Annotated in this window: 114 protein-coding genes and 1 tRNA gene (1 of these 115 only partly in view); 47 read left to right on the top strand and 68 right to left on the bottom strand. The window is 67.6% G+C overall.

Annotation, left to right across the window (positions count from 1 at the left end; translation table 11 throughout):
- A protein-coding gene (gene typA / locus S2M10_RS19355; protein WP_168847510.1) for a translational GTPase TypA crosses the window boundary here: on the bottom strand, positions 1 to 1821 show its 5' portion. 21 nt of this gene lie to the left of the window's left edge; only the first 1821 of its 1842 coding nucleotides appear in the window; it begins with the start codon at positions 1819 to 1821; its stop codon lies off the left edge, out of view.
- Between the two features lie 190 nt (positions 1822 to 2011).
- Here typA and S2M10_RS19360 point away from each other — a divergent pair, with 190 nt between their 5' ends.
- Positions 2012 to 3220, top strand: a complete 1209-nt coding sequence (locus tag S2M10_RS19360) for a toxic anion resistance protein (protein ID WP_168847511.1) — start codon at positions 2012 to 2014, stop codon at positions 3218 to 3220.
- A 6-nt stretch (positions 3221 to 3226) separates the two neighbouring features.
- Positions 3227 to 3937 (top strand): hypothetical protein, encoded by a 711-nt coding sequence (locus S2M10_RS19365; RefSeq protein WP_168847512.1) that lies wholly within the window; start codon positions 3227 to 3229, stop codon positions 3935 to 3937.
- Positions 3938 to 3994: 57 nt separating this feature from the next.
- On the opposite strand, the gene S2M10_RS19370 is transcribed toward S2M10_RS19365, so the two are convergent.
- Positions 3995 to 4180 carry a hypothetical protein gene (locus S2M10_RS19370; protein ID WP_168847513.1) on the bottom strand — a complete coding sequence of 62 codons (186 nt, stop codon included), beginning with the start codon at positions 4178 to 4180 and terminating at the stop codon, positions 3995 to 3997.
- Between the two features lie 144 nt (positions 4181 to 4324).
- Here S2M10_RS19370 and S2M10_RS19375 point away from each other — a divergent pair, with 144 nt between their 5' ends.
- The gene (locus S2M10_RS19375; protein ID WP_168847514.1) at positions 4325 to 4696 is read left to right on the top strand and encodes a response regulator; all 372 of its coding nucleotides are present in this window, start codon (positions 4325 to 4327) and stop codon (positions 4694 to 4696) included.
- Positions 4697 to 4935: 239 nt separating this feature from the next.
- On the opposite strand, the gene S2M10_RS19380 is transcribed toward S2M10_RS19375, so the two are convergent.
- The 4 genes from S2M10_RS19380 to S2M10_RS19395 form a co-directional block, all read right to left on the bottom strand.
- Entirely contained in the window at positions 4936 to 5877 is a 942-nt protein-coding gene (locus S2M10_RS19380; protein WP_168847515.1) for a cation diffusion facilitator family transporter, read from the bottom strand.
- A gap of 11 nt (positions 5878 to 5888) precedes the next feature.
- Entirely contained in the window at positions 5889 to 6233 is a 345-nt protein-coding gene (locus tag S2M10_RS19385; protein WP_168847516.1) for a hypothetical protein, read from the bottom strand.
- 136 nt (positions 6234 to 6369) lie between these two features.
- Entirely contained in the window at positions 6370 to 7137 is a 768-nt protein-coding gene (locus S2M10_RS19390; RefSeq protein ID WP_168847517.1) for a Bax inhibitor-1/YccA family protein, read from the bottom strand.
- 224 nt (positions 7138 to 7361) lie between these two features.
- A complete protein-coding gene (locus S2M10_RS19395; RefSeq protein WP_168847518.1) occupies positions 7362 to 7727 on the bottom strand; it encodes a helix-turn-helix domain-containing protein in 366 nt (121 codons plus the stop codon).
- Positions 7728 to 7836: 109 nt separating this feature from the next.
- Here S2M10_RS19395 and S2M10_RS19400 point away from each other — a divergent pair, with 109 nt between their 5' ends.
- Both S2M10_RS19400 and thpR read left to right on the top strand, forming a co-directional pair.
- A complete protein-coding gene (locus S2M10_RS19400; RefSeq protein WP_168847519.1) occupies positions 7837 to 8583 on the top strand; it encodes a glucose 1-dehydrogenase in 747 nt (248 codons plus the stop codon).
- Between the two features lie 111 nt (positions 8584 to 8694).
- Positions 8695 to 9231 (top strand): RNA 2',3'-cyclic phosphodiesterase, encoded by a 537-nt coding sequence (gene thpR, locus S2M10_RS19405; RefSeq protein ID WP_168847520.1) that lies wholly within the window; start codon positions 8695 to 8697, stop codon positions 9229 to 9231.
- On the opposite strand, the gene S2M10_RS23025 is transcribed toward thpR, so the two are convergent.
- Positions 9213 to 9770: a TetR/AcrR family transcriptional regulator gene (locus S2M10_RS23025; protein WP_282098066.1), complete on the bottom strand. Its 558-nt coding sequence runs from the start codon at positions 9768 to 9770 to the stop codon at positions 9213 to 9215. The two genes, thpR and S2M10_RS23025, sit on opposite strands and share 19 nt — an antisense overlap.
- A gap of 56 nt (positions 9771 to 9826) precedes the next feature.
- On the opposite strand from S2M10_RS23025, the gene S2M10_RS19415 reads away from it, so the two are divergent.
- On the top strand, positions 9827 to 10297 hold the full coding sequence (locus tag S2M10_RS19415; RefSeq protein ID WP_168847521.1) for a DUF4188 domain-containing protein: 471 nt from the start codon (positions 9827 to 9829) through the stop codon (positions 10295 to 10297).
- Between the two features lie 15 nt (positions 10298 to 10312).
- Here the strand turns inward: S2M10_RS19415 and S2M10_RS19420 are convergent, their stop codons facing one another.
- The 3 genes from S2M10_RS19420 to S2M10_RS19430 form a co-directional block, all read right to left on the bottom strand.
- Positions 10313 to 11698, bottom strand: coding sequence for a methyl-accepting chemotaxis protein (locus S2M10_RS19420; protein WP_247650921.1), 1386 nt, complete (start codon positions 11696 to 11698; stop codon positions 10313 to 10315).
- A 158-nt stretch (positions 11699 to 11856) separates the two neighbouring features.
- On the bottom strand, positions 11857 to 12972 hold the full coding sequence (locus tag S2M10_RS19425) for a zinc-binding dehydrogenase (protein ID WP_168847522.1): 1116 nt from the start codon (positions 12970 to 12972) through the stop codon (positions 11857 to 11859).
- Between the two features lie 19 nt (positions 12973 to 12991).
- Complete coding sequence (locus S2M10_RS19430) at positions 12992 to 13462, bottom strand: low molecular weight protein-tyrosine-phosphatase (protein ID WP_168847523.1); 471 nt, start codon at positions 13460 to 13462, stop codon at positions 12992 to 12994.
- A gap of 80 nt (positions 13463 to 13542) precedes the next feature.
- Between S2M10_RS19430 and S2M10_RS19435 the strand changes: the two genes are divergently transcribed.
- Positions 13543 to 15111: an MFS transporter gene (locus S2M10_RS19435; protein WP_168847524.1), complete on the top strand. Its 1569-nt coding sequence runs from the start codon at positions 13543 to 13545 to the stop codon at positions 15109 to 15111.
- 1 nt (position 15112) lies between these two features.
- Here the strand turns inward: S2M10_RS19435 and S2M10_RS19440 are convergent, their stop codons facing one another.
- Positions 15113 to 15649, bottom strand: a complete 537-nt coding sequence (locus tag S2M10_RS19440; RefSeq protein ID WP_168847525.1) for a superoxide dismutase family protein — start codon at positions 15647 to 15649, stop codon at positions 15113 to 15115.
- A gap of 238 nt (positions 15650 to 15887) precedes the next feature.
- Between S2M10_RS19440 and S2M10_RS19445 the strand changes: the two genes are divergently transcribed.
- The 4 genes from S2M10_RS19445 (at position 15888) to S2M10_RS19460 (ending at position 18230) form a co-directional block, all read left to right on the top strand.
- Complete coding sequence (locus tag S2M10_RS19445; protein WP_168847526.1) at positions 15888 to 16562, top strand: DUF4893 domain-containing protein; 675 nt, start codon at positions 15888 to 15890, stop codon at positions 16560 to 16562.
- A 188-nt stretch (positions 16563 to 16750) separates the two neighbouring features.
- The gene (locus S2M10_RS19450; RefSeq protein WP_168847527.1) at positions 16751 to 17416 is read left to right on the top strand and encodes an opacity protein; all 666 of its coding nucleotides are present in this window, start codon (positions 16751 to 16753) and stop codon (positions 17414 to 17416) included.
- Positions 17417 to 17517: 101 nt separating this feature from the next.
- Positions 17518 to 17934, top strand: coding sequence for a globin (locus S2M10_RS19455; protein WP_168847528.1), 417 nt, complete (start codon positions 17518 to 17520; stop codon positions 17932 to 17934).
- Between the two features lie 71 nt (positions 17935 to 18005).
- Positions 18006 to 18230, top strand: coding sequence for a hypothetical protein (locus tag S2M10_RS19460; RefSeq protein WP_168847411.1), 225 nt, complete (start codon positions 18006 to 18008; stop codon positions 18228 to 18230).
- A gap of 281 nt (positions 18231 to 18511) precedes the next feature.
- Here S2M10_RS19460 and S2M10_RS19465 read toward each other — a convergent pair whose 3' ends face one another.
- Positions 18512 to 19378, bottom strand: coding sequence for an NmrA family NAD(P)-binding protein (locus S2M10_RS19465; protein WP_168847529.1), 867 nt, complete (start codon positions 19376 to 19378; stop codon positions 18512 to 18514).
- 106 nt (positions 19379 to 19484) lie between these two features.
- On the opposite strand from S2M10_RS19465, the gene S2M10_RS19470 reads away from it, so the two are divergent.
- Positions 19485 to 20372, top strand: coding sequence for a LysR family transcriptional regulator (locus S2M10_RS19470; RefSeq protein ID WP_168847530.1), 888 nt, complete (start codon positions 19485 to 19487; stop codon positions 20370 to 20372).
- 92 nt (positions 20373 to 20464) lie between these two features.
- Entirely contained in the window at positions 20465 to 21079 is a 615-nt protein-coding gene (locus tag S2M10_RS19475) for a helix-hairpin-helix domain-containing protein (protein ID WP_168847531.1), read from the top strand.
- Positions 21080 to 21113: 34 nt separating this feature from the next.
- On the opposite strand, the gene S2M10_RS19480 is transcribed toward S2M10_RS19475, so the two are convergent.
- From S2M10_RS19480 to S2M10_RS19495, 4 genes are read right to left on the bottom strand one after another with little or no spacing between them, the layout of a single operon-like run.
- Positions 21114 to 22430 carry an amidohydrolase gene (locus tag S2M10_RS19480; protein WP_168847532.1) on the bottom strand — a complete coding sequence of 439 codons (1317 nt, stop codon included), beginning with the start codon at positions 22428 to 22430 and terminating at the stop codon, positions 21114 to 21116.
- Between the two features lie 52 nt (positions 22431 to 22482).
- A complete protein-coding gene (locus tag S2M10_RS19485) occupies positions 22483 to 23109 on the bottom strand; it encodes a DUF4893 domain-containing protein (RefSeq protein ID WP_168847533.1) in 627 nt (208 codons plus the stop codon).
- Positions 23106 to 23891, bottom strand: coding sequence for a 3-hydroxybutyrate dehydrogenase (locus tag S2M10_RS19490; RefSeq protein ID WP_168847534.1), 786 nt, complete (start codon positions 23889 to 23891; stop codon positions 23106 to 23108). The genes S2M10_RS19485 and S2M10_RS19490 overlap by 4 nt, the downstream gene beginning before the upstream one ends.
- A 14-nt stretch (positions 23892 to 23905) precedes the next feature.
- A complete protein-coding gene (locus S2M10_RS19495) occupies positions 23906 to 25057 on the bottom strand; it encodes a patatin-like phospholipase family protein (RefSeq protein ID WP_168847535.1) in 1152 nt (383 codons plus the stop codon).
- Positions 25058 to 25191: 134 nt separating this feature from the next.
- Here S2M10_RS19495 and S2M10_RS19500 point away from each other — a divergent pair, with 134 nt between their 5' ends.
- The 3 genes from S2M10_RS19500 to S2M10_RS19510 are packed head-to-tail and all read left to right on the top strand — an operon-like array spanning position 25192 to position 28298.
- Positions 25192 to 26085, top strand: coding sequence for a neutral zinc metallopeptidase (locus S2M10_RS19500; protein ID WP_168847536.1), 894 nt, complete (start codon positions 25192 to 25194; stop codon positions 26083 to 26085).
- A gap of 56 nt (positions 26086 to 26141) precedes the next feature.
- Positions 26142 to 27236, top strand: coding sequence for a YjgN family protein (locus S2M10_RS19505; protein ID WP_168847537.1), 1095 nt, complete (start codon positions 26142 to 26144; stop codon positions 27234 to 27236).
- Positions 27237 to 27248: 12 nt separating this feature from the next.
- Positions 27249 to 28298 carry a M48 family metallopeptidase gene (locus S2M10_RS19510; RefSeq protein ID WP_168847538.1) on the top strand — a complete coding sequence of 350 codons (1050 nt, stop codon included), beginning with the start codon at positions 27249 to 27251 and terminating at the stop codon, positions 28296 to 28298.
- Here S2M10_RS19510 and S2M10_RS23030 read toward each other — a convergent pair.
- A complete protein-coding gene (locus tag S2M10_RS23030) occupies positions 28295 to 28429 on the bottom strand; it encodes a hypothetical protein (protein ID WP_282098067.1) in 135 nt (44 codons plus the stop codon). The genes S2M10_RS19510 and S2M10_RS23030 overlap by 4 nt on opposite strands.
- A 107-nt stretch (positions 28430 to 28536) precedes the next feature.
- Here S2M10_RS23030 and S2M10_RS19515 point away from each other — a divergent pair, with 107 nt between their 5' ends.
- The 6 genes from S2M10_RS19515 to S2M10_RS19540 all read left to right on the top strand — a co-directional run bounded on the left by S2M10_RS19515 (position 28537) and on the right by S2M10_RS19540 (position 32784).
- Positions 28537 to 29268 carry an alpha/beta hydrolase gene (locus tag S2M10_RS19515; RefSeq protein WP_168847539.1) on the top strand — a complete coding sequence of 244 codons (732 nt, stop codon included), beginning with the start codon at positions 28537 to 28539 and terminating at the stop codon, positions 29266 to 29268.
- Positions 29244 to 30074 carry a hypothetical protein gene (locus S2M10_RS19520; RefSeq protein ID WP_168847540.1) on the top strand — a complete coding sequence of 277 codons (831 nt, stop codon included), beginning with the start codon at positions 29244 to 29246 and terminating at the stop codon, positions 30072 to 30074. Before S2M10_RS19515 ends, S2M10_RS19520 begins: the two co-directional genes overlap by 25 nt.
- 63 nt (positions 30075 to 30137) lie before the next feature.
- Positions 30138 to 30572 carry a VOC family protein gene (locus S2M10_RS19525; RefSeq protein WP_168847541.1) on the top strand — a complete coding sequence of 145 codons (435 nt, stop codon included), beginning with the start codon at positions 30138 to 30140 and terminating at the stop codon, positions 30570 to 30572.
- Positions 30572 to 31618, top strand: a complete 1047-nt coding sequence (locus S2M10_RS19530; RefSeq protein ID WP_211091148.1) for a nitronate monooxygenase family protein — start codon at positions 30572 to 30574, stop codon at positions 31616 to 31618. The genes S2M10_RS19525 and S2M10_RS19530 overlap by 1 nt, the downstream gene beginning before the upstream one ends.
- Complete coding sequence (gene gloB, locus S2M10_RS19535; RefSeq protein WP_168847543.1) at positions 31615 to 32349, top strand: hydroxyacylglutathione hydrolase; 735 nt, start codon at positions 31615 to 31617, stop codon at positions 32347 to 32349. Before S2M10_RS19530 ends, gloB begins: the two co-directional genes overlap by 4 nt.
- A 27-nt stretch (positions 32350 to 32376) precedes the next feature.
- Complete coding sequence (locus S2M10_RS19540; protein WP_211091149.1) at positions 32377 to 32784, top strand: DUF6491 family protein; 408 nt, start codon at positions 32377 to 32379, stop codon at positions 32782 to 32784.
- 21 nt (positions 32785 to 32805) lie between these two features.
- Here the strand turns inward: S2M10_RS19540 and S2M10_RS19545 are convergent, their stop codons facing one another.
- From S2M10_RS19545 to S2M10_RS19565, 5 genes are all read right to left on the bottom strand, one after another.
- Positions 32806 to 34923 carry a S9 family peptidase gene (locus tag S2M10_RS19545; protein ID WP_168847544.1) on the bottom strand — a complete coding sequence of 706 codons (2118 nt, stop codon included), beginning with the start codon at positions 34921 to 34923 and terminating at the stop codon, positions 32806 to 32808.
- 218 nt (positions 34924 to 35141) lie between these two features.
- Positions 35142 to 36434, bottom strand: a complete 1293-nt coding sequence (gene hslU / locus S2M10_RS19550) for an ATP-dependent protease ATPase subunit HslU (RefSeq protein WP_168847545.1) — start codon at positions 36432 to 36434, stop codon at positions 35142 to 35144.
- A 134-nt stretch (positions 36435 to 36568) separates the two neighbouring features.
- Complete coding sequence (hslV, locus tag S2M10_RS19555) at positions 36569 to 37132, bottom strand: ATP-dependent protease subunit HslV (RefSeq protein ID WP_168847546.1); 564 nt, start codon at positions 37130 to 37132, stop codon at positions 36569 to 36571.
- Between the two features lie 103 nt (positions 37133 to 37235).
- A tRNA-Pro gene (locus tag S2M10_RS19560) sits at positions 37236 to 37312 on the bottom strand.
- 60 nt (positions 37313 to 37372) lie between these two features.
- Positions 37373 to 38263, bottom strand: a complete 891-nt coding sequence (locus S2M10_RS19565; protein ID WP_168847547.1) for an ROK family protein — start codon at positions 38261 to 38263, stop codon at positions 37373 to 37375.
- Positions 38264 to 38560: 297 nt separating this feature from the next.
- Here S2M10_RS19565 and S2M10_RS19570 point away from each other — a divergent pair, with 297 nt between their 5' ends.
- The 3 genes from S2M10_RS19570 (at position 38561) to S2M10_RS19580 (ending at position 42050) form a co-directional block, all read left to right on the top strand.
- The gene (locus S2M10_RS19570; RefSeq protein WP_168847548.1) at positions 38561 to 40075 is read left to right on the top strand and encodes a PAS domain S-box protein; all 1515 of its coding nucleotides are present in this window, start codon (positions 38561 to 38563) and stop codon (positions 40073 to 40075) included.
- Positions 40072 to 40686, top strand: coding sequence for a response regulator (locus S2M10_RS19575; protein WP_168847549.1), 615 nt, complete (start codon positions 40072 to 40074; stop codon positions 40684 to 40686). Before S2M10_RS19570 ends, S2M10_RS19575 begins: the two co-directional genes overlap by 4 nt.
- A 110-nt stretch (positions 40687 to 40796) precedes the next feature.
- Positions 40797 to 42050, top strand: a complete 1254-nt coding sequence (locus S2M10_RS19580; protein WP_168847550.1) for a nucleoside transporter C-terminal domain-containing protein — start codon at positions 40797 to 40799, stop codon at positions 42048 to 42050.
- A 54-nt stretch (positions 42051 to 42104) separates the two neighbouring features.
- On the opposite strand, the gene S2M10_RS19585 is transcribed toward S2M10_RS19580, so the two are convergent.
- Both S2M10_RS19585 and S2M10_RS23160 read right to left on the bottom strand, forming a co-directional pair.
- Entirely contained in the window at positions 42105 to 42266 is a 162-nt protein-coding gene (locus S2M10_RS19585; RefSeq protein WP_168847551.1) for a hypothetical protein, read from the bottom strand.
- Positions 42267 to 42276: 10 nt separating this feature from the next.
- Positions 42277 to 42918 carry a cupin domain-containing protein gene (locus tag S2M10_RS23160; protein WP_348770640.1) on the bottom strand — a complete coding sequence of 214 codons (642 nt, stop codon included), beginning with the start codon at positions 42916 to 42918 and terminating at the stop codon, positions 42277 to 42279.
- A 45-nt stretch (positions 42919 to 42963) separates the two neighbouring features.
- Here S2M10_RS23160 and tgt point away from each other — a divergent pair, with 45 nt between their 5' ends.
- Positions 42964 to 44094: a tRNA guanosine(34) transglycosylase Tgt gene (tgt, locus tag S2M10_RS19595; protein WP_168847552.1), complete on the top strand. Its 1131-nt coding sequence runs from the start codon at positions 42964 to 42966 to the stop codon at positions 44092 to 44094.
- Positions 44095 to 44703: 609 nt separating this feature from the next.
- The gene (locus S2M10_RS19600) at positions 44704 to 45912 is read left to right on the top strand and encodes a hypothetical protein (RefSeq protein WP_247650922.1); all 1209 of its coding nucleotides are present in this window, start codon (positions 44704 to 44706) and stop codon (positions 45910 to 45912) included.
- Here the strand turns inward: S2M10_RS19600 and S2M10_RS19605 are convergent.
- The 9 genes from S2M10_RS19605 to S2M10_RS19645 form a co-directional block, all read right to left on the bottom strand.
- Positions 45897 to 46268, bottom strand: coding sequence for an MTH938/NDUFAF3 family protein (locus tag S2M10_RS19605; protein WP_168847553.1), 372 nt, complete (start codon positions 46266 to 46268; stop codon positions 45897 to 45899). The genes S2M10_RS19600 and S2M10_RS19605 overlap by 16 nt on opposite strands.
- A gap of 1 nt (position 46269) precedes the next feature.
- A complete protein-coding gene (secF, locus tag S2M10_RS19610; RefSeq protein ID WP_168847554.1) occupies positions 46270 to 47241 on the bottom strand; it encodes a protein translocase subunit SecF in 972 nt (323 codons plus the stop codon).
- Positions 47242 to 47253: 12 nt separating this feature from the next.
- Entirely contained in the window at positions 47254 to 48840 is a 1587-nt protein-coding gene (gene secD, locus S2M10_RS19615; RefSeq protein ID WP_168847555.1) for a protein translocase subunit SecD, read from the bottom strand.
- Positions 48840 to 49178 carry a preprotein translocase subunit YajC gene (gene yajC / locus S2M10_RS19620; RefSeq protein WP_168847556.1) on the bottom strand — a complete coding sequence of 113 codons (339 nt, stop codon included), beginning with the start codon at positions 49176 to 49178 and terminating at the stop codon, positions 48840 to 48842. Before yajC ends, secD begins: the two co-directional genes overlap by 1 nt.
- A 127-nt stretch (positions 49179 to 49305) precedes the next feature.
- Entirely contained in the window at positions 49306 to 50607 is a 1302-nt protein-coding gene (locus S2M10_RS19625; RefSeq protein WP_168847557.1) for a hemolysin family protein, read from the bottom strand.
- A gap of 63 nt (positions 50608 to 50670) precedes the next feature.
- A complete protein-coding gene (locus S2M10_RS19630) occupies positions 50671 to 51186 on the bottom strand; it encodes a hypothetical protein (RefSeq protein ID WP_168847558.1) in 516 nt (171 codons plus the stop codon).
- Positions 51187 to 51251: 65 nt separating this feature from the next.
- Positions 51252 to 51680 (bottom strand): nucleoside deaminase, encoded by a 429-nt coding sequence (locus S2M10_RS19635; protein ID WP_168847559.1) that lies wholly within the window; start codon positions 51678 to 51680, stop codon positions 51252 to 51254.
- A gap of 63 nt (positions 51681 to 51743) precedes the next feature.
- The gene (locus S2M10_RS19640) at positions 51744 to 51929 is read right to left on the bottom strand and encodes a YqaE/Pmp3 family membrane protein (protein ID WP_168847560.1); all 186 of its coding nucleotides are present in this window, start codon (positions 51927 to 51929) and stop codon (positions 51744 to 51746) included.
- Complete coding sequence (locus S2M10_RS19645) at positions 51926 to 52177, bottom strand: hypothetical protein (RefSeq protein WP_168847561.1); 252 nt, start codon at positions 52175 to 52177, stop codon at positions 51926 to 51928. Before S2M10_RS19645 ends, S2M10_RS19640 begins: the two co-directional genes overlap by 4 nt.
- Positions 52178 to 52324: 147 nt before the next feature.
- Here S2M10_RS19645 and rpmB point away from each other — a divergent pair, with 147 nt between their 5' ends.
- Positions 52325 to 52624, top strand: a complete 300-nt coding sequence (gene rpmB / locus S2M10_RS19650; RefSeq protein ID WP_093296900.1) for a 50S ribosomal protein L28 — start codon at positions 52325 to 52327, stop codon at positions 52622 to 52624.
- Positions 52625 to 52692: 68 nt separating this feature from the next.
- Here rpmB and S2M10_RS19655 read toward each other — a convergent pair whose 3' ends face one another.
- From S2M10_RS19655 to S2M10_RS19670, 4 genes are all read right to left on the bottom strand, one after another.
- Positions 52693 to 53688 carry an esterase-like activity of phytase family protein gene (locus S2M10_RS19655; RefSeq protein ID WP_168847562.1) on the bottom strand — a complete coding sequence of 332 codons (996 nt, stop codon included), beginning with the start codon at positions 53686 to 53688 and terminating at the stop codon, positions 52693 to 52695.
- Between the two features lie 196 nt (positions 53689 to 53884).
- On the bottom strand, positions 53885 to 54607 hold the full coding sequence (gene phbB, locus S2M10_RS19660) for an acetoacetyl-CoA reductase (protein ID WP_168847563.1): 723 nt from the start codon (positions 54605 to 54607) through the stop codon (positions 53885 to 53887).
- Positions 54608 to 54641: 34 nt separating this feature from the next.
- Positions 54642 to 55649, bottom strand: a complete 1008-nt coding sequence (gene hemH, locus S2M10_RS19665) for a ferrochelatase (protein WP_168847564.1) — start codon at positions 55647 to 55649, stop codon at positions 54642 to 54644.
- Positions 55646 to 57889 carry a molybdopterin cofactor-binding domain-containing protein gene (locus tag S2M10_RS19670; RefSeq protein ID WP_168847565.1) on the bottom strand — a complete coding sequence of 748 codons (2244 nt, stop codon included), beginning with the start codon at positions 57887 to 57889 and terminating at the stop codon, positions 55646 to 55648. The genes hemH and S2M10_RS19670 overlap by 4 nt, the downstream gene beginning before the upstream one ends.
- Positions 57890 to 58019: 130 nt before the next feature.
- On the opposite strand from S2M10_RS19670, the gene lgt reads away from it, so the two are divergent.
- From lgt to pgeF, 4 genes are read left to right on the top strand one after another with little or no spacing between them, the layout of a single operon-like run.
- Positions 58020 to 58898: a prolipoprotein diacylglyceryl transferase gene (gene lgt, locus S2M10_RS19675; protein ID WP_168847566.1), complete on the top strand. Its 879-nt coding sequence runs from the start codon at positions 58020 to 58022 to the stop codon at positions 58896 to 58898.
- 10 nt (positions 58899 to 58908) lie between these two features.
- The gene (locus S2M10_RS19680; RefSeq protein ID WP_211091150.1) at positions 58909 to 60003 is read left to right on the top strand and encodes an SAM-dependent methyltransferase; all 1095 of its coding nucleotides are present in this window, start codon (positions 58909 to 58911) and stop codon (positions 60001 to 60003) included.
- Complete coding sequence (locus tag S2M10_RS19685; RefSeq protein WP_168847567.1) at positions 60000 to 60503, top strand: GNAT family N-acetyltransferase; 504 nt, start codon at positions 60000 to 60002, stop codon at positions 60501 to 60503. The genes S2M10_RS19680 and S2M10_RS19685 overlap by 4 nt, the downstream gene beginning before the upstream one ends.
- Positions 60500 to 61267: a peptidoglycan editing factor PgeF gene (gene pgeF / locus S2M10_RS19690; RefSeq protein ID WP_168847568.1), complete on the top strand. Its 768-nt coding sequence runs from the start codon at positions 60500 to 60502 to the stop codon at positions 61265 to 61267. The genes S2M10_RS19685 and pgeF overlap by 4 nt, the downstream gene beginning before the upstream one ends.
- Positions 61268 to 61276: 9 nt before the next feature.
- On the opposite strand, the gene S2M10_RS19695 is transcribed toward pgeF, so the two are convergent.
- The 14 genes from S2M10_RS19695 to S2M10_RS19760 form a co-directional block, all read right to left on the bottom strand.
- Positions 61277 to 62188, bottom strand: coding sequence for a hemolysin family protein (locus S2M10_RS19695; RefSeq protein ID WP_168847569.1), 912 nt, complete (start codon positions 62186 to 62188; stop codon positions 61277 to 61279).
- A gap of 8 nt (positions 62189 to 62196) precedes the next feature.
- Positions 62197 to 62706, bottom strand: coding sequence for an rRNA maturation RNase YbeY (gene ybeY, locus S2M10_RS19700; RefSeq protein ID WP_168847570.1), 510 nt, complete (start codon positions 62704 to 62706; stop codon positions 62197 to 62199).
- Positions 62706 to 63101, bottom strand: coding sequence for a type II toxin-antitoxin system VapC family toxin (locus tag S2M10_RS19705; RefSeq protein ID WP_168847571.1), 396 nt, complete (start codon positions 63099 to 63101; stop codon positions 62706 to 62708). Before S2M10_RS19705 ends, ybeY begins: the two co-directional genes overlap by 1 nt.
- Positions 63098 to 63349, bottom strand: a complete 252-nt coding sequence (locus S2M10_RS19710) for a type II toxin-antitoxin system VapB family antitoxin (RefSeq protein WP_168847572.1) — start codon at positions 63347 to 63349, stop codon at positions 63098 to 63100. The genes S2M10_RS19705 and S2M10_RS19710 overlap by 4 nt, the downstream gene beginning before the upstream one ends.
- Positions 63350 to 63400: 51 nt before the next feature.
- A complete protein-coding gene (locus S2M10_RS19715; protein ID WP_168847573.1) occupies positions 63401 to 64405 on the bottom strand; it encodes a PhoH family protein in 1005 nt (334 codons plus the stop codon).
- A gap of 414 nt (positions 64406 to 64819) precedes the next feature.
- Positions 64820 to 66163, bottom strand: a complete 1344-nt coding sequence (locus S2M10_RS19720; protein WP_168847574.1) for an alginate export family protein — start codon at positions 66161 to 66163, stop codon at positions 64820 to 64822.
- A gap of 47 nt (positions 66164 to 66210) precedes the next feature.
- Complete coding sequence (gene miaB, locus S2M10_RS19725) at positions 66211 to 67521, bottom strand: tRNA (N6-isopentenyl adenosine(37)-C2)-methylthiotransferase MiaB (RefSeq protein WP_168847575.1); 1311 nt, start codon at positions 67519 to 67521, stop codon at positions 66211 to 66213.
- Between the two features lie 105 nt (positions 67522 to 67626).
- A complete protein-coding gene (locus S2M10_RS19730; protein ID WP_168847623.1) occupies positions 67627 to 68448 on the bottom strand; it encodes a lysophospholipid acyltransferase family protein in 822 nt (273 codons plus the stop codon).
- 49 nt (positions 68449 to 68497) lie between these two features.
- Complete coding sequence (locus S2M10_RS19735; protein WP_066724328.1) at positions 68498 to 68920, bottom strand: Fur family transcriptional regulator; 423 nt, start codon at positions 68918 to 68920, stop codon at positions 68498 to 68500.
- 150 nt (positions 68921 to 69070) lie between these two features.
- Positions 69071 to 69487 (bottom strand): MucR family transcriptional regulator, encoded by a 417-nt coding sequence (locus S2M10_RS19740; protein ID WP_168847576.1) that lies wholly within the window; start codon positions 69485 to 69487, stop codon positions 69071 to 69073.
- Positions 69488 to 69586: 99 nt separating this feature from the next.
- Positions 69587 to 70072 (bottom strand): GNAT family N-acetyltransferase, encoded by a 486-nt coding sequence (locus S2M10_RS19745; protein ID WP_168847577.1) that lies wholly within the window; start codon positions 70070 to 70072, stop codon positions 69587 to 69589.
- Complete coding sequence (tsaB, locus tag S2M10_RS19750) at positions 70069 to 70710, bottom strand: tRNA (adenosine(37)-N6)-threonylcarbamoyltransferase complex dimerization subunit type 1 TsaB (protein ID WP_168847578.1); 642 nt, start codon at positions 70708 to 70710, stop codon at positions 70069 to 70071. The genes S2M10_RS19745 and tsaB overlap by 4 nt, the downstream gene beginning before the upstream one ends.
- 32 nt (positions 70711 to 70742) lie before the next feature.
- Positions 70743 to 71336 (bottom strand): malonic semialdehyde reductase, encoded by a 594-nt coding sequence (locus S2M10_RS19755; protein WP_168847579.1) that lies wholly within the window; start codon positions 71334 to 71336, stop codon positions 70743 to 70745.
- A gap of 48 nt (positions 71337 to 71384) precedes the next feature.
- Entirely contained in the window at positions 71385 to 71960 is a 576-nt protein-coding gene (locus tag S2M10_RS19760) for a NifU family protein (RefSeq protein ID WP_168847580.1), read from the bottom strand.
- Between the two features lie 233 nt (positions 71961 to 72193).
- On the opposite strand from S2M10_RS19760, the gene lnt reads away from it, so the two are divergent.
- The 7 genes from lnt to S2M10_RS19795 all read left to right on the top strand — a co-directional run bounded on the left by lnt (position 72194) and on the right by S2M10_RS19795 (position 78999).
- The gene (gene lnt / locus S2M10_RS19765; RefSeq protein WP_168847581.1) at positions 72194 to 73753 is read left to right on the top strand and encodes an apolipoprotein N-acyltransferase; all 1560 of its coding nucleotides are present in this window, start codon (positions 72194 to 72196) and stop codon (positions 73751 to 73753) included.
- Between the two features lie 73 nt (positions 73754 to 73826).
- Complete coding sequence (metK, locus tag S2M10_RS19770) at positions 73827 to 75038, top strand: methionine adenosyltransferase (RefSeq protein WP_168847582.1); 1212 nt, start codon at positions 73827 to 73829, stop codon at positions 75036 to 75038.
- Between the two features lie 147 nt (positions 75039 to 75185).
- On the top strand, positions 75186 to 75941 hold the full coding sequence (locus S2M10_RS19775; RefSeq protein ID WP_168847583.1) for an EAL domain-containing protein: 756 nt from the start codon (positions 75186 to 75188) through the stop codon (positions 75939 to 75941).
- 90 nt (positions 75942 to 76031) lie between these two features.
- Positions 76032 to 76793 carry an EAL domain-containing protein gene (locus S2M10_RS19780; RefSeq protein ID WP_168847584.1) on the top strand — a complete coding sequence of 254 codons (762 nt, stop codon included), beginning with the start codon at positions 76032 to 76034 and terminating at the stop codon, positions 76791 to 76793.
- A gap of 154 nt (positions 76794 to 76947) precedes the next feature.
- Positions 76948 to 77688 (top strand): EAL domain-containing protein, encoded by a 741-nt coding sequence (locus S2M10_RS19785; protein ID WP_168847585.1) that lies wholly within the window; start codon positions 76948 to 76950, stop codon positions 77686 to 77688.
- A 50-nt stretch (positions 77689 to 77738) separates the two neighbouring features.
- Positions 77739 to 78419 carry a tRNA (guanine(46)-N(7))-methyltransferase TrmB gene (locus S2M10_RS19790; RefSeq protein WP_168847586.1) on the top strand — a complete coding sequence of 227 codons (681 nt, stop codon included), beginning with the start codon at positions 77739 to 77741 and terminating at the stop codon, positions 78417 to 78419.
- Positions 78406 to 78999, top strand: coding sequence for an NUDIX domain-containing protein (locus S2M10_RS19795; RefSeq protein WP_168847587.1), 594 nt, complete (start codon positions 78406 to 78408; stop codon positions 78997 to 78999). Before S2M10_RS19790 ends, S2M10_RS19795 begins: the two co-directional genes overlap by 14 nt.
- Here the strand turns inward: S2M10_RS19795 and S2M10_RS19800 are convergent.
- Positions 78975 to 80006, bottom strand: a complete 1032-nt coding sequence (locus S2M10_RS19800) for a GNAT family N-acetyltransferase (RefSeq protein WP_348770642.1) — start codon at positions 80004 to 80006, stop codon at positions 78975 to 78977. The two genes, S2M10_RS19795 and S2M10_RS19800, sit on opposite strands and share 25 nt — an antisense overlap.
- 231 nt (positions 80007 to 80237) lie before the next feature.
- Between S2M10_RS19800 and S2M10_RS19805 the strand changes: the two genes are divergently transcribed.
- From S2M10_RS19805 to S2M10_RS19815, 3 genes are all read left to right on the top strand, one after another.
- Positions 80238 to 80693: a DUF2721 domain-containing protein gene (locus S2M10_RS19805; RefSeq protein WP_168847589.1), complete on the top strand. Its 456-nt coding sequence runs from the start codon at positions 80238 to 80240 to the stop codon at positions 80691 to 80693.
- A gap of 63 nt (positions 80694 to 80756) precedes the next feature.
- Positions 80757 to 81242: a 5-(carboxyamino)imidazole ribonucleotide mutase gene (gene purE / locus S2M10_RS19810; protein WP_168847590.1), complete on the top strand. Its 486-nt coding sequence runs from the start codon at positions 80757 to 80759 to the stop codon at positions 81240 to 81242.
- Positions 81239 to 82315, top strand: coding sequence for a 5-(carboxyamino)imidazole ribonucleotide synthase (locus S2M10_RS19815; protein ID WP_168847591.1), 1077 nt, complete (start codon positions 81239 to 81241; stop codon positions 82313 to 82315). The genes purE and S2M10_RS19815 overlap by 4 nt, the downstream gene beginning before the upstream one ends.
- A gap of 27 nt (positions 82316 to 82342) precedes the next feature.
- Here S2M10_RS19815 and S2M10_RS19820 read toward each other — a convergent pair whose 3' ends face one another.
- The 5 genes from S2M10_RS19820 to ubiA all read right to left on the bottom strand — a co-directional run bounded on the left by S2M10_RS19820 (position 82343) and on the right by ubiA (position 88283).
- Positions 82343 to 82663, bottom strand: coding sequence for a hypothetical protein (locus S2M10_RS19820; RefSeq protein ID WP_116469591.1), 321 nt, complete (start codon positions 82661 to 82663; stop codon positions 82343 to 82345).
- Positions 82664 to 82716: 53 nt separating this feature from the next.
- Positions 82717 to 85107 carry a glycosyltransferase gene (locus tag S2M10_RS19825; protein WP_168847592.1) on the bottom strand — a complete coding sequence of 797 codons (2391 nt, stop codon included), beginning with the start codon at positions 85105 to 85107 and terminating at the stop codon, positions 82717 to 82719.
- A gap of 99 nt (positions 85108 to 85206) precedes the next feature.
- Positions 85207 to 85980, bottom strand: a complete 774-nt coding sequence (locus tag S2M10_RS19830; RefSeq protein ID WP_168847593.1) for a 3'(2'),5'-bisphosphate nucleotidase CysQ — start codon at positions 85978 to 85980, stop codon at positions 85207 to 85209.
- Positions 85973 to 87319 (bottom strand): metallopeptidase TldD-related protein, encoded by a 1347-nt coding sequence (locus tag S2M10_RS19835; RefSeq protein WP_168847594.1) that lies wholly within the window; start codon positions 87317 to 87319, stop codon positions 85973 to 85975. Before S2M10_RS19835 ends, S2M10_RS19830 begins: the two co-directional genes overlap by 8 nt.
- A gap of 31 nt (positions 87320 to 87350) precedes the next feature.
- Complete coding sequence (ubiA, locus tag S2M10_RS19840) at positions 87351 to 88283, bottom strand: 4-hydroxybenzoate octaprenyltransferase (RefSeq protein WP_168847595.1); 933 nt, start codon at positions 88281 to 88283, stop codon at positions 87351 to 87353.
- Between the two features lie 114 nt (positions 88284 to 88397).
- Here ubiA and S2M10_RS19845 point away from each other — a divergent pair, with 114 nt between their 5' ends.
- Entirely contained in the window at positions 88398 to 89120 is a 723-nt protein-coding gene (locus tag S2M10_RS19845) for an EF-hand domain-containing protein (protein WP_168847596.1), read from the top strand.
- 34 nt (positions 89121 to 89154) lie between these two features.
- Here the strand turns inward: S2M10_RS19845 and S2M10_RS19850 are convergent, their stop codons facing one another.
- On the bottom strand, positions 89155 to 89721 hold the full coding sequence (locus S2M10_RS19850) for a carboxymuconolactone decarboxylase family protein (RefSeq protein WP_168847597.1): 567 nt from the start codon (positions 89719 to 89721) through the stop codon (positions 89155 to 89157).
- A gap of 198 nt (positions 89722 to 89919) precedes the next feature.
- Between S2M10_RS19850 and S2M10_RS22470 the strand changes: the two genes are divergently transcribed.
- The gene (locus S2M10_RS22470; RefSeq protein ID WP_211091151.1) at positions 89920 to 90231 is read left to right on the top strand and encodes a hypothetical protein; all 312 of its coding nucleotides are present in this window, start codon (positions 89920 to 89922) and stop codon (positions 90229 to 90231) included.
- Between the two features lie 54 nt (positions 90232 to 90285).
- Here the strand turns inward: S2M10_RS22470 and S2M10_RS19855 are convergent, their stop codons facing one another.
- The 7 genes from S2M10_RS19855 to S2M10_RS19885 form a co-directional block, all read right to left on the bottom strand.
- Entirely contained in the window at positions 90286 to 90909 is a 624-nt protein-coding gene (locus S2M10_RS19855) for a MarC family protein (protein WP_168847598.1), read from the bottom strand.
- Positions 90906 to 91781, bottom strand: coding sequence for a bifunctional methylenetetrahydrofolate dehydrogenase/methenyltetrahydrofolate cyclohydrolase FolD (gene folD, locus S2M10_RS19860; protein ID WP_168847599.1), 876 nt, complete (start codon positions 91779 to 91781; stop codon positions 90906 to 90908). Before folD ends, S2M10_RS19855 begins: the two co-directional genes overlap by 4 nt.
- A complete protein-coding gene (locus tag S2M10_RS19865; RefSeq protein ID WP_168847600.1) occupies positions 91771 to 92079 on the bottom strand; it encodes a DUF167 domain-containing protein in 309 nt (102 codons plus the stop codon). Before S2M10_RS19865 ends, folD begins: the two co-directional genes overlap by 11 nt.
- Before the next feature lie 3 nt (positions 92080 to 92082).
- The gene (locus S2M10_RS19870; protein WP_211091171.1) at positions 92083 to 92379 is read right to left on the bottom strand and encodes a YggT family protein; all 297 of its coding nucleotides are present in this window, start codon (positions 92377 to 92379) and stop codon (positions 92083 to 92085) included.
- Positions 92380 to 92454: 75 nt separating this feature from the next.
- Positions 92455 to 93354, bottom strand: coding sequence for an acetylglutamate kinase (gene argB / locus S2M10_RS19875; protein WP_121073451.1), 900 nt, complete (start codon positions 93352 to 93354; stop codon positions 92455 to 92457).
- Between the two features lie 20 nt (positions 93355 to 93374).
- Entirely contained in the window at positions 93375 to 94022 is a 648-nt protein-coding gene (locus S2M10_RS19880) for a queuosine precursor transporter (protein WP_168847601.1), read from the bottom strand.
- Positions 94023 to 94100: 78 nt separating this feature from the next.
- Positions 94101 to 95228 (bottom strand): glycoside hydrolase family 43 protein, encoded by a 1128-nt coding sequence (locus tag S2M10_RS19885; RefSeq protein ID WP_168847602.1) that lies wholly within the window; start codon positions 95226 to 95228, stop codon positions 94101 to 94103.
- A gap of 187 nt (positions 95229 to 95415) precedes the next feature.
- Between S2M10_RS19885 and S2M10_RS19890 the strand changes: the two genes are divergently transcribed.
- From S2M10_RS19890 to S2M10_RS19900, 3 genes are all read left to right on the top strand, one after another.
- Entirely contained in the window at positions 95416 to 98250 is a 2835-nt protein-coding gene (locus tag S2M10_RS19890) for a pitrilysin family protein (RefSeq protein ID WP_168847603.1), read from the top strand.
- Positions 98251 to 98272: 22 nt separating this feature from the next.
- Complete coding sequence (locus S2M10_RS19895) at positions 98273 to 98572, top strand: hypothetical protein (RefSeq protein WP_168847604.1); 300 nt, start codon at positions 98273 to 98275, stop codon at positions 98570 to 98572.
- A 198-nt stretch (positions 98573 to 98770) separates the two neighbouring features.
- Positions 98771 to 100834, top strand: a complete 2064-nt coding sequence (locus S2M10_RS19900) for a S9 family peptidase (RefSeq protein ID WP_168847605.1) — start codon at positions 98771 to 98773, stop codon at positions 100832 to 100834.
- Positions 100835 to 100910: 76 nt separating this feature from the next.
- On the opposite strand, the gene S2M10_RS19905 is transcribed toward S2M10_RS19900, so the two are convergent.
- The 3 genes from S2M10_RS19905 to S2M10_RS19915 all read right to left on the bottom strand — a co-directional run.
- Positions 100911 to 101309 carry a hypothetical protein gene (locus S2M10_RS19905; RefSeq protein ID WP_168847606.1) on the bottom strand — a complete coding sequence of 133 codons (399 nt, stop codon included), beginning with the start codon at positions 101307 to 101309 and terminating at the stop codon, positions 100911 to 100913.
- A complete protein-coding gene (locus tag S2M10_RS19910; RefSeq protein ID WP_168847607.1) occupies positions 101302 to 102426 on the bottom strand; it encodes a hypothetical protein in 1125 nt (374 codons plus the stop codon). Before S2M10_RS19910 ends, S2M10_RS19905 begins: the two co-directional genes overlap by 8 nt.
- Positions 102427 to 102516: 90 nt before the next feature.
- Positions 102517 to 102653: short-chain fatty acyl-CoA regulator family protein (locus S2M10_RS19915; protein WP_168847608.1), on the bottom strand; the 137-nt coding region annotated here is incomplete at its 5' end.

Genomic DNA, 102653 nt, shown 5'->3' on the forward strand with positions numbered 1-102653 from the left:
GCTCTGGCGCTTGCGCTCGTTCGGGTCGAGGAAACGCTTGCGCAGGCGGATGTTCTTCGGGGTCACTTCCACCATCTCGTCGTCGTCGATGTAGGCGATGGCCTGTTCCAGCGTCATCTTCTTCGGCGGGGTCAGGCGGATCGCGTCGTCCTTGCCGCCCGAAGCGCGGAAGTTGGTCAGCTGCTTCGCCTTCATCGGGTTGACCTCGAGGTCTTCCGTCTTGGCGTTCTCGCCGATGATCATGCCTTCATACAGCGCTTCGCCATGGCCGACGAACAGGATGCCGCGCTCTTCGAGCGGACCCAGCGCATAGCCCTGGGCTTCGCCGGCGCCGTTGGAGATCAGCACGCCGTTCTTGCGGCCTTCGATCTTGCCCTTGTACGGCCCGTACTTCTCGAACAGGCGGTTCATGATGCCGGTGCCGCGGGTGTCCGACAGGAACTCGCCGTGATAGCCGATCAGGCCGCGCGACGGTGCCGAGAAGGTGATGCGGGTCTTGCCGCCACCCGACGGACGCATGTCGGTCATCTCGGCCTTGCGCTGGTTCATCTTGTCGACGACCGTGCCCGAGAATTCCTCGTCCACGTCGATCACGACGGTTTCGTACGGCTCTTCACGGCCGTTCTCGCCGTCGCGGAACAGCACGCGCGGACGGCTGATGCCAAGCTCGAAGCCCTCGCGGCGCATCGTCTCGATCAGCACGCCCAGCTGGAGTTCGCCGCGGCCGGCGACTTCGAAGCTGTCCTTCTCGTCGCTTTCGGTGATCTTGATCGCGACGTTCGATTCCGCTTCGCGGAACAGGCGGTCGCGGATCATGCGGCTGGTCACTTTGCTTCCCTCGCGTCCCGCCATCGGCGAGTCGTTGACGGCGAAGCGCATCGACAGCGTCGGCGGATCGATCGGCTGCGCCTGGAGCGGCACGCTGACCGAGGTGTCGGCGATGGTGTTCGACACGGTGGCGACGGCGAGGCCGGCGAGGCTGATGATGTCGCCTGCCTTGGCCTCTTCCACCGGCACGCGCTCGAGCCCGCGGAACGACATGATCTTCGAGGCGCGGCCGGTCTCGATGATGTTGCCGTCGTTATCCAGCGCGTGGATCGGCTGGTTGAGGCGCACCGTGCCGCTCTCGACGCGGCCGGTCAGGATACGGCCGAGGAAGTTGTCACGGTCGAGCAGCGTCACGAGGAACTTGAACTCGGCGTCCGCATCCACCTGGGGCGGCGGGACATGCTCGACGATCTTCTCGAACAGCGGGGTCAGCGTGCCTTCGCGCGCGTCCTGGTCGGTCGAGGCATAGCCGTTGCGGCCCGAGGCGTAGAGCACCGGGAAGTCGAGCTGCTCGTCGGTCGCTTCCAGCGTCACGAACAGGTCGAACACTTCGTCGAGCACTTCCTGCACGCGCGAATCGGCACGGTCGATCTTGTTGACGACCACGATCGGGCGCAGGCCCAGCTTCAGCGCCTTGCCGGTGACGAACTTGGTCTGCGGCATCGCGCCTTCCGAGGAGTCGACCAGCAGGATCACGCCGTCGACCATGCTCAGGATGCGCTCCACCTCGCCGCCGAAGTCGGCGTGGCCGGGCGTGTCGACGATGTTGATGCGGATGCTGTTCTCTTCGCTGCCGTCGGGCGACCAGTCGACCGAGGTCGGCTTGGCGAGAATCGTGATGCCGCGCTCCTTTTCGAGGTCGTTCGAGTCCATCGCACGCTCTTCGACGCGCTGGTTGTCGCGGAAGGTGCCGGACTGGCGGAAGAGCTGGTCGACGAGGGTGGTCTTGCCATGGTCGACGTGTGCGATGATCGCCACGTTACGGAGGTTCATGCGATTTCCTGATTGGCGCGGAAGCGCGCGTACGGGCGGCCCCATAGCCGAATTGGTGCGTCGCGGGAAGGCCCCCCGGTTTCGCGTGCCGATCCCGTTGAAACACAGGGTGCCCTATCTACATGACACACTTGCGGGATACGTGCTTCGCCTGCATGGTTGTCCCCACGGAGTTGGAGAGAGAGCGACGATGGCGACTGTGACGGATACCGCAGAACAGGGTCTGGTGCTGACGCCCCCGGATCCCGTGCCTGTCGTGGCGCCCGAAAAAGCCGCCGGGCTGGTGCCGGTCGAAGACACCAAGAAGTCCGAGCTCGACAAGCGCGTCGACGGCTTCATCGACGATCTGATCGCGCAGGACGTGAACTCGCCCGAATTCGGCAAGCGCGTCGATGCGATCGCGGCGATGGGGCAGAAGGAAATCCGCGACGCCGCCGGCCAGTCCAACCGCTTCCTCGATCGCCCGGTGCGCGCGATGGGCAGCGAGGGCGGCGTCGGCGCCGATCTGCTCGCCCTGCGCAAGACGGTGGAGGATCTCGATCCCTCGCGCAACGGCAAGCTGATCGGCGGCAAGGACGGCTTCCTCTCGAAGATCTTCGGCGGTGGTGGCGGCCTGACCAACTATTTTCGCAAATATCAGTCGTCGCAGAGCCACATCAACGCAGTGCTCAAGAGCCTGGCCAACGGCAAGGACGAGTTGCTGCAGGACAATGCCGCGATCGCCACCGAGCGCGCCAATCTGTGGAACGCGATGGGTCGGCTGGAGCAGATGATCTATCTCTCCAAGGCGATGGACGCAAAGCTCGAGGACAAGGCCAACGAGCTGGATCACACCGATCCCGCCAAGGCCAAGGCGATCCGCGAGACCGCGCTATTCTACGTCCGCCAGCGCACCCAGGACCTGCTCACCCAGATGGCGGTGACGGTGCAGGGCTATCTGGCACTCGATCTGGTCAAGAAGAACAATGTCGAGCTGATCAAGGGCGTCGACCGCGCCTCGACCACCACCGTCTCGGCACTGCGGACCGCGGTGACCGTGGCGCAGGCGCTCAACAACCAGAAGCTGGTGCTCGACCAGATCACCGCGCTCAACACCACCACCGCCAACCTGATCGAATCGACCGGCCAGCTGCTCAAGAGCCAGACCGCCGCGATCCACGAACAGGCGGCGAGCGCCACCATCCCCGTGGAGACGCTGCAGCGCGCCTTCCAGAACATCTACGACACGATGGATGCGATCGACACGTTCAAGCTCAAGGCGCTGGACAGCATGAAGGTGACGGTCAACACGCTGTCGAACGAAGTCGAGAAGTCGAAGGGCTATATCGCCCGCGCCGAGGGTGCCGAGCAGAACCGGCTGGGCGGCCCGGCCGACGGCTTCAAGCTGGAGGCGATGTAAACCGCGATGCCGAGTGACGTGGACCGCCTGCTCGCCCGTGGCGAGGAACTGATCGAGCGCTCGCGCACCCGCACCGAAGGCGCGCTCGCCACGCGTACCCGCAAGCGGCGCGAGGCGGAGATCCTGGCGCGGCTTGGGCGGATCGCGGCGGCGGATGCGGTCATCATCATCGCCGCGATCGTCATCGGCATGTTCGTGCCGCTCGGCATGTTCGGGGCGCTGGCGGTGATGGCACTGCTGATTCTGGCGACCCTGTTCTTCGCATCGCTTCCCGTCACCAGCGCACCGCGCGTCGAGCAGCTGGTCCAGGTGCCGCTCAAGGCCCTTCCAGCCACCACCGAACGCTGGCTGGAGACGCAGCGGCTGGCGCTGCCCGCGCCGGCGCGCACGCTGGTCGATTCGATTGGCGTGAAGCTGGAGACGCTGGCGCCGCAGCTCGCCCGGCTGGACGAAGCATCGCCCGCCGCGAACGAAGTCCGCAAGCTGATCGGCGAGCAGCTGCCCGAGCTGGTCAAGGGCTATGGCCGCGTGCCCGAGCCGCTGCGCACTGTGCCGCGCAACGGCCTGACCCCGGACCAGCAGCTGGCGCAGGGGCTGCAGGTGATCGACGAGGAAATCGCCGAGATGACCGCGCAGCTGGCGCAGGGCGATCTGGACGCGCTAGCGACGCGCGGCAACTTCCTCCAGATCAAGTACAAGGACGACGAACTGGGCTGAGCGACTGCGCCCCCGGCATGCGCTCCCCTCCCGCAAGCGGCAGGGGAACCTGCGCCCCTAAAGCAGCGCGATCAGGTACCGGATCAGATCGGCGATGCCGCTCGCGCTGACCGGCAGCAGCAGCAGGATCAGCGCATAGACGAGGAACATCCGCGTCAGAAATCGCTCGCGCCGGCCCGGTGGCACGGGAACGGGCCGCGGCGGTTCCTGCCGGGGCCAGACGCGATTCTCGTCGAAGAACATCCTGTATAAGGTGCCGCATCCCTCGCGCGCCCGCAACCGTCCCTTGGGCCAGCGGAGCGCCGCATTGGACGGCCAGCCCCCTAGGAACTTTGCGTAGAGACCGCGCGCGCGCGCAATGGCAGGCGGAGGGATCAGGCTCGCCCCATGACCACCGCACCCGCCCCCGAACGCCGCAGCGTGTTGCTCGTCGAAGACGATGACGGCGTGCGCCGGTCCACCCAGTTGCTGCTGCACGGCCAAGGCTATCGGGTGCGCGCGCACAGCGTGGCGGCGGCCTCGCTTGCCGACCCGTCCGCCATGACAGCGGACTATCTGGTCGCCGATTACTGCCTGCCCGACGGCGACGGCATCCAGTTGCTGCGGGCACTCCATGCGCGCGGCTGGACCGGCCGCGCGGTGCTGATGACCGGCTATTCCAGCCCCTCCCTGACCGCCGAGGCGGAGGCCACCGGCTATGCCGTGCTGCTCGAAAAGCCGCTGCGCACCCGCGAACTGCTGGTCGCGCTGGGGAATTGAACCGCCGCAATCCTGCTCTCCGGAGTCAGGTCGATGATGTGTGGCCGCCTCAACGCGTCATCCCCGCGAAGGCGGGGATCCATTGGCGCTGAAGCGGCGGTTCTTTCCCCAAACGTCCTGGCAAATGGACTCCCGCCTTCGCGGGAATGACGACGGTTTTTGAGGTGCCGGGCAGCCCCACATCCTGGCAAGCGCTGAGGCGATCCCACGATCCTCCCCCGCGAGGGGGAGGATTGAGGCTATGCCACCACCTCGGCATGCTCGCGCTTCTCGGGGCGGATGTAGATCGAGCTGAGCTGCGGCAGCGCCGCCTTCAGCCTGGCCTCGATCCGCTCGATCAGCGTCTCCGCCTCGCCCATCGCCAGCCCGTCGTCGAAATCGGCGCTGATCGCCACGAACACCCGGTCGGGCGCCGTGTGGATGGTGCGGACATGATTGACCCCGGTAATGCGCGGCTCGGCCTCGAGCATCGCGCGGACCTGGGCGATCAGGTCCGGATTGGCGCGCTCGCCGATCAGCAGGCCCTTGGCCTCGCGCGCCAGCAGCGTCGCGACCGCGGCGAGGATCACGCCGATCGCGATCGAGGCCGCCCCGTCGATCCGCGGATCACGCCAGGCATGACTGGCCCAGACGCCGATCGCCGCGACGATCAGCCCGGCCAGCGCCGCCGAATCTTCGAACAGCACGATGAAGCCGGCGGGATCCTTCGATTCCCGGATCGCCTTCCACCAGCCGCAATCGCCCTTGTTCGTGCGGAACTCCCGCACCGCGATTACCCAGCTGGCCCCCTCCATCACCGTGGCGACGCCGAGCACGATATAGTTGACCAGCGGATCGCGCAGCGGCTCCGGATCGAGAATGTGGAGCCACCCCTCATAGACCGAAACGCCCGCGCCAAGCCCGAAGATCAGGATCGCGACGACGAAGGCCCAAAAATAGAGCTCTCGGCCATAGCCGAAGGGGTGTTCGGCATCGGGCGGCCGCTTGGCGCGGCGCTGGCCGTAGAGCAGCAGGATCTGATTGAGGCTGTCGACCAGGCTGTGCACGCCCTCGGTGAGCATCGAGGACGAAGCAGTGATCGCCGCCGCGACGAACTTCGCAACGGCGATCCCGATATTCGCGGCGAGCGCCGCATAGAGAACCAGATTGCCGCGCCAGCCCGACGCGGGAGACGCGGCCATCCGCCCTCGCCTCAGTCGAGGCCGAGCTTGTGCAGCGCCTTGTCGATCACGCCCTTGTCTTCCTTACCCTCGGTGCGCTCGGCCTCGGCCTTGGCGTCATAGCCCGAGCTCTCCGGAATCTGGTTGTTATGGATCGGCTGGGTGGATGCGGGCGGGTCCGAGGCGTCCATCGACTCGTCGAGGGCGCGGTCGAGCCGCGCGTCCTTGCTCGCCGGATCGCGGGCGAGCCGCTCCTCGATCGAAAGATCCGTGCCTGCATCGGCGGAATGGGCTGCGCCCTTGCCTTCGTCATCGGCCTGGGGATCCGGGGCGACCGACATCCGGTCCATCGCTGGGTCGAGGGGATTGTTCGTCATGCTGCACTCTCCTGAGCGTTACCCAGAACAAACGGCTTGCCCGTAACCCCGTTCCGCCAGCGAGCAACGTCTTGAAACAAAAGGCCCGGCGGATCGCTCCGCCGGGCCCTTGTCCGTTGCCGAGTTCCGCTTGGGATCAGTCGCGCGAGCTGCCGAACAGCCGCAGCAGGAACAGGAACATGTTGATGAAGTCGAGATAGAGGTTCAGCGCCCCCATGATCGCGACCTTGCCCTGCTCGCGCGTGCCCGCGACGACGCTGTAGATGCTCTTGATCTTCTGCGTGTCATAGGCGGTGAGGCCGGCGAAGATCAGCACGCCGACGACGCTGATCACCAGGCTCATCACGCCCGACTGCAGGAAAATGTTGACGATCGACGCCACCAGCAGACCCACCAGGCCGATGATCAGGAAGGTGCCGAAGCCCGACAGATCCTTCTTGGTGGTGTAGCCATAGAGGCTCAGCGCGCCGAAGCCGGCGGCGGTGCCGAAGAACACCTGCGCGATCGACATGTCGGTATAGGTGGTGAAGATCGTCGAGAGCGACGCGCCCAGCAGGCCGGCATAGGCGAAGAACAGCGCCTTCAGCGTGCCCTCCGACATGCGGCTCTGGCCGAAACTCATCGCGAACACGATCGCCAGCGGCGAAATCATTGCCACCCAGCCGAGCAGCGTCGGCTGCAGCGACAGGCCACGGCTGGTTTCCACCACCTGGAACAGCAGTGCCTGCAGCGAGGCGATCTTGCCGAACGCCAGCGCGACAATGCCGGTCAGCAGCACGCCGGACAGCATGTAGTTGTAGACCGACAGCATGTACGACCGGAGCCCCGCGTCATGCGCCGCGGCGCGTGCACTCGCGGTCGCGAAGGGCGACTCGCTCGTGCGGGGATCGGACCAGTTAGCCATTCGAAAAACTCCTTTGACCGGCGCGATGCCGGATGGCCGGAATATCGGCCTCGCCCCACGCGTTTTCAAGCAAAACCGGGTCCAGCAACGTTTCGAAACACAAGTCGAAAGGACTTGTCGCTGGCTTTCAACCTTCTAGCGCCGCGGCGTACCGGGGCCGGCGCACTAGATGTGCAGCCCGAGCCCCTCGCCCCTGCCCCCGCGCGGACGTCGGCACCGCCGTCTCACCGTGGCTCAGGATCCTTGAAGGCCGGCGCATCGTCGCCGATGCTCGATGCGTAGGCATTGATGATGCCCGACAGCAGGCCGGGGAAGCGCGCTTCGATCTCCGCCCAGCGGGGTTGATTGCGCACTTCCACGCCGTGTCGTTCGCTGCGGATAAGGCCCGCCTCCCGCAGAACCTTGAAATGATTGGACAGGGAGGACTTGGGGATGACTCGGTCCCCGACCACCGACACGGCGGAGCACGCCTTCCCGCACCCCGCGCGCAAGATGTTGGCAAAGATCGCCGCGCGGTTGGGATCCGAAAGCGCGTGCAGGATCGCGTCGGGGCGAATCTCCTCGATGGAGGGATGAATCAGCGGTCTCATGCCAAATTCCATATAGGCGCAGTTGACGGGAAGCGCATTATTTCCAATATTCCGAACTACGGGATAAAGGCGGAGCTTCGATGCCGTCCCATGTCGGAGACTGTTTCAAATGGCAAAACTGAACGAAAAGGTGGCGATCGTCACCGGCGCATCCAAGGGTATCGGCGCGGCCATCGCCAAGGCGTTGGCGCAACAGGGCGCGGCGGTCGTCGTGAACTTCGCGTCGAGCAAGGCGGACGCCGAGGCGGTGGTGCAGGAGATCACGGCAGCCGGCGGTCGCGCAGTAGCTGCGCAGGGCGACGTCTCCAAGGCGGCCGAGGCGCAGGCGCTGGTCGATACCGCGATCCGCGAATTTGGTCGGCTGGACGTGCTCGTCAACAATTCGGGCGTCTACGAATTCGCTTCGATCGAGGCGTTTACCGAGGAGCATTATCGGCGCCAGTTCGACGTCAACGTCCTCGGCGTCCTCCTCGCTAGCCAGGCCGCTTCCCCGCATCTGGGTGAGGGGGCCAGCATCATCAACATCTCGTCGGCGATCACCCATGTGAACACGCCCGGCGCCGCCGCCTATGCGGGGACGAAGGGGGCGGTGAACGCCATTACGGGCGTGCTCGCCAACGAACTTGCGCCGCGCAAGATTCGCGTGAATGCCGTCAGCCCCGGCTATGTCGTGACCGAAGGTACGCACACGGCGGGCATTGTCGGCTCCGACATGGAAGCCGGGATGATCGCGCAGACGCCGCTCGGCCGCGCGGGCACCCCGGGCGACATCGCCGATGTGGTCGCCTTTCTCGCGTCGGACGATGCACGCTGGCTGACGGGCGAGGTAATCACCGCGAGCGGCGGCATCCACTGAGCGTCCCGGCCGGACCGGCGCGTCGCGGATCGCCGCGAGCGCGGGTCCGGCCCCCATCAGCGATCTCGCGCGGGGGTGGACCTTGCCGCCCGCGCGCCTAGGATCGCGGGCATGCATCGTCTGTTCGTCGGTTTCCGCCCGCCTCCCGCCATTCGTGCGCAATTGCTCGCCTTGGCCGGTGGCGTTCCCGGCGCCCGGTGGCAGAGCGACGAACAGCTCCACTGCACGCTGCGCTATATCGGCGAGGTGGAACGGCCGGTGGCGGAAGAGGTGGCGATCGCGCTCGGCAATGTCCGCTTTGCGCCGTTCGAGCTGACCGTCGCCGGTGTGGGCGAGTTCGACTCGCGCGGCCGACCCAATGCGCTATGGGCGGGGCTGCGGCCGCACGAGACGGTGACCCAGCTCCACCAGAAGATCGATCAGGCGCTGGTCCGCCTGGGCCTCGCTCCCGAACGCCGCGCCTATCTGCCGCACGTCACGCTGGCCCGGATGAATGCGGGCGCAGGTTCCAACGATCGCTTTCTGGAGACGCATGCCGGGCTTGCCAGCGCGCCGTTCGTGGTGGACAGCTTCCTGCTCTACGAAAGCCATCTAGGCCGGGACGGCGCGAGCTACGAGGCGATCGGGCGCTATCCCCTGCGGGGCTGATCGCCCGCGATGCCGTCCGCCACCAAAGCCACGGCGGCGCGGACGACCGCTTCCTGCGGCGGTACCTTGCCGTCGAGCGTGAGCGTGGCGAGGCCATGCACCACGCCCCAGGCGGCCAGCGTCGCGGGACCGGGGTCGCCCGCCGCGAGGCTCGCGACCCGCCGCGACAGGATGGCAAACGCCTCGCCATAGTTCTCGGGCGCGACGGCGCAGCCGGGATTGCCGCCGAACATGAGCCGGAACATCGCCGCATTGCTCCGCGCGAACCGAAAATAGGCAAGGCCCTGTTCGACCAGCGCGGCCTTGGGCGGCTCTGCCCGGTCCGCCTCCGCGAGCGCAGCCGCAAGATCGGCGAACCCTGCCTCCGCCACCGCGCCGAGCAGCGCCGCCTTGTCGGGGAAGTGCCGATAGGGCGCCATCGCCGATACGCCGGTGGCTTTCGCAAGCGCACGCAGCGTCACGCCACCCTCCCCTTCCTGGCCCAGCAGGATCACCGCAGCCTCGATCAGTCGCCCACGCAACCCTTCCGCCTGTACCATCTTGTTTACACCGTAAACTTGTCGTAAAGTGTACAGTGTAAACAAGGAGACTCGCCATGCAACCCGCTACACTCCGCGAAACGGTGAATCTTGCAGACTATCCCGAACTGATCGTGGTGATCCTGGGGTTCAAGCTGCGCCGCCTGCGGGCGCTTCCCGCAATGATGCGGATCGGTCGCGGACTGGCTGCCATCCGCAAGGATCCCCCCGACGGGCTGCTGGCGGAAGACGGAATGCTGTTCGGCTGGAACCATGTCGGCTTCCGCCAATATTGGCGCGACCTGCCGAGCCTGGAGGCCTTCACCCGCAGCGCACCGCACAGCCTGTGGTGGCGCGACTTTCTGAAGGATCCGCAGGGCGCCGGCTTCTGGCACGAAGCCTATAGCGCGCGCGGCATCGAGGCGGTGTACGTCAACCTGCCCGGCCAGCGGCTCGGGCTCGGCATGTTCGCGCCGATCGCCCGGCCGGTGGGCACGCTGCTGTCGACCCGGCAGCGCCTCCACGCCCATGCGGGCATGGAGGGCTGAGCCGGGCGGGCGTCGTTAGAACGACGCCCAGTCGCCGTCCGCCATGGCGGGTGCGGGCGCCGCAGCGCGGCTCTGCCCCGCCGGGCGCTTGTTCGCGATCGCCGGACGGCGGAGCGGCAGGTTCATCCGCGCATTGTGGCCGTCACCGACGGTAAACGCCTGGGCAGACCGCTTGAGAGCTTCGACCTCGCCGCTCAGATTGCGTGCGGCGGCCGAGGTTTCCTCCACCATCGCGGCATTCTGCTGCGTCGCCTGATCCATCACCGTGATCGCGGTGCTAATCTCGCCGATCGACGAGGCCTGAGCCTGGTTCGCGGTCGCCATGCTGCCAAGCAGGCCATGCACTTCGCGGACGTCGGTGGCGATCGCGGCGAAGGCATCGTCGACGCGCTGGACCATGCCCACCGCCGCGGTCACGTCCGCCTGGGTGGTGGTCAGCTGGTCGCGGGCACGGCCGGCCTCTTCCTCAGCGCGCATCGCCAGGGCGGAAACGAGATCGGCAACCACCGCGAAGCCGCGCCCCGCCTCCCCGGCGCGGCCCGCCTCCACGGCGGCGTTCATCGCGAGAACGCGTGTCTGGAAGGCGATCTTGTCGAGGCCCTCGATCACGTCGTCGATGCCCTTGGCGCTTTCCGACACCCGGCTCATCGCCGACACCGCCTCATCGGCAACATCGCGGCCGGCCTGGACCGAGGCAATTGCGCCGTCCGCCCGCGCGACCGTCTGGTTGGCGCTGCCGGCGGTGCTGCGCAGCCGCTGGTCCATCTCGCTGATCGAGTGGACGGTTTCCTGCAGGCTGGCCGCCGCGCTTTCGGTGCGGCGCGACAGGTCTTCGGACGCGACCGCGATCTGCGCCGATCCGGGGCTGATCGTCTCCGCCGATAGCGTGACCGAGCGCACCAGTTCGCGCAGTGCGGCCAGCGCTTCGTTGAAATTGCTCTTCAGCACCGCATTGGCACCGGGGAAATCAGCGGTGACGTCGGCGGTCAGGTCGCCCTTGGCGAGCCGTTCAAGCGACTGCCCGAGGACACGCACCACTTCGGCCTGCTGCTCGGCGGCCTCACGCTGCGCGACAGCAGCATCGCGGAACACCAGCATGGCACGCGAGATGCGGCCGACACAATCTTCATACTCGGTATGCGCGATCGGCGCGGCGAGGTTGCCAGCGGCGAGACCCTCCATCCGCACCACCGTCGCGACATAGGGATCGGCGATGATGCGGCTGAACGTGCGGGTCAGCACGAAACCCGCCGCGATCACCACCGCGTTGAGACCCAGCATCACCCAGTGCGGCAGCACCAGGTTGAGTACCGCCAGGATCGTCATGATCCCGATCATCGATCCGAAGGCGACCTTCAGCTTTTCCCGAATGGGAGCCTTTACTTCCAACCAATGCAGCATTTCGTTCCTCACGATCGGGTTCCGGCATCGCCTGCTAACCCGCGTTCAGCCCACCCATTGGCATTGTAGAAAGGGAGTCGTTAAAAAGGTCCGATCTGACACGCACCGGAAATAATTTGTTATGCTGGCGGGTGTTGGATCCAACACCCGCCACCTGCTCAATCGCGCGACGGATCGATCAGGAACTTCTCGCCGGTGGCCTTGCGCTCATACGCCCGCAGCACGTCGGGCTGCAGCGCTTCCGCCAGACCGATCGTGCGCGTGTAGCGGCTGGCGAAGGTGGTGGTGAGTTCCGCCAGGATGCGCTGCCGCATCGCCCCCAGCGTTTCCATGCCGACACGCCGAAGGAACGGCATCAGCAGCCAGCCCGACACGCTCCACTGAAAGCCGAAAGCCAGCCGGTTGAGCGTGGTCGGCGCCACATCCAGCGCGCCGTAGATGTAGAGCTGCTTGAACTGGTCGGATCCATAGCGGCTATATTCGGTCATCTTGCGTACCGCCGCGGCTTCCATCGCCTGCAGAATATCGCTGCCCAGCGCGCCCCCGCCGATCGCATCGAACGCGATGGTCGCACCGGTCTCGGCCACCGCATCGGTCAGCCTCCCGCGGAAATCCTCGTCGCGGCTGTTCACCACATGGGTAGCGCCGATGTCGCGCAGGATCGCCGCCTGTTCCTCGGAGCGCACGATGTTGACCAGCGGCACACCGTCGGCCAGGCAGATCTTCTGCAGCATCTGCCCCAGGTTGGAGGCGGCGGCGGTGTGGACGATCGCGCTGTGCCCATCGCGCCGCATCGTCTCGACGAAGCCGAGCGCGGTCAGCGGATTGACGAAGATCGCCGCACCGTCCGCCGCCGCGGTGCCCTCGGGCAGTTCGACGATGTCACGTGCCTTGAGCAGTCGATAGTCGGCGAACATCGCGCCGCCGATCGCGGAAACGCGCTTGCCCATCAGCCCGGCGGCATCGGCCCCGGCGGCGACCACCGTGCCCGCGCCTTCATTTCCCACCGGCATCGACTGGCCAAGCCGCGCCTTCATGCTGGCGAGCCGGCCCTTCTGCACCTCGAAGATCAACGCATCGCCGTCCTGCTGCAGCGTATCGACCTGCGCGGGGCCGAGCAGCAGCCCGAGATCGCTGGGGTTGATCGGCGCCGCCTCGATGCGGACCAGCACCTCGTCCGCCGCCGGGTCGGCATAGGTTACCTGTTCCAGCGACAGGCGCAGCGTGCCGTCTTCGCTGAGCGTCGAGCGCAGTTCGCGTCCGGTGAATGCCATGAGTCCCTCTCCTTTTGGTTCAACGGGTCTGTACGAGTTCTTCCACCAGCCGGCCGGCCGCAGCGCGCACTTCGTCCCAGGTTCGGTCGAAGCCCTCGGGCCCGCCATAATAGGGATCGTCGACGGCGCGGCCCTCCCAGCCGGGCACCGCATCGAGCAGCAGGCGCAGCCGCGCGTGCCCGCCGGCCGGCGCGATCCGGCGCAGATCGGTCAGGTTCTGCGGATCGAGCGCCAGAATATGGTCAAACCGATCGAAATCCTCGCGCGTCACCTGACGCGCGCGCAGCCCGGTGATGTCGATGCCGTGCCTGGCGGCGACTGCGATCGAGCGGCGATCGGGCGGCTCGCCCGCATGCCAGCCGCCGATCCCGGCCGAGTCGGCTAGCACCGCGACGCCAGCATCCGCAGCCGCCGCGCAGAAGGCCGCCTCGGCCAGCGGCGAGCGACAGATATTTCCCAAGCAGACAAACAGGAATGCCGGGTCGGCCATCGCGAAAATCATCCTTTCGTAAAACGGGTACGCTCTGCTAGCGTCGCGGGCAACGGCACTACAACGCCGAAGGAGAGGATATGGCCAGCATGCCCCCCGCGCCCGATGGGGCGAAGGCAACCCCCTATGCCTGGTATGTGCTGTCGCTGCTGCTGCTCGTCTACATCCTCAACTTCATCGATCGCCAGATCGTCGCCATCCTTGCCGACGACATCAAGCGCGACCTGGGCCTGCGCGATCAGGACATCGGCTTCCTCTACGGCACTGCGTTCGGCGTGTTCTACGCGCTGTTCGGCATTCCGCTGGGCCGGCTTGCGGACAATTGGCACCGGGTGCGACTGATGACCGCGGGGCTCGCGCTCTGGTCCAGCATGACGGCGCTGTCCGGCTTCGCCCGCACCGGGCTGATGCTCGGGCTTGCCCGCATGGGCGTGGGCATCGGCGAGGCGACCGCAGGGCCCGCAGCCTATTCGCTGATCTCGGACTGGTTCCCCAAGCGCTTGCGGGCGACGGCGCTCGCCCTCTACTCCTCCGGAGTCTATCTCGGCGGCGGCCTCTCGCTGTTCATCGGCGCGCTGATCGTGCAGCGCTGGAATCAGGCCTATCCAGGCGGGGGCCCGCTGGGGCTGGTCGGCTGGCAGGCGGCCTTTCTTGCGGTCGGCGCGCCGGGGCTGATCGTCGCCGCCTGGATCGTCACGCTGCGCGAACCGCCACGCGGCCTTTCCGAAGGCATGGCGACCCCCGCGCACCCCGCCCCGTTCCGCGCTTTTTTCGAGGAACTGCTGACCATCATCCCGCCCTTCACGCTGATCGGCGCGGCACGGCAGGGGGCAGCGGGGCTGGCCCGCAATCTCGCGGTGCTCGCGCTGGTCGCGGGGCTGGTCGCATTGCTCGTCGCACTAGGAGAGCCGGCGGCGCAGTGGATCGCGGTCGGGATCGGCGGCTATGCGGTGTTCAGCTGGGCGACCGCGCTCAAGCGGCGCGATCCGCCCACCTATGCGCTGATCGTGGGCACCCCCGCCTTTCTCTGCGTGGTGCTGGCCTATGGCCTCAACACTTTCCTCGCCTATGCGATGGCAGGCTTCGCGCCCAGCTTTATCCGCCGCAGCTTCGACATTCCGCCGGAACAGCTAAGCGCGCTCGGCTTCTGGATCGGCGCGCCGGTCGCGCTGGCGGGGTTCCTCGGCGTGACCATCGCCGGCCGCATCGCCGACGCCCTGCGCGCGCGCAGCCCCGTGGGACGGATTCATATATTGCTGTTCGCCTGTATCGCCCCGATCGCGCCGATGATCCTGCTGTTCACCGCGCGCGACCTGACCTTCGCCTATGTCATGCTGCCGCTGGCGCAGTTCCTGATCTGCGGCGGGCTGGGCGCGGCGGCGGCCACGACGCAGGACCTGGTGCTCCCGCGGATGCGCGGTACCGCAACCGCCGCCTTCTTCATCGGCACCACGCTGATCGGCCTCGCGCTCGGGCCCTATTGCGCAGGGCGCATCGCGACGCTGACCGGCGACCTGGCGACCGGGGTACTGGCACTGCTCGCCAGCGTCCCGATCGCGCTGGGGGCGATCGGTGGCGCCTATCGCCTGCTGCCAGCGGCGGAGGCGAGCAAGCTCGCCCGCGCGCGCGCCGCAGGCGAAGCGATATAGATCAGGCGGTCTGGAACACGCCGCAGGCAATCCGGCCGCCGCTGTTGCCGGCCGGATCGGTCTTGTAATCGTCCTCGCCGGCATGAACGACCAAAGCCGCGCCGTCCTGGTCCATCAGCTGGTCAAAGCTGCCACCGGCAAGCGTGAAACTAATATGACCCTGGCCCTTCTCGTCGACCTTCATGTTCGGCAGGTCGCCGGCATGCGGTCCCATCGGGTTTTCCTTCCCGTGCTTGGTGGCGCCGGGATTCCAGTGGCCGCCGGCACTGGCAAAGTCAGTCGCGGTGCAGGCGCCAATGGTGTGGACATGCACGCCATGGGGTCCCGGCGAGACACCGTTCACGTCGACCAGCACGCGGATCGATCCTTCCACCTGCTCGGCCACCGCGGTGCCGACCACCTTGCCAGTCGCGTCGTGCAGCTCGGCCTGGGCGCGGTAGTGCCCGGCCATATAGCGCTCGTTCTGCGCCCTGGTCACGCACCCGCCCAGCAGCGCGCTGATCACCACTGCGCTCGCGCCGATTCCCCAAGCCTTCATACCCAGTCTCCCGACCATATCCCTGAACCAGCCTAATGAGCCTTGCGGGCTCCGGTTCCAAGAGGTTGATTCGATGGGACGGGCCCACCCGCGGCGATCGCGCGGCGGATCGCATCGGTTCGCCGCATCTCCCGCTACACCCGTCGCAGCCTTCATCTTTCGTTAACCTTGGGTTACGACCTTCGCGGCAGGACCGTCGCGGCAAAGCGCGTCCTGAAGGTTCACAGGGGATATTATCATGCACCGGCTCGCCAGCGCGATGCTCGCCCTGCCCTTGCTCGCGGGCTGCCAGACCGGCGGCACCGGCAAGGTTGCGGACCTGCGCCCCATCGCCGTTGTCGAGATGCCGCCCCCGCCCCCCTTGTGGCGAACGCGAATCGCCGAAGCGGACCTGTTCCGACTGGAGAACCTCCCGAACAGCTGGCGGCAGTTGTACGGAGGCGTGCGCCTGCCGGTCCGCAAGCTTCAGGGTGCGGTGCTCGATCCAGATGCCGGCCAGCCGCATCCGGCGCTGCCGCCGGGCTCCTATCGCTGCCGCACGCTGCACCTGAAGCCGGGCCGGGCCGGCCGCGTCCTCGTACAGCCCAGCCCCTCCGGCTTCTGCTACATCTCGGCAGCGGATGCAGCCGATGACAGCGCCCCGCTGGGCCTCGCCAAGCAGACCGGCACGGACATCGTTGCCGGCTACGTTTTCCCCGACGGCGGCAAGCGCTACGTGTTCCTTGGCGCACGCCAGGCCAGAGCGGGGGCGAACGATATCGGCTATGGCAATCCGGGTGCGCGCGACGTGGTGGGCATGGTCGAGCGGTTCGGCACCTTCCGCTGGCGGCTGGCAGTGCCAGGCGCAGTTCCCGGCAGCGTCGACGTATACGAGTTGACGCCGGTACCCGCGGAGGTCCAGCCCAAGGGCTGAGTACAAAGGTTTGTTCATCGCGGCGACAGAAACCGTTGCCGCAGTGCAACACTCGGCCATGAAAGCCGCGTCGCGATGCAACCATGCCGAATGTTGGGGCATTGTGCGCCCATCTCCGGCCGCCCCGCCTGTTGCAGCGGGCCAGTGCCGGAAGATGTGTGTTTCACCAGCGTAGAGGTTATCCCCCCATGCGTAAGATCATCGCCGTCGCGGCAGCTGCTGCCGCGCTCCCCTTCGCCGTCCCCGCCTTCGCCCAGGACACCACCACCGGTGCCGGCACTATGGAGACGAGCACCGCCGACACCAGCGGCACCATGACCACCACCGCCGCGCAGGACGAAACCCCGCGCGCGCCGGACGGCTCCAAGGCCTTTGGCATCGAGCCGTATGTCGGCGTGCTGGGCGGCTGGGAGCGTTTTGACCGCCAGGAAAATGCCGGCATCCCGATCCAGCCGAACAAGTACCGCCTCGATGGTGCGATGGTGCAGGGCGTGGTCGGCGTGAACGTGCCGCTCGGCCCGGTCTTCGTCGGCGCCGAAGGTAACGTTGCCAAGGGCGTGAGCGGCGATATCGATTGGGAATATGGCGCAGCCGGTCGCTTCGGTCTGCGTGCCGGCGAAAGCGGCCTGATCTACGGCAAGGTCGGCTACCAGTGGGTCAATTTCGACAAGGTCGCCAACGCCAATCGCGACTATCACGCGATGACCTACGGCGTCGGCGTGGAAGTCGGTCCGAAGGACATCGGTCTGGGCGGCATCACCGGCCAGAGCGGCGTGCGCCTGCGCCTTGAGATGAACACGTTCAGCGACGCGAAGAGCTTCCGCCCGATGGCAGGTATCATCGCGCACTTCTAATCGCCCAGTATATGGCGGCGTGCCGCCCTCCCGGCAGCGGGAGGGCGGCATCCGTTGATTCCCTACAATCGACGCGCAACCTTTTCGGCTATGGCGCGGCCATGTCCGAATCCTCCCCGCCCTTTGACCGCGTCGGCGGCGAAGCTTCCGTCCGCGCGATCGTCGACCGCTTCTACGACCTGATTGAGCAGGACCCCGCCTATTCGGCGCTCCATGCAATGCATCAGCCGGATCTGACCGCGCTCCGCCATTCGCTCACCCGCTTCCTCGTCGCCTGGCTCGGCGGCCCGCGCGACTGGTTCGAGGAACGGCCGGGCATGTGCATCATGGGTTTTCATCGCCAGCTGAAGGTCACCACGCAGACCGCCGCGCAATGGGCGCACGCGATGGATCGCGCGATTGCCGCCGATCCGGGCATAGAACCGGAGACTGCCCGCCAGATGAGCGACGCCCTCCACCGCATGTGCCGCGCCATGGCCATGCAGGCGCGCACCGCCGCCGAGGCAACCGCCCCCTGACCCCCGGTTGATCCGCTTCGGAGCAGGTCACCGGCGCATGCCCGGCGAGCTGCGCTACAAGAGCCGCCGTGATGAACGCGCGGATCACCCCCGTCGATACGCCGCTGGAAGTTGCCTGTGAGCATTGCGGCCGCCTGGGGGTGACGCGTGAGGCATGGGCGGAATGGAACGTCGCGGAGCAGGCATGGGTGCTCAGCCATTTGTTCGATTTCGCCTTCTGCCATCACTGCCATCGCCCGACCCGGCCGATCGAGCGGCCGACCGGGAAGGGGACGAAGACGAAGGGAACGGTTTGAAACGGGCGGTGCGGGTTAACCCCCTCTCGTGCCTCCCGCAGCGCGCAAGCGCGGGGGACGGGTCTGTCGGGGGAGCCCGGCAGACCCGCAACTCGTTGGGGGAGAGCCACCGCGTGGCGAAGCGCGGATGGCGGCAAGGGGCGCCCGGGCCGGTGCCGCGCCGCCCGACCTTCGGAACCTGCCGCTCCCGCTTGGTGCGAGCGGTTGCCCGCCGGCAGCGGCCCTGGCGGCCCAGGCCGGATCGGTTACGCGATCCGGCCAGAAGCCGCCCCTTCTTCACCTTACACACCCGCAATGCGCTGCGCCATCTCGCGATAGCCGTGGAGCGGACGGCCGAGCATCGTCGTCAGTTGCTCCCGATCGCCCTGAGCGGGAATCATGCCGTCGCTGACATAGCGCTCCGCCATCAGCCGCATCTCATAGGCGGTCCAGCGCGGCAGGAAGGTCGCCATGTTCGCCTCGAACCCTGCCGGATCATCGCCGCCATAGACGATCGGACGCCCCAGCACGTCCGACCAGATCGCCGCCACGTCCGCGCCGGTCAGCGTGTCGGGGCCGACCAGGTTGATCGTCTCGATCGGCAGCTTGCCCGGCGCGTCGTGGCGGCGGATCAGTTCGAGGGCGGCCACTTCGGCGATGTCGCGCGCATCGACCATTGCGAGGCCCTTGTCGCCGATCGGCATCGGATACACGCCATGGTTGAGGATCACGTCCTGCACCATCGTCTCGTTGTCGATGAAATAGGTCGGCCGCAATATCGTGGCGCCGAAGTCCATCGCCTCCAGCATCCGCTCGGCCCCGCGTTTGACCGCAAAATGGGGCACGTTGACCGCCTGGTCAGCCCCGAACACGGACAGATAGACCACCCGATCCACACCTGCTTCCCGCGCGATGTTGAGGGTGATCAGCGCCTGGGTGAACTCGTCGCCGGTCACCGCATTGAGCAGGAAGAGCGTGCTTACGCCCGAAAAGGCGGCGCGCAGCGCGTCGATATCGAGCAGGTCGCCCTGCGCCACCTGGACGCCGGCCGGAAAATCGGCCTTGGCGGGGTCGCGGGTGAGTACCCGCACATCGGCCTCGCGGCGGACGAGTTGGTCGACGACATGGCGGCCGACGCGGCCGGTGGCTCCGATTACCAGGATAGTCATGGGCTTCGCTCCTTCATTGGGTCTTGCTGACGAGGCGAAGATGCGTGATCCATGATCGCGCAAATAGACGGTCAATCTAGACGCGCCGTCTCATGGATGGAACGATATGGATCTGCTGGCACTTGCCGATTTCACGCTCGTCGCCCGCCATGGCGGGTTCGGCAAAGCGGCGCGCGCCGCGCGCCGTCCCAAAGCAACCCTCTCCCGCCGCGTCGGCGAGCTGGAGGCCGCGCTCGACCTGCGCCTGTTCGAGCGGGGCCGGCGCGACCTCAAGCTCACCGAGGAGGGCCGTGCCCTGTTCGAACGCGCCGGCGCGCTGCTGACCGAGCTGGAGGAGACGGCTTCGGCCATCGCGTCACGCGGCGGCCAGGTGCGGGGGCGGCTGCGGATCAGCGCGCCGCTGCTCTTCTCGCAGACGGCGATGGGCCGGCTGGCAGCCGAGTTCGTACGGCGACATCCCGAGGTGCGGCTGGACGTGACCACGGACGACCGCGCCGTCGACATGATCGAAGAAGGCTATGATCTGGTGATCCGCGTCGATCCCAAGCCGGATGAGGCGCTGGTCGGCCGCCCGTTCCTGCACGACCGCCTCGTCGTGGTAGCGCACCCGGACCTGCCGCGACCGACCGACGCACCGGTGCCGGCCGCGGTGCGCGGTGCCGATGCCGCAAGCAGCTGGCGGCTGGCCGCGCCCGACGGGGCGGTGGAGATGGCGATCGAGCCGGTGCTGCGCCTGTCCTCGCTGGTCATGATCCGCGACGCGGTGCTGGCAGGCGCGGGCGCCGCGCGCCTGCCGCTGTCGCTCGTGTTGCCCAGCATCGCCAGCGGCCGCTTGGTGCGCTGGGGCGACGTGGCGGATTCGGACATCGCGCTATGGGCGCTTTACCCGACCCGGCGGCTGCTCAACGCACGGGTCTCCGCCTTTCTCGGCCATCTGCGGCATGCCTTCCCTCACGCCGCGCCGGAGGAGCTTGCCGCCTATCTCACGATGTGAGGATGCGCTGACGCCGGCGCTCGAGGCTGGACGTCGCCGCGACGCGCGCTAAGGGAAGGGCCGAGGCAACCGAAACCTTTGGAGCGGCGCGCATGAACGAACAGGTTTCCCAGGGATATGGCGCCGTCGCCGCAACCAGCGAGACGGGCTGGCTGACCACCTCCTTCGTCCTTATCGCGCTCGGTGCGGCGCTGGCGATCTTCATCATCGTGTGGGGTGCGCGGCTCGCGCTCCGCCGTCGCCAGGCACGCGCGGAACTCGAGGAACGGGGCGAGCTCGAGATCGCCGATGCGCCCGAGCCGCTGGGTGCGCTGACGCCGCCCAGCGCACCGGAAGCACCGCCGCCGACGCTGGAACCCACGCCGCTCGATGACGAGCCGATCGCCGCCGCCGCGCCGGTAGCGGCGCCCTCGGCCGCGCTCGCCGCCGACACCAATGCCGCGTCCGCAACCGTTCCCGCCACACCCGATGGCGACGACCTCACCCGCCTGAAAGGCATCGGCCCCAAGCTGGCGGTGCGCCTCAACGAACTCGGCATCACCCGCTTTGCCGACCTCGCCGCGCTCGACGAGACGGCCGCCAGGGCGCTCGACGCGCAGCTCGGCAATTTCCAGGGCCGGATGACGCGCGACCGCTGGATCGAGCAGGCGCGCTTCCTCGCCGCCGGCGACAAGGCCGGCTATGAGGCGGTGTTCGGCAAGCTCTGAGTGCATCCCGGCCTTCGCGCCGGGAGCCCGGATTCTATCGTTTCAGAATGTCCAGCGCCGCCGCCGTCATCGCCTCGGTGGCGGTGCCGACCACCGCCTCGGCATCGGGCGCCCATTCGGCGCTATGGAGCGACGGCAGCATTGCCTTGCCACCCTGTGCCGCGTCCCACTTCGCCTTGGGCACGCCGCCGACCCAGAAAATCGTGCTCTGGATGCGCTGGTCGGCCAGCCAGTAGCGACTGAAATCCTCGCCGCCCATCACCGCCTTGGTCTCCACCACCCGGTCCTTGCCGAAGCGCGCGGTGAACAGCCCCTGCAGCCGGCCGGCGAGCGGCTGGGTGTTGAAGGTCGCCGGGGTATATTCGTCCTTCACCGTCACTACCGGCATCCGGTCCTCCGGCACCCCGGCGGCGATCGCTTCGCCGCGCGCGATCCGCGCGATGCCGTCGAGCAGCTGCTTGCGCGATTCCGGCGTGAAGCTGCGCACGGTGAGCAGCATCGTCACGTCGTTGCCGATGATGTTGTGCTTCGATCCGCCATGGATCGCGCCCACGGTCACCACCGCCGGCTGCTGCGGATCCATCTCCCGGCTGACCAGGGTCTGCAGCGTGGTGACGATCCGCGCGGCAAGCACGATCGGATCCTTGGTGGTGTGCGGATAGGCGCCGTGGCCACCCACCCCCTTCACCACGATGTCGACCGAATCGACATTGGCCAGCGCATAGCCGGGCGTGATGCCGATCTGGCCCGCGGGCAGGCTGGCGCTGTCGTGGAAGGCAATGGCGTAGGCCGGTGCGGGAAACCGCGTGAACAGCCCGTCGTCGAGCATGTCCTTGGCGCCGCGACCACGCTCTTCGGCCGGCTGCGCGATCATAACCACGGTGCCCTGCCACTTGTCCTTCATCGCGGCGAGGTTCCGCAGCGTGCCGACCCAGCTCGCCATGTGCGTGTCGTGCCCGCAGGCGTGCATCACGCCGCTTTCGATGCCTTCGTCGGTGGTCGCGCGCACCTTGGAAGCGAACGGCAGGCCGGTATTCTCGACGACCGGCAGCCCGTCCATGTCGGCGCGGATCAGCAGCACCGGCCCCGCGCCGTTGCGCAGCACCGCGACCACGCCGGTGCCGCCCACCTTCTCGGTGACCTCATAGCCCGCCTCGCGCGCCGCGGCGGCAAGCTTCGCTGCGGTTTTCACCTCGTGCAGGCTGAGTTCGGGGTTCGCGTGCAGGTCGCGGTAGAGCGCCATCAGTTGCGGCATCGCCTTGCTCGTGGCGTCGCGCACCGGATCGGCGGCAGCGGCAGCGGCAGGCGTGCCGAGGCTCATCGCCCCGGCCAGCAGGAAAGACGTGAACATCGGGCCCCCTTTGCGATCATGGGCCCGAGTGTCACGCCTGCCCGCCCGCCTGTCAAACCGTCGGCGCGATTTCGATCACGTCCAGCTTCGATTCGAACGAGGGATAGGGCAGCACCAGTCGCCAGCGCTTGTCACCGATCCGCTCGCCATAACCGACCAGGTTCCGCCGATTGTCGAGCCCGTAGCGCAGCGGTGCATTGTCGTCGCCCACCTCCAGCGTGCCGAGGAAGGTTACCCGTGCGGTAACGTCGGGAAAGAAATTGCCCTCGGGTCGCTGCACGCCGCCCTCGATACGGAAATGGCGCACCGGGCCGTCCTCGCCGATTGCGCAGGGCCGCCAATCATAGGTCACGATCGCGCTCACCGCAGTGCCGCCGCCGCCCAGCTTGAAGATGCGGCAGCGATAGGCGCCGGCCGGCGGCATCGCATCGGCCTGCGCGCGATCGGGATCGAACAATGCCGGATCGCCGTCGATCAGCGTCGCATCGGCGGCGCGGGCGAGCGGCAGCGCCTCGCTCCACGCCTTGCGCCAGTTGCGCAGCTTGGTGCGATCCGCGTCCGTGGCGATACGCCGCCAGGCGAGGCTGGTGTCCATCCCCGGGGTGGTCGCCTCGCGATAGACGCTGCACCCCGCCAGCGCGGCGCCGATACCGACGGCAACGACCGATCGCAGCATCATTCGGCGGTCCAGCCGCCGTCGATCGAATAGTTCGATCCGGTGATCTGCGCGGCCTCGTCGCGGCACAGGAACAGCGCCAGCGCCGCCACCTGCTCGGGCTGCACGAATTCCTTGGTCGGCTGCGCGTCGAGCAGCACGTCGTTGATCACCTGCTCGCGGGTCATGTTGCGGGTCTTCATCGTATCGGGGATCTGGTTCTCGACCAGGGGGGTCCAGACATAGCCCGGCGAGATGCAGTTCACGGTGATGCCGTGCGTCGCCACTTCCAGCGCCGCCGTCTTGGTGAGGCCGGCGAGGCCGTGCTTGGCAGTGACATAGGCCGACTTGTTGGGGCTGGCGACCAGGCTGTGCGCGCTGGCGGTGGAGATGATCCGGCCCCAGTTGCGCGCCTTCATGCCGGGGATCACCGCGCGCATCAGGTGGAAGGTCGAGCTGAGGTTGATCGCGATGATCGCGTCCCATTTCTCCAGCGGGAATTCGTCGATCGGCGCGACATGCTGGATGCCGGCATTGGCGATGGCGATGTCGACGGCGCCGAACTCGGCCTCGGCGCGCGCGACCATTGCCGCGATCTGGTCGGGCTTGGTCATGTCGGCGGCATCGTACAGCGCCTTGCCGCCGCTGGTCTCGGCCAGCGCGGCGCGCTCCTTCTCGATCGCCTCGGCATCGCCGAAGCCGTTGATAAGCACGTTCGCGCCCTCGGCTGCCAGCGCCTTGGCGTAAGCAAGGCCGATGCCCGACGTGGACCCGGTGACGATCGCGGACTTGCCCTTGAGGAACATCGGCATACTCCTTGTTAACGCTGGGTGAGATCGAAGGCGGCGGTTTTGCCGTCGAGGATGTTCTGCGCGACGAGGCGCGCGTTCGCCATGGTCTCGGCCACCGCGACACGGCCCGATTCCCAATGCTCGCGCATCGTTCGCGTCGAGAATTCGAAGTCGCGCGATCCGCCCTCCCAAATCTTCGCGCGGTAGATCAGCTGCACGACATTGACCGGATGCTCCGTCACCAGATCGCGCACCGCCTTCACTTCCGGCTCGTCGGCGACATGGGGCGGCAGCTTGTCGAGCAGCGCCTTGACCGTCTCGCGCGCCTTGCGGATGCGCAGTCGCTCGTCGGAAATCGCGCGGGTGCGGCTGGAGAAGCGGATTTCCTTCTCGCGGCCCATCACGTCCATGATCGTGCGCGGCAGCTCGTTCTCGGCGGGGAACAGGTCGACTTGGAAGACGAGCATCTCGGCCTCCTGCCGATCGAGGACATGGGTGAGCGGGGTGTTGGAGACGAGTCCACCGTCCCAATACCAGCAGCCGTCGATCTCGACCGGCGGCAGCCCGGGCGGCAACGCACCAGACGCCATGATGTGCCGCGCGTCGATGCGTTCGTCGCGCGTATCGAAATAGCGGAAGTTGCCGCTGTGCAGATTGACCGCGCCTACGGACAGCCGCACCGGCCCGTCGTTGAGCAGGTCCCAATCGATCAGCCGGTCCAGCGTCTCGCGCAAGGGGCTGGTGTCGTAGAAGCTCAGCGCCTCGGGCGTGCCCGGCACCGCGAAGGCGGGCGGAAGCGGGCGCGGCCGGAAGAAGCCGGGCACGCCACCGAACATCACTGCCCCGGCCGACCATTCATGCGCGATCTCGCGCAGCTGGTCGTTCATCGGAAGCGAAAAGTCCGGCAATGCGGAGGTGACCTGTTCCCAGAAGGCGCGGATCGCATCCAGCCGCTTCTCGGGCGGGTTGCCGGCGAACAATGCGGCGTTGACGGCGCCGATCGAGATGCCGGCGACCCAGTCGATCTCGATCCCGGCGGTGGCGAGTTCCTCGATCACCCCGGCCTGGAAGCTGCCGAGCGCCCCTCCCCCCTGCAGCACCAGAGCGACGGTATCCGGCAGCGGCATGCCGGGTGCGGCATGGCGGCGGCGGTGGGGCGGGCGAGACTCAGCATCGGCCATGCAGGGGATGTGGCCCATCCCATGCTGCAGAGCAATACGACCATGGTGCGCCACGCGACGAAGCTCGCAGCAAGCGCGTGCAACGCACGGCGGCTTGAAGCATTGTGACGGCAAGCAAACAAAGGGGAGGCCCGATGCGGCTCGACGATCTGGATCCTACCGACAATGCCCGCGATCTGGGCTCGGGCGGCGGTGGCGGCGGGTTTCCGCTGCTGGGCCTGCTGCCGCTGTTCCTCGGCCGCGGCATGGGCTGCGGCGGGATCGTGCTGATCGGCATCATCGCGCTGGTGATGTTCGGCCTGGGCGGCGGCGGCGGGATGCTGGGATCGAGCGGCGGCGGCAGTGCCGATCGCTCGCCGACCGCGGGCCAGTCGGGCCAGCAGGTCTGCCGCGTCAACGCACTTCGACTCGAAGCGTGCCGGGTGATGCGCAGCACCGATCTGACCTGGGCGAAGATCTTCCAGGAGATGGGCCGGAGCGATTACAAGCCGGCGACGATCAACTTCTTCTCCGGCGGCGCGCGCACCGGCTGCGGCGCCGCGAGTTCGGCGGTCGGTCCCTTCTACTGCCCGAGCGACAACGGCGTGTATATCGACACGACCTTCTTCGACGAGTTGCAGAACCGCTTCGGCGCCAAGGGCGATTTCGCACGCGATTATGTTATCGCGCACGAGATGGGCCACCATATCCAGGATCTGCTCGGCACTTCGTCCGAAGTGTCCCGGGCGCAGTCGCAGGCGAGCAAGACGGAGGGCAACCGCCTCTCGGTGCAGCTGGAGCTGCAGGCGGACTGCTATGCCGGCGTCTGGGCAGCGCGCAACCGCGATCGGCTGGAGCCAGGCGATGTCGAGGAAGGCATGACGGCTGCAAACGCGATCGGCGACGACACGCTGCAGAAGGAAGCCCAGGGCACGGTGGTCCCGGACAGCTTCACCCACGGCACCTCGGCGCAGCGGATGGCCTGGCTGAAGCGCGGGCTGGAGACGGGCGACCCGCGCCAGTGCGACACCTTCAGCGCCACGCAATGATGCTTACTTGACGTCAACCCTTGGCCGCTATTGGATGGCAGCCAAGGGGGACCATCATGACGGAACAGCACGAGCGCGGTGCGTTCGAATTCACCGGCTCGTGGCGCGAGTATGCGCCGATCGCCTTCACCAACCTGCTGCTGACGATCGTCACGCTGGGAGTCTACACCTTCTGGGCTCGGACGCGGACGCGGCAATATCTGTGGAGCCGCACGCGCTTCATCGACGATCGGCTCGAATGGACCGGCACCGGGCTGGAACTGATGCTCGGGTATCTGGTGGTGACGGTGCTCTTGTTCGTGCCCGTCGCGGCCGTGAACCTGCTGATCGGGGCGCTGGTCACGCGGGGGAACTCAACCGCCGCCGGCATGGCCGGCCTGTTGTTCCTGCTGCTCTACCTGCTCTTCTTCGTGCTTGGCGGTATCGCGATGTTCCGCGCGCTGCGCTATCGGCTCAGCCGCACCTATTGGCACGGCATCCGCGGCGGCAGCGACGTGCAGGGTTTTCGCTACGGGATATCCTATCTCTGGCGGATGATGCTGGGCAGCGCGATGTTCGGCCTGCTGGTCCCCTGGGCGCTGGTCAGCCTTTGGAACGAGCGCTGGAACGCGATGAGCTTCGGCCCCTACCCGTTCCGATCCGGCGCCAATTCCGACGGGCTGATGCGCCGCTATCTGCTATTCTATCTGTTGCCGGTCGCGCTGGGTATCGGCGCCGTCCTGCTCGTGGTGCTCAGCCTGCTGCTTGGAGTGAGCCTGCCGGCGACGCCCGGCCCCGTTTCGCCGGGGCCGATGATCATCGGCTTCGTGCTATTCTACCTGCTGTTCCTGGTGCTGTTCGGGCTTGTCAGCCTCTCCTTCTACGCCGCCTATTTCCGCCAGTGCATCGGCGCGCTGACGCTCGGTCACCTGGAGTTCGCGTTCACCGCGCGCACCGCGGACTGGCTGAAGCTGATGCTCGGCACGCTGTTGCTGGTGGTGTGCACGCTGGGCATCGGCGCCGTCTTCATCAGCTATCGCAACTGGGCCTTCTTTGTGCGTCACCTGCGCGCCTATGGCAGCTTGGATCTCGACCAGTTCACCCAATCGACCACGCGCGCGCCCGGGCAGGGCGAGGGGCTGTTCGACAGCCTGGATATGGGCGCGTTCTAAGGAGTACCGACGGTGGAAACCCGGGTCTGGCATTATGACGGCCAAAGCGGCGAACGGCGCATGCCCGCGATCGCGCCCAGCGCGGACGAACGGCATTTCACGCTGGCGGGCGACGGGGCCGATCCCGGGCCCTATGCCTTTGCCGATCTGCAGCCGCACGGCACCTCCCATCACGAACGCGCCTTCGGGCTGAAAGGGCGGCCGGGCTGGCGGATCACCTTCCTCGAATTCCCGCCGTCCGAGATCGCCGTGCATCTCCCCAAGCCGGCACGGTATGGGAAGTGGATCGATCGCTTCGGGCTTTGGCGCTCGGCGGGCGTCCTGGCGATGCTGGCGGTGCTGGTCGTAGGCCTCACGCTCAAGCTGCCGCCCCTGCTCGCGCGGCTGATCCCGGCCTCCGTGGAACAACGCATGGGCCGGCTCCTCGTCGGCAACCTCGGCAGCTACGCCTGTTCGACCCCGGCGGGGGACGCGGCACTGAAGGCGCTCGGCGCGCGGCTGCGCCAGGACAGCGACGTGACCATCCGCGTCGTCCACGCCCCCATGGTCAACGCCGTCGCCTTTCCCGGCGGTCAGGTGGTGCTGTTCGACGGGCTAATTCAGCATGCGTCATCGCCGGACGAGGTCGCCGGGGTGCTCGGCCATGAACTCGGCCATGTTGCGCACCGCGACGGCATGGAGTCGCTGATCCGCCAATATGGGCTGAGCCTGCTCCTCGGCGGTTTCGACAGCAACATCAGCGACTATGGCAACGCGCTGCTGAATGCGCGCTATTCGCGCAAGGCCGAAGCCGGGGCCGATGGCTATGCGATCGGCCGCCTGCAGGCCGCCAATATCTCGCCGCTGCCCACCGCCGCACTGTTCGCCCGTCTGGCGAAGCAGGACGAGCAGCCCGGCAATGCGGGCCTGCTGCTCAGCTATCTGTCCTCGCACCCGCTATCGGCATCGCGCGAGCAGGTGTTCCGGAAAAGCGCGCGCGCCGGCGCGGTATATCGCCCTGCGCTCGATGCGGCGCAGTGGCAGGCGCTCCGCACGATGTGCGGCAATTCGCCCCGGCCTTAGGCCAGCAGATCGATCAGCTTGCCGGCGAGGACCGACAGGCCGGATACCGCGATCGCGGCACCGAAGACCAGCTGCGTGCCTGGGACGAACCGGCGAACCGGAAGGGCGATGGCTTTCTCTACGCTACGCATGCTGCCTATGTGCTCCTTCGCGTCGGCGATGTCCCATGATCAATCCCGATGGCGGTGATCGGTTCCATCGCTGGCCGCACGCGAGACGAACGGCTACACCCCCATTCATGACCCGCACGCCCCTCGCCCACCGCCACAGCCCCGGCACCTCCCCCACCATCGTCTTCCTGCCCGGATACCGATCGGACATGCAGGGATCCAAGGTGCTGGCACTGGAGGCCTGGGCGCAGGCACGCGGCCAGGGTTTCCTGCGCTTCGACTATGCGGGCTGCGGCGAAAGCCCCGGCGCCTTCGAGGACCAGACGCTGGCAAGCTGGCGCGACGACGCGCTGCAGATGATCGACACCCTTGTCGAAGGCCCGGTGGTGCTGGTCGGCTCGTCAATGGGCGGATGGCTGATGCTGCTGGTTGCCGCCTCGCGGCCGGAGCGTGTCGTCGGCATGGTCGGTATCGCCGCCGCCCCCGATTTCACCCGCTGGGGCTTCACCGACGAAGAGAAGAAGCGTCTGCGGGCCGACGGCCGGCTCGAGCAGCCGAGCGACTATGGCCCCGAACCCATGGTCACCACCCTGCCCTTCTGGATCTCCGGCGAAGAAAATCTGGTGCTGGAAGGGCCGATCGATTTCACCGGCCCGGTGCATCTGCTCCAGGGCCAGCAGGATGCGGAAGTGCCTTGGGAGCTGGCGCTTCGCCTCGCCGGCGCGCTCCGTTCAGAGAAGGTCCAGACATGGATCGTCAAGGACGGAAATCATCGCCTGTCGCGCGACGGCGATATCCGCCTGCTGTTCCGCGCCATCGAGGACGTACTGATCGAATGCTCTTCCCCCTCCTCCTGCTGATCGCCCCGCAGCAGACGACTGCGATCCCGCCCAAGGCCGGCCCGGTGCTGCGCGACGCCGAGCGCGCCCGCGCCGCTGCGGCCAGGGCGGCCGCGCCTGCCCCGGCGGGCGAGCCGCCGCGTTTCACCAAATGCATGGATCTCGCCACCGGCGATCCCGCCGCCGCGATCGACGATGCGGTGAAATGGACGGCGGACAAGGGCGGCATGTTCGCGCGCCAGTGCCTCGCGGTCGCCTATGCCAACCAGGCGCGCTGGGAGTCCGCCGCCACCGCCTTCGAGGAAGCAGCGGGCGAGGCGGAAACCGCCAAGGACGGCAAGCGGGCCGCCACCTACTGGACCCAGGCGGGCAACGCCTGGCTCGCGGCCAACAAACCGCCCAGGGCGCGCGCCGCGATCAACGCCGCGCTCGCCTCCGGCACGCTCCAGGGCCTCGCGCTGGGCGAAGCCTATCTCGATCGCGCCCGCGCCGCCGTCGCCTCGGGCGAGAATGCGGGTGCCCGCGCGGACATCGACGTGGCGATCGCCAAGGCCGGCGACGATCCGCTCGCCTGGCTGCTCTCCGCCACGCTCGCTCGCCGGATGAACGACCTGCCCCGCGCGCAGAAGGACATCGCCGAGGCGGTAAAGCGCGCCGGCGACGATGCCGCCGTCCAGCTGGAAGCCGGCAACGTCGCGGCGGCCAGCGGCGACGAGGCGGCGGCCAAGGCGGCCTGGAACAAGGTGCTCGCCGCCGCACCGGGCAGCCCGCAGGCCGGCGCCGCCCGCGCCGCACTTGCCCAGTTCGACGCGGCAACTGCCAAGTAGCGGGTGGAAGGCGCGCGCGCGCGCGCCTATCTGGCAGGCGAGATCCATCCAGGGAGTGCCCCCGTGAAGTTCCTCCACACCATGATCCGCGTCACCGATCCCGATGCGACGATCGCCTTTTTCGATCTGCTCGGCCTGCAGGAGACGCACCGCATCACCAGCGAGAAGGGCCGCTTCACGCTGATCTATCTGGCGGCGGCCGCGGATATCGATCCCGCGACCGGCCGCGGCACCGCCGAGGTGGAACTGACCCATAATTGGGATCCGGAATCCTACACCGGCGGCCGCAACTTCGGCCATCTCGCCTTCCGCGTCGATGACATCTACGAGACCTGCCAGCGGCTGCAGGATGCCGGCGTGACGATTAACCGCCCGCCGCGCGACGGTCACATGGCCTTCGTCCGCACGCCCGATAATATCTCGATCGAGCTGCTGCAGGACGGCCATCTGCCGCCGCAGGAGCCCTGGGCATCGATGTCGAACACCGGCGAATGGTGATGGCGGCGCCCCGGTTCCTCGCGGAGCTCGGGGCGTCCACCCCGATCGTCCAGGCGCCGATGGCGGGCGCGGGCGGGGTGGAACTGGCGATCGCGGCAATCCGCGGCGGCGCGGTCGGGTCTCTGCCCTGCGCGATGCTCGCCCCGGCGGCGATCGTCGAGCAGGCAGCGGCGGTGCGCGCGGGTGCTGCCGGGCCGCTGAACCTCAACTTCTTCTGCCATGCCTTGCCCGCCGAACCCGACGAGTCGGCCTGGCGCGCACTGCTCGCCCCCTATTATGCTGCCGAGGATGTCGCGCCCGGACCGCCCCCGCCGCTGCGCCGGCCGTTCGACGCGGATGCCTGCGCGGCAGTCGAGCAGGTCCGCCCGGCGATGGTCAGCTTCCATTTCGGCCTGCCGGACCCTGCCCTGCTCGCCCGCGTTCGCGCGACCGGCGCGCGCATCCTCGGCAACGCCACCACGCCGGAAGAACTGCACTGGCTGGCGGCACAGGGCGTGGACGCGGCGATCGTGCAGGGTGGCGAAGCGGGCGGCCATGCCGGCTGGTTCCTCGGCGATGCGCACCGGCCGGTGTCGCTTGCCGACCTGCTCGCCACGCCGGTCGGTCCGCCCCTGATCGCTGCCGGCGGGATCGTCGATGCGGGGGACATCGTCGCGGCGCTTCGGCTGGGGGCGGCCGCCGTGCAGATCGGCACTGCCTATCTCGCCACGCCGGAGAGCGCGATCGCCGCGCCGTATCGCGCCCTGCTCGGGACCCCAGCCTCTGCGGATGCCGCCTTCACCACGCTGTTCTCCGGCCGCGCCGCACGCGGGATCGTCAACCGGCTGATGCGCGATCTCGGCGCCACGCGGCCGGAAGTGCCGCCCTTCCCCTACGCCTCGGCCGCGCTCGCGCCGCTGCGCGCCCATGCCGAAGCGCAGGGACGCACCGATTACTCGCCGCTCTGGGCCGGGTCGGGCGCACCCCGCGTTCGCGCGGAGGCCGCCGAGACGCTGACCCGCCGCCTCGCCACCGAACTCGCCGCCCTGCTCCAGGAGCCGATATGACCGACCTCGCCGTTCTCCACATTCCCGCGCTCAGCGACAATTACATCTGGCTGGTTCACGATCCCGCCTCCGCCGAGACGATCGTGGTCGATCCCGCTCAGGCCGATCCCGTGCTGGCGGTGCTGGCCGAACGCGGCTGGACGCTGACCGCCATCTGGAACACCCACTGGCACCCCGATCACACCGGCGGCAACGCGGCGCTCAAGGCGGCAACCGGCTGCACCGTGATCGCGCCGGCGGCCGAAGCGGCGAAGATCCCCACCGCAGATCGTCTGGTCGGCGAAGGCGACATGGTCGCCATCGGCGCGCACCGGGCGGCCGTGCTGGAGGTGCCGGCACATACGGCAGGGCACATCGCCTATCATTTCGCCGGGGACGCACTGGTGTTCGTCGGCGACACGCTGTTCGCGATGGGCTGCGGGCGGCTGTTCGAGGGCACGGCCGAACAGATGTTCGCCAACATGCAGCGGCTCGCCGCGCTGCCGGACGAGACGCAGGTCTATTGCGCGCACGAATATACCCTCTCCAACGCCCGCTATGCGCGGGTCGCCGAGCCGGACAATGCCGCGGTCGTCGCCCGCCTGGCCGAGGTGGAGCAGCGACGCACCGCGGGCGAGGCCACCGTGCCCACAACCATCGCCGAGGAGCGAGCGACGAATCCCTTCCTCCGCGCCGCCGATGCGCGCATGCTCGCCGAACGGCGCGCGGCCAAGGATAGTTTTGTCGCCTGAGTCGTAGGAATAGCGAGGAGAGAGAGGATGCGTTTCGCCATCATCACCGCCGCTGCGCTGGCGCTCGCCGGATGCGCGCAGAATGCCGAATATCAGGCCCAGCGCGACGCCCAGGCGCGGCGCGAACTGGCCGACGCTTTGGGCGACCGGATGCCGGGCAAGCCGCAGGATTGCATCAATCCCGGCATGCTCGACGGGCCGCAGATCATCGACACGCGCACGCTGATCTACCGGCAGGGCGGGCGGATCTATCGCAACGATCTCGCCGCCGCCTGCCCGTCGCTGGCGCCGCTGACCACGGTGATCGTCGAGATGCGCGGGGGCCAGCTCTGCCGCAACGACCAGTTCCGCGTGCTGACCCCGGGGACGACCATCCCCAGCGCATATTGCCGGATGGGCAAGTTCACGCCCTACACCCGGCCGAAGGGCGGCTGACCGGCAGCCGCCCCGAACGCCTTATCGTACCTTCAGCTGGTCGAGCGCGAACGCCAGATACTCTGCATTCTGGTGGTAGCGTTCGAACCGGCCGGACTTGCCGCCATGCCCGGCTTCCATGTTGACGCGGAACACCAGCGGATTGCGATCGGTCTTGGTCGCGCGCAGCCTGGCCACCCATTTTGTCGGCTCGTAATATTGCACCTGGCTGTCCCACAGCCCGGTGCCGACAAACATCGCCGGATAGGCCTGCGCGGCGACGTTGTCGTAGGGCGAGTAGCTCAGCATATAGTCGTAATAGCGCTGTTCGGCGGGGTTGCCCCATTCGTCGAACTCGCCGGTGGTCAGCGGGATCGAGCTGTCGAGCATCGTCGTCACGACGTCGACGAAGGGCACCTGCGCCACGATCACGCGATACTCCTGGGGCGCCATGTTGGCGATCGCCCCCATCAGCAGCCCTCCGGCGCTGCCGCCTTCCGCCGCCACGCGGCCCTTTGCGGCATAGCCCTGGTCGACCAGGAAGCGCGTCACATCGATGAAATCGGTGAAGCTGTTCTTCTTGTGGAAGATCTTGCCGTCGTCATACCATTTGCGGCCCATCTCCTGCCCGCCGCGGATATGCGCGATGGCATAGACCATGCCGCGGTCGAGCAGGCTCGGCAGCGTCGGCCGGAAGCCGGGATCGGTGGAATAGCCGTAGCTGCCATAGGCATATTGGTAGAGCGCGGCCGTGCCGTTCTTCTGGAAGCCCTTGGCATAGACCAGGCTCACCGGCACCCTGGTGCCGTCGCGCGCGGTCGCCCAGACGCGCTCGGTGACGTATTTCGAGGCGTCATAGCCTGGTACCGGCTGCACCTTCAGCACGGTGCGCTTGCCGGTCGCGGCATCGACCTCATAGGTCGTGGTCGGCGTGACCAGCGAGCCATAGGTGTAGCGCAGCACCGGGCTGGCCGGATCCTCGTTGGTGCCGAGGTCCATGACATAGGCGGGCTCGTCCGCCCCGACGAAGCTGCTCTTGCCGGCGGGGGTCAGCATGCGCAGCCGCTTGTTGCCGCCCGAACGCTCCTCGATCGCCAGAAAGCGGTCGAAGGGCTGGAAATTCTCGATGAACACGCTGTCGCTGGTCGGCACCAGATCGGTCCAGGCCGCGCGCCCCGCCGCAGCCCTGGCGTCTGCCACCGTCATGATACGGTAGTTGGGCGCCTGGAAATTGGTGCGGATGATCCAGCGCCCGCCTAGGTGATCGGCATTGTACAGGAAGTCGCGCGCGCGCGGTGCGACCGGCTTGAAATCGACCGGGTTGGCGGCGGGAGCGCAGCGCTGCTCGTCGCTCACCGTCGAATGGAGGTTGATGCAGATATAGCGCTCGTCGGTGGTAGCGCCGATGCTCATGTAGAAGGTGTCGTCCTTCTCGGTATAGACGAGGCGGTCGGCGGAGGCGGGCGTGCCCAGCACATGCGCCTTCACCCGCGTGCCGAGCAGCGTGACCGGATCCTTCTCGACATAAAGGATCGTCTTGCCGTCGGCGGACCAGACCAGGCCGGGCTCGATGTTCGACACCGTGTCGGCGAGCAGCGCGCCGGTGGCGATGTCCTTCACCTTCAGCACATATTGCCGGCGGCCGACAACATCCTCGGCCCAGGCGATGCGGGCATTGTCCGGGCTCACCCGCCAGTTGCCGATCTGGAAGAAGCCCTTGCCCTTCGCCATCGCGGGCTGGTCGAACAGGATTTGCTCGGGCGCGGTCATGCTGCCCTTGCGGCGCGCGACCACGGCATAGTCCGCGCCGGCGTCGAAGCGGGTATAATAGAAATAGCCGTGCTTGGCGTAGGGAACGCTGGCGTCGTCCTGTTTGATGTGGCCGACGATCTCCTTGTACAGCGTGTCCGCCATCGGCTTGGTCGGCGCCAGCACCGCATCGGCATAGGCATTCTCGGCGGCGAGATAGGCGAGCATCTCGGGGTTCTTCCGCGTGTCGTCGCGGAGCCAGTAATAGGGATCCACGCGCGTCGCGCCGAACGGGGCCTTCACCGTGTAGGGCTTCTTCGCGGCGACCGGCGGGGTGGGCGCGGCGGTCTGGGCCAATAGCGGCGCGGCGGCGGCACCGGCCAGTAGCGCGGCGAGAACGAGCTTCTTCATGCAATCCCCCGGATCGAGTCGATGCGGGGAACGTGCCAGATCGTATGGGTAGATGCTACTCAAGCCCCTCCCCTTCAGGCGCATCAGGTGAACAGCGCGGGGCGCTGTTCACCTGATGCGGGGTTGGGGTGGGGGAGTGTCTCACCGAGACCAACCCGCGTTCTGGAATCCCTCCACCCCAACCCCTCCTCCCAGGAGGGGGGCTTAGTATTTACCCGTCACAGCACATACCGGCTCAGATCCGTGTTCCGCGCCACGCTGGCCAGCTGCTTGTCGACATAGGCCGCGTCGATCACCACGGCGCTGCCCGAGCGGTCCTCGGCCTCGAAGCTGACTTCCTCGAGCAGCTTCTCCATCACCGTCTGCAGCCTGCGGGCGCCGATATTCTCCACCTCGGCATTCACCTCGGCGGCAATCTTGGCCACCGCGCGGATGCCGTCCTCGGTGAAGTCGATCGACACGCCTTCGGTGCCGAGCAAAGCGGCGTACTGCCGCACCAGGCTCGCCTTGGTGTCGGAGAGGATCGCGACGAAATCCTCCTCGGTCAGCGCCTTGAGCTCCACCCGGATCGGCAGGCGCCCCTGCAGCTCGGGCAGCAGGTCGCTGGGCTTCGCTACATGGAACGCGCCCGAGGCGATGAACAGGATATGGTCCGTCTTCATCGGGCCATATTTGGTCGCGACCGTGGTGCCCTCGATCAGCGGCAGCAGGTCGCGCTGCACGCCCTCGCGGCTCACCGATCCGCCGCGCACGTCGGACACCGCGATCTTGTCGATCTCGTCGAGGAAGACGATGCCGTTCGCTTCCGCATCGGCAAGGGCCACCCGGCTCACCTCGTCCTGGTCGAGCCGCTTGTCGGCCTCTTCCTCGACGAGCTTCTCCCAGGCGGAACGCACGTTCAGCTTGCGGCGCTTGAGCGGCGTGCCGGTCAGGCCCTTCATCATCTCGGACAGGTTGATCATCTGCGGCGCGCCGCCGGGGATGTCGAACGGCATCTGCGGCGCCTGCTCGACCTCGATCTCGATCTCGGTGGTGTCGAGCAGGCCCTCGTTGAAGCGCTGCTTGAACGCCTCGCGCGTCGCGGTGCTCGAATCCTTGCCGGTCAGCGCGTCGAGCAGCCGGCCCATCGCGGCTTCCTCGGCCTTGTCCTTCACCGCCGAGCGGCGGCGCTCCTTCTCCAGGCGGATCGCTTCCTCGACGAGGTCGCGGGCGATCTGCTCGACGTCGCGGCCGACATAGCCGACCTCGGTGAACTTGGTCGCTTCCACCTTCACGAACGGCGCATCGGCCAGCTTGGCGAGGCGGCGGCTGATCTCGGTCTTGCCGCAGCCGGTGGGCCCGATCATCAGGATATTCTTCGGCGTCACCTCGTCGCGGAGATCCGCCGAGAGCTGCTGCCGGCGCCAGCGGTTGCGCAGTGCCACGGCGACCGCCTTCTTGGCGTCCTTCTGGCCGATGATATGCGCATCGAGCGCGGCGACGATCGTCTTGGGGGTGAGGTTCTGGTTCATGGGTCTCTCGAATTCTGAAAGCCCCTCCCCTTCAGGGGAGGGGTTGGGGTGGGGCAGAGTCTCACCAAGACCAACTTCTGGTCTGGAATCCCTCCACCCCCAAACCCCTCCCAGGAGGAGGGGCTTAAGGAAGGTCACGCCGCGTCCAGCGTCTCCACGGTCAGCCGGTCGTTGGTGTACACGCACAGCTCGCCGGCGATCGCCATCGCCTTGCGCGCGACCACCTCGGCATCGGGCTCGTACTCGATCAGCGCGCGCGCTGCGGACAGGGCGAAGTTGCCGCCCGACCCGATCGACGCGACGATGCCATGTTCGTGCGCCTCGGGCTCCAGCACATCGCCATTGCCGGTGATCACCAGCGTCACGTCCTTGTCGGCGACGAGCAGCATCGCTTCCAGGTTGCGGAGATATTTGTCCGTCCGCCAGTCCTTGGCGAGCTCCACCGCAGCACGCAGCAGCTGGCCGTGGTGGCGCTCCAGCTTGGCCTCCAGCCGCTCGAAGAGGGTGAAGGCATCGGCGGTTGCGCCGGCAAAGCCCGCGATCACCTTGCCGTCGCCCAGGGGGCGCACTTTCCGCGCATTCGGCTTCATCACGGTATTGCCGGCCGAAACCTGGCCGTCGCCCGCGATCACCACTTTTCCGGATTTGCGCACGGAGAGGATCGTCGTGCCGTGCCACGCGGTGTTCTTGTCGTTCATGGACGCGCATATGGGTGGCAGGTGCGGGCGTGCAAAGGGGGCGTTCCCCTAAGGCCGCGTCCGCGCAACGATCCGACGATTTTCAGGATTCTTGGGTGTGGCTTGGTCGGGGCGACAGGATTCGAACCTGCGACCCCCACACCCCCAGTGTGATGCGCTACCAGGCTGCGCTACGCCCCGACCGAGGGTGCGCCCTGTATGCCGCTTGGCCGCAGGACGCAACCCCCAAAGCGCGGAGGCTCAGCGATCGAGCGCTTGCAGCCCCATCGCGATCGCGCCGAGCGGCCCCGCCATATCGCCCAGCCCCGGCGGCCCGACGCGCGTATCGAGCTCGGCGCAATAGCCGGCCAGCGCACCATAGCCGTTGATGCTCGCGGCCACCTTGGCGCGCACCACGTCGAACAGGTGCGGCCGCTTGGTCATCACCCCGCCGCCGATGGCGATCCGTTCGGGCGCAAGGGCGACGATCAGGTTGTGAAGCAGCGCCGCCAGGTCGTGCGCGAAATAGTCCCATTCGGGCGCATCGTCGGCGACCTCCTGCCCCGGCCGGCCGAATCGCGCCGCCAGCGCCGGGCCGGAGAGCAGCCCCTCGGCGCAGTCGCCATGATAGGGGCACCAGCCCTTGAACGTATCGCCGGGCGCGCGGGCCGAGCGCATATGGCCTGCCTCGCCATGCGCATAGCCCATGATCGGCCGGCCATTGGCGACGAGCCCCACGCCCACCCCGGTGCCGATGGTGATGTAGGCGTGTGTCGACAGCCCCGCCGCCGCGCCCCAGCGCGCTTCGGCCAGTGCTGCGCCGTTGACGTCGGTCTGGATCGCCAGCGGCTTGCCGTACCGCGCGGCCAGTCGCCGGGTAAGATCGGTATCGTTCCAGCCTGGCTTGGTTGTCGCGATGATCGAGCCGAAATTCGGCCGCGCCGGGTTGAGCTCGATCGGCCCGAAACTGGCGATGCCGATCGCATCGAAGGTCCAGCCGTCGAGCACCGCCTCGATGGCGGCGAGCGTCGTCGCCGGATCGGTGGTCGGCACGACATGCTGTTCGCGCACGTCGCCGGGGCCGCTGCCCAACGTCGCCACGCATTTGGTGCCCCCCAGCTCAAGGCCGGCGATGAAAAGGTTCGCAGTCATGCCATCGCGCTAGCGCGGCGCGGAGCCCGGGGGAAGCCCGGGACGATCACCGATCGCGCGGGTGCATGAATTCGCTGAGCGTGACGAACGCGAGTGCGAGGGTGAAAATCCCCATCGCGAGCAAGACCATATACAAATAATTGCTGCCGATGACGTCGAGCATGGCCGCCTCCCATCCTGATAGGGCGGGATCTTGCTGTAGTTACCCGGCCTTTACTTTGACCGTGATCAAATTCTAGCGTCGAAGCGGGAGGATGCGTACAAGGTGGGAAGGACCGCGCACAACTATCGGAGTTTATGACGGATCGGCCCAGCCATGATGCCGTAGCGATGGCATTGCTGTTCGAAGCGGCCACCGATCGCGGTGTCTTGCTGCTCGATCCGCAAGGCCGCATCGCCAGCTGGAGCCGGGGCGTCGAGCTGCTGGACGGCTGGACCTCGGCGGATCTGGCGCAGGCCGGGCTGGCGCTCCATTATCCCTCCGCCGAGGCGCGCGCCGGCAAGCCCCTGCGCGACCTGGAGCATGCCCGCGCCGCCGGTAGGCTGATCGAGGAAGGCTGGCGGATCCGCCGCGACGGCAGCGAATATCTGGCGGAAGTGCAGCTGACCGCGCTGGTCGATGGCGACGGTTCGCTGCGCGGCTATGCCGAGGTGTTCCGCGACATCACCGACCAAAAGGCCTCGCAGACCGCGCTCGCCGGCAGCGCGCTTCATCTCCGTTCGATCCTCGCCACCGTGCCCTCTGCGATGGTGGTGATCGACGACCAGGGCGTGATCCTGTCGTTCAGCGCCGCCGCCGAGCGGCTGTTCGGCTGGACCGAGGCGGATGTGATCGGCCGCAACGTCAGCATGTTGATGCCCGCGCCCGATGCGCAGCTGCACGACAGCTATCTTGCCCGCTACATGACCACCGGCGAGCGGCGGGTGATCGGTATCGGCCGGATCGTCGTCGGCCAGCGGCGCGACGGCACCGATTTCCCGATGGAGCTGCAGGTCGGCGAGGCGAGCAGTGACGGCCACCGCATCTTCACCGGCTTCATTCGCGACCTGACCGACGAGCAGCGCGCCGAGCTCCAGTTGAAGGAGCTGCAGTCAGAGCTGATCCACGTCTCGCGACTCTCCGCCATGGGCACCATGGCGTCGACGCTGGCGCACGAGCTCAACCAGCCGCTGACCGCGATTGCCAACTATCTCGAGGCCGGCCGCAACCTGATGGCGCGCGCCAGCGACGATCCGGAGGATCAGGCGATGATCCAGGAGGCGATGGCGGAATCGGTCAAGGAGGCGCTCAGGGCCGGCAATATCGTGCGGCGGTTGCGCGAGTTCGTCGCGCGCGGCGAAGCGGATATGGGGCTGGTCGATCTGCCCCGGCTGATCGACGAGGCAAGCCGGCTCGCGCTCACCGGATCGCGCGAGCTGGGCGTACGCGCCTTCTACGCGCTCGATCCGCACGCCACCGCGGTGCTGTGCGACCGGGTGCAGATCCAGCAGGTGCTGGTCAACCTGATCCGCAACGCGATCGAGGCGATGGCGGAAAGCCCGGTGCGCGAGATCACCATCGGCTCCGAAGTCGCCCCGCGCAACCTGGTGCGGGTATGGGTGGCGGACAGCGGCCCGGGCATCGCGCCCGAACAGGCGCCGCGGCTGTTCCAGGCCTTCGCCACTACCAAGGAGCGCGGCATGGGCCTCGGCCTGTCGATCTGCCGCACCATCGTCGAGGCGCATGGCGGCCGCATCTGGGCCGAACCCCGCGCCGACGGCGGCACGATCTTCAATTTCACCCTGATGTCCGCGAACGAGGAACCCGCATGAGCGAGCGCAAGCGCATCCATCTGGTCGACGACGAGGAATCGGTGCGCCGTTCGACGAGCTTCATGCTGCGCACGTCGGGCTATGATGTGGATACCTATCCCTCCGGCGTGGCGTTCCTGGAAAAAGTGGGGGACGCCCGCCCCGGCTGCATCCTGCTGGACGTGCGCATGCCCGAGATGGACGGGATCGAGGTACAGGCCGAGCTCGCCCGACGCGGCGTGAAGCTGCCGGTGATCGTGCTGACCGGGCATGGCGATGTCGGCACCGCCGTCGCGGCGATGAAGGGCGGCGCGATAGACTTCCTCGAAAAGCCGTTCGAGCAGGAGGCTTTGGTCCAGGCACTCGAACGCGGCTTCGAGCGGATGGAAGCGGGCGACGCCGCCATCGCTGGCCAGGCCGAGGCGGAGCGCCGCATCGCCCTGCTCTCCCCGCGCGAGCAGGACGTGCTGCGCGGGCTGGTGCGCGGGCATCCGAACAAGACGATCGCCTTCGACCTCGGCATCTCGCCGCGCACCGTCGAGGTCCACCGCGCCAATGCCATGGCGAAGCTGGAGGCGCGCAGCCTTTCCGAAGCGCTGCGGCTGGCCTTTGCCGCGGGGCTCGACGGGTAGGACTGTCCCGCCCCGGCGCGTGCAAGCGGCTGGCAAGATGCGCCAGCGCGTGTATGGTCGGCGGGTTTGCTGGCAGGGATTCCGCCGGCGATGGGGACGAACACTTCAGAATGACTCATTTCCCGATCGGCATTTTCGGGGTGCTGGCGATTTTGGCGATCGCCTTCCTGCTTTCCAGCAATCGCCGGGCGATCCGCCTGCGCATCGTCGGCCCCGCCTTCCTGCTGCAGGCCGGCATGGCAATCATCGTGCTGCGCACGTCCTGGGGCCAGGTGGCGCTGCACGGCATGGCGAACGGCGTCTCGGCGCTGCTCGGCTATGCCAGCGCGGGTACCCAGCTGCTGTTCGGCAATCTGGCCAAGCCGGAACTGGGCGGCCAGAGCCTTGCCATTGCCGCGCTGCCGGTGATCATCTTCTTCGCCGCACTTGTGTCGATCCTCTACCATGTCGGCATCATGCAGCAGGTCGTCCGCTGGATCGGCGGCGCGATCGAGAAGGTGACCGGCGTCAGCAAGGTCGAATCGCTTTGTGCCGCGGCGAACATCTTCGTCGGCCAGAGCGAGGCGCCGCTGGTGATCCGCCCCTATCTCGCGCGGCTCACGCCCTCGCAGGTGTTCGCCGTGATGAGCGTGGGCATGGCCGGCGTGGCCGGCACCATCCTGGCCGCCTATGCGAGCCTGCTGGGACCGGCGTCGCTCCCCTATCTTCTCGCCGCATCGTTCATGGCGGCGCCGGGCGGGCTGATGATGGCCAAGATCATCATGCCGGACGAGCCTGCCGTCATTGATGCGCCCATGTCGGGCGAGGACGAGGTGATCCGTGTCGCCGAGGAAGATTTCCAGGAGGAACGCGCCGCCAACATCATCATGGCCGCAGCCAACGGCGCCTCGACCGGCGTGAAGATCGCGGTGGCGGTGGGCGCGATGGTGCTTGCCTTCGTTGCGCTCGTGGCGCTGGCCAACGGGCTGCTCGGCATGGTCGGCGGCTGGTTCGGCTATCCCGGGCTCAGCTTCCAGGCGATCATCGGCACGATTTTCGCCCCCGTCATGTACCTGCTCGGCATCTCCTGGCACGAATCGCTCACGGCGGGCGGGTTGTTCGGCACCAAAGTGGTGCTCAACGAGTTCGTCGGCTTCATCGAGTTGGGCAAGGCGACCGACCTCGCGCCGCGTTCCAAGGCGATCATCACCTTCGCGCTCTGCGGCTTCGCCAATTTCAGCTCGATCGCGATCCAGATGGCGACCACCGGCAGCCTCGCGCCCAACCAGCGTCCGGTGATCGCGCGGCTGGGTATCAAGGCGCTGATCGCGGGGAGCCTCGCGAACCTGATGTCGGCGGCGCTGGCCGGGCTGCTGCTGCCCTGAGCTTCTCTTCCCCCTCCCGCTTGCGGGAGGGGAGCGCAGATGGTGAGAGCCGAACTACCCCCCGCCGATCCCTTCCACCACTTTCCCCGTCGCGCCGCAGTTCGGGCATTCGCCGCCATCGATCCGGCCCGAGCCGCCGCAGCGGCGGCAGATATCTTCGCCGGTGCCCGGGGTGCCGGGGGCAGCGTCGTCGCCGGGATTGAGGGGTTCGGCCATGGTCCTGCTCCTATCCGTCGCAATGTACGGCGAGCCAAACGCTCGGACGGTCGCGCGCGGTCCACGTCACCCAATGTTTCTGGCCCGCCCGGATCAGCAGATGGTCGCCCGGCCCGAGCCGCACCTCGGCCGAATCTTCGACGCGGATACCCGCCGAGCCTTCGAGCAGCACCACCCATTCGTCCCAGTCCTGCACCATCGGCGCGTCGTCCGGGGTGGCCTGTCCGCGCGAGACGATACGCTCGACGCGGATGCCGGGACGTTTCAGCAGATCGGTGAACACCTCGTCATGCTTCGCCTCAGGCAGATCGCGCAACAGATTGGCGACCTCGGGCTGGAAGCGCGGCCTGGGTGGCGGTGCTGGCGTGGGCTTGGGCTTGGGCGCGGACTTGGACTTGGGCGCCCGCTTCGGCCCCGGCGTCGTCTCTACCGACGTGCTCCAGTCGATCCGCATGCAGCCGCGCAGGAATTCGCGGATCGCCGCGGCATCGGCGGTCAGCCCGCCCGCCCCGAAGCCGAACACCTCCGCCCCGCCCGCATCCTTCAGCCCATACAGCCCAAAGTCGCCCCCGGCCTTGCGACGCCGCGACTTGACCAGCTTCAGCCCGCGATGCGTCGCCATCGCCCGCAGCTCGTCGTCCTGTTCCGCCACACGCCCCTCCTTGGATTCCGGCCCCAAACGCGCCAATAGCGCGCCATGCCCCGTTTCCAGTTCACCATCCACGCCACCGACGGCAAGGCGCGTCGCGGCACCATCGCGATGCAGCGCGGCGAGATCCGCACCCCCGCCTTCATGCCGGTCGGCACCGCCGCCACGGTGAAAGCCGTGAAGCCGCAGGACGTGCGCGCCTCGGGCGCCGACATCCTGCTTGGCAACACCTATCACCTGATGCTGCGCCCCACCGCCGAGCGTGTCGCGCGGCTGGGCGGCCTGCACAAGTTCATGGGCTGGGATCGGCCGATCCTCACCGATTCGGGCGGCTATCAGGTGATGAGCCTGTCCGAGCTGACCAAGCGCAGCGAGGAGGGCGTCGCCTTCGCCTCGCATCTCGACGGCTCGCGCCACATGATGAGCCCCGAGCGCTCGATGGAGATCCAGCGGCTGCTCGGCTCCGACATCGTCATGGCGTTCGACGAGCTGGTGCCGACCACCTCGACCCGCGAGGTGCAGGTCAAGGCGATGGAACGCTCGATGCGCTGGGCGAAGCGCAGCCGCGCGGGCTTCGATTCGGGCGAGGAGCATGCCGCCCGCGCGGCGCTGTTCGGCATCCAGCAGGGCGCGCTCGACGAGGGCCTGCGCAAGGCCAGCGCCGACGCGCTGAAGGACATCGGCTTCGACGGCTATGCGGTCGGCGGCCTCGCGGTGGGCGAAGGGCAGGAGGCGATGTTCGGCGTGCTCGACTATGCCCCAGGCCAGCTGGACGAGAGCAAGCCGCGCTACCTGATGGGCGTCGGCAAGCCCGACGACATCGTCGGCGCGGTGGAGCGCGGCATCGACATGTTCGATTGCGTGCTGCCCACCCGCTCGGGCCGCACCGGCCAGGCGTTCACGCGAGCCGGGCCGATCAACATCCGCAACGCCAAGTTCGCCGAGGACCAGGGCCCGCTCGATCCCGCCTGCGCCTGCCCGGTCTGCAGCACCTGGAGCCGCGCCTATATTCACCACCTCGTCCGCGCCGGCGAGATCCTCGGCGCGATGCTGATGACCGAGCATAATCTCTGCTTCTATCAGAATCTGATGGCGGACCTGCGCGCGGCGATCGAGGAGCAACGGCTGACGGCGTTCGCGAACGACTTCCGGGCGAAGTATCAAGCGAAGCCGGGGTGATGGGCGGAAGCGACGCATTGCACTCTCGGGGCTGGTTCGCTTGCGTCCCAATAGCTGCCATCCAGAGCTGCACCGGCGAACATCGAAAGCGGACAATCGCTCAGTAAATTTGTGGCAGAAGAGCTGCTCGGAACGAGGTTGCCGCGACGCGGCTTCGTGACCAAACCAGGAGGTAACTAAGGATCGTCTCGTAATACACCGAGACCTTCGCTCCATCCCAAGCCGCGTCCGCTTCCACATAATCTTCGTACCGATCATACGGGGGAAGGTTTAGGCCAGCCTCCGGGTGAACGGCAGCGAAGCGTTCTAAGATTTTCCGGTGCGGAGCCTCGTCATCCAGTAGGTCACTCCATGCTCTGAAACCCCAGCCACCGGCACCGCTGTTTACGTACTGCGGCAACGCAGAGACCTCTTCGACTTTTGAGTACAGCATCATCAGTGATTGCTACTGCCGTTCCTGTCTGCTTTCCACCACATTCAGCCATTCGGCGCCTGGCGCTGGGCATGACTTCCAGGACTGCGCGACTAGGCAAAACTTGCCGCCCTGCCCCGCACGACGTTCCGGCCATCCTATAATCCGGGAAGGATCATCGTCGCCCGGAGCCTCGCTTGCCGCTTTCTCTCGATCGACCGCAGCGCGTGCTGTTCTACCTGCCGATGGTGACGAACTGGTGGTTCGTCCATATCATCGAACCGTTGCTCCGCAGGCTCGCCGCCGAGCATGAGGTGCATGTGCTCGCCCCCGCGCCCTGGTCCGGCACCGGCCTCGGTCCGGAGGAGATCGCGCGCTGCGCCGATCTGCCGGCGATCCGCTGGTACATCATGGACGGCCCGGATCATCCCAGCACGCGCACGATGCCCGAGGATGCGGACGGGCTGATCGGCTTCGTCCGCGATCTGGCACCCGACGTCGTGCTGTGCCGAACCGCCGACTATCAGACGATACGCTGCTTTCCCGGCACAGTGCGCCTCCTGATGGAAGGTCGGCTGGAGCCCTTCGCGCCGCCGCCGCGCTGGATCCTGCTTGCAGAGCGCCCGCATGACCATGGCCTGCCCGCTCCCCTGCCCGACGATGCGGCCGCGCGGCTGCGGGCGATGCTCGCACCGGCCTGGGACCATCTTCAGGCGCGACTCGCCCCGCCCCCGGGCGAGCGGGGAGCGCTGTTCGCCCGCTTCGGCATTCGCGACGACCGCCCACTGCTGCTGCTCCCGCTCGAATGCGAGACCGAGGACAATTTCTTCGCGATGCACCGCCCGGGGCCCAAGCCCAATGCCGCGCTGGTGCGTGCACTTGCGGCGGAGCTGGGCGATCGCTGCACGCTTGCGGTGTCCAACCACCCGCTCAACGACGCGCATGTCGATGCCGCAGCGCTGATCGAGGCGAGCGATGCGTGCGACAATGTCGTGTTGCTGCCGTCACGCATCGGCATCTTGCCCGCCACGCTTGCGATGGCGCGTCACGCCGACGGGATGCTGGTCGGCGATTCCAAGACCTTTGCGCTGGCGGCGTTCTTCGGCGTGCCGATGCAGCGCCACTCGCGCTTCGCCTCGGGCGCGTGGCTCAACGCCTATGATGCGCCGGCGCCGTTTCTGGCCGACATTGCCGCAGGCACCGCCCGACGTCCGGAGCCTGAAGCCGCGCGGCAATGGTTCGCCCAATATCTGCTGAACGACGCCATCGACCCGCTGGATGCCGGGGACGATGTGCTGGCGCATCTCGTGCGGCCAGTGGATCCGGAACGCTGGGATCGGGCGCTTGCGCGGCTGGAGCAGACGCTCCCCGCGCTGTTCCCGGCCGAGGCTCAGGCCAGCGGGTAGAGCGCGCCCGCCACCCAGCGCAGCTCGGCGCGCAGCACGCCCCAGGCGCGCGCCGCCGCGCGGCTGTCCATCGCTTCCACGCCGATGCCGCGCTTCTCCAGCGCCTTCACCAGGCCGAGCGGCGGGCGCACCAGCGTCGCACCGGTCCCGAGCAGCAGGAATTCGGGCTGCGGATCGAGGGCGAAGGCGGCTTCCAGGTCCGTCTCGGTCAGTTCCGCAACTGCGGGGGGCGACCAGCCGTCCGCGCGCTGCGGGGTGATGATCAGCCCGTGATAGACATTCTCGTCGACGCGGAAGCCGCCACCGGAAAATCCGGAGATCAGCGGCCCCTCGGCGCTGCGCCGCTCGATCTTCACCTCAGGGCCGCTCGCGCGGCGCCACGCGCTCGGCGTTGCTGGCGATCGAGTCGGCCTTCTCCGGCTTCACGCCGGGCTTCAGCCCCAGCGTGATCAGCAGCGAGGACGAGACATAGATCGACGAATAGGTGCCGACCACGATGCCGAGCATCATCGCCGAGGTGAAGCCCCGCAGCACGTGCCCGCCCCAGATCAGCAGCGAGGCAAGTGCGAGCAGGATGGTGAGCGAGGTCATCACGGTACGCGGCAGCGTTTCGTTGACCGACAGGTCGATCAGCTCGCTCATCCCCATCTTGCGGTACTTGCGCATGTTCTCGCGGATGCGGTCGTCGATCACCATCTTGTCGTTGATCGAATAGCCGATGATCGTCAGCACCGCCGCGACGATATTCAGGTCGAACACCATCCTCGTCAGCGCGAAGAAGCCCAGCGTCATCAGCACGTCGTGCAGGATGGCGACCGCGGTGGAGACGCCGAACTGCCATTCGTAGCGCAGCCAGGAGAAGATCGCGATGCCGACGATCGCCAGCACCACCGCGAGCACGCCGTTGCGAATCAGCTCGCCCGAGACCTTGCCGGAGACGGTCGAGTAGGTGGAGAAGGTCGCGCCGGGGAACTTGGCCGCCACCGCGCTCTTCACCCGCTCCACCATCGCGTTGGTCGCGCCGGGGTCGTTCGACTTCGGCACGGGCAGGCGGATGGTGACGAGGTTCTTGCCGCCCATCTCCTGCAGCGTTGTCTCGCCATAGCCGAGCGCATTGACGGTCGAGCGCAGCTCGTCGAGCGGCGGGGCCGAGGCGAACTTCTCCTCGATCGACACACCGCCGATGAAGTCCACGCCGAAGTTGAGGCCACGTGCCGCGACCAGACCGATTGCGGCCACCGTCAGCAGCGCAGTGATCGCGAAGGCGATGAACCGGACACGGACGAAGCCGATATTGGTGTTGTCGGGAACGATCTTGAGGAGCCGCATGTCGGCGCTTCCTTAAATGTGGATCTCGCTCGGGCGCTTGCGGCGCAGCCAGAGCGTGACGAGCATGCGCGTGAACACCACGGCGGTGAAGACGGAGCTGGCGATGCCGATCAGCAGCACCACCGCGAAGCCGCGGATCGGGCCCGAGCCGAGCACCAGCATGATCGCGCCGGCGATCGCGTGGGTGACGTTGGCCTCGAAGATGGTGCGGCTGGCTTCCTTGTAGCCCAGCTCCACCGCCTGCATCACGCTTCGGCCGCGGCGACGTTCCTCGCGGATACGCTCGTTGATCAGCACGTTGGCGTCGACCGCGGTACCGATGGTCAGCACGAAGCCGGCGATGCCGGGCAGCGTCAGCGTTGCGCTGAGCATGCCCATCACCGCCAGGATCACCAGCACGTTGAGCGTCACGGCGATGTTCGCATAGACGCCGAAGCGGCCATAGGTGAGCACCATGAACACGATCACCGCGACGATCGCGATCACCGAGGCGGTGACGCCGGCGCGGATCGAATCGTTACCGAGCTCGGGGCTGACGGTCGATTCCTGCACGACCTTGAGGTTGATCGGCAGCTTGCCCGAACGCAGCGCGATGGCGAGCTGGTTGGCGCTGTCGACCGTGAAGCCGCCCGAGATCGAGGCGCTGCCGCCAAGGATCGGCTCGTTGATGTTCGGGGCCGAGATCACCTTGTTGTCGACGATGATCGCGAACGGCTTGCCGGTATTTTCCTGCGTCACGCGGGCAAAGCGCTTGGCGCCGGCACCGTCGAGCTGCAGCGTCACGTCGGGACGACCCTGCTGGTCGTAGCTCTGCTTGGCATCGACCAGCATGTCGCCGGTGATCATCGCGGTGCGGTTGACCACGATCGGCGCGCCATTCTCGTACTGGAGCAGCTGCGAGGTCACGGGAATGTCGTTCGACGCAACCTGCTGCGGCGTCACGCTGGTGTCGACCAGCTTGAACTCGAGCTTGGCGGTCTTGCCGAGCAGCGCCTTGAGCTGGCTGGGATCCTGCAGGCCTGGGACCTGCACGACAATGCGGTTGCTGCCTTCGCGGATCACGGTTGGCTCGCGGGTGCCGAGCGCGTTGATGCGCTTGTCGACCACTTCGCGCGCGTCGTTCATCGCGGTTTCGATCTGCTGCGCCAGGCCCGCCTGGGTCGGGGTCAGCACGAAGACGCTGGAGTCGCGAACCGCGATTTCCCAGTCGCGCTGGCCGGTTGTGCCGACGCCGTTGGTCATCGGCAGCAGCTTCTCGCGCGCCGCATCCACCTTGCCGGGGTCGCGGACCATGAAGCTGAGCTTGCCGCCGGCGATCGAGATGTCGCCGATGTCCACGCGTGGATCGCGGCGCATCGCCAGGCGGACCTGCTCGCGCATCTGCTCGAGCTTGGTCTGCTGCACGTCGCTCGTATCGCCCTCGAGGAGCAGGTACGAACCGCCCGCGAGATCGAGACCGAGGTTGACGGCCGGCTTGGGTACCCAGCTCGGCCAGCTGTTGCGGATGCTCTCCGGCACCAGGCTCGGCACCGCGAGCAGGACCATCAGGGCAAGGCCGAGGGTGATCGACCAGACCTTCCAGCGCGGGAAATCCAGCATCAGTCGTTCGCGGGCTTGGCGCCGTGCGGGCGCACTTCGGCGAGCGTCGACTTGATCGCGCGAACCTTGACGTTCGGCCCGAGCTCGATCTCCACCTCGGTCTCGTCGACGCGGGTGACCTTGCCGATCAGGCCGCCGGCGGTGATGACGGTATCGTTCTTCTTCACCGAATTCACGGCGTTCTGCAGCGCCTTCATCCGCTTCTGCTGCGGACGGATCATCAGGAAGTAGAAGACGACGAAGATCAGGACGAGCGGCGCTACCGACGCGATCCCGGCCAGAGTGCTACCCTGACCAGCCGCGCCTGCGGCCTGTGCATATGCTGGAGTGGCGAACATGGGTTCCCGAAAAGCCTGAAGTTAGGGGCGCGGAATGGCCCCATTCAAGCCGCGGGCGCTACCATGCGCAGGAAGAGGGCGCAACTCCAAGGGCTGGCGGCGCATTGCCAACCGTGGATTGCGGCGATCAGTCCGCGTCCCGGCTCACCAGCAGCTTGTCGATCTTGCGGCCGTCCAGGTCGACGATCTCGAAGCGCCAGCCCTGCTGTTCGAACACCTCGCCCTCCACCGGCAAATGCTTGAACACCGCCAGCGCCAACCCCGCGACCGTCGCATAGTCGCGATCCTCGGGAAGATCGATGCCAAGCCGTTCGGCGAGCTGATCCGCCGGCGTCGCCCCCGCGACCAGCAGCGAGCCGTCCTCGCGCACGACAATATTGGGATTGTCGCCCGGTTCCGAATCCGATGCGAACTCGCCTGCGATCGCCGCCAGCAGGTTGGCCGGCGTCACGATGCCTTCGAAATGGCCATATTCGTCGTGGACTAGCCCCATCGGCACCTCGGCATGGCGCAGCGCGGTGAGCGCGTCCATCGCATCGACCTGGTCCGGCAGCACCGGCGCCTTGCGCATCAGCTTGCGCAGGTCGAGCGGCTCGCCGCGGAACAGCGCGGCGGCGATGTCGCGCGCCTGCACCACGCCGATCACCGAATCGATTGAACCCTCGGCCACCGGCAGGCGGGTATGCGGCGTCGCCAGCAGTTCTTCGCGAATGCCCGCCCCGTCTAGGTCCACGTCGAGCCAGTCGACCTGGGTGCGCGGCGTCATCACCTCGCGCACCGGGCGGTCGGCTAGCCGCACCACGCCTGAGATGATCGAGCGCTCATGCTCCTCGATCACGCCGGACCGGCTGGCCTCGGCCACAATCAGGTGCAGTTCCTCGGCAGTGACACGATTTTCCGATTCGCGCTTCAGGCCGAGCACGCGAAACACCAGCCCGCTCGACGAATCGAGCAGCCAAACGATCGGCGCGGTGCCCCAGGAGAGCCAGCGCATGGGCAGTGCCATCGCCGCCGCAATCGGCTCGGGCGAGCGCAGCGCGAACTGCTTGGGCACAAGCTCGCCGATCACGAGCGAGCCATAGGTCGTCAAGCCGATGACCAGCGTGATCCCCAGCGTGTGCGCGAGCCCCGCAGAAATGCCGAACGCCTCGATGCGCTGCCCCACCGGCTCGCCCAGGCTGGCGCCCGAATAGGCGCCCGATACGATGCCGATGAGGGTGATGCCGATCTGGACGGTGGAGAGGAACTTGCCGGGATCCTCGGCCAGCTCCATGGCGGTCTTCGCGCCGCGGTTACCGAGACGCGCCAACGCCTCCAGCCGCGCCGGGCGGGCGGAAACGATCGCCAGCTCCGACATGGAGAAGATGCCGTTGATCGCGATCAACACGAAGATGATCGCTACGTCGATCCAAGGAAAAGGTGCGCTCATGGTGCACCGCCCTCATATCCGCAGCGGCGGCCTCTTCACAACCTTTTGCAGCGCGAAGGGGATTCAGAGCTTCTGCGCGGCCAGCACGGCGGGATCGCTGGCCAGCCTGTGCAGATAGGCATGCCGCCCCGGCGAGCCGATCTTGAGCGCGCGCAGATGGCGCTGCTGCGCGGGCGTGAGCTGAAATCGGGTATAGCCACGCGCCTGCAGGCAACCGGAAACGGTGTCCTGCAGCAGCGTGCGCACTTGCTTCATCCGTTCGGCGGGCCGGGCGCGCTCGACGATTCGGGTGGAATCATTCGCGATCTGCATCGTTCGGTCGAGATCGCCGGTCATTGCCGTGGCGGCAAGACTTGCCTCATTGTTCTCGAGCTGGGACGAAGCCTGCTTGAAGACCTTTGCCGCCTCGGTGTTCGACACGTCGAGATAATAGCCCTCGCGTCCGCAGGCGACGGCATCGGCGCGATATGCTTCCAGGGTAACACCGGCCTTGCCCCAGCTCAGCATCGGCCGTTCCTTGGCGAGCGATGCGGCAGGGACCAGCAGCAGGACTCCGGCAAGGCAACGCAGCGACGACATCGGCACCTCTCCCGTTCTTCGTCGAAGATACACCGGTTGCCGCCCTGCAGCCAGCGGCCAGCGGTTCAGCGCCGGGCGCGGAAAAAGTCCCGCAGCACGGCCCCTGCCTCCGCCTCGCCGATGCCGGCATAGACCTCCGGGCGATGATGACAGGTTGGCTGGCCGAAGAGGCGCGGGCCATGCTCGACCGCCCCACCCTTGGGGTCGCTGGCGCCGTAATATAGTCGGGCGATTCGGGCATGCGCGATGGCTCCGGCGCACATCGCGCAGGGCTCCAGCGTCACCCACAGATCGCAGTCCTCCAGCCGGTCCCGGCCCAGCAGTCGCGCCGCCGCACGGATCGCCAGCATCTCGGCATGGGCGGTAGGATCGCGCAACGCACGCGGGGCATTGGCCGCGGTGGCGATCACCTCGCCGCGCAGCACGACCACCGCGCCCACCGGCACCTCCCCCCGATCGGCCGCGGCCTGGGCAGCAGAAAGCGCAGCACGCATCGGGGAAGGCAGAGGAAACATCGCACCGGCTTAGCGGCAGCGCGCCGCCTGGTCACGCGCGGCTCAGACGGCAGCCGGCACGGGACGGCGGAACAGCCGCCACAATGCATAGCCGGCGCCCGGGAGGAACCCGAGCACGGTAAGCCCGCAAGCTATCTGGAAGGAACGGCCTGCGCCCTCCGCCAAGTAGACGCCGAACGGCGGCAGCAGCGCCGCCGCCGCGATTCGGCCGGGTGCCGGCGTCGTCACTTCGCCGGCGTCGCCGTCGGTTCCGGCGCCTTCTGCACGTCGATGGTCGGCAGGCTCACCTGCTTGTCCTTCATCTCCACGGTGGGGACACGCACGGTGCTGTTCGATTCGCCGACCGAGACCTTGCCGGTTTCCGCCGCTACCGTCGGCAGCTTGCCGCCGCGCACGTCGACATTCAGAAAGCCCAGCGCGATCAGCACGACGGCGACCAGCACCAGAATTCCCAGCAACCCCAGGATTGCGCGCATCCCAATCTCCTCCTATCGTTTCTCCTGCCCAACGCCCAGGCGGCGTGCGGGTTGCGCACCGTCTGTCGTGAATCGGTTGACTGCGGCGCGCATCGACGCTAACAGCGCGGCCTTTCCGGCTTACCGCCCAACTCAGGATTTGAAGCGATGTCGCGCATTTGCGAGCTGACCGGCAAGGGCCGGCAGGTGGGACACAATGTTTCCCACGCCAACAACAAGACCAAGCGCACCTTTCTGCCCAACCTGCAGAACGTGACGCTGATCTCGGATTCGCTCGGCAAGAGCATCCGCCTCCGCGTCTCGACGCACGGCCTGCGTTCGGTCGAGCATGTCGGCGGCCTGGACAATTGGCTGCTGAAGAGCAGCGACGACGATCTTTCGCTGCGTGCGCGTCGCCTGAAGCGCGAAGTGCGCAAGGCAACCGCCGGCACCGCCGAAGCAGCCTGATCTCTCTTCGGATCTGCGGTTTGGCCCGCTACTGCGCATGCAGTGGCGGGTTTTTCCGTTTGCGCGTCTCATAGATCCAGGCGGAACTTGAGCAGCAGCGTCTGCTGCCACCATTGTTCGTTGTCGTCGGAGATCATCCACAGCACCAGCGAATCGCCTTCGCGCTGCACGGTCAGGCCTTCGAAATTGTCATGCTGGAAGGGGGGCGAAAAGTCCGCGATCTCGATGCCGCGCAGCACCTGGCCCGCCTTCGCGCCGCGAATATCGACCAGTTCGATCTTCACCGTGAACAGCGACGATATCGCGAATCGTCGCACCAGCACGAGCAATCGCCCGTCGGGCAACAGCGCGACATCGCTGGGATCATAGCCGACGGGCGGCACATAGGCGAGGTGAACAGGCTGCGGGTTGCCGATCGTCGGATCGCTCGGGAACAGCAGAATCTCGCGTTCGGCAACAGGCCCGTGGCGGCGCCGGGCGGTTTCCCCGAGCACCAACACCCGCCCGTCGGCGAGTCGCGCCATCGATTCCGCCCCGCCGTTGCGCGGCCACCTCTTCATCGCCTGCGGCGTTGCCTGGCCCAGTCCCTTTCGGAACGCCGAATCATAGCGAAAAATCGTGTTCCGCGATTCGAACCCGACCCAGAACTGGCCGGTCACGGGATCCCTTGTCAGCGATTCCGCATCGCGATCGCCCTTGAAAGCGCTGCTGCCGGGGCCCGCCGGTAGATCGGCGAAGCGCATCTCGGTAGGGTGCCAATCGGCGCCCATGCGGAACTGGACGAGGTTACCGCGATCGCTGACCAGTGTGAAGCGATCCCCCGTCACGCTGAGCGCCGAGAAGCCGGAAAAGCCGAGGTCGGGGCTCGTGAGGCGTATGCCGCCGAGATAGCGGAGCCGCCCGACCGTCTTGCGCGTCGGATCGCCCGGCACCAGCGGTACGCGAACGGCCTGCATCACCGGGTCTCCGCGCAGCGGTGTGCGCAGTTCCCGGCCCGAGGCGGACAGGAAGAGGATGGAGAGCGCCAGCGGCGGAAGGGCGAGGAAACGAGGCCGGAAGCGCATGGCTTCCTCTTAGCGGTTCGATCGTCCCCCGCCAGTGCTGCAAATGCGAAGATGAACGGGAAATAACCAACTCGTTCAGGGTTCGCTCAAGGGAACCGCTCTAATCAGAACGTGTTGTACGCGTACAGTTGCTCTCGCGTAGCGTATCGAGAGACGCCGGGGGCCGGATCTGCGAGGATCCGGCCCCCTTGTTCGTTCAGTACATGTGCTGCCCGCCGTTGACCGACAGCGTCGATCCGGTGACGAAGCCGCCCTCCTCGGCGCAGAGGAACGCCACCGCGCGCGCGATCTCGTGCGCCTGGCCCAGTCGGCCGACCGGGATTTTCGCCACGATCTTCTCCAGCACGTCCGCCGGCACCGCCGCGACCATGTCGGTATCGATATAGCCCGGCGCGATGGCGTTCACCGTAACCCCGAATCGCGCGCCTTCCTGCGCCAGCGCCTTGGTGAAGCCGTGGATGCCGGATTTGGCGGCGGCATAGTTCACCTGGCCATACTGACCGGCCTGGCCGTTGATCGAGCCGATATTGACGATGCGGCCCCATTTCCGCGTGCGCATCCCGGGAAACACGGCGTGCGCCATGTTGAAGCAGCCGCCCAGATTGATGCGGATCACGTCTTCCCACATGTCGCGGGTCATCTTCAGGATCGTGCCGTCGCGGGTGATGCCGGCATTGTTGACGACGATGTCTACCGGGCCAAGCTCGGTCTCGACCTGCTGCACGCCGGCCGCGCACGCATCGAAATCGCCCACGTCCCACTTATATGCCCTGATGCCGGTACGCTCGGTAAAGGCAGCAGCCTTCTCGTCATTGCCGGCGTAATTGGCAGCGACGGTAATGCCGGCCTCGTTGAGCGCCAGACTGATCGCCTCACCGATCCCGCGGGTGCCGCCGGTGACGATCGCTACTCGTGCCATGTGCCTTCCTCTCCAAATCAAACCCAAGAAATGGCTAGGCGGGGTCCACCCAGCCGGCAAGTTCGCGCCCGATGATGTGTCGGAGCAACCTCATGCCCGCCGCACTGTCGTTGAGACAAGGCAAATATGCGAAATCGGTGCCACCGGATTCAAGGAACGACTCGCGGCCGCGAATCGCCAATTCCTCCAGCGTTTCCAGGCAATCGGCGGAGAAACCTGGTGCAACAATCGCGACGCGGCGAATGCCCTTGGACGGGAGCGCTTCCAGCGTCGTGTCGGTAGCCGGCTCTAGCCACTTCGCCCTGCCGAAGCGGGACTGGAAGGTGACGATCAACTCGCGCCCCAATGCCTCGCCGAGGAGCCGCCCGGTCTTGCGGCAATGGCAGTGATAGGGGTCTCCCAGTTCCAGCGTGCGTTGCGGCATGCCGTGGAAGCTGGCGATCACCGCATCCGGGGTGAAGTCCAGTGCCGCCAGGCTCTCCTCCACGCTCGTCTTCAGCGCGGCGATATAGGCAGGGTCGTCGTAATAAGGGGGAAGCGTGCGCAGGGCCGGCTGCCAGCGCATCGCCGTCAGTGCCGAGAAGGCGACGTCGTTGGCGGTCGCGGTCGTCGCCGCGCAATATTGCGGGTAGAGCGGCGCGACCAGGATGCGCTCGCAACCCTGCGCCTTCAGCGCCGCGATCTGCTCGACGACCGAAGGCTTGCCATAACGCATCGCGTGCAAAATGGTGACGCCCGGCCCGAAAGCGCCGTCCAGCCCTCGCGCCTGCATCTTGGTGATGGCGGCGAGCGGCGAACCGTCCTCGCGCCACACCTGTTGATAGGCATGCGCCGATTTCTTCGGGCGCGTGCGCAGGATGATGCCACGCAGGATCGGCTGCCAAAGCAGCGGCGGGATTTCGACCACGCGGCGATCGGAGAGGAACTCGCCCAGATAGCGCTTCACCGCCCCCGCATCGGGTGCATCGGGCGTACCGAGATTGACCAGCAGCACGCCCACATGCGCGGGCGGTATCTTCGGATGGTCGGAAGGCAGGATCAATGGGCGTCCGATAGCAGGGGCAGGCGGCGGAAGCGCGTGCCGGTGGCGGTTTGCAGCGCGTTGGCGATGGCCGGCGCGGTCGGCGGCACGGCGAGCTCGCTCACTCCGCCCGGGTCCGATCCGCTGGGCAGGATTTCCACGGTGATGTCGGGCGTATTCGCCAGCGTCGGCAGGTTGAGATCGGCCATGGTCTGCACCTCGGCGATGTTTTCGCTGAACGTGGTCGGCGCTCCCAGCGCCGCGGCCAGACCGAACAACAGCCCGCCCTCGATCTGCTGGCGGACGAGATCGGGATTGACCACCCGGCCGCAATCCACCGCCGCGACCAGCCGCTCGACGACCACCTCGCGCTGCGGCGTCAGATGCGCCTCGGCCATCACCGCGATGTAGGCGCCGCGAAAGGCATGGGCGGCGAGGCCCTGGCCGCTGCCCGGCTCGCCCCCCTGCCAGCCGCCGAGCTGCGCCGCCGTCTGCAGGCACCGCGCGAGCCGGGGCTGGCTGCCGAGCATCGCCATGCGGAACGACAGCGGATCGCGATTGGCGACATGAGCGAGCTCGTCGACAAAGCTTTCGGCGAAGAAGCAGGTATAGCTGTGCGCGCCGGACCGCCAATAGCCCGTCGGCACGCCGATCTCGGCGGGATGATGGTCGACCGCGAGGTTCGGAATGGCATAGGCGGGCATCGCGCCCTCGACAGCGGAGGGATCCGCCCTGCCCGGCAGCGCCAGCCCGGCCGCAGCGACGACATCGCCGGCGAGCAGTCGCGCCGCCAGCTCCCGGCCGGTCGCAGGGGCGGCGATCTTGGCGAGCCAGGCGGAGACGGTGCCGCCCTGGCCCAGCTTCGCCGTCAGCCGTGCGGCGGCGGCGGGCCGGAAGCGATCGCGCCGCAGATCCTCGTCGCGCGACCAGCTGAGCTGCACCGGCCGGCCCACCGTCTGCGAAATCAGCGCCGCCTGTACCGCCGCATCGACCTCCAGCTTCGCCCCGAAGGACCCGCCGCCGAGCATGGCATGCACCGTTACCCGCGCCGGATCGATGCCGAGCGCCTTGGCCGCCGCCGCCCGCGCCAGAGCCGGCGCCTGGGTCGGCAGCCACAGCGACAGCCGGCCTTGGGCATAGTCGGCGGTGCAGGTCATCGGCTCCAGCGGCGCATGCGGGGCAAGGCCGACGCGATAGTCGGCGGTCACCACCCGCGCCCCGCGAAACTCGGCGGCAAGATCGCCCTTCGCCGCGATCCGCGCGCCCTCGCCGTCCAGCGCCGCGTCAAGCGCCGCCGCGATGCTGTCGTCATTGATCACGGCGGCAGGATTTCGGAAGCGTGGCCGCATTGCCTGGAGCGCGCGCGTGGCCGCCCACCAGTTGCTCGCGACCGCCGCCACCCACTGCTTGGTCGTGACGATCGACAACATGCCGCGCACGCGGTTGGCGGCCTCGCGATCGACATGCACCAGCTCGGTCTCGCCGATCGGCCCCTGCCGAATGGCGGCAAAGACCATGTTGGGCAGTCGCACATCGGCCGCGAAGTTCGCGCTGCCGTCGATCTTGGCCGGCGCATCGAGTCGCGGCAGCGCCTGGCCATGGAGTCGTCCCGCCTCGCCGCCCCGCAGCGGCGGCTGGGCCGGCGCCGTCTCGCGCGCCGCCGCTTCGGCAAGCTCACCGAAGCCGAGCCGCTGGCTGCCGTGGATCACGCTGTTGCCGGCGGTGCCGCAGGATTGCCAGTCGACGCCCCAGCGCCGCGCCGCCGCCTTGCACAGCAGCACCCGCGCCGCCGCACCCGCCCGGCGGAGATCGTCCTCGAACGCGCGGACCGAGGTGGAAGCGGCGGTGAGCATCAGGTCGGCGCGCGCGGCATGGCTGCGCTGCACCCTCTCGGGCAGCCCGCCCAGCGCGGCGGCGAACAGGGTCTGCGCCGCCAGCGGATTGGCATAGAGCGGATTGAGCGGCGCCGGCTCGACACCGACCAGATTCCAGTCCGCGCCCAGCTCGTCGGCCAGGATCTGGGGAAGCGCGGTGTAAACGCCCTGCCCCATTTCCGCCTGCGGCACCGCCACGCGCACCTGCCCGTCCTTGCCGATCTTCAACCAGGCGCCGAACAGGCTCTCGCCGGGCCCGGCTGTGAGATTGGGGACATAGCTGCGCGGCCACAGCCCCCAGGCGACTACCAGCCCAAGCCCCGCGCCGCCGCCGATCAACAGCCTGCGTCGATCGATCCGGATGCGGGGTACGGGTTTGCCAGCCATCGCCTCGCTCTATCGCGCCCGGCGGCCCCACGCCAGCATGGGCTTTCGATCAGGCTGATCGCTCCCCCTTGGGTTTGCGGCGTTTTGGCTCTATCGCGGGCGGCAATCGCTTCTCACGCCGGGGATTACCGTGCTGCCAACCCTGCTTGCCGCTGCCGGCGGACATCTGCATTTCACCGATCTCCACCTCGATCCGGTGGCGATCAATCTCGGCTTCTTCCAGATCAAATGGTATTCGCTGGCCTATATCAGCGGCATCCTGCTCGGCTGGCTGTACCTGATGAAGCTGCTCGCGGCACCCGGCGCACCGATGACCCGCCGCCACGCCGATGATCTGGTCTTCTACGCGACGCTGGGCATCATCCTGGGCGGACGCCTCGGCTATGTACTCTTCTACGCACCCGAGATGTTCAGCAACCCGCTGCAGATCCTGATGCTGTGGGAAGGGGGCATGAGCTTCCATGGCGGCGTGCTGGGCACCTCGCTCGCCATCGTCTGGCTGGCGCGACAGCACAAGCTCAACTGGCTGCGCATCCACGATTATGTCGCCTGCTGCGCCCCGTTCGGGCTGTTCTTCGGCCGCCTCGCCAACTTCGTGAACGGCGAGCTGTGGGGCAAGCCGGGCGACGTGCCCTGGGCGATCGTCTTCCGGGGCACCGTCGCCGCAGGACTGCCCGAGCCGGCGCGCCACCCCAGCCAGCTCTACGAGGCGGGCCTGGAAGGGCTGCTGCTGTTCGCCGTGCTGTGGTTCTTCTTCTGGCGCACCGATGCGCGCTACCAGCCCGGCAAGCTCACCGGCATCTTCCTGCTCGGCTATGGTTGCGCGCGCTTCTTCGTAGAGTTCTTCCGCGAGCCCGATCGCCAGCTGGTCTGGCTGGTCGATCTCACCGGCCTGCACATGGGCCAGTGGCTGTGCCTGCCGATGATCGCGGGCGGGCTGTTCCTGATCGCCACCGCGAACGGCCGCCGCAAGCGGATCGAGGCGATCACCGGGCCCAGCGTCGCCTGACCTGGCCGCCATGACCAATCCTCTGGACGCCCAGCCCGACGAACGCCGCGACAATGCCGCCGAACCCGCGCTGCCCGAGCGGCTGGCGCGGGCGATCACGCTCGCCGGGCCGATTCCGCTCTCGCAGTTCATGGGCGCGGCGAATGCGCATTATTACGCCACCCGCGATCCGCTCGGCGCGCGCGGCGACTTCACCACCGCGCCCGAGATCAGCCAGATGTTCGGCGAGCTGATCGGGCTGTGGCTGGCCGATCTGTGGGACCGCGCCGGTCGGCCGGAGCGCGCGCGCTATGTCGAATTCGGCCCCGGCCGCGGCACACTGGCGGCGGATGCGCTGCGGGCGATGGACAAGGCCGGGCTCGCACCGCCGGTCGACTTCCTGGAAACCAGCCCGGTGCTGCGCGCCGCGCAGAAGGAACGCGTGCCACAGGCCGAATGGCATCTCGATCTGGTCGGCCTGCCCGAGGATGCGCCGCTGCTGGTCGTCGCCAACGAATTCTTCGACGCGCTGCCGATCCGCCAGCTGGTGCATACCGCGCAGGGCTGGCGCGAGCGGCTGGTCGCCTGCCAGGACACGCTGTTCCTGCCGGTGACGGGCGACCGCGGCTTCGATCCGGTGATCCCGCCCGCGCTGCGCGATGCCGCACCCGGATCGATCCTCGAAACCTCGCCCGCCAGCGTCGCGCTGCTGCGCGCGCTCGCCCAGCGGCTGCTGGCACAGGGCGGCGCCGCGCTGATCCTCGATTATGGCTATGAAGGCCCTGCGATCGGCGACACGCTGCAGGCGGTGCGCGGCCACGCCTTCGCCAATCCGTTCGACGGCCCCGGCGAGGCGGATCTCACCGCGCATGTCGATTTCGGCACGCTCAAGGAAGCCGCCGAGGCCGAGGGGCTGACCGTGCACGGTCCGGTGACGCAGGGCGATTTCCTCAAGGCGCTCGGCATTGACGCACGCGCCCGGGCGCTCGCTCGCGCAGCGCCGGAGCGCGGCGACGCGATCGCCGCCGATCGCAACCGGCTGGTGGGAGACGAGCAGATGGGATCGCTGTTCAAGGTGCTCGCGCTCACCGCGCCGGGCTGGCCGGTGCCGGCAGGCTTCGCATGACCTATCGCGACGCCACCCCCGCCGATGCGGCCGCGATCGACGCGCTCTTCCGGGAAAGCTTCCGCGCGACCTTCGGGCATCTCTATGCGCCGGAGGATCTCGCCAGCTTTCTCGGCCGGTTCACGGTGGCAGGATGGGCGGCCGAACTCGCAGATCCCGCTTTCGCCTTCCGGGTGATCGAGGATGCGGACGGCATCGCCGGCTATTGTAAGCTCGGCCCGATCAGCCTCCCCGCCGAGCCCGAGGGTCCCGCGCTCGAACTGCGCCAGCTCTATCTGCTCGATCGCGCCAAGGGCAGCGGCGCCGCACAGGCATTGATGGACTGGGCACTCGCCACCGCCCGCGCGCGAGGTGCGGCCGAACTCTGGCTTTCGGTCTATATCGACAACCATCGCGCCAAGCGCTTCTACCAGCGCTATGGCTTCGAGGATCGCGGGCCCTATGCCTTCCTGGTGGGCAATCATGCCGACGAGGATCGGCTGATGCGGCTGGTGCTGTGAGCGGCGTGGAAGTCACCCGCGCCCGGGCGCTGGAAGGCGTGGCGCACGGCTTTCTGGGCCGCGTCGGCGGGGTTTCGACCGGCGTGGTCGCGGGGCTCAATGTCGGCACCGGCTCGAACGACGATCCCGCCGCCATCGGCGAGAATCGCTGCCGCGCGGTGGCGGCGGTGCTGCCGGGGGCCCGGCTGGTTACCGTCTACCAGGTCCACTCGGCCGATGCGGTGACAGTGCTCGCACCGTTCGACGAAGCGCTGCGTCCCAAGGCCGATGCGCTGGTTACCAACCTGCCGGGGCTGGTGCTCGGCATCCTCACCGCCGATTGCGCGCCGGTGCTGTTCGCCGATCGTGCGGCGGGCGTGATCGGGGCAGCCCATGCCGGCTGGAAGGGCGCGATCGGCGGCGTGACCGATTCGACCATCGCCGCAATGGAGGCGCTCGGCGCCCGCCGCGATCGCATCGCCGCGGCGATCGGCCCGTGCATCGCCCGCGCCAGCTACGAGGTCGATGCCGGCTTCTTCCAGCGATTCTGCGAGCAGGACCCGGCCAACGAACGCTTCTTCGCCGATGGCCGCCCCGAGCATTTCCAGTTCGACCTGGAGGCCTATGTCGTCCACCGGCTGGCGCTCGCCGGCCTGCGCACGATAGAGGCGCTGGGGCTCGACACCTATGCGAACGAGGCGCGCTTCTTCAGCTTCCGCCGCGCCACCCATCGCGGCGAACCGGATTACGGCCGGCAGATCAGCCTGATCGGGCTTGCGGGCTAGGCGCGTCGGTCAGGCGGCGTCCTCTACCCGCAGTTCGGGCGGGTGCAGGCGCAGGCGATTGACCTTGCGCTCGTCGGCATCAATCACCTCCAGCTTCCACCCGCTCTCATGCTCCAGGCATTCGCCTACCGCGGGCACATGCCCGGCGAGCACGAAGGCGAGGCCGCCGATCGTGTCGACATCCTCCTCCACTTCGGCCAGCCGCGGGTCGACCGTCTCGGCGACGTCCTCCAGCTCGGCGCGGGCATCGGCTTCCCAGCCGCCGCCGTCGATCGGCACGATCAGCGCGGCGGGCGCCTCGTCATGCTCGTCCTCGATCTCGCCGACGATTTCCTCGATCAGATCCTCGATCGTGATCAGCCCCTCGGTCCCCGAATATTCGTCGAGCACGATCGCGAGGTGCGTCCGCTTGACCCGCATCTGCGCGAGCAGGTCGAGCGCGCCCATCGACTGCGGCACGTAAAGCGGCTGGCGGATCAGCCCGGCGATGCTCGGCGGATGGGCCTCGCCCCTGGCCAGGATCTCGAACACGTCCTTGATATGGACCATGCCGATGATCGTATCGAGCTCCTCGCGATAGACCGGCAGGCGGCTGTGGCCCGCCTCGGCGAAAAGCAGGACGAGATCGCCGAAGCTGGTCTGCTCCTCCACCGCGATGATGTCGGCGCGGGGCACGCCGACATCGCCGGCGTCCCGCTCGCCGAAGTGCAGCAGGTTCTTGAGCATCTGCCGCTCGATCGGGGCCAGATCGCCGGCCGGCGGGGTGCCGCCGTCGCTCTCATGCTCCTCGATGGCTTCTTCCAGGCGCTCGCGCAGCGACTCTTCCTGTTCCTCGCCGAACAGGAGCGTGCGCAAACTGCGCCAGATTCCGCCGTTTTCTTGTCGGTGTTCAGGCGAGCCGGTACTGGGGCCCTCGTTCATGTTGGTGTTCAATCCTCGCGTACGGGATAGGGATCGTGCAGGTTCAGCGCCGCCATGGCGGCCTGTTCCATCGCCTCCATGGCTTCCGCCTCGCCATCCTCGATATGGTCATAGCCTAGCAGATGCAGCATGCCATGGACAATCAGATGCGTGGCGTGATCTTCCACGGCGATGCCGCGCTCGCCGGCTTCCACCGAACAGACGCCGTGCGCAAGCACGATGTCGCCCAGCAATACTTCGCCATCATCGCTGTTCTGGGTGACGGCGTCGAGCAGATCGGATTGGATCATGGGGAAGGACAGCACGTTGGTCGGCTTGTCCTTGTCGCGATACTGGCGGTTGAGGGTATGGACTTCGTCGTCGCTGGTGAAGCGCACCGCGACTTCGATCGTGCTCGGCGATCCCCGCCAATCGGCATAGGGCGTCTGCGCGATCGCAGCCTCGGCCGCGCGCAGCGCGAGCGCTTCCCAGTCGCCGTCCGGCCAGGGGGATTCGGGGATGGCGGCAACGTCGAGCATCAGGCGAGGTCCGTCTTGGAGAAATCGTCGCCCTTGTAGAGCAGACGCGCATCATGGGATCTGGCGCAGGCATAGGCGAAGCAATCGCCCATGTTGAGTCCGGCCGGGTGCCGTCCCTTGCCGAACTGCTGATAGGCATCGAGCGCCAGTTCCAGCTCGCGCGCGCCGATCGGCACCAAGGTCAGCCCAAGCTCATCGGCGTAGAGACCTGCTTCGTGCCGCGCCGCGGTGATATCCATCTCGCGCGAACGCGAGAGCGCGGCCACGGTTTCCCAAGCCGCCATTGCCGACCAGAGCGCCGGCGCGCCCTCGACCGCCTCGACCACCAGCCGATCGCGCTCGGGCTCCTCGGCGATGATCGCGACCATCGCCGATGCGTCGACGAACAGCGTCAAGCTTCGCCCCACAGCTCGTCAAAAAACGCCTTGTCGGCGGACAGTCCGGTCGGCGGCGGCAACGGATGGGCACGGCGATGCGCATCGAGCTTGCGCAGCACCTCCTGCGCGCGGCCCTTGGCCTCGAGCTCGGCCTTGCGTCGCAACAGGCTGTCGCGCACCGCCTCGGTCTTGGTGGTGCCGAGCGCGGCCGCGACCTCGGCGGCAAGCGCCGCAGTGTCAGCATCCTTGATGTAGAGCGATGCCATACCGCGCCTCCGAAGGGGATATCCCGAATGTAGGACGGGATATCCCTGCCTTCAACCGTCGCCCTCATAGGCCGCCACGATGCGGCCGACGATGGGATGGCGGACCACGTCGCCCACGCCGAAGCGCACCATCGAGATGCCCTCCACGCCCTCCAGCCGATCGACCGCGTCGTTCAGCCCCGAGGCGTTGGGCCCGCCGGGCAGGTCGGTCTGCTTGGGATCGCCGCAGATCACCATCCGGCTGTTCTGGCCAAAGCGGGTGAGGAACATCTTCATCTGCATCGGCGTGGTGTTCTGCGCCTCGTCGAGGATGACGAAAGCATCGGCCAGCGTCCGCCCGCGCATGAAGGCGATCGGCGCGATCTCGATCTCGCCGCTGGCGATCCGCCGTTCCACCTGCTCGGCCGGCAGGCAGTCGTAGAGCGCGTCGTAGATCGGGCGAAGATAGGGGTCGACCTTCTCCTTCATGTCGCCCGGCAGGAAGCCCAGCCGCTCGCCCGCCTCCACCGCGGGCCGCGACAGGATCAGCCGCTGGACGCTGCCGGTGATCAGCTGCGCCACCGCCTGCGCCACCGCCAGATAGGTCTTGCCGGTACCCGCCGGGCCCAGCGCGAAGATCAGGTCGTTGGAGGCGAGCTCGCGCATGTAATGCGTCTGCGTCACCGAGCGCGGCACGATCGTCTTCTTGCGCGTGCGGATCATGATCGTGGGCTTCGGCCCGCCCTCGGTCGGTTCGGCGCGCACGATGCCGGTGAACATCGGCTCGCTCGACATCGCGATCACCGCGTCGATCAGTCCGCCATCGACATCCTCGCCGCGAATCACGCGGCTGTGCAGTTCCTGCAGCACCTCGCGGGCGTGCGCCACCACCTCGGCGGCGCCTTCGATCACCACCCGCTGGCCGCGCGCGTGGATATACACGCCCAGCCGCTCCTCGAGCATCAGCAGGTTGGAATCAAACTCTCCGAAGAGCTGCGGCAGGAGCTGGGGCTTGTCGAAGGTCACCTCTACCCGGGAACGGTCGCCGGACTGGGCGGGGACAGGCTTGCGGCTCATGCGGTCCTTTCGAGATTGGCGCGGGGCGCGGGGATCACGCGGCCCCGGAGGGGCAAACCTTGGCATCGTGCGGAGGTTCCTTGGCGCATATCGGCAAACAAGATGGCAGAGGGAAGGGCTGCTGCACAGGGGGGATCGTACGAGCTCCCCGATGCGCCCCGGATGTGACGCGAGCGCGACATGCGAAGCCGTGGCGGTGCCCGGAGCCGCCGTGCCGAAACGGGATGGCGACGAATAGTGCGCGCTTGGAAGCGCGGCCGTTACCGGCTACCCGCACCGTCATCCAATCGTAACAATCGGATTTTCGCGATGAAGTATCTGCTTCGGGGCGCGCTTGCCTGCACGCTCCTCCTGTACGCCGGCTCGGCGCTGGCATGACCCTGTCTGCGGCCGGTGTCTCGACGCCGGCTCGACCTACAAATTCACCATAAGGTTGAGCGCGCCATATTTGGTCCAGCGCCCCGGCGGAGCCCCGGGCGCGTCGCGGAGGAAGCGGCCCTTGGCGAGCAGCACCACATCGGCCTCGAGCCGCACCGCTTTGCTCAGGCGATAGCGCACCCGCCCATCAAGCTGATGCCCGGCAAAGTCGCCCGAGCGCCCGCGCACATCGCGCACACCGGTGCTGGAAAAGCTGTCGGTACGCGCCGCAAGCCACATCGGGCGATAGCTGAGCATCAGTTCGGTCCGCACGTCGGGCACCGCCTCGGCCTGGAGCGACGGCGCGACCACATTGCTGCGCAGGATCGCGTTGTAGAGTCCCGACGGCGCCAGATCGGCGCGGCGCATGCCGAACAGCGTGTCGAACCGGCCATAGCGCCCGCCCGGCGCATCACCGCTCGCATAATCGAACTCGGCCATCAGCCGAGGCTTCCACGCGCCCTCCCAGCTATAGCCCAGCCGCGCATGGACGAACCACGCGCGCACCGGTTGCCGCGCCGCACCGACCGCAAGGCTCCCCGATTGCAACCCGGTCTGGCCGATCGCCTCGATCTCATAGTCGAGCGTCGCAGGTGCCAGATCGCGCACGATCCGGATGGCGGCGGTATCGAGCGAGCGATCGCGCGTCGGGCGGCCAAGGGTGTCTTGCTCGCCGAGGTGAAAGTAGCTCATCTCGACCATTGCCGCGCCGATCGTCCGCCTGCGGCTGATCAGCCCGCCCCAGAGCACCAGCGCCGTGCCTTCGCGGTCGATCGCAGGCTCGTTGGACAGCAGCGAATCCAGTTCGTCTGGCCGCCGGCGCTGCGGCATGGTGTAGATCCCCGTCGCGGCCCAGCGCCCCGCACTCCAGTCCGCGCGCACGCCGGTATAGCCGTTGGTCGTGTTGCGATAATCGTCGGCCGCGACCAGTCTCCGCGAGCCGAGATTGACCATGAAGCGGCCCGCCTGCAGCTTGAGCGTCGATCCGCGCCCGAGCGCGGCGCCGAGATCGAGCTGCACATAAGCCTGGACCGGCTCAAGCGTGTTGACCTCGCCCGTCGTCACCGACGAGCGGCGGTTGCCGCCATAAACCCGGCTGTCCCAAAGTTCGCCGACGACGCTCACGGGCCCATGCTGGTAGCGCGCGAGCAGCGTCGTCCGAAAATTGACGAGCTGGTCGCTCTGGTTGAAGCCGACGCGCGCCTGCCCGTCGATCGCCTCGTAGCGGACGCGCTCGCTGGCGGCAAAGCTCAGCCCCTCGGCGGGCGGAGGCACTACGCCTTGTGCCTGGGCGGTCCCCGCCACCAGAATCGCGGGAAAATACCGTGCTACCTTCGCCATCGCCGCTCCCCCTGCGGGCCACTTTTACGCACGCGGGGCGTGGCCGGTCATGCGGAAACTGGGGTCAGTTCCAGCCCGGCGAGCGAGTTGGGCCCGGCGCTGACCAGCTCCACCTCGATCAGGTCACCGATCTTCGCCTGCGTCTCCAGATGCACCGATTGCAGCCAGGGGGACTTGCCGATCATCTGGCCGGGTCGCCGTCCGACGCGCTCGATCAGCACCGAGCAGCGCCGCCCGACACTCGCTTCGTTGAACGCCTGCGAGTGGCGCGCCAGCGCCGCCTGCAACCGCTGCAGCCGTTCGTCGGCCACGGCGTCCGGCACATATTGGTCCACCCACTCGGCCGCCGGCGTGCCCGGACGCGGCGAATATTTGAAGCTGAAGCACTGGGCGTAGCCGACCGCATCGACCAGCTGAAGCGTCTCCTCGAACTCGGCCTCGGTCTCGCCCGGAAAGGCGACGATGAAGTCGCCCGACAGCGCGATGTCCGGCCGCGCGGCGCGGACGCGCTCGAGAATGCGCAGGTAGGAATCGCGCGTGTGGCTGCGGTTCATGGCTTTCAGGATGCGGTCGCTGCCCGCCTGCACCGGCAGGTGCAGGAACGGCATCAGCTTGGGCACATGGGCGTGCGCCTCGATCAGCCCCTCGGCCATGTCGTTGGGATGGCTGGTGGTGTAGCGGATGCGGGCGAGCCCCTCGATTCGGTCGAGCGCCATGATCAGGTCGTGCAGCCCGCGACCGTCGTCATCGCTCCAGGCGTTGACGTTCTGGCCGAGCAGCGTGATCTCGCGCGCGCCGGCATCGACCAGCGCCTTGGCCTCGTCGACGATCGCCGCATAGGGCCGGCTCACTTCGGCGCCGCGGGTATAGGGCACCACGCAATAGGTGCAGAACTTGTCGCAACCTTCCTGCACGGTGAGGAACGCGCTCGCTCCCACCTTGCGGCGGGTGGGCAGCTTGCCGAACTTGCTGGCCAGCGGCATGTCGGTGTCGAGGCCGAGCTCGCCCCTGGCAGCCTTGTCCACCAGCTCCGGCAGGTTGTGATAGGCCTGCGGGCCGACCACCACGTCCACCTTCGCGCGGCGGGCGATCTCCTCGCCCTCGGCCTGGGCGACGCAGCCGGCGACCGCGATCATCGGCTTGCCCGCCTCGCGCAGCTTGAGCCGGCCGATCTCCGAATAGACCTTCTCGGTGGCCTTTTCGCGGATGTGGCAGGTGTTGAGGACGACGAGATCGGCCTGGTCCGCCTCGGCGGCGACGAGGCCCTGGGCGGCCATCAGCTCGCCCATGCGCTCGCCGTCATAGACGTTCATCTGGCAGCCGTACGACTTGACGTGATAGGTCTTGGGGGTGGTCATGATCGGCGCGCCTATACGCGCAAAAGGCGGCAGAAAACAGGCCTGTGGGACTTGCTAGAAGCTTGTGCCCCTCTCTCACCAGCAGAAGGGGCGCAGGTGGCGCGTTCAGCCCTGCCCCTGCTTAGGCGCCGGCGCCGGCGCCTTGTACCCGATCGGATCGTCCGCGAAGCGGAAGGGCCGCAGCGGCTGGCTCAGCGTCCGCACCATCGCTTCCTCGATCCGCCGCCGGCTTTCCGCCGCGATCGCCTTGCGGCCGGGAAAGTCGCGGGGATCGAACGGCTCGAGGAAGTGCACGCGCAGCCGGAACCGCCTGCCCCGCGCCAGCACGCGCTTGGCGTTGTTGAGCCCCCGCTCCTGCCCGATCCAGGCAATGTCCTCGCCCGCCGCGCCATAGTCCAGCATGACCGGCTGCACCATCACGCCCGGGGGCGGCGGCTCCAGCACGCGCAGCATCGGCGTCTTGAACGGCAACAGTGACTTGCCGTCGGTGGTGGTACCCTCGGGGAAGATCGTCACCGCCCAGGTCTCGGCGAGCGCCTCGCGCAGCTGGTTGATCTGCTCGGCCACGCCCATGCGATTCTCGCGCTTCACATAGACGGTGCGGTTGAGCCCGGCGAGCCACCCGACCAGCGGCGAGGCGGCGATCTCAGCCTTGGCGACGAACGCCGTGCCGCTCGCTCCGCCCAGCGCCAGAATGTCGATCCAGCTGACATGATTGGAAACGTAGAACACGTCACGCTTCAGCGGCGTGCCGACCCGCTTCACCCGCGCGCCGGCGATCCGCGCTGCGCTCGCCAGGAACATCCGCGGCCAGGGCGAGGGCAGCCGCACCAGCCGGAACAGATAATGGAGCGGCACATGCACCAGCAGCGCCAGCGCCAGCCGCGCGATACGGAACCAGACGCGCGCAAGCTCCGCCCCGGTCAGCCGCGTCGGCAGCCCCTGGGTCGCATCCTCGCGGCGGCGCCGGGCCCGCTCAGTTCTTGCGCTCGAGCGCAACCCCGTACAATTCCATGCGGTGGTCGACGAGGCGGAAGCCAAGGCGCTCGGCGATCTGCTTCTGCAGCAGCTCCAGCTCGGGATCGACGAACTCGATCACCTTACCGCTTTCCACGTCGATCAGGTGATCGTGATGCGCCTCGGGCGCCGGCTCGTAGCGGGCGCGGCCATCACCGAAATCGTGACGATCCAGGATGCCCGCCTCTTCGAACAGGCGCACGGTGCGGTAGACGGTGGCGATCGAGATGCCCGGATCGATCGCGGCGGCGCGCTCATACACCTTCTCGACGTCGGGATGGTCGTCGGCGTCGGAAAGCACGCGCGCGATCACCTTGCGCTGTTCGGTGATGCGCAGCCCCTTTTCGTGGCAGAGCGCTTCGAGATCAATCTTGCGAACCATGACGCCGCTGTAGCGCCATTGGCGGCATCGGAAAAGAGCAAGCCGCTCGGTCACGCTGATCGATCGCCTGCGCCGTGCCACGCCCAAAAAAACGCCGGCCGCGGACGAAGGTCCGGGCCGGCGTCTTTCTCTGGTCCTGGGGACGAAGGATCAGCGCGTCTTGCGGCGCTTGGTGCCCAGACCGATTTTCTTCGCCAGGCTGCGGCGCTGCTCGGCATAGTTGGGGGCGACCATCGGATAGTCGGCCGGCAGGTTCCACTTGGCGCGATACTGTTCCGGGGTCATCTGATAGTGCGTCATCAGGTGACGCTTCAGCATCTTCAGCTTCTTACCGTCCTCGAGGCAGACGATATAGTCGGGCTTGACCGAAGCGCGCACCGAAACGGCCGGCTCCTGCTTCACTTCCGGCTCCGGCTGGGTGGTGCCCAGACCGCTCAGCGCGGTGTGCACGTTCGAGATCAGCTGCGGCAGGTCCGACACGGCAACGCTGTTGTTGCTGACATGCGCCGCAACAATATCCGCGGTCAGCGCGATGAGGGTTTCCTGAATTTCAGATGACGCTTCCATGATATTCCTTTCGACCCGTTCACGGCGACTATTCTGCTGTCGCCTGAGTTGTCCTATCGTCCGAAGCACAGTGCTTGGCAAGAGATCAAGCCGCAATTGTTATAATTTTTGCGACAGGGGACGTGCCAAAGTGAGAGCATCCAACGCTTCGCCGCTAGTACCGCGATAATAGCCGCGTCGTTCTCCAACCTTCTCGAAGCCCTCGCGATGATAGAGGCGGATGGCTCCATTGCCTGCGCGGACTTCAAGATGCAGCTTGGTCGCGCCGCGATTGCGCGACTCCGCGATCACCGCTCGCAACAACGCACCGCCCACGCCCCGTCCGCGCACGCCGGGGCTGGTTGCGAGCAGCAACAGTTCCGCCTCGTCCAGCATCGCCCGCGCCATCGCAAACCCGCAGTCGCGTCCGCCGACGCTGGCGACGAGCAGCCACACGCCCGAAAGCGCCATCATCCCCATGCACTGGGGCTGGGTCCATGCCTCGCCATAGGCGGGGTCGAAGGCGGCCTGCATGATCCGGCCTACCGATGGCAGATCCTGCACCCCGCCTTCGCGCAGCTCGATGGGCTGGGGTGCCGCGCTCATGCCAGGCCCCGCTCGGCCAGCGTCTTGGCGTCGGGCCCACGGCCGTAGAGCGGGCGCGGCGGCAACATGGCGAAGGCTGGCGGCAGCAGCGCGGCATCGGCGGCGCGGGGCAGCACCTCGCGCAGGTCCAGCCCTTCGGCCAGCGCGGCGAGGCGGCGCACGCCGCTGCCGAAGGCCGGGCGCCCGTCCAGACTCGCGAGCGCCGCATCGGGGTGCAACGAGGCGAGCGGTGCGGTGTCGATCAGCGGCGTCGCGAAATGCTGGACGAACACTTCGCCATGCCCGCCCTCGAGCACGACCGAGAGACGATCGAGCGCGGGATCGCCGGCGAATCCCGCCGCGGCGAGCAGCGCCAGCGAGGAATAGCCATGCACCGGCACGCCCCAGCCGATCGCGAGGCCGCGCGCGGCGGCGAGACCCACCCGCACCCCGGTGAAGCTGCCGGGGCCGACATCGACGAGGATCGCATCAGCGCGCCCGCCGCCGGGCAGTTCGCCGATCATCGGGATCAGCCGCTCGGCATGGCCGCGGCCGACCAGTTCGTGCATTTCAGCGAGCACGGCGCCGCCCGCCAGCAAGGCCACCGAACAAGCGGCGGTGGCGGTTTCGATCACGAGCAGTCGCGGGGCTTCAGCCATCGCCCCGCGCTAACCAAAGAAATGCGGACAGGTCAAATCACCGTGTTGAACTGGCCAAAGGCCGGGCGCGGCGACCGCGCGTGAATCGTGGACGGGTCGCCCACGCCCAATGTCGCGATGAAGTTGGACTTCACGCCCGGCTGGTCGCCGAAGAAAGCCTCGTCGACCTTGGCGTTGTCGAAGCCGGACATCGGGCCGGTATCGAAGCCCAGCGCGCGCGCCGCGATGATGAAATAGGCACCCTGTAGCGAGGAATTGCGGAAGGCCTGCTCGCGGCGACCTTCCTCGCTCGGGAACCAGGTCTTCGCTTCCGGCGCGTGCGGAAAGAATTCAGGCAGATGTTCGTGGAAGTTCACGTCATAGCCGATGATCACGCTGGCCGGCGCCTTGCGGATCTTCTCGCCATTGCTGCCGCTGGACAGGCTGGCGAGCTTGTCCTTGCCGTCCTGGCCGAGGATCCAGACGAACCGCGCCGACTGCTGGTTGACCGAGGTCGGCCCCATCTTGAGCAGATCGTAGATCGCCTCGATGTCCGCCTGCGTCACCGTCTGGTCGGTATAGCCGTTATAGCTTCGCGCGGTGCGGAAGATGGTGTCGAGGGCGACATCGTTCAGCGGCTGGCCCATGGCCTGCGATCCTTTCTATTTTTGGCGGGGAACGTGCCGGGCGCGCGATCAGATCGCGCGCACCTCGGTCACTTCGGGGACATAATATTTGAGCAGCTGCTCGATGCCGTTCTTCAGCGTCGCGGTCGACGACGGGCAGCCCGAACAGGCGCCCTGCATCTGGAGGAACACCTTGCCCTGGTCGAAGCCGCGATAGACGATGTCGCCGCCGTCATTGGCGACCGCCGGGCGAATGCGGGTGTCGATCAGCTCGCGGATCTGCGCGACGATGTCGGCATCTTCCGGATTGTCGCCGAAGTCGGCGCTCTCCGGCGGCACGCTGAAGCCGGCGGCCGTGCCTGCCATGAACAGCGGCATGTTCGCCGAGAAATGATCGAGCAGGATGCCGAGCACGTCGGGCTTGAGGCCCACCCAGTCGACGCCGGGCGCGGCGGTGACCGAGATGAAGTCGCGGCCGAAGAACACGCCGGTAACGTCGCCCAGCGCAAACAATGCCGTGGCGAGCGGCGAGGCCTCGGCCTCTTCGGGGCTGGCGAAGTCGCGGGTACCCGCCTCCATCACGATCCTGCCGGGCAGGAACTTGAGCGTGGCGGGGTTGGGCGTGGCTTCGGTCTCGATCAGCATGGCGCCCACATGGGCGCGTCCTTGGGCAGGATCAAGCGGGCGCGACGGAAACGCTGCGTTGCCGGAGGACTTCTTGAGCCCCTCCCCTTCAGGGGAGGGGTTGGGGGTGGGGCCTGAACTGGGAGCGAGTCCTTCCGCTGGTCGGTTATCCCCCACCCCAACCCCTCCCGTGAAGGGGAGGGGCTAAGAAGTGGCCTCCCCCTTCCCCCACACATCGTGTAGGCCCGCCCGCGATGTTCCGCCGTCCGCTGCTCGCTTCGCTCCTTCTCGGCATTGCCTCCGCCACCGGCTTCGCGCCGCTGGAATGGTGGCCGCTGACCCTGCTCTGCTTCGCCGGGCTGTTCGCGCTGAGTCACGCCGCGCCGACCCTGCGCAGTGCGGTGCTCCGCGCCTGGCTGTTCGGGCTCGGCCATTTCACCCTGGGCGACAACTGGATCCAGCATGCGTTCGACTTCCAGGACAAGATGCCGCCCGCGCTCGGCTATGCCGCCGTCGTGTTGCTGGCGCTGTACCTCGCCGCCTATCCGGCGCTGGCGATGGGCGCGGCCTGGGCCTTTGCGCGCAAGGTGAAGCCGAGGTCCGGCTGGGTCGAGCCCGACCTCGGCTATGTCCTCGCCGGCGCGGCCGCCTGGATCGTCACCGAATGGCTGCGCGGGGTGGCGTTCACCGGCTATCCGTGGAACCCGCTGGGCGTGATCTGGGTACCGGTGCCGGGGGTGCGCAACCTCGCGACGCTGATCGGCACCTATGCGCTGTCCGGCGTGACGATCGCGGTCGCCGGCAGCCTCTACCTCGCCTTCCAGCGCCAGTATCGCCCGCTGCTCGTCGCGGTCGTGGCGCTGCTCGCGCTCAATATCGCCTGGTCGGATCGCTGCGACCGGATCCGCTGCATCAGCACCGCCAGTGGCAAGGAAGTGGTGATCGTCCAGCCCAATATCGGCCAGGACGCGGTCGGCCGCCCGGACTATGCCGAATACCTCCTCAACCGGATGATCGCGCTCACCGGCAGGCCCGGCGCGCTGCCCCGCCTCGTCGTCTGGCCCGAGGGCATGGTCGATTACTTCGTCGAGGACGGGTATCCGGTGCAATGGTACCGCCAGGACCCGCGCATGGTCCGCGCCCGCATCGGCGCGGTACTGGGTCCCTGGGACCGGGCGCTGATCGGCGGCAACGCGCTCGAGTTCGGCCGCGACAACCAGCTGCAGGGCGCCGGCAACTCGGTCTGGGCGCTGGGGCCCGACGGCATGCTGGGCGGCCGCTACGACAAGGCGCATCTGGTGCCCTACGGCGAATATCTCCCGATGCGCACGCTGCTCGCTCCGCTCGGCCTCGCCCGGCTGGTGATGGGCGATGTCGACTTCCTGCCCGGCCCCGGCCCGCGCGCGATCGCCGTGCCCGGCTTCGGCAATGCCGGCATCCAGATCTGCTACGAGATCATCTTCTCCGGACAGGTCGTGGACCAGGCCCACCGCCCCGACTTCCTGTTCAACCCCTCGAACGACGCCTGGTTCGGCAGCTGGGGCCCGCCGCAGCACCTCGCCCAGGCGCGGCTGCGCGCCATCGAGGAGGGCCTGCCCATCCTCCGCTCCACCCCCACCGGCATCTCGGCGCTGATCGACGGGCATGGTCGGCTGCTCGGCACGATCCCGCCAGGCGAAGCCGGCGCGATCCGCCTTCCCCTTCCCCGCCCGCTGCCGCCGACACTGTTTGCGCAAGTCGGCAACTGGATGGTGCTGCTGGTCGCGGCGCTTACGGGCTTGTTCGCGATTGCCAATCGGCGCTTCGCCCGTTAGGGAACAGATATAAGGAAAGCTTTATATGGGCATGGCAACGGCCCGGCGATCCTTCCCAACCTGAGGAATTTACATGCGTTCCAACTATCTCTTCACGTCCGAGTCCGTTTCCGAGGGCCATCCCGACAAGGTCGCCGACCAGATTTCCGACTCGATCGTCGACCTGTTCCTGTCGAAGGATCCCGAAGCGCGTATCGCCTGCGAGACGCTGACCACCACCCAGCTCGTCGTGCTCGCCGGCGAAATCCGCTGCAAGGGCGTGTACGAGAACGACGCCTGGGCCCCGGGCGCGCAGGAAGAGATCGAGAAGACCGTCCGCGAAACGGTGAAGCGCATCGGCTATGAGCAGTCGGGCTTCCACTGGCAGACCTTCCGTTTCGAGAACAACCTGCACGGCCAGTCGGCGCACATCGCGCAGGGCGTGGACGCGAGCGGCAACAAGGACGAAGGCGCCGGCGACCAGGGCATCATGTTCGGCTTCGCCTGCGACGAGACCCCGGACCTGATGCCGGCGACGCTCTACTACAGCCACAAGATCCTCGAGCGCATGGCCGCCGACCGCCATTCGGGTGCCGCGCCGTTCCTCGAGCCCGACGCCAAGAGCCAGGTCACGCTGCGCTTCGAGAACGGCAAGCCGGTCGCCGCAACCGCGATCGTCGTCTCGACCCAGCATGCGCCGGGTTATGACACGGGCGACAAGGAAGCCGAGCTCCACGCCTATGTGAAGAAGGTCGTTGCCGACCTGCTTCCGGCCGAGCTGCTGTCGGATGCGACCGAATATCACATCAACCCGACCGGCTCGTTCGAAATCGGCGGTCCGGACGGGGACGCCGGCCTGACCGGCCGCAAGATCATCGTCGACACGTACGGCGGCGCCAGCCCGCACGGTGGCGGCGCGTTCAGCGGCAAGGACCCGACCAAGGTCGATCGTTCGGCGGCGTACATCACGCGCTATCTGGCGAAGAACATCGTCGCCGCCGGCCTCGCCGCGCGCTGCACGATCCAGCTCGCCTATGCGATCGGCGTGTCCAAGCCGCTGTCGCTCTATGTCGACACCCACGGCACCGGCACCGTCGGCGACGACAAGATCGAGCAGGCGATCCAGGGCATCGAGAAACTGGGCGGCCTCACCCCGCGCGGCATCCGCACCCATCTCGGCCTCAACAAGCCGATCTACCAGCCGACCGCTGCCTATGGTCACTTCGGCCGCAAGCCCGAGGGCGACTTCTTCCCCTGGGAGCGCACCGACCTGGTCGAGGATCTGAAGGCCGCGCTCGCCGCCTGATCGATCGTTCCGATCCGAAGACGACAAGGCCCCGCCGGCACCCGCCGCGCGGGGCTTTTTCATATGTGCGGCGCACGTTCGTTTCACCGCCGGCCTATAAGATTCCTTGGGCCCGCATGGTTAACGCGGGCAGTGGAGGAAGTACGAATGGTTCTCGACGCGGAGGACTGGCAGCCCGCACCCGAAGCCGGGCTGCACCTCGCTTTCCGGCCGGTGCACGACGTCATCACCGGCCGCGTCTATGCCTATGAAGCATTGCTGCGCGGCCCCGACGGCGAGGAGGGTGACGAGATCCTCGCCCAGATCCCGCCCGGCCGCCACGCCGAGCTGGACCGGCGCATCGCCGCCGCCGCCGTCTACCGCGCGATGGACGCGGGGCTCGGCACCATGCCCGCGCGACTGCTGATTCCGATCCTGGCGCCGACCGCGGCGCCCGCCGGCGCCTCGCTCGCCGCGGCGACCGAAGCCGGTCGCCGCACCGGGCTGGTGCCCGAACGCATGATCTTCGGCATCCACGATTTTGCCGACGTTCCCGGCCAGCATCTCGCCGATCTGGTGGACGGCCATCGCCGCGCCGGCAGCCTCAGCGCCTTTGTCGGCCTCAGCCACGATCCGATCGGCTTCACGCCCTGCGTGCGCTATCGCCCGGAGATGGTGCGGCTCGAACCCGAGCTGGTCCACGGCATCGACTCGAGCTGGTCGCGCCGGCTGATGCTGGAGGAGCTTGCCCCCCGTCTCCGCGACCTCGGCATCCGCGTGATTGCCGATGGCGTGGAGCGCGAGCCGGTGCTCCAGCGGCTGCGCAGCTTCGGGATCTTCCACGTCCAGGGTGCGATGGTGGCCCCGCCGCTTCCCGGCGCGCTGCCGCCGACGCGGATCGTCCGGTCCGCAGCGGCCGCCTGACCATGGGGTTAGCCCGAGCGTCACCGTCAACGCTCGGGTAATCACTTCCGCCTACCGTTCGAGCAAGGGGATCCAGCTTGGAGATGCCCCGTGCTCGACCAAATCGCTTCCGCCCCCCGACAGGAACCCGTGCCGCGGGACTGGTTCGCGATGGCGTTCCAGCCGGTCGTCAACACCTCCACCCTCATCGTCACCGCCTATGAGGCGACCTTCCGCGGCCCCGCGGGCGAAAGCCCCGCCGCGTTCGTGGATACGCTGCCGGAGGACAAGCGCGCCACCTTCGACCTGCGCTGCCGCGTCGCCGCGATCGAGCAGGCGATGGCGCTGGGCATCACCGAACGCCACACCCGGCTCGCGATCAAGGTGATGCCGCGCTACATCACCGATCCGCAAGCCGACGCCGATCGCATGCTGCGCATCGTCCGCCGACTCGGCTTTCCGGCACGCGAGCTGGTGTTCGAGTTCAGCGACCGCGACCATCTCGAGAGCGACAAGATGCTCGGGCTGATGAAGGCCTATCGCAAGCTCGGCTTCCTGATCGCGTTCGACGATTTCGGCGTCGGCGACATGGGGCTGGATCTGGTCGCCGCCTTCACCCCGGACACGCTGAAGCTCGCCCCCGAACTGGTGCACAGCCTGTGCAGCAGCTGGGCCAAGCGCATCGTCGTCGAGCGGGTCGCCGAAATTGCCAAGAAGGGCCGCATCCGGCTGATCGCGGAGGGCGTTTCGACGCGGGCCGAGCATGACCGGCTGCGGTCTTTGGACGTGATGCTGATGCAGGGCGATCTCATTGCGCCCGCGCAAGTCGGCGCCCTGCCCGCCCCGGCCTTGCGGCTGACCGCCGCGGCGTGACGGCGAATCGCCGAATCGTCCGCAGGTCCGAAAGGCAAGCTTCGTAGAATCCCCAATCGGTTGAATCCGCTGCGGCGACGCACGGAATGGGACCATCCGGCCGGATTGGGTACCCAGACTTCAGGTTCACAAGAATCGCGTAGAGGAGCACCCCATGGCCACCATGATGGATCTTCGGATCGACCTGCAGCCGATCACGGCCCAAGGCACCGCCGAACCGTTCGCCTGGCACGCCGGCATCCACGCCCGCCCTCACGTTTTTCACACCGTCGACGCCATCCTGCCGCGCGAAGATCGCGCCGAACTGGAAGCCGCCCGCCTCGATCGCGCCTTTGCCGCGGCGGCGGAGGCCGGACTGGTTGCCGCCGGCACGCTGCTGGTGGTGCCCGTGCAGCTCCGCGCCGCCGCGCCGGATCGCCTGCTCACCCACCTCTTCCGCGCCGCGCTTCGCCACCGCTTCCCGCTCGACCGCGTCGTCGTCGAGATCAGCGCCGACGAATCGGCCGATCGCGACGACGCCGCCGCGATGATCCACGCCTGCACCGATCGCGGCATGCTGATCGGCTTCAGCGATTTCGCCGCCGGGCCGCTGGCGCTGGGCCTGCTCGCGCACTGCTCGCCGCGCCTCATCCGCCTGGCACCGGCGCTCGCCCACCGCCTCGATGCTGCCCCGGCGCGCGCCCGCCTGGTCGAAGGCGTGCTGCGCCTCGCGCGTGGCATGGGCGTCACCGTGATCGCCCCGGCGCCCACCGAGGACGCCGAACAGCGCGCCGCTGCCGCCGCCGGCCTCCGCCATTTCCAGGGCGAGCTGCGCGTCGAACGCCGCGTCCGCCGCTACACGCGCCCCATGCGTCCCTGGGGCATGCCTGGTACCGGGATGCGCATCGCGGCCTGAGTTAACGCGGATTTGCCAGCAAGCGGCGGCGCGACTATGCGCTGCCCCCCATGGCCGATCCCATCACTCTTCGTCGTCTCTATGGCCGCCGCCAGGGCCACAAGCTCCGCCAGGGCCAGTCCGCGCTCGTCGAGGAGCTGCTGCCGCAGGTGAGCGTGCCCGGTGCCGGCCCGCTCGATGCGCGAGCGCTGTTCGGCGACGATCGCCCGCTCGAATTCGAGATCGGCTTCGGCGGCGGCGAGCATCTCGCCGGCCAGGCCGCGATGCGCCCCGATCACGGCTTCATCGGCTGCGAACCCTTTCTCAACGGCGTGGTCGGCGCCCTGAACCACGTTCGCGATGGCGCGCTGGCCAATGTCCGCCTGCACATGGGCGACGCTTTGGAGGTGATGGAGCGACTGCCCGATGCCAGCCTGTCGCGCGTCTATCTGCTCCACCCCGATCCCTGGCCCAAGGCGCGCCACGCCAAGCGCCGCATGGTCAACCATGGCCCGCTCGACCTGATCGCCGCCAAGCTCAAGCCCGGCAGCGAGTTCCGCCTCGGCACCGACGATCCCACTTATTGCCGCTGGGCGATGATGGTGCTCGGCCAGCGCACGGATTTCGTCTGGCAGGCGCAACGCGCGCAGGATTTCCTCACCCGCCCCGCCGACTGGCCCGAGACCCGCTACGAGCGCAAGGCGCGTCGTCAGGGGCATGAGGTCTGGTACTTCCGCTATGTCCGCATCTGAGCCGCGCCACCGCATCGAAAGCGTCGACACCGCCTATCAGGGGTGGGGACGGCTGCTGCTGGCGACACTGCGGACTCCCGACGGCAGCCGGATCACGCGGCAGATCGAAGATCATGGCGATGCCGTGGGCGTGCTGCCCTATGATGCGGCGCGCGGCACGGTGCTGCTCGTCAGCCAGTCGCGCCCGCCGCTGATCTTCCGTGGCGAGGCCGAATCGGTCTTCGAAGTACTCGCCGGCCGCATCGATCCCGGCGAAGCGGCCGAAGCGAGCGCCCGCCGCGAGGCGGAGGAGGAATGCGGCGTCGCGCTGGGCACGCTCGCGCTCGTCGGCCATTTCTTCGCGATGCCCGCGGTTTCCACCGAGCGGCTGAGCCTGTACCTCGCGGCCTACAGCGTCGCCGATCGCACCGGTGCCGGCGGCGGCATCGCGGGCGATCACGAGGATATCGAGGTGATCGAGATGCGGCTCGACGACCTGTGGGCGATGGGCATGTCCGCGCTGGCCGACATGAAGACGGCGCTCCTCGTCCTCGCGCTGCGCGAGCGGCTTGCCGCTCAGGCCTGGCCGCCCGCCGGCTGACCGCTGCGGCGCCAGCGCGCGGCGAGCAGCTGCGCAACAAGCGCCGACGGCCCCGGCCGCACCAGGATCCAGTCGCGGAGCGCTGCGCCGCGCCGCGCGCCCAGCGCCTGCTTGTAGCCGCTGTCGCCTGCCCCCCAGTCGATGTTGGTCACACCCCGCGCCAGCCCGCGGGCGAAGTCGCGATAGGCGAGCAGCCGGCCGGGCGAATGCCGCGCGATCGCCGGATCATAGCTGTTGGCGATCACATGGGACCGCGCGCCCGCCGTCAGCCGGAAAGCGAAGGCCATCGCCCGCCCGTCGATCCGCAACACCGCCGCCTCGAACATCGCTGCCAGCGCCGGGTCGCGCGCCGCCGCGCGCCAGAAGGCGCCGTGTCCGTCCGCGGTGAACTTCGCGTCGCTGCCGTCGGTGCGGGTGCCGATCCAGCTGCGCCGCTCGACATCGGCGAGCTCGTCGAACGGCGGCGCCCCCCATTGCCAATCGAGCCGGCCCAGCCTGGCGATCTGCTTCTCGAAATAGCGGTTCTTCCGCAGGGTCGCGCCGCTCGGCCATTGGGCCGCCGCCAGCGCCCCCAGGTCGAGCTCGAACGAATCGCCGATGTGCCGGTCGAGCAGCGTCCAGCCCTTCGCCCTTGCCGCCGCCATCAGCCAGTCGAGCGCCGGATCGCCGTCCTGCACCGGCCCGATCCGCAACGCGCGCACCTGCCGAGCCAGCGCGCCGAGCAGCGCATCCGCCGCCGTTGCGCTCGCCGCCTCGGCGACGGGAAAGCTGCGGAACGGCCAATAGCAGCCGGGGATCTCCGCCACGCCCAACCAGCGCGGCCCCTTGGCGACGAAGGGCAGCGCCGCCACGGGGATACCCGCCGCCTCCACGACCAGCGTCCGCGCGTTGCCGCCATAAGCCTGCAGGGCCGCGGCATACCAGGCGTGGCGGAGAAAACGATGACGTTCCGGGGCCCGCTCGGCCACCGCGTCCAACGCCTCCGACAGGCGCGGCGCACAGTGCACCGACACCCTCGCCCCGCCCCGGCCGTCATCCTCGCAAAGGCGGGGATCCATCGGCGGGAACGCCTCGGCACCTTCCCCCACCGGCCGGGCAAACAGACCTCCGCCTTTGCGGGCATGACGGTGGAGAGCGGGGACCGACGGCGCCATTCGAGCGTCTTAGTCCCCACCCGTTACCATCCGGTGCAACCGTTGCTTGCACAGCGCGCACGACCCCCCGCATAAGGAGCATGCATGGAAGGCCCTTATCTCTCCACCGTGTCGGACACGATCCAGGCAGCAATCGCACCGGTGTTCCTGCTCGCCGGCATCGGCGCGTTCCTGAACACGATGGTCGGTCGGCTCGCCCGCATCATTGATCGCGCGCGGGTGATCGAAGAGCTCCACCCCCGTTCCAGCGGGCCCGAGCATGACCGGCACGTGTGGGAACTGCGGATCATCGATCGCCGCATCTCGGTGATCAACAACGCCATCTTCCTGTGCACCGCCAGCGCGCTCGCCATCTGCATGGTCGTCGCGCTGATGTTCGTGTCCCGGCTGGCCAACCTCCATGTCGGCATCTGGGTGGCGGTGGCCTTCATCGTCTCGATGCTGCTGCTGATCGCGGGGCTGCTCTATTTCCTCGTCGAGGTGCGGATGTCGCTGAAGGCGATCCATGTCCGCAAGGAACTGCTCGAACTCGATTCGTGACCCATTGCCCTGCGGCCGCCGCCTGACTAACACCCCCGCTTCCCTTTCACGGGCGGGCAGACAATGACGGACGCACCTCGTATCGGCATCATCATGGGCAGCACTTCCGATTGGGATACGATGCGGCACGCCGCGTCGATCCTCGAGGAACTGGGCGTCTCCCACGAGACCAGGGTCGTCTCCGCCCACCGCACCCCCCAGCGGCTGTACGACTATGCGACGAGCGCCGCGGAGCGCGGGCTCAAGGTGATCATCGCCGGGGCCGGCGGCGCGGCGCATCTGCCCGGCATGGCGGCGGCGATGACGCATCTGCCGGTGCTGGGCGTGCCGGTCGAATCCAAGACGATGAAGGGGCTCGACAGCCTCTATTCGATCGTCCAGATGCCCGGCGGCATTCCCGTCGGCACGCTGGCGATCGGCAAGGCGGGCGCCAAGAACGCCGCCTTGCTCGGCGCCGCAATCCTCGCCACGGCGGACGAAGCGCTGACCGAGCGGCTGATCGCCTGGCGCACCGCGCAGACCGAAAGCGTCGCGGAGGAACCGGCATGAGCGACGTGCTTCCCCCCGGCTCGACCATCGGCATCCTCGGCGGCGGCCAGCTCGGCCGGATGATCGCCGTCGCGGCCGCCAATCTCGGCTATCGCACCCATGTCCTCGCCCCCGACGAGGAAAGTATCGCCGCGCAGACCGCCTCCAGCTTCACCCGCGCCGATTATCACAGCCATATCGTGCTCGACGAACTGGCGAGCCATGCCGATGTGATCACCTACGAGTTCGAGAATGTCGCACTCGCCCCGGTCGCGCATCTCGCCAGCAAGGTACCCGTCCGCCCCGGCGCCAAGAGCCTGGAGATCGCGCAGGACCGTGCCAACGAAAAGACGTTCGTGGCGAACTTGGGTGGCCGCACCGCGCCCTGGGCGCTGGTCACCACCCGCGACGAGCTGCACGATGCGATCGCCAGGATCGGCGCGCCGTCGATCCTGAAGACGCTGCGGCTCGGCTATGACGGCAAGGGCCAGGTGCGCCTGCACGATGCCTCGGAAGCGGACGCCGCCTGGGCGGCGATCGGCGAACGCCCGGCGATCCTCGAGGGCTTCGTCACCTTCAGCCACGAATTCTCGATCATCACCGTGCGCGGACTGGACGGCACGCTGGCCAGCTATCCGCCGCCGTGGAACGAGCACAAGGACGGCATCCTCGCCCGCTCCTCTTTGCCCGCCCCCGCCGAGATCGCGCGCCACTGGACCGAGGCGGCGGCACTCTCCGGCCGCGTCGCCGAAGCGCTCGGCCATATCGGCGTACTGACCTGCGAGTTCTTCGCGACCGAGGACGGCCCGGTGTTCAACGAGATGGCGCCGCGCGTCCACAATAGCGGCCACTGGACGATCGAGGGCGCCGAGACCTCGCAGTTCGAGAACCATGTCCGCGCGATCTGCGGTCTGCCGCTCGGCTCGACCGCGCTGACCGGCACGCATGTCGAGATGGAGAACCTGATCGGCGACGAAGCCGATCGCTGGCCCGAGCTGCTCGCCGAGCCGGGCACCCATCTCCACCTCTACGGCAAGGGCCAGGCGCGGCCGGGGCGCAAGATGGGGCATGTCACGCGGGTGAAGCGGGGCTAACCCGCCTTCCCCCGCGTGCGGGACGGCTCAATTGCCCTCCGAATCCACGACGAACACTTCCGGCTTGCCGCGCGACAGCGGATCCCAGCCGGCCGACAGCGCGGAGCGGACGCACCGCGCGATCGTCGCGTCGTCGAGCTGGAGACGGCCGCGCGGCAGGCCCTTGAGCAGGCGCTTGGGCGCAGGGAATTCCAGCCAGGCCTCGCGCTTGGCATCGCGCTGGGCGACCGCGATGGTCATCCCCTTCCAGCCCTCGTCGTCCGACAGATGGGGCTCGCGCTGCAGACGCCAATCATAGGTCACGCCATCCAGATCGATGGCACCGCTGGTGCTAAGGGATTTCGACATCGGCGCGCCCTAGCACAGCGCGCCCGCCAACGCACGGGCGCGGGTCCGCCGCCCTATTGCACCAGCCCCGCCACCACCGGCAGCGCCGAGGCGAAGATCGTCGGCATGCCGTTGCGGATGTAGATCCACTTCGCATAGTCGAGGAAGACGTCGGTTCGATACGCCGTCACGTCGTTGCCGAAGGTGAACAGCACATAGTCGCTGCCCAGCCGCTCGGTCAGCGCGGTGCTTTCGGCCGGGTCCATGCACTGGATCTCGAAATGGAGCACCGCCGGCCGACAGCTATGGTCCAGCACGTCGTCGATTATCACCTTGTCCATGCCCTCGGCATCGATCACCAGGATCTCGGGTGTGCGGCCTTGCGCCTGCGCGGCCAGCGCATCGAAGCCGGTGACCGGCACGGTGACGCGCTCGATGCAGGTGCCGATGCGGCGCGTCGTCTCCGCATCGATGGTCAGCCCGCCGATCGCATTCTTGTCGTCATAGACCGAGGAGATGCCCAGCACCCAGCGCGGCAGCCCCGCGGCGGCCGCCTTGTCCGGGTTGATCGCGTTGAGCACCAGCGGCTGCCCGTCGGCGCTATAGGCCTGCTGCAGCAGCACCGCGTTGCGGTTGTTGGCATAGCCGCGTTGCAGCATGCCGAACATATACGGATTGGGCTCGAGCAGCAGCGCGGGCGGATCGTAATTGACCATCGCCGAGCGCAACGGATCGACGAGGACGCCGTCCGCCGCGCCGATCTGCCACACCATGCGATCGCGGTTCTGTTCGAGCAGCCAGTGGACGATCTTGTCGAACGCGAACGCCGGGCGGTCCGCCGGTGCCACCGTCAGGCTGCTGCTGAGGAATTGCGCCGCCTCGGCGGACATCCGGCGCGCATCGGCCATCACCGTGAGGACGAGCCGGACGTCGGTCGCCCATTTGTCGTCAAAGCCCTCCAGGATGCCGGCGGCGTCGATCAGATCGCCCTTGGCGAGCAGATCGAGCGCCTTGCCCTTCTTCTGCTCGGGCGGCAGCCAGGCGCCGCCCCACACATGGACGCCGAGCGTGTTGCCGAGGTCCTTCCGCCGGATCGAGGACAGGGGAGCGTCGTACAGATAGGGATAGAAGGTCTCGGGCGGCAGGCGGCGATGCGCGTGCTTGGCCAGATATTTGCCGAACAGCCAGGGGCCGGTCGTCACATTGGGGCGTGATTCATCGGGCTCGGCGGCGATGATATGGTCGATCAGGTCGCGGAAGATCGGATGGCCGGCAGGCGCGCCGATGAAACCGATCGAGCAATATTCGGTCGCATCGGTCTCATTGCAGACGGTGAGTTCGCGGCACAGCGCCTCGGGCTCGAAATGGCCATAGGGCATGATGTCGCAATCGAGATAGATCCCGCCATGCGTGTAGAGGATCTCGTAGCGCGCCAGATCGGCGCGCGAGACATGGCTGGCAAAGCGGTCGAGTGCGGGTCGCGACAGCCTCAGCTGGTCGAGGTCGCGATCGGTCCAGGTGCGGAAGATGCTGTCGGGGAACTGGCGCTGCCAGGCCTGCCAATAGGCCTCGTAGGCGGGCGGGATCGGGCGCGTGCCGAACCAGATGCGGTGGAACGTCGTGGGCGCGCCCGGCGCGGGGTCTGCGGCGCGCGCGGGCGCCGGGCGTACCGCTGCGGCAGGCGCAGGCCGGGGGTCGGTGGCCGGGGCGGGTGCGGGTGCGGACGCCGGTGCCGTCACCACCTGCTGGTGCAGCGCGTCATAGATACCCAGCGTGCTGCCCCAGAGCTGCTCGGCATAGACCGGTCCGGGCCCCTCATATTTCACCCCCGAGAAATGCTCGGGGATGAAATAGTGGCTCGGGTAGATGCGCAGGCCGTGATAGCGATATTCGCGGTAGGAATCGGTCAGCCGCTTCGGGCCGACGCTCTCCCATGCCATCCGGTCGACCACGGTCGGTTCGTTGTAGATGTCGCCGATGATCTGCGCGACGAACGGGTTCTTCGGCTGCGCGGCGAAATAGCCTGCGGCGATCAGCCCGGGCCGCGTCATCTCGTTTTCCCAGCAGGCAAAGGCCTCGCAATCGAGCAGGTGGTCGTCCAGCGGCCGCACGCACACGCTGTCGGCATCTACGACGAAGCCGCCATGCTCGTACACGATCTCCCACCGCATCATGTCGGCGACGCCGTTCAGCTCGCGATCGGACATCTCGCTCATGTGGCGGCCGTTGATCCAGCCGCGCTGCTGCAGCGACTCGTTGCCCCAGATCCGGATCTCCCAGCCGGGATTGCGGGTGCGCCAGGTGTCGATGCAATTGTCCGGCCGCTTGGTTTCGTCGCCCACCCAGATGAAGTGCAGAATCTTGGGTATCATGCAGCAGTCCTTCGATCCGAGCAGCAGCGCCCGCCCCACGCCCACCAGCAGCACGAGCGCGCGGCGGCCGCGGCCGCGCACGTCCGGACGCATGGAATGTCTCTTGGTCTTATAGACGGGGCGGCGGCGGCAGGGTCGGTCCGGTGAAGACTTGATTCAGCATAGTGGCGCACCGATGCGGGGCCGAAGCGTTCAGCGCTTTCCCGGCTCCACCCGATCCGCCAGCCGCGCGACGGCGGCGGCGTGGATGCCCGGCGTCGTCGCCAGCACGCCATAGGCCTCGCCCGCCGGGGTGTTGAACGCCAGCGCCTGCCCCAGCGCATCGGTCACCGCCGCGCCGGCCTCGCGGGCGAGCAATACCGCGGCGGCGATGTCCCATTCATGCCCCCAGCGCAGCGTCGCGACGAGGTCGGCCTCGCCCGCCGCGACCATCGCGATGCGCAGCGCGATCGAATTGGGCTTGGGAACCGTCACCAGGTCGCGATCGACCTTGGGGAGCTGATCCGCCGGCACCCGCGCACCGGGCAGGTCCGCGCGCTCGGAGGCATGCAGTGCCACGCCGTTGCGCCACGCCCCTGCGCCGGCCCGCGCCGTCCACACCTCCCCGCGCGCCGGTGCGTCGAGCACGCCGATCACCGGCTGACCATGCTCCACCAGCGCGATCGACACCGCCCAGCCGGGCCGCCCGCGCAGATAATCGCGCGTCCCGTCGATCGGATCGACCACCCAGAGCCGGGAGAGCGCCAGCCGATCCGCATTGTCCACCGTCTCTTCCGACAGCCAGCCGGCGTCCGGCAGCAATGCCCCGAGCCTATCGCGGAGCAGCGCGTCCACCTCGAGGTCGACCGCGCAGACCGGATGTCCCGGCACCTTCTCCCAACGCGCGAAATCGCTCTGCCAGCGCGCCATGGCGTGGCGCCCCGCCTCGGCGGCGATGGCGGCGATCTCGGCAGCGAACTCAGGCACCGGCGATCGTCATTCCATCGATGCGAACCGTCGGCGCGTTGATGCCATAGCGGAACTCGAGGTCGTTCGCCGGGGTGAGCGCCAGGAACATGTCCTTGAGGTTGCCCGCGATCGTCACCTCGGAGACGGGCACGGTGAGTTCGCCCTTCTCGATCAGGAAGCCTGCGGCCCCCCGGCTGTAATCGCCGGTCACGCCGTTGACGCCCTGGCCGATCAGTTCGAACACATAGAGGCCATAGTCGATCTCGCCGATCAGCGTCTCGGCCGGCACGTGCCCCGCTTCCATATAGAGGTTGCTGGGCGACACGCCGGGCGCCCCGCCGCCACCGCGCGTGGCATGGCCGGTCGGCTCGAGCCCGAGCTGGCGGGCGGCGGCACTCTCCAGCAGCCATGTCTCCAGCAGCCCCTCGCGCACGATCTGCATGCGGCTGACCGGCAGCCCCTCGCCGTCGAACGCACGCGAGCGCATGCCGCGCGGCCGGTGCGGATCATCCCAGATGGTAACGCCGGGCGCAAAGATCTGCGTGCCCAGCGCATCGAGCAGGAAGCTCGTCTTGCGGGTGATCGCCGCGCCGGAAATCGCGCCGATCAGATGACCGAGCAGCCCCGAGGAGACACGGCGATCGAACACCACCGGCATCGCGCCGCTGGGGATCTTGCGCGGGTTCAGCCGGGCCACCGCCCGCTCACCGGCAAGCCGCCCGATCGCCTCGGGCGAATCGAGCGTCGCGGCATGGCGGGCGGAATGGTGCGCATGGTCGCGCTCCATCGCCCCACCGCTGCCCGCGAGCACGCTGGCGGAGATTCCGTGGCTCGACTGCGCATAGGCGCCGTGGAAGCCGTGGCTGGTGACCAGCGCGAGCTGCACCCGGCTCGCGCCCGCACCCGCGCCTTCGCTATTGGTGACGCCCGCCACGCCGCGCGCAGCCTCCTCGGCAGCGAGCGCACGCGCCTTGAGCGCGGCCGGCTCCACTTCGGCGCCGTCGTCGAGATCGAGATGCGGCGGTGCCCCGTGCATCAGCCGGTCCTCGGGAGCGAGGCCGGCCCATTGGTCTTCGGGCGCCTCGCGCGCCATCGCGACGACGCGCTCGACCAGGGCGGCGATCGCCTCGCTGCTCAGATCACTGGTCGAAACGCTGGCCGAGCGCTTGCCGACGAACACGCGCAGGTCGAGCTCCTCCGCCTCGGAGCGCTCGACATCCTCCAGCGCCCCCATGCGGACGGAAACGGAAAGCGAGCGGTCGGCGGAGAAGACGGCATCGGCGGCGTCGGCCCCGGCACGGCGGGCACGCGCCACGGCATCGGCGGCGCGCTCCAGGGCCTGATCGTTGTTCAGCATAGCCGCGACTTAGGGGCGCGGGGGCACAAAATCAAAGTCCGGACAAACCCACGACGGCGCAGGCGGCCAGCATCAGGAAGCCGGCATCGCGATTGGCGCGGAAGCGGCGGAGCGCGTTGGTGCCGTCGGCCGGGCGCAGCGTCACGAGCTGCCAGGCGAAATGCGCCGCCACCGGCAGCAGCGCGAGCAGCGCCAGCGGGTCCGGCCGCACGGCCCACAGCGCCGCCGCCCACAGCGCCACCGCGCCGACATAGAGCAGCCCCACGCCGCCACGGACATGCGCCCCCATCCGCCGCGCCGAGGAGCGGACGCCGACGATCGCGTCGTCCTCCAGGTCCTGCAGCGCGTAGATGGTGTCATAGCCGATCACCCACAGGATGGTGCCGGCATAGAGCCACCACTGCGCGCCGATCCGGCTGGCGAACGCGCCCGCCGGATCCCCCGCGACGAACCCCACCACCGCGCCCGATCCGAACACGATGCCGAGGAACGCCTGCGGCCACCAGGTGATGCGCTTCATGAACGGATAGGCGGCGACCACCGGCAGCGTCGCCAGCGACCAGAGCTTGGCGGGAAGGGGGATCGCCAGCCATACGCCGAAGCCGATCGCCAGCAGCACGGCCAGCCAGGTCCAGGCCGCGCGCACCGAGACCGCGCCGCTCGGCAGCGGGCGGCTGCGGGTGCGCTCCACCTGCGCGTCGAGGTCGCGGTCGACGATGTCGTTATAGACGCAGCCCGCTCCGCGCATCGCGACCGCGCCGAGCAGCATCGCCGCGATCCGCCACCATGCGCCATCGGGCAGGCCGGAGAGCAACGCACCCCAGGCGCAGGGCAGGAACAGCAGCCACCAGCCGATCGGCCGGTCGAGCCGGGCGAGCAGCGCATAGGGCCGCCAGCCGCGCGGCAGCAGGCCGATAAGGCCGCGATGTTCGGTATCGGGGGTGATGGGGTTGGCGCCGGTCATGCGCCGCCTGCTGCCACAAGCGCGGCCCTGCCCCCAAGCCGAAATTTTCGGGCACATTTTTGCGACAATCGCACGCTAGCGGGACGAATCGGTTTTCGGGTGGAGGGTTCAAGGATGCGGATGCTGGGGATCGCCGGGCTGTTGCTGGTGCTGGCAAGCGGCGCGCAGGCGCAGGACGGGCCGCCGCCGCCGGGCGGGCCCGAGGGGCCGGGCGGCCGGCCGCGCGGGCTGTTCGTCAGCCCGATGGGCGAGCCTTTCCGCGGACAGGCAGACGGCAAGGCACCGCAGGACGCCTGGTTCGACGGCGCCGATGCCAACCATGACGGCGCGCTGACGCTCGACGAGCTTCGCGACGATGCGATGCGCTGGTTCAAGATCCTCGATCGCAGGGGTGACGGCGAGATCGACCCGGCCGACATCGAGCGGTACGAGACGGTGCTCGCGCCCGAGGCGCGCGGCGGCGGCTTCGACATGGGCGGTCCGACCATGGGCGACGACGGCCAGGCCAAGGCCGCCGAAATCGGCTCCACCCGCGTGATGAGCGGCCTCGCCCGCTTCAACTATCTCGGCAGCCCCGAGCCGGTGACGGCGGCGGATGCGAGCCTCAACGGCGGCGTGTCGCCGATCGAGTTCATGGGCGCCGCCAAGCGCCGCTTCGACCTGCTCGACACCAACCATGACGGCAAGATCACCAAGGCCGAACTGCCCGAGCTGCGCACCGGCCCGATGAAGCGTCGCGGCGGCCGTGGCGGCGGCGAGGGCGGCGGCCGTCGCGGCGGCGGTGGCCATCGCGGCGGCTATATGGGCGGGTCGATGGGCGGCAGCACGGGGGGCTGAGCCCCCCGTGCACAGCGGGCTGCGCCGCCCGGCCTCACTCCCGCTCGGGCACCGGCACGTTGAAGCCGTTGAGCGTCACCGAGACGAGGCTGTATAGCCCGACCAGATAGATCAGCTCGTTCGCGCCGTGCTGGCCGAAGGTCTCGACCGCCAGCTGGTAGCACGGCTCGGGCAGCACCCCGCCCTTGACCAGCGCATAGGCGACGTCGAACGCGACATTTTCCTGATCGTTGAGGTCGCCGGGCTTGAGCCCCGCGCAGATCGCCGAGATCCGCGCCGGCGCCATCTTCTCCTGCTCGGCCACCGCTACATGCGCGTAAATCTCGTACGCCGCATCGAAATGTGCGCCGGTGACGAGGATCGCGATTTGCCGCGCCGGATCGGGCAGCGTCGCCTCCATCGACATCGCCTTGGTCAGTTCCCAGATCGCCCCGCCGATCCGGGGCTCGTGCAGCCAGGGGTTCCACGGCCCCATCAGGCTGCCGTCCGCGCCCACCGCGACGAAGGCGTTGAAGTTGGACGAGATGCCGCGCTGCATATCGGCATAGAGCGGCTTCTGATCGTCGGAGAGCTGGTCGGGCTTCAGGAGAGGCAGGCGCATGGTCGTGCAGTCCTTCGCGGGGCGCGGCGGAGATGCCGCGCTGCACAAACCCTACAGCGTGCGGATGGCTCCGGCGATCCTACGCGGGGATGGAAGGGGGTCTTGGACCATCCACCGCCGCTCACGGACAAGTGCGTTCAAGGGCCGGAGTTGGTGGTAAGCGGACACCTCCTCACTCGATATGCTACATGGTGCAGCATGTTCATCGTACGCTACAGAGCAGCCGTTTCTCGGAACCACGTTCATCTCACGAACATGACGACAGGGGCGACGGTTACCAGAACAAGCGCCTGCTCGTTCTCGTCTGAGAGCCGCCTGATCGCTGATCCCAAAGGCGCCGCCACCTTTATCGGTGAGTTAATCCGGGAGCTGGAAGGGCGCAGGCGCTGGTTCCGCTTCTTGCCTATTGTCGATGTTACGTTGGCTGGCGGACTAACAACACCAGAAGACCGAGGTGCAGTGCGACGGATTTTTGTCGAGCATGGCTTTGTCCGGGTGAGAGTAAGCTGAAGAGGTAATGTCCGCAATTGGGACGCAAGCCGCCACAATGCGCAGGCCTCCAGCCTACCCCGCCGCCAGCGCCGCGCGAATCCCGTCGATCACGAACTGCACCGCCAGCGCCGCAAGCAGCACGCCGAGCAGCCGCGAGACCACCGCCTCGATCTTCGCTCCGACGATCCGCATGATCGGCCCCGCCGCGAGCAGCGCCAGCACGCACAGCAGCAGCACCGCCAGCATCGCCGAGAGCACGACGAGCGACTGCTCGATCCCCTTGCTCTGCGCCATCAGCAGCATAACCGAGGCGATCGAGCCCGGCCCGGCGATCATCGGCATCGCCATCGGGAAGATCGAGATGTCGACCGGATCCTCGGCCTTCACCTTTTCGGCGCGGTCCTCGCGGCGTTCGGTGCGCTTCTCGAACACCATCTCCAGCGCAATCAGGAACAGCATGATGCCGCCGGCGATGCGGAAGGCGTTGAGGCTGATCCCCAGCGCGCGCAGCAGCGGCTCGCCGAACAGCGCGAAGCCGAGCAGGATGATCGCCGCGACCATCCCCGCGCGCACCGCCATCGCGCGGCGATGCACCGCGTCGGTCCCCGCCGTCAGCCCCGCGAAGATCGGCGCGCAGCCGGGCGGGTCGATGATGACGAAGAAGGTGACGAAGGATGAGACGAACAGCTCGATCAAATCGCGTCTGCCTCGAGCGGTACCCCCGCATTGCGGTGCGCGGCGACCAAGGTGTTGCGCAGCAGGCAGGCGATCGTCATCGGCCCGACGCCGCCCGGCACCGGGGTGATCGCGCCCGCGACGCTCGCCGCGCCGTCGAAGTCGACATCGCCGACCAGGCCGTCGTCGGTACGGTTGATGCCGACATCGATCACCGTCGCGCCGGGCTTGAGCCACTCGCCCTTGACGAAGTGGGGGATGCCCACGGCGGCCACGACGATGTCGGCGTGGCGGAGATAATGCGGCAGGTTGCGGGTGCGCGAATGGACGATCGTGACGGTCGCGCTCGCCTTGGTGAGCAAAGCCGCCATCGGCTTGCCGACGATGTTCGAGCGGCCGATCACCACTGCGTCGAGCCCGGACAGGCTGCCCAGCTTGTCCTGCAGCAGCATCAGGCAGCCGAGCGGGGTGCAGGGCACGAAGCCCTCCAGACCCGTGGCGAGGCGACCGGCGTTCACCGGGTGGAAGCCGTCGACATCCTTCTCGGGCGAGATGCGCAGCAGCACTGCCTGCTCGTCGATATGCTTGGGCAGCGGCAGCTGGACGAGGATGCCGTCGACGCTCGCATCGGCATTGAGCTGGTCGACCAGCGCGAGCAGATCGGCCTGGCTGGTGTCGGCGGGCAGCTTGTGCTCGAGGCTCGCCATCCCGGCCTCGCGAGTCTGCTTGCCCTTGGAGCGGACATAGACGGCGGAAGCGGGGTCCTCGCCCACCAGCACCACCGCCAGGCCAGGCACGCGCCCCGCCGCCGCTTCGAATGCAGGAACCAGGGTCGCGATGCGGGCGCGCAGGCCCGCGGCAAATGCCTTGCCGTCGATGATCTCAGCCGTCATGCGCCTCGCCATAGAGGCTGCGGGCGATTTGTTCCAGCGCCGCACCGTCCCCGGCGATCGAAAGTCGCTTGAGCCGCGAGGTCTCGCCCGCGATCAGCGTCACGTCGCGCCTTGGAACCCCGAACGCCTTGGCGACCAGCGGCACCAGCGCGGCATTGGCGGCGCCCTCTACCGGCGGTGCGGCGAGACGGACGGCGAAATGCTCCTCGGTGCCCGGCCCCAGCGCGTCGCGCGACGCCCGGGGCGTCACGCGCACGGCGATCTCCAGTCCCGTGGCGCTAGGCCGCCAGGCCGGCACGGCTCAGAGCGCGGCGCCGGCGATCATCATCGCGATCCGTGGGATCACGATGTTCTGCAGGATGTAGAGGATCAGCAGCACGACCAGCGGCGAGATGTCGAGCGCGCCGAAATCGGGCAGGATGCGCCGGATCGGGCGGTAGAGCGGCTCGGTCATCCGCTGCAGCGCGGTCCACACCGCGCGAACGAAATCGCTGTGCGTGTTGATGACGTTGAACGCGATCAGCCACGAGAGGACCGCCTGGATCACGATGATCCACCAGACGATGTTGAGCACCACCTGCACGATCTGCAGCAGCATCAGGCCAATCTGGGTCAATTCACTCTCCGCGACACCGTTTCAGGTGCGATATAGGATGAAACACGCGCCGCACAATCAGGCGTGGACGAGCGTGCCGACGCCCTGGCGGGTAAATATCTCGAGCAGCATGCCGTGCGGGATGCGCCCGTCGAGGATCACCGCCGCGTCGACACCCGCCGCCACCGCGTTGACGCAGGTCTCCACCTTGGGGATCATGCCGCCCGAGATCGTGCCGTCGTCCTTCAGCGCCTGCACCCGCGCAGCGTCGAGATCGGTGAGCAGGTCGCCGGTCTTGCTGAGCACGCCCGGCACGTCGGTGAGCAGGAAGAAGCGCTTGGCGCCGCATGCGCCGGCGATCGCACCGGCCATGGTATCGGCGTTGATGTTGTAGGTGTGGCCGTCGGCACCCAGCGCGATCGGCGACACCACGGGGATGAAGCCCGAGGCCGCGAGCGACTGGAGGATCGAGATGTCCACCGCCACCGGCTCGCCGACAAAGCCCAGGTCGACATGCCGCTCGATGCCCTGCAGCGGATCGGCCTCGCTGCGCTGCACCTTCTCGGCGCGGACGAGGCCCGCGTCCTTGCCGGAGATGCCCACCGCCTTGCCGCCGGCCGCCGCGATCCAGGCGACGATTTCCTTGTTGATCGATCCGGCCAGGACCATCTCGGCAATCTCGGCGGTCGCCTTGTCGGTGACGCGCAGGCCGCCGACGAAGGTCGATTCGACGCCCAGCCGCTTGAGCATCCGGCCGATCTGCGGGCCGCCGCCATGGACGACGATCGGGTTGATCCCCACCGCCTTCAGCAGCACCACGTCCTCGGCGAAGTCGCGCGCCAGCTCAGGGTCGCCCATGGCGTGGCCGCCATATTTCACGACGAAGGTGGCGCCGGCATAGCGCTGCAGATAGGGCAGCGCCTCGGTAAGGGTTTCGGCCTTGGCGAGCAGCGCCGGATGGGGTGCGTGGTCGGTCATGCGCGGCCCTTTAGAGCCGCTCAGGCCCTACGTCCATCGAGAGCACGCCCCAGCGCCACCGCGCCGGTGATCAGGAACGGCACGAGCACGATCGACAGCACCACCTTGGTGAGCATCTGCCCGCCCATCAGTTCCAGGATCGGCCGCGTGCCGAGGAAGGAGATGGTGATGAACAGCACGGTATCGACGATCTGCGACACCACGCTGGCGACCATGCCGCGGAACCACACGAGGCCGCCCGGCCCTTCCCGCCCGCGCAGCTTGTTGAAGATGAACACGTTGAGCGTCTGCGAGGTGCCATAGGAGATGAACCCGGCGAGCATCATCCGCATCCCCTGCCCGACGACGATCGGGAAGGCGGCGACCGCGGGCGGGTACATGCCCGCATCGGCCGGCAGCACCAGCACCAGCTGGATCAGCGCGGCGGACATCAGCAGCGGCACGAAGCCCAGCCGCACCAGCCCGGTGGCGATCGCCTGGCCGTGCAGCTCGGCCACGGCGCTCGACAGCACGACGAGCAGCAGGAAGGCGAAGATCCCCGCCTCCACCGCCAGCGGTCCGAGCGCCACCTGCTTCACCCCCAGCACGCCCGCCATGCAGACCATGCCGCCATAGAGGATAGCATAGACGAACAGCGAACGGGGGATGGCGAGCTTCTGGGTATCCATCGCCGGGTGCTAGCGCCAAAGCGTGCGCGGTGGAAGATGCCGCGCGGTCGCGGCTGTCCCGGCCACCGCGCGGCCCTGTCAGTCCCGGAACGGCTTCAGCGTTTCGATCGTCCCGTCCGGGCGGAAGGTCAGTTCGGTGATCTTGGCCGAGCGAAGGTGATTCTTATTGGTCAGCTGGGTATCGTGATACGCCAGATACCATTTGCCCTGGAACTCGAACACCGAGCCATGGCTGGTCCATCCCTGCACCGGCTCGAGGATACGGCCGGTATATTTGAACGGCCCATAAGGGCTGCTGCCGACCGCATAGGCAAGGAAGTGCGTATCCCCGGTCGAGTACATGTAATAATATTTGCCGCCGCGCTTGAACGTCCACGCCGCCTCGAAGAAGCGGCGGTCATGGTCGCCGCCGAGGATCGGCTTGCCCTTCTCGTCGAGGATCACCGCGTCCCGCAGCGGCTCGGCCAGGCTCTTCATGTCGGGCGCCAGGCGCGCGACCTTGCCGGTGAGGGCGGGCTGGTCGTCCTTCTTGAGGTCGGTATCGCCGGCATTGGGGTCGTATTTGCCCGTGGCCCAGCGCTGGAGCTGACCGCCCCAGATGCCGCCCAGATAGAGATAGCTCTGGCCGTCGTCGTCGGTGAACACCGCCGGGTCCATCGAGTAGGTGCCCTGCATCGGCTGCGGCTCGGCCTTGAACGGGCCGACCGGCGAGTTCGACGTGGCGACGCCGATCCGGAACACGCCCTGCTTATCCTTGGCGGGGAAATAGAGATAATAGGTGCCGTTCTTGAACGCCGCATCGGGCGCCCAGGCCTTTTCGGAGGCCCAGGGGACCTGCTTCAGGTCGAGCGCGACCGGGTGCACCGTCACCGGGCCGCCGGGGCGCTCCATGCTCAGCACCTGATAGTCGTGCATCGCGTACTGGCTGCCGAGATCGTCGTCGGGGATGCCCATGTCGACGTCATGGCTGGGATAGATGTAGATCTTGCCGTCGAACACGTGCGCGGAGGGATCGGCGAAATACAGATCCTTCACCAGCGGCTGGGCGAGATAGCGCTTGCCGTCCGGGCTGCGCGCCTCGTCCGATGCGTTGGCCGGGGCGGCGGTGTTCGACGCGGCATCGTTCTGCGCGGGGTCGCCGGTCGAGCAGCCGGCCAGGAGCGCAATGGCGGCCGCAGCCGACGAAAATTTCAGCGAAAGACGCAACGGCCCATCCTCTCTTCATGGTCTGGTGCAGCTGGTGCTGCTTTCCGATAGCGCTACCATCCGGCCATCGCCCGGGGCAAGCGCTTTGGAGGCTGCACCGCCGCCGCGCTTTTCGATCGCGCTGCTTGCCGGGCGGCCTCGCGCGGTTATGGTGCCACCTGTCACTTCCCCGGGGGATCCCGCTTCGATGCCGTCCTTTCGTCTTTTCTGCACCACCGCCCTGATCGCACTCGCCGCACCCGCCCTGCCCGCGATGGCGCAGCCGGCACCGGCGGCCACCGCGCCCGCCCCGCTCGCGACGCTCGTCGATCAGGTGAAGCTCCCCTACGAACAATTCACCCTCGCCAACGGCCTGCGCGTCATTGTCCATACCGATCGCAAGGCGCCCGTCGTCGCCCTCTCGGTGTGGTATGATGTCGGCTCGAAGCACGAGCCCGCCGGCAAGACCGGCTTCGCGCATCTGTTCGAGCATCTGATGTTCAACGGCTCGCAGAACGCCCCCGGTGATTTCTTCGAGCCCTTGAAGCAGGTCGGCGCCACCGATCTCAACGGCACCACCTACTACGACCGCACCAATTATTACGAGACCGTGCCCCGCCCGGCGCTGGAGCGCGCATTGTTCCTCGAGAGCGACCGGATGGGCTGGCTCACCCCCGCCATCACCCAGGCCGTGCTCGACGAGCAGCGCGGCGTCGTCCAGAACGAGAAGCGCCAGGGCGACAACCAGCCCTATGGTCTGGTCGAATATGCGCTGGTCGAGGGCCTGTTCGGCGACGGTCCCTATGGTCATTCGGTGATCGGGTCGATGGCCGATCTGGACCGCGCGAGCGTCGACGACGTCAAGGGCTGGTTCCGCGACCATTACGGCCCGAACAACGCCGTCCTCTCGCTCGCCGGCGACATCGACGTCGCCGAGGCGCGCCCGCTGGTGGAGAAATATTTCGGCCGCATTGCGCGCGGGCCGCAGAGCTTGCTGCCCAAGGTGACCATCCCGACGCTGCCCGCGCCGAAGACGGTGGTGCTCAAGGACCGCGTTCCCGCGATCCAGATCACCCGCAACTGGGCGATCCCCGGCCTCAACGATCCCGATGCGGCCGCGATCGACGTGTTCGGCCAGGTGCTGGGCGGGCTCGCCAGCTCGCGCCTCGCCAATGCGCTGGTCCGCGAGGAGAAGCTGGCGGTGAGCGCCTATGCCTATGCCGAGACCTTCTCGCAGGCGGGCACCTTCACCATCGGCGTGACGCTGCAGCCCGGCGTCGACCCGGCGAAGGTCGACAAGCGGATCGACGCGATCCTCGCCGATCTCATCGCCAAGGGCCCGACGGCGGATGAGGTGCAGCGCGTCGCCACCACCAACGTCTCCGCGACGATCAAGGGCCTGCAATCGACCCGCGCCCAGGCCGCGGCGCTGGCGGAGGGACTGCTCTATTCGAACGATCCCGGCTTCTTCCGCAAGCGGCTGGAGGAAGTGGCGCGGATGACCCCGGCCAAGGCGCGCGCGGCCGCCGCCAAGTGGCTCACCCGCCCCGCCTTCACCATTCGCGTCGAGCCGGGCGAGCGCGCGGCCTATCAGGAAGCCGCCGCCGTCGCCCCCGCCAAGCCCGCCGCAGAGCAAGCGATCCCCAAGGGCGATCGCGGCCCCCTGCCCGAGGTCGGCCCGATCCGCGACATCCGCTTCCCCACCGTCGAGCGCACCCGCCTGGCGAACGGTATCGAGCTGATCTACGCCCAGCAGACCGCGGTGCCGGTGACGCGCATGGTGCTCAGCTTCGATGCCGGCGTCACCGCCGATCCGGACGCGCGGCCCGGCACGCAGAACCTCACGCTGTCGCTGCTGGACGAGGGCACCACCAGCCGCAACTCGATCGCCATTGCCGAGGCCAAGGAGCGGCTGGGTGCCGAGATCGACGGCGGCAGCTCGGCCGATCGCACCTATCTCAGCCTGGGCGTGCCCAGCGCCAATCTCGGCGGCGGGACGGAGCTGTTCGCCGACATCGTCCGCCACCCGGCCTTCGCGCCCGCGGAAGTCGAGCGGCTGCGCGCCACCACGCTTACCGCGATCCAGTTCGAGCTGAGCAGCCCGGGCGGGCTCGCCAATCGCGCGCTGCCGGGACTGCTCTACGGCCCGGCCAATCCGTACGCCAAGCTCGCCAACGGCTCGGGCGATCCCGCCGTGGTCGCCAAGCTGTCGCGCGACGAACTGATCGCCTTCCACCGCGCCTGGATCCGGCCGGACAAGGCCAAGATCTTCGTCGTCAGCGACCTGCCGCTGGCGCAGGTCAAGGCGGCGCTCGACGCGCGCTTCGGCGACTGGAAGGGCGAGGGCACGGGCGGCGTGAAGGCGTTCACCGCCAGGCCGCAACAGGCGAGCGCCCGCATCCTGCTGGTCGATCGGCCCAATTCGCCCCAGTCGCTGATCGTCGCCGGGCAGATGACCCCGCTCGATCCCGCAAGCGACCTGCTCGTCGCGGTTACCGCCAACCAGGTGCTGGGCGGCGGCTTCCTCTCGCGGATCAACATGGACCTGCGCGAGGCACGGCACTGGTCCTATGGCGCCGGCGGCGGGTTCAACTGGCTCGAGCATGCCGTGCCCTATGCGGTGAGCGCGCCGGTTCAGGCCGATCGTACGGGGGACTCGATCCGGGCGATCCGCGACGATGTGCGCGGCTTCCTCACCACCAGCGGCGTCACCCCGGTGGAACTCGCCCGCGAGATCGCCGGCAGCACCCGCGAGCTCGCCGGCCGATTCGAAACCGCCAATGCCGTGCTCGGCGCAATGCAGCAGAACGACATCCGCCACCGCCCGGACGATTATTACGACAGCATCGCGCAAAAATATCGCAGCATGACGGCTGCCCAGCTTGACGCTGCGGCACGCGGGGCACTCGATGCCGATCGCTTCGTTTGGGTGGTGGTGGGCGACGCCGCCAAGGTCCGCCCGCAGCTTGACAGCCTCGGCCTGCCTGTCGAGGTGATCAGCGCAGCGTCGCTGGCGGGGAAGGCCCCGCCGGCAACCAAGTAATCACGCAAAGGAGAGTCCCAAGATGGCAAATGTGGATGGCAGCTGGAACACCGTGACCAAGTCGCCGCTGGGCGACCAGGAAGCGACGCTCAACGTCGCGAGCAACGGTGATACGTTCACCGGCAGCTTCAACGGCGCGATGGGCCAGACCGAGATCAAGGACGGCAAGGTCAATGGCGACACGCTCAGCTGGTCGCTCGACATCTCGGTGCCGATGCCGATGACGCTCACCTGCGAAGCGACCGTCAACGGCGATAGCCTCGACGGCACCGTCACCGCGGGCGCGTTCGGCAGCTTCCCGATCACGGGCACGCGGGCGTAAGCCTCTGAAATCCTCCCCTGCAAGGGGAGGTGGCGCGCGCAGCGCGACGGAGGGGTGTAACCGCTGGGGGCGCAGCCTGCCTTCCCAACGTCGACACCCCTCCACCACCGCCTTCGGCGGCGGTCCCCCCCCCCTCCGGGGGAGGATCTTGAGGGGCTTTGGACTTGCCCCCGCCCCGTGACTTCCTACAACATGGGCATGAGCGAAACCCCCACGCCGCCCGTCGCCGCGACCCGCCCGCACAGCGTCACCCACCACGGCATCACGATCGAAGATCCCTGGGCCTGGATCCGCGATCCCGGCTATCCCGACGTCACCGACAGGCAAGTGCTCGCCTATCTCGAGGCCGAGAACGCCTATTTCGACGCGATCATGGCGCCCCACAAGCCGCTCGCCGAGACGCTGTTCCAGGAGATGCGCGGCCGCATCAAGGAAGACGAGGCCAGCGTTCCCCAGAAGGACGGCGACTGGCTCTACTGGACCGACCACGAGGTCGGCGCCGAATATGCCCGCTGGTGGCGCAAGCCCGTCGCCGGCGGCGAGGACGTGCTGATCCTCGACGAGACCCCGCTCGCCGCCGGCAAGGAATATTTCCGCCTGGGCGAAATCTCGGTCAGCCCCGACGGCCGGCTGCTCGCCTATGCCTATGACGACAACGGCTCGGAGCGGTTCGAAGTCCGCGTGAAGGACCTCGCCACCGGCGAACTCCTCCCCGACACCATCTCGGGCATGCTCTCCGAGATCGTCTGGACGTCGGACTCTAAGGGCTTCCTCTACGGCCTCGCCAACGAGAACTGGCGCACCGACAATGCCCGCTGGCACAAGCTGGGCGAGCCGGTCGAGGCCGACGTCGAGCTGTTCCGCGAAAAGGACGAAGGCTACCGCGTCGCCGTCGGCGAGACCTCGTCGCGCAAATGGCTGACCATCGCCACCGGCGACCATGTCACCAGCGAAGTCTGGCTGCTCCCCGCCGACAACCCCGCCGCCACCCCCATCTGCGTCGCCCCGCGCCAGCCCGGCCGCGAATATGACGTGGACGAGCATGACGGCACGCTGTTCATCCACACCAACGACACCGACACCAACTGGCGCCTCGTCACCGCCCCCATCTCGGCACCCGGCGAATGGACCGAGCGCATCGCCCCCTCGCGCCATTTCTACATGACCGGCGTCACCTGCTTCGCCGATTTCTTCATCGTCGAGGGCCGCGAGGACGGGCTCGATCAGATCGAGCTGCACCGCTACGATCCCGCCATCCCCTCGGTGCGCCTGACCTTCCCCGAGGCGAGCTATGTCGCGGGCCTGGGCGACAACCCCGAATATGCCGTCACCAAGCTGCGGCTCGGCTATGAATCGATGGTCACCCCCGGCACCGTCCAGGATTACGATGTCGCCACGGGCGCGCTGGAGACGCTCAAGGTCCAGGAGATCCCCAGCGGCTATGACGGCAGCAAATACCGCACCGAGCGCCTCACCATCACCGCGCGCGACGGCACCGCCGTCCCCGTCTCGATCGTCTACCCGCAGGACTTCCCGCGCGACGGCACCGGCAAGCTCTATCTCTATGCCTACGGCGCCTATGGCCACGCCATCCCGCCGGGCTTCTCGACCAGCCGCATGTCGTTCCTCGATCGCGGCATGGCCTTCGCCATCGCCCATATCCGCGGCGGCGACGATCTCGGCCAGCACTGGTATCACGAGGGCAAGCTGGAGAAGCGCACCAACACCTTCCACGATTTCGTCGACGTGGCGAAGGGGTTGATCGCGCTCGGCTATACCGCGCCGGGCCAGATCGCCATCGCCGGCCGATCGGCGGGCGGCGAGCTGATGGGCGCGGTGGTCAATTCGGACCCCGAACTGTGGGGCGCGGTGATCGCCGACGTGCCGTTCGTCGACGTGCTCAACACCATGCTCGACGAGAGCCTGCCGCTCACCCCCGGCGAGTGGCCCGAATGGGGCAACCCGATCGAGGACAAGGCGGCGTTCGAGCTGATCCGCAGCTACAGCCCGTACGACAATGTGTGCGCGCAGGCCTATCCGCCGATGCTGATCTCGGGCGGCCTCAACGACCCGCGCGTGACCTATTGGGAGCCCGCCAAATGGGCCGCCCGCCTGCGCGCGACCAAGACCGACGACAATATCCTGCTGCTCAAGACCAATATGGGCGCCGGCCATGGCGGCAAGTCCGGGCGGTGGGAGAGCCTGCGCGAGTACGCCGACGAGATGGCGTTCGTGCTTGGGCAGTTGGGGGTGGAGGGGTGAGGGGCAGCTCACTGCCCCTCTGGAAAGCTGTTGAGGACAGGAGAATAGCTCACCACTCAATGGCGCATTGCTAAAATCAGGGGTGCAATTGCCCTCGAGCGATTGCCTTGCGCTTCAATCGCTTAGATATGTTCTTTTGAGCACGATCGTCATACTTGGTGTAATCGGCCAGCGCATGCGCGGGGTTTGCAGGCTCGCTGTCGGAGGCGGAGATGGGGTCCTCCTTGCAGGGAATTTCCTCATCTCCAAATTCTCCCACCGAAATTCCAAATACGGCAGCAGACTGGAGACCTCGGCTCACGTATAGCGCGTGGGAAGCCCCCGCAGTTGTCAGGGCACTACGATCTACCGACATCATTCCTGCATCATTCGGCTGCGGCTTGAAGCGGTCGCTTGCAGGCTCGCCGTTCTGCATAAAATTTGGGTGGATGTGCCGGAAAAGCACCTCACTTTGATCAGAAAGCGGATTACCCATCTGCACTTACCCGCGAGTCAAACTCCACGAGCAAAGCATCGAGGTTCGTGAATTTTAGTGGCTCCATTTCCGAATCACCACTTACTTGAATTCCGTACATCTCGATACCGCCATCCACGGTGAACTCCAACGAGTAGTCCCACCCGTTGATTTCAAAATCTATCAAGACCGCACCCGCCTCGGTTGGGTAGATACGATATACAGAACAGTACTGCGGACGAGCTTGAAGGAAGCTGCGAGTTAGAGCCAGCGAAGCGTCTACGATTCTATTGCCATTGCCGTCATGCCAGCCGTTGGCAAGTGCTCCTATCTCGGCAACTCTTTGTGAGCATTTTACAAAAGCAGCCCTAACTTCATCAAAGACCACCTGCACATCGAACACATCGGCTACACCGCGGAACCGATCTTGACTATCAAGCTCGACGAGCAACTCGAACTGAACATCATTGTTCAGCTCGTTCGCAAACTCTTCGTATATTTGTAAAGGGTCGACAGGAATAGAAATGTTACCGTACGCCACGGTTCTGACGACAATCGTCCCTTGGTATTCACTCGGAACATAAGTCCCTATCAGCTCACCAGCCCCTTCTACGCGAGTGAGATAGGTCTCCCTAGCGCCCGTAATCAGCTGCTTTCTGCGCACGGCGTCCAAATGCACGACGCCCATCGATTTCCGAGAAGCAAGCTCAATAGTCTCATTATCACGTAGGCCAGCGCCAAATCTATTGAGCGCTCGTATTTTTTCCGCATTCAATGCCGTTACCCGACCTGATTGACCATCAATCAGCGAGACCACATCTTCATACGCAACTTCTACGATTTCCTCGATTTCATCAGCAAAGCCTGGCAGGTTTACCTGCGCGCTGTTGCGATTCCACTCCAACTTCGGAATGGCACTGCCATCCTCAATCGTGATCAAATCAAAAGACAGGCTCTTGTCGAAACCTTTTGGCACTCGCGCCCTATCTGAATGGCGTCGGCGCCACTCGTCTTTGGCGTATGATACAAGAAGATCACGGAATGCCGGAAGATCAGACAGGACCTCGACTGGCAGCCGGGCATTACGGAAACGGGTTCCGATGTAATGCAGACTGAAAATCGTATGCTGTTCTGGCATTTCGCTCCTCGTCGATGACGCAATAATGAGATCACAGCCCTAAGCCAAGTTCGATTATATCGACGCCCGATCTCGAACTCGCTAACGCCCTCAATCCCCCGCAAACCCAAACGCCGTAACCCCGCGCTCCCGCTCGCTGCCCGCCGCAGCCCGCCCCGCAGGCGCCGCCGAGCGCTGCGAACACGCCACCCGCGTACACGCCCGGCACCCCAGCCCGATCGGCGCAG

Origin of the sequence: Sphingomonas sp. S2M10 (assembly GCF_012650175.1) — a bacterium.
Lineage (GTDB): Bacteria > Pseudomonadota > Alphaproteobacteria > Sphingomonadales > Sphingomonadaceae > Sphingomonas.

What these genes read in the sequence shown, in the direction of transcription:
- S2M10_RS19360 (WP_168847511.1), top strand. Translation starts at nt 2,012, where the DNA reads ATGGCGACTGTGACGGATACCGCAGAACAGGGTCTGGTGCTGACGCCC.
- S2M10_RS19365 (WP_168847512.1), top strand. Translation starts at nt 3,227, where the DNA reads ATGCCGAGTGACGTGGACCGCCTGCTCGCCCGTGGCGAGGAACTGATC.
- S2M10_RS19370 (WP_168847513.1), bottom strand. Translation starts at nt 4,180, where the DNA reads ATGTTCTTCGACGAGAATCGCGTCTGGCCCCGGCAGGAACCGCCGCGG.
- S2M10_RS19375 (WP_168847514.1), top strand. Translation starts at nt 4,325, where the DNA reads ATGACCACCGCACCCGCCCCCGAACGCCGCAGCGTGTTGCTCGTCGAA.
- S2M10_RS19380 (WP_168847515.1), bottom strand. Translation starts at nt 5,877, where the DNA reads ATGGCCGCGTCTCCCGCGTCGGGCTGGCGCGGCAATCTGGTTCTCTAT.
- S2M10_RS19385 (WP_168847516.1), bottom strand. Translation starts at nt 6,233, where the DNA reads ATGACGAACAATCCCCTCGACCCAGCGATGGACCGGATGTCGGTCGCC.
- S2M10_RS19390 (WP_168847517.1), bottom strand. Translation starts at nt 7,137, where the DNA reads ATGGCTAACTGGTCCGATCCCCGCACGAGCGAGTCGCCCTTCGCGACC.
- S2M10_RS19395 (WP_168847518.1), bottom strand. Translation starts at nt 7,727, where the DNA reads ATGAGACCGCTGATTCATCCCTCCATCGAGGAGATTCGCCCCGACGCG.
- S2M10_RS19400 (WP_168847519.1), top strand. Translation starts at nt 7,837, where the DNA reads ATGGCAAAACTGAACGAAAAGGTGGCGATCGTCACCGGCGCATCCAAG.
- thpR (WP_168847520.1), top strand. Translation starts at nt 8,695, where the DNA reads ATGCATCGTCTGTTCGTCGGTTTCCGCCCGCCTCCCGCCATTCGTGCG.
- S2M10_RS23025 (WP_282098066.1), bottom strand. Translation starts at nt 9,770, where the DNA reads ATGGTACAGGCGGAAGGGTTGCGTGGGCGACTGATCGAGGCTGCGGTG.
- S2M10_RS19415 (WP_168847521.1), top strand. Translation starts at nt 9,827, where the DNA reads ATGCAACCCGCTACACTCCGCGAAACGGTGAATCTTGCAGACTATCCC.
- S2M10_RS19420 (WP_247650921.1), bottom strand. Translation starts at nt 11,698, where the DNA reads ATGCTGCATTGGTTGGAAGTAAAGGCTCCCATTCGGGAAAAGCTGAAG.
- S2M10_RS19425 (WP_168847522.1), bottom strand. Translation starts at nt 12,972, where the DNA reads ATGGCATTCACCGGACGCGAACTGCGCTCGACGCTCAGCGAAGACGGC.
- S2M10_RS19430 (WP_168847523.1), bottom strand. Translation starts at nt 13,462, where the DNA reads ATGGCCGACCCGGCATTCCTGTTTGTCTGCTTGGGAAATATCTGTCGC.
- S2M10_RS19435 (WP_168847524.1), top strand. Translation starts at nt 13,543, where the DNA reads ATGGCCAGCATGCCCCCCGCGCCCGATGGGGCGAAGGCAACCCCCTAT.
- S2M10_RS19440 (WP_168847525.1), bottom strand. Translation starts at nt 15,649, where the DNA reads ATGAAGGCTTGGGGAATCGGCGCGAGCGCAGTGGTGATCAGCGCGCTG.
- S2M10_RS19445 (WP_168847526.1), top strand. Translation starts at nt 15,888, where the DNA reads ATGCACCGGCTCGCCAGCGCGATGCTCGCCCTGCCCTTGCTCGCGGGC.
- S2M10_RS19450 (WP_168847527.1), top strand. Translation starts at nt 16,751, where the DNA reads ATGCGTAAGATCATCGCCGTCGCGGCAGCTGCTGCCGCGCTCCCCTTC.
- S2M10_RS19455 (WP_168847528.1), top strand. Translation starts at nt 17,518, where the DNA reads ATGTCCGAATCCTCCCCGCCCTTTGACCGCGTCGGCGGCGAAGCTTCC.
- S2M10_RS19460 (WP_168847411.1), top strand. Translation starts at nt 18,006, where the DNA reads ATGAACGCGCGGATCACCCCCGTCGATACGCCGCTGGAAGTTGCCTGT.
- S2M10_RS19465 (WP_168847529.1), bottom strand. Translation starts at nt 19,378, where the DNA reads ATGACTATCCTGGTAATCGGAGCCACCGGCCGCGTCGGCCGCCATGTC.
- S2M10_RS19470 (WP_168847530.1), top strand. Translation starts at nt 19,485, where the DNA reads ATGGATCTGCTGGCACTTGCCGATTTCACGCTCGTCGCCCGCCATGGC.
- S2M10_RS19475 (WP_168847531.1), top strand. Translation starts at nt 20,465, where the DNA reads ATGAACGAACAGGTTTCCCAGGGATATGGCGCCGTCGCCGCAACCAGC.
- S2M10_RS19480 (WP_168847532.1), bottom strand. Translation starts at nt 22,430, where the DNA reads ATGTTCACGTCTTTCCTGCTGGCCGGGGCGATGAGCCTCGGCACGCCT.
- S2M10_RS19485 (WP_168847533.1), bottom strand. Translation starts at nt 23,109, where the DNA reads ATGATGCTGCGATCGGTCGTTGCCGTCGGTATCGGCGCCGCGCTGGCG.
- S2M10_RS19490 (WP_168847534.1), bottom strand. Translation starts at nt 23,891, where the DNA reads ATGTTCCTCAAGGGCAAGTCCGCGATCGTCACCGGGTCCACGTCGGGC.
- S2M10_RS19495 (WP_168847535.1), bottom strand. Translation starts at nt 25,057, where the DNA reads ATGGCCGATGCTGAGTCTCGCCCGCCCCACCGCCGCCGCCATGCCGCA.
- S2M10_RS19500 (WP_168847536.1), top strand. Translation starts at nt 25,192, where the DNA reads ATGCGGCTCGACGATCTGGATCCTACCGACAATGCCCGCGATCTGGGC.
- S2M10_RS19505 (WP_168847537.1), top strand. Translation starts at nt 26,142, where the DNA reads ATGACGGAACAGCACGAGCGCGGTGCGTTCGAATTCACCGGCTCGTGG.
- S2M10_RS23030 (WP_282098067.1), bottom strand. Translation starts at nt 28,429, where the DNA reads ATGCGTAGCGTAGAGAAAGCCATCGCCCTTCCGGTTCGCCGGTTCGTC.
- S2M10_RS19515 (WP_168847539.1), top strand. Translation starts at nt 28,537, where the DNA reads ATGACCCGCACGCCCCTCGCCCACCGCCACAGCCCCGGCACCTCCCCC.
- S2M10_RS19520 (WP_168847540.1), top strand. Translation starts at nt 29,244, where the DNA reads ATGCTCTTCCCCCTCCTCCTGCTGATCGCCCCGCAGCAGACGACTGCG.
- S2M10_RS19530 (WP_211091148.1), top strand. Translation starts at nt 30,572, where the DNA reads ATGGCGGCGCCCCGGTTCCTCGCGGAGCTCGGGGCGTCCACCCCGATC.
- gloB (WP_168847543.1), top strand. Translation starts at nt 31,615, where the DNA reads ATGACCGACCTCGCCGTTCTCCACATTCCCGCGCTCAGCGACAATTAC.
- S2M10_RS19540 (WP_211091149.1), top strand. Translation starts at nt 32,377, where the DNA reads ATGCGTTTCGCCATCATCACCGCCGCTGCGCTGGCGCTCGCCGGATGC.
- S2M10_RS19545 (WP_168847544.1), bottom strand. Translation starts at nt 34,923, where the DNA reads ATGAAGAAGCTCGTTCTCGCCGCGCTACTGGCCGGTGCCGCCGCCGCG.
- hslU (WP_168847545.1), bottom strand. Translation starts at nt 36,434, where the DNA reads ATGAACCAGAACCTCACCCCCAAGACGATCGTCGCCGCGCTCGATGCG.
- hslV (WP_168847546.1), bottom strand. Translation starts at nt 37,132, where the DNA reads ATGAACGACAAGAACACCGCGTGGCACGGCACGACGATCCTCTCCGTG.
- S2M10_RS19565 (WP_168847547.1), bottom strand. Translation starts at nt 38,263, where the DNA reads ATGACTGCGAACCTTTTCATCGCCGGCCTTGAGCTGGGGGGCACCAAA.
- S2M10_RS19570 (WP_168847548.1), top strand. Translation starts at nt 38,561, where the DNA reads ATGACGGATCGGCCCAGCCATGATGCCGTAGCGATGGCATTGCTGTTC.
- S2M10_RS19575 (WP_168847549.1), top strand. Translation starts at nt 40,072, where the DNA reads ATGAGCGAGCGCAAGCGCATCCATCTGGTCGACGACGAGGAATCGGTG.
- S2M10_RS19580 (WP_168847550.1), top strand. Translation starts at nt 40,797, where the DNA reads ATGACTCATTTCCCGATCGGCATTTTCGGGGTGCTGGCGATTTTGGCG.
- S2M10_RS19585 (WP_168847551.1), bottom strand. Translation starts at nt 42,266, where the DNA reads ATGGCCGAACCCCTCAATCCCGGCGACGACGCTGCCCCCGGCACCCCG.
- tgt (WP_168847552.1), top strand. Translation starts at nt 42,964, where the DNA reads ATGCCCCGTTTCCAGTTCACCATCCACGCCACCGACGGCAAGGCGCGT.
- secF (WP_168847554.1), bottom strand. Translation starts at nt 47,241, where the DNA reads ATGCGGCTCCTCAAGATCGTTCCCGACAACACCAATATCGGCTTCGTC.
- secD (WP_168847555.1), bottom strand. Translation starts at nt 48,840, where the DNA reads ATGCTGGATTTCCCGCGCTGGAAGGTCTGGTCGATCACCCTCGGCCTT.
- yajC (WP_168847556.1), bottom strand. Translation starts at nt 49,178, where the DNA reads ATGTTCGCCACTCCAGCATATGCACAGGCCGCAGGCGCGGCTGGTCAG.
- S2M10_RS19625 (WP_168847557.1), bottom strand. Translation starts at nt 50,607, where the DNA reads ATGAGCGCACCTTTTCCTTGGATCGACGTAGCGATCATCTTCGTGTTG.
- S2M10_RS19630 (WP_168847558.1), bottom strand. Translation starts at nt 51,186, where the DNA reads ATGTCGTCGCTGCGTTGCCTTGCCGGAGTCCTGCTGCTGGTCCCTGCC.
- S2M10_RS19635 (WP_168847559.1), bottom strand. Translation starts at nt 51,680, where the DNA reads ATGCGTGCTGCGCTTTCTGCTGCCCAGGCCGCGGCCGATCGGGGGGAG.
- S2M10_RS19645 (WP_168847561.1), bottom strand. Translation starts at nt 52,177, where the DNA reads ATGCGCGCAATCCTGGGGTTGCTGGGAATTCTGGTGCTGGTCGCCGTC.
- rpmB (WP_093296900.1), top strand. Translation starts at nt 52,325, where the DNA reads ATGTCGCGCATTTGCGAGCTGACCGGCAAGGGCCGGCAGGTGGGACAC.
- S2M10_RS19655 (WP_168847562.1), bottom strand. Translation starts at nt 53,688, where the DNA reads ATGCGCTTCCGGCCTCGTTTCCTCGCCCTTCCGCCGCTGGCGCTCTCC.
- phbB (WP_168847563.1), bottom strand. Translation starts at nt 54,607, where the DNA reads ATGGCACGAGTAGCGATCGTCACCGGCGGCACCCGCGGGATCGGTGAG.
- S2M10_RS19670 (WP_168847565.1), bottom strand. Translation starts at nt 57,889, where the DNA reads ATGGCTGGCAAACCCGTACCCCGCATCCGGATCGATCGACGCAGGCTG.
- S2M10_RS19680 (WP_211091150.1), top strand. Translation starts at nt 58,909, where the DNA reads ATGACCAATCCTCTGGACGCCCAGCCCGACGAACGCCGCGACAATGCC.
- S2M10_RS19685 (WP_168847567.1), top strand. Translation starts at nt 60,000, where the DNA reads ATGACCTATCGCGACGCCACCCCCGCCGATGCGGCCGCGATCGACGCG.
- S2M10_RS19695 (WP_168847569.1), bottom strand. Translation starts at nt 62,188, where the DNA reads ATGAACGAGGGCCCCAGTACCGGCTCGCCTGAACACCGACAAGAAAAC.
- ybeY (WP_168847570.1), bottom strand. Translation starts at nt 62,706, where the DNA reads ATGCTCGACGTTGCCGCCATCCCCGAATCCCCCTGGCCGGACGGCGAC.
- S2M10_RS19710 (WP_168847572.1), bottom strand. Translation starts at nt 63,349, where the DNA reads ATGGCATCGCTCTACATCAAGGATGCTGACACTGCGGCGCTTGCCGCC.
- S2M10_RS19715 (WP_168847573.1), bottom strand. Translation starts at nt 64,405, where the DNA reads ATGAGCCGCAAGCCTGTCCCCGCCCAGTCCGGCGACCGTTCCCGGGTA.
- S2M10_RS19720 (WP_168847574.1), bottom strand. Translation starts at nt 66,163, where the DNA reads ATGGCGAAGGTAGCACGGTATTTTCCCGCGATTCTGGTGGCGGGGACC.
- miaB (WP_168847575.1), bottom strand. Translation starts at nt 67,521, where the DNA reads ATGACCACCCCCAAGACCTATCACGTCAAGTCGTACGGCTGCCAGATG.
- S2M10_RS19735 (WP_066724328.1), bottom strand. Translation starts at nt 68,920, where the DNA reads ATGGTTCGCAAGATTGATCTCGAAGCGCTCTGCCACGAAAAGGGGCTG.
- S2M10_RS19740 (WP_168847576.1), bottom strand. Translation starts at nt 69,487, where the DNA reads ATGGAAGCGTCATCTGAAATTCAGGAAACCCTCATCGCGCTGACCGCG.
- S2M10_RS19745 (WP_168847577.1), bottom strand. Translation starts at nt 70,072, where the DNA reads ATGAGCGCGGCACCCCAGCCCATCGAGCTGCGCGAAGGCGGGGTGCAG.
- tsaB (WP_168847578.1), bottom strand. Translation starts at nt 70,710, where the DNA reads ATGGCTGAAGCCCCGCGACTGCTCGTGATCGAAACCGCCACCGCCGCT.
- S2M10_RS19755 (WP_168847579.1), bottom strand. Translation starts at nt 71,336, where the DNA reads ATGGGCCAGCCGCTGAACGATGTCGCCCTCGACACCATCTTCCGCACC.
- S2M10_RS19760 (WP_168847580.1), bottom strand. Translation starts at nt 71,960, where the DNA reads ATGCTGATCGAGACCGAAGCCACGCCCAACCCCGCCACGCTCAAGTTC.
- lnt (WP_168847581.1), top strand. Translation starts at nt 72,194, where the DNA reads ATGTTCCGCCGTCCGCTGCTCGCTTCGCTCCTTCTCGGCATTGCCTCC.
- metK (WP_168847582.1), top strand. Translation starts at nt 73,827, where the DNA reads ATGCGTTCCAACTATCTCTTCACGTCCGAGTCCGTTTCCGAGGGCCAT.
- S2M10_RS19775 (WP_168847583.1), top strand. Translation starts at nt 75,186, where the DNA reads ATGGTTCTCGACGCGGAGGACTGGCAGCCCGCACCCGAAGCCGGGCTG.
- S2M10_RS19785 (WP_168847585.1), top strand. Translation starts at nt 76,948, where the DNA reads ATGGCCACCATGATGGATCTTCGGATCGACCTGCAGCCGATCACGGCC.
- S2M10_RS19790 (WP_168847586.1), top strand. Translation starts at nt 77,739, where the DNA reads ATGGCCGATCCCATCACTCTTCGTCGTCTCTATGGCCGCCGCCAGGGC.
- S2M10_RS19795 (WP_168847587.1), top strand. Translation starts at nt 78,406, where the DNA reads ATGTCCGCATCTGAGCCGCGCCACCGCATCGAAAGCGTCGACACCGCC.
- S2M10_RS19805 (WP_168847589.1), top strand. Translation starts at nt 80,238, where the DNA reads ATGGAAGGCCCTTATCTCTCCACCGTGTCGGACACGATCCAGGCAGCA.
- purE (WP_168847590.1), top strand. Translation starts at nt 80,757, where the DNA reads ATGACGGACGCACCTCGTATCGGCATCATCATGGGCAGCACTTCCGAT.
- S2M10_RS19815 (WP_168847591.1), top strand. Translation starts at nt 81,239, where the DNA reads ATGAGCGACGTGCTTCCCCCCGGCTCGACCATCGGCATCCTCGGCGGC.
- S2M10_RS19820 (WP_116469591.1), bottom strand. Translation starts at nt 82,663, where the DNA reads ATGTCGAAATCCCTTAGCACCAGCGGTGCCATCGATCTGGATGGCGTG.
- S2M10_RS19825 (WP_168847592.1), bottom strand. Translation starts at nt 85,107, where the DNA reads ATGCGTCCGGACGTGCGCGGCCGCGGCCGCCGCGCGCTCGTGCTGCTG.
- S2M10_RS19835 (WP_168847594.1), bottom strand. Translation starts at nt 87,319, where the DNA reads ATGCTGAACAACGATCAGGCCCTGGAGCGCGCCGCCGATGCCGTGGCG.
- ubiA (WP_168847595.1), bottom strand. Translation starts at nt 88,283, where the DNA reads ATGACCGGCGCCAACCCCATCACCCCCGATACCGAACATCGCGGCCTT.
- S2M10_RS19845 (WP_168847596.1), top strand. Translation starts at nt 88,398, where the DNA reads ATGCGGATGCTGGGGATCGCCGGGCTGTTGCTGGTGCTGGCAAGCGGC.
- S2M10_RS19850 (WP_168847597.1), bottom strand. Translation starts at nt 89,721, where the DNA reads ATGCGCCTGCCTCTCCTGAAGCCCGACCAGCTCTCCGACGATCAGAAG.
- S2M10_RS22470 (WP_211091151.1), top strand. Translation starts at nt 89,920, where the DNA reads ATGTTCATCGTACGCTACAGAGCAGCCGTTTCTCGGAACCACGTTCAT.
- folD (WP_168847599.1), bottom strand. Translation starts at nt 91,781, where the DNA reads ATGACGGCTGAGATCATCGACGGCAAGGCATTTGCCGCGGGCCTGCGC.
- S2M10_RS19870 (WP_211091171.1), bottom strand. Translation starts at nt 92,379, where the DNA reads ATGCTGCTGCAGATCGTGCAGGTGGTGCTCAACATCGTCTGGTGGATC.
- argB (WP_121073451.1), bottom strand. Translation starts at nt 93,354, where the DNA reads ATGACCGACCACGCACCCCATCCGGCGCTGCTCGCCAAGGCCGAAACC.
- S2M10_RS19880 (WP_168847601.1), bottom strand. Translation starts at nt 94,022, where the DNA reads ATGGATACCCAGAAGCTCGCCATCCCCCGTTCGCTGTTCGTCTATGCT.
- S2M10_RS19890 (WP_168847603.1), top strand. Translation starts at nt 95,416, where the DNA reads ATGCCGTCCTTTCGTCTTTTCTGCACCACCGCCCTGATCGCACTCGCC.
- S2M10_RS19895 (WP_168847604.1), top strand. Translation starts at nt 98,273, where the DNA reads ATGGCAAATGTGGATGGCAGCTGGAACACCGTGACCAAGTCGCCGCTG.
- S2M10_RS19900 (WP_168847605.1), top strand. Translation starts at nt 98,771, where the DNA reads ATGAGCGAAACCCCCACGCCGCCCGTCGCCGCGACCCGCCCGCACAGC.
- S2M10_RS19905 (WP_168847606.1), bottom strand. Translation starts at nt 101,309, where the DNA reads ATGGGTAATCCGCTTTCTGATCAAAGTGAGGTGCTTTTCCGGCACATC.
- S2M10_RS19910 (WP_168847607.1), bottom strand. Translation starts at nt 102,426, where the DNA reads ATGCCAGAACAGCATACGATTTTCAGTCTGCATTACATCGGAACCCGT.